Below are 111,493 nucleotides of genomic sequence, written 5' to 3'. Positions count from 1 at the left end.
TCACCGGTTCGGTCCCGCCGGTCGCCCCGGAGTCGCTGGTGCTGCCGGCCGGCGCGAGCGGCGGCGCCCAGCTCGGCCCGTCCGCGCTCCCCGACGAGGCGGTCGTCTGCTCCTGCCACAACGTCACCAAGGGCACGATCCGCGGCGCGGTCACCGAGCACTCCTGCACGACCGTGCCGGAGGTGAAGAAGTGCACCAAGGCCGGTACCGGCTGCGGTTCGTGCGTGAAGGTGCTCGGTCAGCTGGTCACCGCGGAGCTGGAGGCGTCCGGCGTCGAGGTCGACAAGGGCCTGTGCGGCTGCTTCGCGCAGACCCGTGAGGAGCTGTACGAGATCGTCCTCGCGCTGCGGATCGGCACCTACCGGGACCTGCTCGACCGTTACGGCCGGGAGGGCGCCCGGGGCGGCGACGGCTGCGAGGTCTGCAAGCCGGCGGTGGCGTCGATCATCGCGTCCCTCGCCCCGACGATCGGCGCGAGCGGCTACGTCCTGGACGGCGAACAGGCCGCGCTCCAGGACAGCAACGACCACTTCCTCGCCAACCTCCAGAAGAACGGCTCGTATTCGGTCGTCCCGCGCATCCCCGGCGGTGAGATCACCCCGGAGGGCCTGATCACGATCGGTGAGATCGCCCGGGACTTCGGCCTCTACACGAAGATCACGGGTGGTCAGCGGATCGACATGTTCGGCGCGCGGGTCGAGCAACTCCCGCTCATCTGGACGCGGTTGGTGGACGCCGGCTTCGAGTCCGGGCACGCGTACGGAAAGGCCCTGCGGACCGTCAAGTCCTGTGTGGGGTCCACCTGGTGCCGGTACGGCGTCCAGGACTCGGTCCGGATGGCGATCGACCTGGAGCTGCGCTACCGGGGGCTCCGGTCCCCCCACAAGCTCAAGTCGGCGGTGTCGGGCTGCGCCCGCGAGTGCGCGGAGGCCCAGTCGAAGGACTTCGGCGTCATCGCCACCGCGGCCGGCTGGAACCTGTACGTCGGCGGCAACGGCGGCGCCACCCCGCGCCACGCGGACCTGCTCGCCCAGGACCTCACCGACGCCGAACTGGTCCGCCTCATCGACCGTTTCCTGATGTTCTACATCCGTACGGCGGACCGCCTGGAGCGCACGTCGACCTGGCTGGAGCGGATCCCCGGCGGCCTCGGCCACGTCCGTGACGTCGTCGTCGAGGACTCCCTCGGCATCTGCGAGGAGCTGGAGTCCCTGATGGCGGCGCACGTCGCCCACTACGCCGACGAGTGGGCGTCGACCGTGGACGACCCGGAGAAGCTCGCCCGGTTCGTGTCCTTCGTGAACGCCCCGGACACCCCCGACCCGGTCGTCGGCTTCGTGCCCGAACGCGGCCAGATGAAGCCCGACCTGCCCCTGCTGTCCATCGGCATGCGCCGCCCCGCGGAAGACCCGGCAGACGTTCTGGAAGGAAGCGCCCAGCGATGACCCTGGCACCCGAGACCACCGACCTGAAGGTCCAACTCCAGCTCGCGGACGGCTGGTTCACGGTCTGCGACCTGAGCCTGCTCACCCCCGGCCGGGGCGTCGCCGCGCTCCTCCCGGACGGCCGCCAGGTCGCCGTCTTCCGCGACCGCGCCGACCGCCTCCACGCCATCGACAACCGCGACCCGTTCGGCGGTGCGGCGGTCCTCTCCCGCGGCCTGACCGGCACCCACCAGGGCCGCCCCTTCGTCGCCTCGCCCCTGCTGAAGCAGCGCTTCGACCTGGAGACCGGCGCGTGCCTGGACGACGAGACGGTACGGGTGACGGCGTACGAGGTACGGACGGCGTGAGCCTGCCAGGCTGCCCGGCTGACTGGCTGACTGGCTGACTGGCTGACTGGCTGACTGGCTGACTGGCTGAACGCTTCGGAGAACCCTGGTCGATCCCGCCCTCGCGCCCCCGACGGGGCGCGTAGGGTGCCAGGATGATCGGCATTCCGGAGGCGCTGGCGCAGGGCACGATCGACCGCGAGGGTGACGCCGGAGCCAGATGGATCACCGAACTCCCGTCGATCGTCGAGGACTTGCTGCACCGCTGGGACTGTGCACCCGACGGCGAGGTGACGCACGGCGGTGTCGGGGTGGTCGTCCCCGTCCGGCAGCGGGCCGACGCCCGCCCCTGCGTGGTCAAGGTGTCCTTCCCGCACCCGGGCAACGTCCACGAGCCGGACGCGTTCGAGGCGTGGGCGGGCCGTGGCGCGGTCCGCCTCCACCGGCGCGACGACGCCCGCTTCGCCCTCCTCCTGGAGCGGGCCCGCACCTCGACGCTGGCGGCGCTGGAGTCCGACGACGAGACGGTGATGACGATCGCGGGCCGCCTGAGCCACCGCCTGGCCGTCCCGGCACCGGCGGGCCTGCCCCGGCTCCGGGACCGCGCCGACGCATGGGCGGCGGAGCTGCGCGAGAACGCCGCCGGCCTGTCCCACACGCTGCCGCCGCGCGTCGTGGACGCGGCCGTCGCCACGGCCCGCGAGCTGGGCCGGGCCCAGCCGGACACCCTCGTCCACGGCGACCTGCACGCCCGCAACATCCTGCGGGCGGACCGCGAGCCGTGGCTGGCGGTCGACCCGAAGGGCTACGCGGGAGACCCGGCGTACGACGGCGGCACCCTCCTCAAGTCCCGCGCCCTGAACCTCATGCGGTCCGACGACCTCCCGAAGGCCGCCCGCCGCCTCCTGGACGTCTTCGCCGAAGCGGCCCGACTCGACCGCGAACGTGTCGTCCGCTGGGCCCAGTTCCACGCCGTCCAGACGGCGTTCCACGGCCGCCGGCACGGCTTCCGCATCGCACGCGACGGCCCCCGCCGGGACTACGTCACCCAGTTCGCCGACAGACTGGCGGAGTCACTGGTGGTGTGAGAGCCGACGCGCAGGGCCGAAGGCGTGCAGGATTCCTCCATGGCCCGTCTCCGCGACATGGTCTTCGACTCCTCGACGACCCCGAGGACGACCCGACGGTCCTGCTCGAACCGGTGTCGGGAGGGGCTCCTCGCCTGTGGTTCCAGCTGGTGCCGGAGCAGAAGCAGGTAAAGAACCCTGTGCACCCGGACGTCACGGCCACCGACATGGAGGCGGCGACGGTACGACTGACGCCCGCCCCTGGTTCACCACCTCGTCACCGCCGCCCGCCGAACTCCCACTCATGCACCTCGGCGCCCGCGTACCGGACCGGATCCAGTGCCCCCAGTGCCCGCTCCGGATCCGCGGCCCGGACCAGCGCCGCCGTACCGATCCACCTGGCTCCGTCGTCGGACAGCAGCGGGCCGAAGGCGATCAGGTCGCCGGGGTCGGTGCGGGGCGGCAGGCCGGGACCGACGCCCACACCACCGCCGTCACCGTCACCATCGCCGTCGCCCGCACCACCGGTGGTGTGCACCGGCCCAAGGCCCAGCACCAGATACCGGTCGCCTCCGCTACGGCCGCCGGGGAACTCCCACATGGTGCGCCCCAGCAGGTTGCGCCACCGCCGCAGCAGCACGTCCCGGTACACGCCGGCCTGGTAGTTGGGCTCGTCGAAGGCGAACGCGCGGGCGGCGGCGGGGCCGGGCAGGTCGACGACGTGCACACTCCCGGTCGGCACCTCCCCGCCCGCCCCGAACGTCGGCCCCCGGGCGATCAGCTCGGCCGCGAAACCGTCCATGTAGGCCCAGTGGTCCTCCACCAGCTCCGCACGCAAGGCCGCGGAGCCGGCACGGTCGCGGTGGTAACAGAAGAACTCCATGACCACGCAGCCTTCCGCAGGACGGCACGGCCCCTCAACACGGTTTCCGCGAGCCGACTCCGCCCCTCTCCGCCCCTCAGTCCCGCCGGATCAGCTCCGGGTCGATCCGCCGCCCGACGAGCGGCAACGCCCCCAGCGCGGCGACGACCATCACACCCAGCGTGCCGGCGAGGAGGACGGGAAGCCCCGCGCCGTCCCAGAAGGTCGCGCCCTGGCAGTAGACCAGATACCCGGACTCGGCCATCCGCCCGACGGCCAGGGCCAGCACCAGGCCCACGCCCAACGGCAGCAGAACCTGGGTGACCTGCACGGCCCGCAGGGTGCTGCGGCGTGCGCCGAGCAGGGAGAGGGCGGTGACCTGGGGACGGCGTTCGACGGCGCGGTCCGCGGCGGCCACCAGGAAGGCGGCGACGGCGATGACCAGGCCGAGGACCATCGCGACGCCGAGCAGAGTCTCGACGATGGCGGTCTCCTGAAGGGCATCGACGTTCAGACCTACGGGAGTCGGATCGGCGATCGGAGAGACGCGGCTGATGCCGTCGAGGACTCTGCCGACCGTCTCCGGGTCCGAGGCGCTCACGAGCTTGAGGGTGGCGCCCTCGGGCCGGGCTCCGCTGGGCACCATGGAGGGCGGGATGAGAATCGAGCCGCTGTCGACTGCCCCGAGAACCGAAGAGTCGTGGAACCAGACGGTTTTCCGCGGTGGGGTGAATGTCGGACCACGGCGCCCGCCCGCCAGTGGGAGGAAGACCTTTCCCTTGGGATACGGCATCTCGCTCTCGGTCAGGTCGGGATTCCGCAGCCGCAGTGGCTGCCCGTCCACGCACCCGCCGACCAGTGACACCACGTCGCGGAGCTGGGCGCATGTGGCCAGGACGAGACCGGGGGACGAGACGTCTTCCGGAGCACCAGGGCCCTCCAGGGCACCAAGACGGTCCGACGGCACGGTGACGACATGGGTGTCCGTGCCCGGCAGCCCTACAAGGGACCGCTCCTGGGCCGCGCTGAGTCCCTTGGTGGGCACGTCGATGGTCATGACCGGGGACACCGGCCTGGCCGACTCGTTCATCTGGACGATCGTCCCCTGGGCCAGTGATGCCACATAGACCAGCAGGACCAGGCCGGCGGTCACCCTGAGCACACCGCCCGGCTCGGCCTCGTTGCGTCGCATGGCAAGGCCGAGCGCGAGTGAACGGGTGGACCGGGCCACTCTCCGGGCGAGGAGCCGGCACAGCGGCGGGAGGGCCGCCACCAGGCCGACTCCGATGAGGGCGACCGACGACGGAATGAGCACCGTGGGAAGGGAACCGGCCGGTACATGCCCCGTCGCGCCGGCGACACAGTATCCCGTAGCGATGCCGGAGCCCGCGAGCAGCGGAAGGAAGCCCCAGGACGAAGGGGCCTTCGCCACGGCGGCCCTGCGGACGGCGAGTGGATTCGCCGCCGCGTTCCGCGCGCCGGTGCGTCCCACGAACCAGGCGAGGGCCGGGCAGCCGACCAGACATGCCACCAGCGTGGACCCGGACAGTGCGCCGTCATCCGGATACCAGGTGAACCCGGGAAGTCCGACACGAGCGCCGATTTGGTTCAGGACCCAGTACTCACCCAGTCCGACGACGGCGCCGATCGCTGCCGCCGCCACCGTCTCTGCGGCGCTCACACGCTGTACTTCCTTGATGCTCATCCCCAGCAGGCGCAGCGCGGCGAGTCGTCGGGCTCGCTCCGCGCCGGACAGGCGTGCGCACACCGAGAGATAGAGGGCAAGCGGCAGCAGAACGATGAAGCCCATCGCGCAGCGCAGGTTGTCGACCGCCGACGGGTCCAGGGTGGGCAGCGGTGCTTCTTTCCCGAACCCGGTGAAGTGATAGCCGGTCCGGAGGTCGTTCCTGGTCATGCCCACATAGGCGAGGAGTTCGTCCGGACGTGCCAGCCCCTGCGGCCCGATCAGTCCGGCCTCCCGCCCGGGCAGGCGCCGGGCCAGCTCCGGTTCCTTGCGCAGCACTTCGCGGAGCGCCGGAGAGACGAAGACCTGTCCGCGGTCCGGCAGGGCTTTGAGGCCCGGCGGGGGCGGTACGGCTCTGCTCCCCCGGGCCAGGAACGTACGGGTGAGGGGTTTCGAGCCGTACGAATCCGCCCGCTCCAGCGCCAGTGGATAGCCGACCGGGTCAGAGACCGCGTAGTAGTCCGGGGAGGTGGGCTGCCTGGCCGTGATTCGGCCGTCCTGAGCCGCCAGAATGCCGGGAATCGTCAGCACGACGGCCAGACAGCAGACCCCGATGGAGCTGCCGAGGGTCATGAGTGCGAACCGCACTCGGTTCCCTCGCCCGCTGCGGAACAGCAGCCGGAGCCCCAGAAGCAGTTCCTTCACCTGTGCGACCGTCCCTGCATGGTCAGCACACCGTCGACCATGGTGTACCGGGTGTCCGCCCTGGCCGCGACCTCGGCGTCGTGCGTGACGAGTACGACCGCTGTGCCCTGCGAACGGGCCAGCGTGAGGAACTCCTCGAGTACGGTCTGCGCGTTGGCGCTGTCGAGCGCACCAGTCGGCTCGTCGGCGAAGACCACCGCCGGCCGGTGGACGAGCGCACGGGCCACGGCGATCCGCTGGCTCTGGCCGCCAGAGACCTGCGAAGGCCGCCGTTCGCGCAGTTCCGCCAGCCCCAGTCGGCCGAGCACCTCGCCGGCTGCGGCCAGCGCCTGCGCCTTGCGCTGCCCTGCCAGCCGAAGCGGCAGGGCAGCGTTCTCCTCGACGGTCAGTTCGGGCAGGAGCTCGCCGTACTGGAAGACGAACCCGAGCCGGTCTCGGCGCAAGGCGCTCAGTTCGCTGTCACTGAGGTTCCCCAGCTTCCTTCCCTCCAGCCGGACTTCACCACCGTGCAGCGGCAACACCCCGGCGAGGCAGTAGAGGAGAGACGACTTTCCCGAACCGCTGGGTCCGGTGATGGCGGCGACTTCGCCCCGCCTGAGCACGATGTCGGCTTTTCTGACAGCCGGCGAGGAGCCGTAGCGGAGTTCGACCCCGCGAGCGGCAAGGATTTCGGACACCTTGGATCAGCCGGCCCTAGTGCTCGATGTGGTAGTGGTGCTCACGCGAACAGGAGTTGACCTTGAAGGCGCCCTTGTCGACGCAGACCCCGAGCTCGGCGTCGTCCGTGTACCGCTGCGAGCCTTCCCAGTTGAAGTGGTGCATGTAGACCGTCTGCCGCTGTTCCCCGTAGTAGCGGACCCAGCCGCGCCCTTCGACGCGGACCCGCACGAAGGTGTTGCTGCGGTCGTTCGCGTCGGTGTCCTGCAGATACCCCGTCCACTCGAAGGAACCGTGGTTCCGCTCGGGCGGGTTGAACCGGTAACGCCCCTGCAGAAGGACGGCACCGCTCGCCCTCGTTTCCTGCAGGCTCTGCCAGGACGAGGCGACAGCCGTCCCCGCCCCCGCGAGAAAGACCCCGGCCGCGACGGCTCCCATCACTACCTTCTTCACGCGCTACCTCTCCCAGTGCTCCAGCAGGCCCACCGCCAGCCGGAGTTACAGAAAGTAGCGCCCCGATCACGTGATGAATCCTTCAGTCACCCAGATCACCACCACATCAGGTGACCCAAATCAGGACAGCGGCCGCAGCGCGACCCCGACCGCCATGCGCAGCTTGGTCACGAACTCCGGGCGGTCGGCGACGCGGTGTTTCCAGCCCTCGCCGGCCGCCTGCAGGACCTCGGCGATCTGGCGGGGTGTGACGTCGCCGGCCGGCGTCCACCCGGAGTCGGTGATCGCCGTCGCGAGCGTGTCGAGGAAGGCGTCCCGGTAGTCGTCGTACATGTGGTGGAGCTGCGCGGTCCCGTGCTCCAGCAGGTCGTCGACGCCCTCGTTGAGGTGCGTGCCGACGTACCGGCCGAGGTTCGCGTCGAGCGCGGCCACCAGGCGTGCGCCGAGGTCCGCGCCGGGCACGGCCAGTGCCGTACGGACGTCCGCCAGCGCCCGGTCCAGCTCCTGCCGCATGGTCTCGCGGAACAGCTCCTCCTTGCCGGAGAAGAGGAAGTACAGGCCGGGCCGGGAGATGTCGGCGGCCCGGGCCACCGCGTCCATCGACGTCTTGCGATAGCCGAACGTCGCGAAAACGGTCAGCGCCGCCGCGAGCACCTGCTCGCGGCGCTGGGTGTCCCCTCGGGTGGCGGTCATAGGCACACCATACCGACTGGGCGTGCTATACATGTTTTGTTGATTCTGTTTAGCTGGCTGTAGTGGGCGGGGGCCGCAGCACACAAGGGCTCGAGAAGACGAGAGCACGAGAGAGAGCATCATGAGCAAGACCGTTCTGATCACCGGCGCTTCCACCGGCATGGGAGAGGTGCTCACCTTCGAGTACGCCGCGCGCGGCTGGAACGTGGCCGCCACCATGCGTGACACCGCCAAGGCCAACCCGGCCTTCGCCGGCCTCGGCAACGTCCTGGTCACCCGCCTCGACGTCACCGACCGCCCGGGCGTCGAGCAGGCCGTCAAGGAGACCGTCGACCGTTTCGGTGCCGTCGACGCCCTGGTCAACGCGGCCGGCTACGGCCAGGTCGGCGCCGTCGAGGAGATCAGCGCCGACCAGCTGCGCGACCAGCTGGAGACCAACGTGGTGGGCCTGGTCCAGGTGATCCAGGCCGTCCTCCCGCACATGCGGGAGCGCCGCTCGGGCCACATCCTCAACATCGGCTCCATGGGCGGTCACGTCAGCCTGCCCACGATGGCCGTGTACTGCGCCTCCAAGAGCGCTGTACAGAACCTGACGGAGGGCCTGGCCCTGGAGCTCGCCCCGCTGGGCATCCACGTCACCCTGGTCGAACCGGCCGGCTTCGACACCGGCTTCGAGGGCAACTCGAAGCTCCCGGCGACCTCCATCCCGGACTACGCGCCCGCCTACGCCACCATGGCCGAGTTCGCCGAGCAGGCGGTGCGCGGCAACCTCGTGAAGTCCATGGCGGCCGTCGCCGACGTGACCGGCTCCGACGCGCCCCCGCTGCACCTGGCCGTGGCCACCGCCGGCCTGGAGATGGTGCGCGGCCGCTTCGCCGGGCTGATGGACGAGTACGCCCGCTGGGAGCAGGTCACGGCCGGCACCGACTGACCGGCCGCCGGCACGCAGCCCGTGCAGGCCGGCAGCCCACAGCCCGCGCCGTCCGCAGCCCGCGCCGGCCGCAGGACCGCACGTCCGTGGCGGTCACAGGACCCGTCGGAGCGTCTCCGGGGTGAGGTCGGCGAGGGTCGGGTAGCCGTCGACGGCCATGATCAGGTCGGCCTCGGCGAGCAGCGCCCGCAGGATGTGGACGAGGCCGGGCTCACCGCCGTGGGCGAGGCCGTAGGCGTAGGGACGGCCGACGCCCACGGCGGTGGCGCCCAGTGCGACCGCCTTGATGATGTCCGCTCCCGTCCGGACCCCGGAGTCGAACAGGACGGGCAGGCCGTCGGCGGCCTCGACCACCTCCGGCAGCGCGTCGAGGGCGGGCAGGCCGCCGTTGGCCTGGCGGCCGCCGTGGTTGGAGCAGTAGATGCCGTCCACCCCGGCGTCCTTGGCGCGGCGTACGTCCTCGGGGTGGCAGACGCCCTTGAGGATCAGCGGCAGATCGGTGACCGACCGCAGCCAGGGCAGGTCGTTCCAGGTGAGCGGGTTGCCGAAGATCCCCGCCCAGAGCGCGACGGCGGCCTGCGGGTCGTCCTCCGGGTTCTTGCCGAGCCGGGCCCGGAAGACCGGGTCGCTGGTGTAGTTGGCCAGGCAGTTCCCGCGCAGCTGCGGGAAGTTGCTGACGCTCAGGTCGCGCGGCCGCCAGCCGGTGATCCAGGTGTCCAGGGTGACCACGATCCCCTTGAACCCGGCCTTCTCGGCCCGGTGCACCAGGCTCTCGGCCAGTTCGCGGTCGGTGGGCGTGTAGAGCTGGAAGAAGCCGGGGGTGTCGCCGAACTCGCCGGCCACCTGCTCCAGCGGGTCCACGGTCAGGGTGGAGGCGATCATCGGTACGCCGGTACGGGCGGCGGCGCGGGCGACGGCGAGGTCACCGTGGCCGTCCTGGGCGCACAGCCCGATCACCCCGACCGGGGCCATGAACAGCGGCGAGGGCAGCCGCATCCCGAACAGGTCGACGGACAGGTCCCGTTCCGTGGCCCCCACCAGCATCCGCGGCACCAGCCCCCAGCGCTCGAACGCGGCGACGTTGGCCCGCTGCGTCCGCTCGTCGCCGGCACCGCCCGCGACGTACGAGCGCACCGATGCGGGCAGCGCGGCCTGCGCAAGGGGCTCCAGATCGTCGTACGACATCGGGAACCGCGGCACCACCCCGCGCAGCCCGTCGAGGTAGATCTCGTTCTGGTAGTCGGCGAACGCCATGACCCGGCCCTTCCTCACGACTGCGCCCGCGGGATGCGGGCCCCTCGAAGTACACAGAAGTACACAATGGGAGAGTGGCGCACGACGGCTTCGAAACGCAGGAGTCCGGCTCCGAGGGCGGGCGGACGCAGGATCCTGCCGCCATCGTGCCGGGCCTGCTGAGCGAGGACGAGCTGGCGCTGGTCAACGCGCTGCAGCTGAGCCCGCGGGCCTCCTGGACCGAGCTCGGCCGCGCCCTGGGCGTGGACCCGGTGACGGTGGCCCGCCGTTTCCAGCGCCTCACCGCGCAGGGCACGGCCTGGGTCAGCTTCTCCCCCGGCCCGCGGCTGCTGGAGCAGATCTGCGTGGCGTACGTCGTGATCGACTGCGCTCCGGGAGCGACGGCCCGGGTCGCCGGGGCCCTGGGCACCCATCCCCACATGGTGACGATCGAGCGGACGGCCTCGGGCCACGACATCCTCGCCACCGTCGCCACCCGCGACCTGCCGGCCCTGTCCCGCTACACCCTCGACCTGCTCCCCCACCTGCCGGGCATCACCGCCGTACGGTCCCGGATCGTCACCCACATGTTCACCGAGGGCGGCCACTGGCGCATCGCCGCCCTGGCCCCGGCCCAGCGCGCCCGACTGACGGCCCCGCCCTCGTCCACCCGGGCCACCACGACCCCGACGGCCACCGCCACGGCCACCACGGCCACCGCCACCACCGCCGCCCGCCGGCCGCTCGCCTCCGTCGACCGCGCCCTCGCCGTCCGCCTCGCCCACGACGGCCGCGCGACCTACCAGGCCCTGGCACGGGACCTCGGCGTCAGCCTGTCCACCGCCAAACGCCGCGTCGAGGCCCTCACCCGCCACGGTCTGCTCCGCTTCCGCTGCGACTTCGCCCGCCCCCTCGGCGGCTGGCCGGTCGCCGTCACCTTCTGGGCCAGGGTGCCGCCCGCCGACCTCCCCGAGATCGGCCAGTCCCTGATCCGCCTCCCCGAGACCCGCAACTGCGCCGCCATCAGCGGCCCCCAGAACCTCATCCTCCAGGCCAGCCTGCACTCGGTCAGCGACATCCTGCGCCTGGAGACCCACCTGGCGACGACCCACCCGACCCTCGACATCGCGGACCGGGTCGTCACCCTGCGCCAGGACAAACTCCTCGGCCGCCTGCTCGACGCGCACGGCCGCTCCGTCGGCGTCGTACCGGCGGACCTGTGGGCGGAACCGGCCCTGTGACCTCATGACGGCGCCCGGCTCCTGTCACCGGGCTGCCGTAGAGTGCGCCGAGGTGGGGACGCGACATCCGTTCGAGGGGGAGCCTGCCATGGCCATGGATGCGCCGAAGAAGAACCGGACCGGGTCGGTATCGGGATCGGGATCGGTACCGGCTAGTCCCGAGCAGATGATCGCGGAGGCGCGGAAGGCGTTCTTCGTGATGTTCGGCCTGCTCGCGGTCGTCTGGATCGTGCAACTGGCCAACTGGGCCGACCACTACGCCCTCGCACGGGACTACGCGCTGGTCTCCGGCGACGTCGGTACCCTGCCCGACATCCTGGTCGCGCCGCTGCTGCACTGGAGCTGGGCGCACATCGAGAGCAACTCCGGCCCCCTGTTCGTCTTCGGGTTCCTCGCCGCCTACCGAGGGGTGCTGAGGTTCCTCGGACTGACCCTGCTGATCGCGCTGAGCAGCGGCCTGGTGGTCTGGTTCTTCGAGCACGGCAACGTCGCGACGGTCGGCGCCAGCGGCCTGATCTTCGGATACTTCGGTTACGTCGTCGTACGGGGACTCTTCGACCGGCACCTGATCGACACGCTGGTCGGGATCGTCATGGGCGCGTCCTTCGCCTACCTCCTCACCGTGGCCGTCCCCGGCACACCGGGCGTGAGCTGGCTCGGCCACCTCGGCGGGCTGCTCGGGGGCCTGGCCGGAGCCTGGTTCTTCCGCGACCGCCGCGCCCCGCGTCCGGCCACCGCCGCCCTCACCCCCCGAACCCCCCGCACCCTTCCCGACGCCAACACCCCACAGCCCGGCCCCGGTTCCGGCCCCGCCTCCGATTCCGCGCGCGCCGACCTGTACAAGGAACTCGGCGACCTCGGGCTGCTCTGACGGGCCGAGTGCGAGGCCGGCCCCACCCTCACCCCCGGATATCCGCTGGAGCGGTCGCTCCGGCTCTCGTAAGGTCCCGGGCATGGACTGGCAGAAGTGGCACGACAGTTACGACGCGCCCGAGTCGCCGCTCGCGCTCAGGTTGCGGAGGGTCCAGGAGCGCATCCGGCTGGCGCTCGACGACTGCCCGCCCGGTCCCGTGTCGGTGGTGAGTCTCTGCGCCGGCCAAGGACGCGACCTGCTCGGCGTCCTGCCCGGCCATCCGCGCCGTCACGACGTGCGTGCCCGCCTGGTGGAGCTGGATCCCCACAACGTCGCCGTGGCCGCCGACACCGCCCGGTCGGCCGGGCTGCACCGGGTCGAGGTCGTCGCCGCCGACGCCGCGTCGCTCGGTCGGTACGACGGGATGACGCCGGCGGATGTCGTGCTGGTGTGCGGGGTGTTCGGCAACATCGTGGACGCGGACATCGAGCGGACGATCGACGCGTGCAGGCAACTGTGCAGGACCGGCGGGCGGGTCATATGGACCAGGCACCGCAAGGCCCCCGACCGTGTGCCGTCGATCTGCGAGTGGTTCGAGGAACGGGGTTTCGCACAGGAGTGGGTCACCGGCCGGGAACATGTCCAGGCTGTGGGAGTCCATCGCTTCGGCGGCCGACCGGTTCCCCTTCGACCGGACGGCCACGTCTTCGACTTCGTGGGCTACGACAGGCTTCGAGAGACACGTTCGGACGGTTCTGCGGTCTGAGCCGGGTGGACGTGCGGAAACGCACGGAGGGGCGACACCCCGCACAGGGTGCAAGGCCGACGTCCTGAGCCGCAAGGCCGCCGCCCCCTGCCTCGTCCCCGCGGGGAGGGCACCGCATCCCACCGAGATCGTCACTTTCCGCACACGGCAGTCACTCTGTGTATGGTCTTCTCATGGCCGCTCCCAGTGCCGTCCGCCGCCTCCTGCTCGCCACCGGCTTTCTGGTGCTCGTGCAGGCGGCGGTCGGCTTGGTCGTCAATCTCTACGGCCTCTATCCGGCTCACCATCGGGGCTCCCGGGCGGGGGCCCATCGCATCAGGGCCTACGAGAGCCTCACCTGGGCGGTCGGGCACGGCACCCTCGCGCTCGCCGTGCACGTCGCGCTCGGCCTCACGCTCGTCCTGCTGTCGATCGTCGCAGCAGTGCGCGCCGTGCTGCTCCGGCAGCGCGCGGTCGCGTTCTGGACCGTGCTCGGGACGCTCCTGGTCATCGGTGCCGCTGTGTTCGGCGGGAGCTTTCTCGCCAACGGCAAGACCCTCCACTCACTGCTGATGGCCCTGTCCGCACTGAGCGCCGAGGTGTGCTTCCACCTCGCCATCGACCTTCTGCCCTCCGGGCGGCACGGAGCTGTGGCCGCACTCCGTTGAAGTGCGCCGCGCGATCAGCAGCGCCTCACGCCAGGGTGACGCGCATGCCGCCCTCGGCCAGGGCACCCAGCACGGAGGGGCGGCACCCCCGCACAGGGTGCCGCCCCTCTTCTTGCGTGCCGGGGCCGCCGTCCATCGGTCTTGAGGGTCGGGGACGGACGGCGGACCCGGGGTTCGAAGGCAGCGCCTCAAGCGTCTCAGCGGTGGTCGCTGCCTGTTGACTGGGTGGCTGCGCGGCCTGCCTCCAGGCGTGCCACCGGGATGCGGAACGGGGAGCAGGAGACGTAGTCCAGGCCTACCTCGTGGAAGAAGTGGACGGACTCGGGGTCGCCGCCGTGCTCGCCGCAGACGCCCAGTTTCAGGTCGGGGCGGGTGGCGCGGCCGGCCTTCGCCGCTGCCGCGACCAGGGAGCCGACGCCGTCGCGGTCGATCGTCTCGAAGGGGGAGACGCCGAAGATGCCCCTCTCCAGGTAGGCGGTGAAGAAGGAGGCCTCGACGTCGTCGCGGCTGAAGCCCCAGACCGTCTGGGTCAGGTCGTTCGTGCCGAAGGAGAAGAACTCCGCCGCCTCGGCGATCTGGCCGGCCGTCAGGGCCGCCCGCGGGAGTTCGATCATCGTGCCGATGGAGAGCTTGAGGCTGGTGCCCGTCGCCGCCTCCACCTCCGCGATGACCTGGTCGGCCTCCTCGCGGACGATCTCCAGCTCCTGGACCGTGCCGACCAGGGGGATCATGATCTCGGCGCGCGGGTCGCCCTTGGCGTTCTTGCGTTCCGCCGCCGCCTCGGCGATGGCGCGGACCTGCATGGTGAACAGGCCGGGGATGACCAGGCCCAGGCGTACGCCGCGCAGGCCCAGCATCGGGTTCTGCTCGTGCAGGCGGTGGACCGCCTGGAGGAGGCGGAGTTCGTTCTCGTGGGGCTCCTGGCGGGACTCGGCGAGGGCCACGCGGACCGAGAGTTCCGTGATGTCCGGGAGGAACTCGTGCAGCGGGGGGTCGAGGAGACGGACCGTCACCGGGAGGCCGTCCATCGCCGAGAAGAGTTCGACGAAGTCCTTCTTCTGGAGCGGGAGGAGGGCCTTCAGGGACTCCTCGCGGTCCTCCTCCGTGTCCGCCAGGATCAGGCGTTCCACCAGTTCGCGGCGGTCGCCGAGGAACATGTGCTCCGTGCGGCACAGGCCGATGCCCTGGGCGCCGAAGCGGCGGGCGCGCAGGGCGTCCTCGGCGTTGTCGGCGTTGGCGCGCACCCGCAGGCGGCGCTTGCGGTCGGCGAACGCCATGATGCGGTGGACGGCCTCGACGAGTTCGTCGGCGTCCTGGGCGCCCGCGTGCATGCGGCCCTCGAAGTACTCGACGACCGGAGAGGGGACCACTGGGACCTCGCCCAGGTAGACCTTGCCCGACGAGCCGTCGATGGAGATGACGTCGCCCTCCTCGACGACGTGACCGCCGGGGACCGTCATCCGGCGGCGCTTGGTGTCGACCTCGAGCTCCTCCGCGCCGCACACGCACGTCTTGCCCATGCCGCGGGCGACGACGGCCGCGTGGGAGGTCTTGCCGCCGCGGGAGGTGAGGATGCCTTCGGCGGCGATCATGCCGTCGAGGTCGTCGGGGTTGGTCTCGCGGCGGACCAGGATGACCTTCTCGCCCGAACGGGACCACTTGACGGCGGTGTAGGAATCAAACACCGCCTTGCCTACCGCGGCGCCCGGGGAGGCCGCGATGCCGCGGCCGACCTGCTGGGTCTTCGCCTGCTCGTCGAAGCGGGGGAACATCAGCTGGGCGAGCTGGGCGCCGGTGACGCGCTGGAGGGCCTCGGTCTCGTCGATCAGGCCCTGGTCGACCAGCTGGGTCGCGATACGGAAGGCCGCGCCCGCCGTGCGCTTGCCGACGCGGGTCTGGAGCATCCACAGCTGACCGCGCTCGATCGTGAACTCGATGTCGCAGAGGTCCTTGTAGTGGTTCTCCAGCGTCTCCATGATCTGCATCAGCTGGTCGTACGACTTCTTGTCGATGTTCTCCAGCTCGGCCAGCGGGACCGTGTTGCGGATGCCCGCGACCACGTCCTCGCCCTGGGCGTTCTGGAGGTAGTCGCCGTAGACGCCCTGGTGGCCGGAGGCGGGGTCGCGGGTGAAGGCGACGCCGGTGCCGGAGTCCGGGCCCAGGTTGCCGAAGACCATGGAGCAGACGTTGACGGCCGTGCCGAGGTCGCCGGGGATGCGCTCCTGGCGGCGGTAGAGCTTGGCGCGGTCGGTGTTCCAGGAGTCGAAGACCGCGCGGATCGCGAGGTCCATCTGCTCGCGCGGGTCCTGCGGGAAGTCCCGGCCGGCCTCGGTCTTGACGATCTTCTTGAACCTGGTGACGAGCTTCTTGAGGTCGGCGGCCTCCAGGTCGGTGTCGACGGTGACCTTCTTGGCCGCCTTCGCGTCGTCCAGGGCCTCCTCGAAGAGCTCGCCGTCGACGCCGAGGACCGTCTTGCCGAACATCTGGATGAGGCGGCGGTAGGAGTCCCACGCGAAGCGGTCGTCGCCGGCCTGCTTGGCGAGGCCCTGCACCGACTTGTCGGAGAGGCCGATGTTCAGGACCGTGTCCATCATGCCGGGCATGGAGAACTTGGCGCCGGAGCGGACCGAGACCAGAAGGGGGTTGTCGGCCTGGCCGAGCTTCTTGCCCATCCGCTGCTCCAGCGCGTCGAGGTGCGCACTCACCTCGTCACGCAGTGCCACCGGCTCCTCGCCGCTGGCGAGGTAGACCTTGCAGGCCTCGGTCGTGATGGTGAAGCCCGGGGGAACGGGGAGCCCCAGGTTGGTCATCTCGGCGAGGTTCGCGCCCTTGCCACCGAGGAGGTCCTTGAGGTCCTTGTTTCCCTCGGTGAAGTCGTAAACGAACTTCACACCATGGGGATCTTTGTTTTCCGACACGGGTCTCGACTCCCTCGAGGACTCGGTGGCTGCCCTGACGGCCAGGAACATACCCAGATCGAAGGCGCCTGGGTACGTCTACTTGCGTGTCATGCGCCCGTAACCAGTCGTCCGCCACCGGATCGAAAGTCAAAGCTTGGCAAGCGAAGCCCGGCCGATGTTTTCACTTCTTGAACGCAAGACCGCTCAGCACCACACCTTTCCGCTCAGGTGAGCGGAGATCCTGCACGTTTGATTTCGATCGATGAACGATCAAGGGGTGGCACCCAGTGCCACCCCTTGGAGAAGTGCAGTCGCCCATGATCCGCTCATCTGAGCGCAACCCTTATCAAGGGTGGCGAGAATCACGCTGCCACAGACCGTCGGAGTTCACCATGCGGACGCGGTCGCGGACACCAGAACCCGCCGGAAACGCGCCGGTCACACGCCCAGCGCCAGCAACCGCTCCTCGACCCGCTCCGGCGCGTACAGGTACTCCACGACCAGCGCGCCGGCCCCGATCAGCCCGGCCCGCTCCCCCTGCCGGGACGTCACGACGTCCAGATGAGCGGTGGAGCGGGGCAGCGCCCGCTGGTAGAGCAGTTCGCGGACGCCGGTGAGGAACGGGGTGCCCGCCAGGTCGCCCGCGATCATCAGGACGCCCGGGTTGAGCAGGGTCACGACCGTCGCCAGCACGTCGCCGACCATGCGGCCGGCCTCCCGCGCCAGGGCGGCCGCCTCCGGGTGGCCCGAGGCGAGCAGGTCCCGCACGTCCGAGCCGGAGGAGGCCGGGATCCCCTCCTCCGCCAGCCGCCGGGCCACGGCGCCGCCGCTCGCGACGGCGGCGAGGCAGCCGTACGACCCGCACCGGCACTGCGCCTCCGCGCCCACCCGGATGTGGCCGATGTCCCCGGCGCCGCCGTCGATGCCCCGGTAGATGGAGCCGTCCACCACGACCCCGGCGCCGATACCCGTCGAGACCTTCACGAGGACGAACGCCGAGCAGTCCGGGTACCCCGTGCACTGCTCCCCGTACGCCATCAGGTTCGCGTCGTTGTCCACCAGGACCGGGACGGCCGGCGCGCCCGTGTGCTCCGTGAACGCCCTGGCCAGCCGGCCCCGTATGTCGTAGCCGTCCCAGCCGGGCATCATCGGCGGCTGGACCACCCGGCCGGTGTCCGTGTCGACCGGGCCCGGCACCGCGAGGCCGATCCCGCACACCTCCGTCGCGGGGTGTGCCGCCTTCTCCAGCAACTCGGCGAACCAGCGGCCGAGTTCGCCGAGCACGGCGTCCGGGCCGTCCTGGATGACCAGGGTGCCCGAGTGCTCGGCGAGGAGCTCGCCGGTGAGCGAGAGCACGGCGGCGCGGGCGTGGCGGGTCTCCAGGTCGGCGGCGAGGACGACCGCGTGGGAGTCGTCGAACTCGAGGGTGATGGAGGGGCGTCCGCCCAGCGGGGAGTCGACCGGGCCGCCGGCCCCCTCGCGCAGCCAGCCCGCGCGGAACAGGCGGTCCAGGCGGTGGCCGACGGTGGCGCGGGAGAGTCCGGTGGCCTGCTGGAGTGCTCCGCGCGTCACGGCCCGCCCGTTGCGCACCAGTTCGAGCAGATCGCCGGCGCTCGCCTGTCCGCCGCCCCTGCCGGTCCTCCCCGGACGTCCGGTCATGCGCACCCCCTTGTGTTTCTCAAGCTTGCATTACATATTGAGTTTTGCGTGTTAAATAGACGTAACCCTACGGTAGCCACTGCCAAACCCGGTCGGCCGGAAGTCTTCGGGGAGTCCCGAGTGGATCGCACTGCCCAGCTCACCACCCATGCGCTCGATCGCGGTATTGCATACGATCCGCCGTCCGCACGCGCCGCGAGCACCGCCTCCGGCACCGCCCCGGGCACCGCCGGAAGACGGTCCCTGCACGTCAGGGCCGCACAGGTGCTCGAAGACAACTGGACCGGCAGCTCCACCGTGCCCTCCCGGAGCCTGTATCCGCACCAGTGGTCGTGGGACTCGGCGTTCATCGCGATCGGCCTCAGGCACCTCTCGCCACTGCGGGCGCAGACGGAGCTGGAGACACTGCTGGCCGCCCAGTGGGGCGACGGGCGCATCCCGCACATCGTGTTCAACCCCTCCGTGCCCCTCGACGCGTACTTCCCGAGCCCCGACTTCTGGCGCTCCTCGACCGCGGGGCGCGCTGCGGGCGCCCCGCGCACCGTACAGACCTCCGGGATCGTGCAGCCACCGGTGCACGCGCTGGCGGCCTGGCTGGTGCACCTCGCCGACCCGGGCCTGTCGCGCGCACGCGGCTTCCTGGCCGGTGTCTACCCGCGGCTCGCCGCCTGGCACCGCTATCTGCTGCACCGGCGCGACCTGGGCGGCGGCGGGCTGGCGTCCGTCGTCCACCCCTGGGAGCAGGGCATGGACAACAGCCCCTGCTGGGACGCCCCCCTGGCCCGGGTCGTCCCGGCCCCGGCGCGCTCGTTCCGCCGGGCCGACCTGGACCACGGCGCCGCCGAGGACCGGCCGACGGACCTCGACTACGGGCGGTACGTGCGGCTGGCGGCCGACTACCGGGACGCCGGATACACGGACCGGATCAGGGACTTCGCCGTCGAGGACCCCGCGTTCAACGCGCTGCTGATCGCCTCCGAGCACGCCCTCGCCCGGATCGCGGGCGAGCTGGGTGCGGCGGGCACGGCCCGGCACGCGCGGGCGGAGCGGCTCACGGCGGCGCTGGTGGACCGGCTGTGGGACCCGGAGCGGGAGATCTTCCTCTGCCGGGACCTGCGCGGCGGGGAGAACCGCGAGGCCGACCAGGCAGGCACGGGCGGCGCGGGTGGCGCGCTGATCACCGAGCGCGGGGTCTCCGGGCTGGTCCCGCTGCTCCTGCCCGAACTGCCGCGGGAGATCGCCGCCGCGCTCGTCCGCACCCTGGACGGCCCGCACTTCGGCACCGGCACCCGTCTGGTGCCCAGTTACGACCTGCTCGGCGAGGCCTTCGACCCGCACCGCTACTGGCGCGGGCCCGCCTGGTTCAACACCGGCTGGCTGCTGGAGCGGGGGCTGCGCGAGCACGGCGAGCGGGAGCGGGCGGACGCGCTCGCCGAGGCGGTCGTACGGACGGCCGACACGAGCGACTTCGCCGAGTACGTCGACCCGTACACCGGGGCGGCGTGCGGGGCGACCGGGTTCGGCTGGACGGCGGCGCTCGCGCTGGACCTGCACCACCAGCGACAGGCCGCGTCGCATACCGCGTCGCACGCCGCACTGCGCGAAGAGCCACACAGCGAACGTCAAAATCTGGACAAGAGCTGACAAAACGAGGTGTCTTCAGGGGACATCTCCCGTTCGACCTGAGGGACGAAGGAGGGGACCGGGGATGACGGACCGGCATCATCTGCTCGTGCGCGGCGCGACGTTCGCCGCCGTGGACGACCGCGGCGACATCAGCGGCGTGAGGGGCGGCGGTTCCCCGGACGGGTTATTCGTGCGGGACGCGCGGCACCTCAGCCGCTGGCAGCTGACGGTCGACGGGGCGCTGCCCGAGGTGCTCACCCCGGTCGGCGACGGGGACGGCACGCGCTGCGTCCTGGTCCCGCGCGGCGGCCGCCAGGAACCGCCCGCCCACACGCTCTTCCGTGAACAGGCCGTCGGCGACGGCTCGTTCGTCGAGTCCCTGCGGGTCACCAGCAACCGCCCGGTGCCGACCACGATCCGGCTCGCGATCACCGCCGACGCCGACTTCACCGACCAGTTCGAACTCCGCGCCGACCACCGCACCTACACCAAGGCCGGCGCCGTCCGCTCCCGCCATGTCCTCGACGACGGGCTGGAGTTCGGCTACCGCCGGGGCGAGTGGCAGTCCTGTACGACGATCACCGCCGAGCCGGCCCCGGACGGCGTGGAGGAGACCGGGACCGGCGCCCGGCGGATGGTGTGGACGCTGGAGCTGGAACCGCACGGCACCAGCGAGCTGCTGGTACGGGTGATGGCACGCCCGCACGGCGACCGGCGGGCGCTGCGGGTGCCCCGCGACCCGGCCGCGCTGAACCGGCAACTCCTGTCCCTGGAAGGTGAGTTCGTGGAGGGCGTGGCCTTCCCGACGGGCTGGCCCGAGCTGGCGGCGGCCTGCGCCCGCGGTCTCTCCGACCTCGCCACCCTCCAGGTGCCGGCCACCGGCCCGGACGGCGAGGAGCTCAAGGTCCCGGCCGCCGGGGCCCCTTGGTTCCTCACCCTGCTCGGCCGCGACGCCCTCCTCACCTCCCTCTTCGCGCTGCCCTACCGCCCGCACCTGGCCGCCGCCACCCTGCCCGCCCTCGCCGCCACCCAGGCCACCGAGACCGGCGCGCACTCCGTGGCCCAGCCCGGGAAGATCGTCCACGAGGTGCGCCACGGCGAACTGGCCCACTTCGGGCAGGTGCCGTACGGGCGTTACTACGGGTCGGTCGACGCGACCCCGCTGTTCCTGATCCTGCTGGGCGCGTACGTCGAGCAGACCGGCGACGCGGCGTTGGCCCGGCGGCTGGAGCGCAACGCGCGCGCGGCCGTCGGGTGGATGCTCGACCACGGCGGTCTGACCTCGCGCGGCTATCTGGTGTACCGCGCGGACAAGGGCGGCCTCGCCAACCAGAACTGGAAGGACTCCCCCGGCGCGATCTGCTCCGCCGACGGCAGCCGGCCGTTGGGGACCGTGATGGCCGCGGGGGCGCAGGGGTACGCGTACGACGCGCTGCGCCGGACGGCGTGGGTGGCGCGGACGGTGTGGGCCGACGAGACGTACGCGGCACTGCTCGAACAGGCCGCCGGTGATCTGCGGGACCGGTTCCAGCAGGACTTCTGGATGCGGGAGGCGTCCTTCCCGGCGCTGGCGCTCGACGGGGAGGGCCGACAGGTCGACGCGCTCGCCTCGGACGCCGGGCACCTGCTGTGGTCCGGGCTGCTGGACAAGGAGTACGGGGAGGTGGTCGGGCGGCGGTTGCTGGAGCCGGACTTCTTCTCGGGGTGGGGGGTGCGGACGCTGGCCGCGGGGCAGGCGGCGTACCACCCGCTGTCGTACCACCGCGGGTCGGTGTGGCCGCACGACAACGCGCTGATCGCGCTGGGGCTGGCCCGGTACGGGCTGCACGACGAGGCGCGGGCCGTGGCGCACGGGCTGGTCGACGCGGCGACGGCGGGCGGGCACCGGTTGCCGGAGGTGCTGGCCGGGTACGGGAGGGACTCGCATCCGGAGCCGGTGCCGTATCCGCATGCGTGTGTACGGGAGTCTCGGTCGGCGGCGGCTCCGTTGGCGCTGCTCACTGCCGTGGGCGGGGCGTAGGGGGTCGTGTTTCGGGTGCGGGTGCGTGGGGGCTGGTCGCGCAGTTCCCCGCGCCCCTTCGGGGCGCTCCCCGCAGCCGTATGCTGAAACGGCCGTGCCTCTGCGTTGTGTTTGCCCGGTGTTTGCCGAATGGCCTGAGCACGGGCTTAAAGAGAGCCGTACGGAATTGTGGCGGGTTCGGCCTCCGAGCGCCGGCCCGCCCTCCGTCTCACGGGTCTCGCACGGAAGGACCTCCGGGTTGTCTCAGCACACGAGCATTCGCCAGCCATCGGACACGCCGTCCGGGCCGTCCGAACGCGAAACCCCGCCGGAGGAGTCCGAGGTCCTGACGTCCGAGCGGGAGGAAGGAGCTTCCGAGGCGCCCGAGGCGCCCACAACTCCCGAGCCCGCCGCCGAGGCAGAGGCCGAGCCCATGGCCGACGCCGGGACCGAAGCCGAGCACATAGCCACCGACGAGGACGAACCCGGCCCCGCGTCCGAGGCCGCCACCGAAGCCACCGCCGAAACCGAAGCCGCCGACGCGAGCGAAACCGCCGCCGAAACCGATTCCGAGTCCGGGACCGAAACCGCCGCCGAGGCCGATCCCGCGCCCGAGCCCCAAGCCGCAGCCGCAGCCGCAGCCGCAGCCGAGGCTGCCTCCGGTCCCGCGCCCGAAGCCACCGCCGAAGGCGACCCCGTTCCCGGCAGCGCCCCCGAGCCCTCCCCCGCCCCGGAAGGCGCCCCCCGTCCCCGTCGGCGGGGTTGGGCTGCCTGGAGTGGGCGGGTTCGGGAGCGGCGGGCGGCTTGGCGGGACGCGCATCCCACCGCTGCCTCCGTGCTGTCGATCGGCGTCACCGTGCTCTGCGCGGTGCTCGTGATCGCGGCGCTGGTGATGCCGAACACCGTCGTCGAGCTGGGGCCCGCGAAGTTCGTGCGGCTGCCGTCCGAGGGGATCATCGCAGCGGCCGTCGCGCTGGCGCTGCCCCGGCGGCCCCGGATCGTGCTGGCCGCGGTGTTCGGTGTCGTGCTCGGCGCGCTGACCCTGGTCAACGCCCTCGACATGGGGTTCAAGCAGTACCTGGGCCGGAGCTTCAACGCCATCCTGGACTGGAGCCTGCTCGGCGACGCGGAGTCGTACCTGGAGGACACGCTGGGCCGGACGGCCACCCTCGCCGTCAGTGTCGGTGCCGTCGTCCTCGTGCTGCTGCTGTTCGTGCTGCTCGCCCTCGCGACGATCCGGCTGAGCAATCTGCTGGCCCGGCATCCGGCGCGGGCCACCCGCGGCACGCTGATCGCCGGTGTCGTCTGGATCACCTGCTCCTCCTTCGGCGTCCAGCTCGCCGGCGGCGTGCCGCTCGCCGCCGACTCCACCGCGACGACGCTGGAGATCAAGGCCCGGCAGGTGAAGGACACCCTGCACGACGAGGCGGAGTTCCAGAAGGTCGCCAAGGTGGACGCCTTCGGGAACACCCCGCCCGACCAGCTGCTGACCAGCCTGCGCGGCAAGGACGTGGTCTTCACGTTCATCGAGAGCTACGGCCGCAGCGCCATCGAGGACCCGATCGAGGCACCCGGCGTCGACAGCACCCTCGCGGTCCGCACCGAGGCGCTGGCGAAGGCCGGCTTCCACGCGAAGAGCGGCTGGCTGACGTCGGCGACCTACGGCGGCAGCAGCTGGCTCGGGCACTCCACGACCATGTCGGGGCTGTGGGTCAGCAACCAGCAGCGCTACCGGACCGTCATGGCCAGCGACCACCTCAGCATCACCAAGGCGTTCCAGAAGACCGGTGCCTTCGACACGGTCGGTGTGATGCCGGGTATCCAGAAGGGCTGGCCGGAGCAGAGCTACTACGGCCTCGACAAGGTCTACAACGCCTTCCAGCTCGGCTACAAGGGACCGAAGTTCAGCTGGTCGACGATGCCCGACCAGTACGCGCTGCAGCAGTTCCAGGACCGGGTGCACAGCAAGAAGCCGGCCGACGGCAAGTCCCGGATGTCGTTCGTGATCCTGACCTCCAGCCACCAGCCGTGGGCGCCGATCCCGAAGATGGTGCCGTGGGACCAGCTGGGCGACGGCTCGATCTTCGACGCCATCCAGAAGGCCGGCAACAAGGCGTCCGACGTCATCGCCGACACCACCAAGTCCCGCCAGGAGTACGGCAAGTCGGTCCAGTACTCGGTGACCGCGCTCACCGAGTGGCTGGAGCGCTACGGCAACGACAACACGGTCCTGGTCTTCCTCGGCGACCACCAGCCGATCGCCCGGGTCAGCGGCAACCACGCCAGCCGTGACGTGCCGATCTCCATCGTCGCCAAGGACCCGAAGGTCCTTGACGCGATCGACTCCTGGAACTGGACCGACGGTCTGCGCCCGGCGCACGACGCCCCGGTGTGGAAGATGAGCGCGTTCCGCGACAAGTTCCTGACGGCGTACGGGTCGACCCCGCACCCGAAGACGAACTGAGCGTCCGCTGTAGGCACCCCCACGCGTCGTCGTTCGGCTGCGGCGGCGTCGTGGCCGGTCGCGCAGTTCCCCGCGCCCCCTGAGGGGCGCGTTCAGCCGCCGGAGGTGTCCAGTTCTGCTTCCTCGGTGATGCCCGCGCAGTCGTAGGGGTCCTTCAGCCAGCCGTCCGGGAGGACCACGCGGTTGTTGCCGGAGGTGCGGCCGCGGGGGCCGTCGGCGCCGGTGGGCCAGGGCTGGTCGAGGTCGAGTTCGTCGAGGCCGGCGCGGAGGTCGGCCAGCGAGGACGTGATGGCGAGCTTCTTGCGCATCTCGCTGCCGACCGCGAAGCCCTTGAGGTACCAGGCGACGTGCTTGCGGAAGTCGACCACGCCCTTGGACTCGTCGCCGAGCCACTCGCCGAGCAGGCCGGCGTGCCGGACCATGATGTCGGCGACCTGCCGGAGAGAGGGCTTCAGGATCTCCTGCTCCCGGCCCTCGAAGGCGGCGACCAGGTCGGCGAAGAGCCACGGGCGGCCCAGGCAGCCGCGGCCGACCACGACTCCGTCGCAGCCCGTCTCCCGGACCATCCGCAGCGCGTCCTGCGCCGACCAGATGTCGCCGTTGCCGAGGACGGGGATCTCCGGGACGTGCTCCTTCAGGCGGGCGATGGCCTCCCAGTCGGCGGTGCCGCCGTAGTGCTGGGCGGCGGTGCGGCCGTGCAGGGCGATCGAGGTCACGCCCTCCTCGACGGCGATCCGGCCGGCGTCGAGGTAGGTGATGTGGTCGTCGTCGATGCCCTTGCGCATCTTCATGGTGACCGGGAGGTCGCCGGCGCCGGAGACGGCCTCGCGGAGGATGGCGCGCAGCAGGTTCCGCTTGTACGGGAGGGCCGATCCGCCGCCCTTCCTGGTGACCTTCGGGACCGGGCAGCCGAAGTTCAGGTCGATGTGGTCGGCGAGGTCCTCCTCCGCGATCATGCGGACGGCCTTGCCGACGGTGGCCGGGTCGACGCCGTACAGCTGGATGGACCGGGGCTTCTCGGTCTCGTCGAAGCGGATCAGCTGCATGGTCTTCTCGTTGCGCTCGACCAGCGCCCGGGTCGTGATCATCTCGCTCACGAACAGGCCCTTGCTGCCCGAGAACTCCCTGCACAGGGTCCGGAAGGGCGCGTTGGTGATCCCCGCCATGGGGGCGAGGACGACCGGCGGCCGGACGGTGTGCGGGCCGATCTGGAGGGGCGACGTGGGCTCGGGCATTCCCCCATTGTCCCGTACGCCGCGCGGTGCTCGTCCGGTGCTCCGCCGCGCCTGTGGACAACCGCCTCTCCCGCACCTCCCGTCACGATCATGTATCACTCATTAGTTAGACGCACTATCGAAATGGGCGTACGATGGGAGCCATGCCCGAGTTGAGCCCCCGCAGACGCATGCTCGTCCTCGCGATCTGCTGTATGAGCCTGCTGATCGTGAGCCTCGACACGACCGCCCTCAATGTCGGACTGCCGTCCATGCAGCGCGAGCTGCACGCCTCGACGGCGGGTCTGCAGTGGACGATCGACGCGTACACGCTGGTCCTGGCCTCGCTGCTGATGCTCGCGGGGTCGACGGGCGACCGGGTCGGCCGCAAGAAGGTCTTCATGACGGGCCTGGTCGTCTTCTCGATCGGCTCGCTGCTCTGCTCGCTGGCGCCGAACCTCGACTCGCTGATCGCGTTCCGCATGGTCCAGGCGGTGGGCGGCTCGATGCTCAACCCCGTCGCCATGTCGATCATCACCAACACCTTCACCGACCCGCGCGAGCGGGCCCGGGCGATCGGGGTGTGGGGCGCGGTGGTCGGCATATCCATGGCCGCCGGCCCGCTGGTCGGCGGCCTGCTGGTGGAGTCGGTGGGCTGGCGGGCGATCTTCTGGGTCAACATCCCGGTGGGTCTGGCCGCCGTACTGCTGACGCTGCGCTTCGTGCCGGAGTCCAGGGCGCCGAAGGCCCGCCGCCCCGACCCGGTCGGCCAGGTCCTGGTGATCGCCCTGTTCGGCTCGCTGACGTACGCGATCATCGAGGCGCCGACAGCGGGCGCGGGCACGGTCCTGCCGTTCGCCGCGGTGGCCGTCGCCGCCCTGGCCGGCCTCCTCTGGTACGAGCCGAGGCGCGACGAACCCCTGATCGACCTGCGCTTCTTCCGCTCGGCGCCGTTCAGTGGCGCGACCGTGACCGCGATCAGCGCGTTCGCCTCGCTCGGCGGCTTCCTGTTCCTGTCCACGCTCTACCTGCAGAACGTGCGCGGCCTCGACGCCCTGCACGCGGGTCTGTGGATGCTGCCCATGGCGGTCCCGATGTTCCTGTGCGCCCCGCTGGCGGGCCGCCTGGTCGGCAGCCGGGGACCGCGCCTGCCCCTGGTGATCGCCGGCGTCGCGATGACCGCCAGCGCGGTCCTGTTCGCCGCGTTCGAGGCGGAGACCTCGGACACCACCCTCTTCCTCGGCTACGTCCTGTTCGGCATCGGCTTCGGCTTCGTGAACGCCCCGATCACCAACACGGCGGTCTCCGGCATGCCGAGGACCCAGGCGGGCGTGGCGGCCGCGGTCGCCTCCACCAGTCGTCAGATGGGCCAGACCCTGGGTGTCGCGGTGATCGGCGCGGTGCTGGCCTCCGGGATCGGCTCGTCGTCGTACGCCGACGAGTTCGTGTCCGCCGCCCGCCCCGGCTGGTGGATCCTCGCCGGCTGCGGCCTCGCGGTCCTGCTCCTCGGTGCCGTCACGAACGGCCGCTGGGCCCGCGCGACCGCCGAGCGGGCGGCGCAGCGGCTGGAGTCACCGGAGATCCGCGCGGCCGTGGGGGCGCCGGAGCGGGTGTGAACGCCCGCGACTCGTCCGTCCCGCCGCCGGGCAGTTCGGCCCCGATCACGTCCGCGCCCATGTCACCGAGCGAGCCGGACTGCGGCGCCGGGGCCCGTGAACCGTCGCGCTGTCCCGCACGCGCCGACCGGGACGAGCACCTGAGCGGCCCGTCGGCCGGATTGCGCCGCGGCCGGGTTCGTCAGGTCTGATCATCCTGGTGCGATGATCAGCTTGCCTCGCTTGGCCGCGCCGCCCTGCTCGAGTTCGGTGAGCGCCGGGACCGCTTGCGAGAGCGGGACGGTGCGGGCGATCGGCAGCCTCAGTGTTCCCTCGGCGGCGGCTCGCGCGACCTCTGCGAGGTCCTCGGTGACCGGCCGGGCGATCATGGCACGGTACGGCCCGGGCAGGGCACTCCTCGCGAGATTCGCGGGCGTGGGGGCGATGCTGACGATGCGGCCGCCGGGCTTGAGCATCGTGCGTGCGGCCTTGACCGGTAGCGAGTGCGGGCCGCCGGCATCAAGGACGAGGTCGAACCGCGTGGCGAGCGAGGCGGGGTCGAAGCCGAAGTCGACGACCGGGCCGATCCCGAGGTCGTGCGCTTCCGGCCTGGCGGTGTCGCGACAGCTGCCGGCGACCGTGGCCTGGTGGGCGAGGGCGATCTGCACGGCGGAGCGGCCGACTCCGCCGAGGCAGCTGTGCACGAACACGGCCTGGCCCGGCCGCAGCCTTCCTTCCGTGATCAGGGCCTGCAGGGCCGTGACCCCGGCCGTCGGGAGCGCGGCGGCGTCCTCGAACGAGAGGTTCGCGGGTTTGCCCACGACGTCCTTCTCCTGGGCGACGACCACGTCGGCGAACGCGCCCGCGGACTTCATCCGCGCCCCGCCGAGCACCTCGTCGCCGACCCGCAGCCGGGTGACGCGGGCGCCGACCGCCTCGACGACACCCGCGAAGTCATAGCCCATCGCGCGCGGGAAACGCCGACCGGTCACGAACTTCATGCGGCCGGCACGGATCACGAAGTCCATCGGGTTGGCCGCGGCCGCGCGCACCCGGACCAGGACCTCCCCGGCCCCGGGCGGCGCCGGGTCGAAGTCCTCGAGCCGCATGACTTCCGGCCCGCCGTACTGGTGGTACTGGATCCGCTTCATCGCCGTCGTCCCTTCGTCGCTTCCGTGTGAGGTGGTTCGGGCGCGGTCACAGCGTGACCACGATCTTGCCGTGGACGTGCCGTCCGGCCTGCAGCGTCACGGCGTCGCGGATCTTCTCGACCGGGAAGCGCGCGGCGACGGGCACGGTGAGCCGGCCGGCCAGGATCGCGTCGGTGACCTGCTGGAGAGCACCGGGCGCCGCGTCGAAAGCACCGGTCGCGCGCACCCCGCCGGGAGGACGGGGACCCGCGGCGATCGTCGAGATCCGTTCACGCGCCACACCGAGCGCCAGCGCGGCCTCGGCCGTCTCCGTGCCGAACAGGTCGGTCGCGGCCGTCAACCCGCCGGGAGCCAGTGCCCGTACCCGGTCGGCCAGCCCGGGGCCGTGGGCGACCGGCTCGGCACCCAGCCGCCGCAGGAAATCGAAGGTGCCCTCCGACGCGGTGCCGATCACTCGGGCGCCGGCGAGTCCGGCGAGTTGCACGGCGAACACACCTACGCCGCCGGCCGCGCCGCCGACCAGGACGGTGTCGCCGGACCGCAGGCCGATCGCGGCCAGCGCGGCGACGGCGCTGGCGCCGGCCACCGCGAGCGTGCTCGCCACCTCGTCGCTGATGCCCTCCGGCGTATGCCAGAGCGAATCGGCGGGGATCGCGACCACGACGTGATCGGCCACGGCCCGGCCCAGCACGCCGCCGTAGACGCGGTCGCCCGTGGCGAAGCCCGTGACGCCGTCGCCGACCTCGTCGACGAGACCGGCGAGGTCGTACCCGAAGCCGGACGGGACGTCGATGCCGAACCGCGCCGCCAGCTCCGGCCGCGCGGCGATACCCCAGTCCATGGGGTTCAGCCCGGCTGCCGTCACGCGGACGCGGACCTCACCGGGGCCGGCATGCGGCTCCGGAACCTCTCGCAGCTCCAGCACTTCGGGGCCTCCGAACGCTTCGTAGATCACGGCTCGGCTCACCGGCGGACTCCTCACGGGACACGTGACGGGACTTGGTCCCATCACGATAGCACCAGTGACGGAACCAAGTCCCGTAGAGTGTGTCCATGGCCCGCTGGGAACCGAATGCAGCAGAACGGCTCGCTCACGCCGCCCTCGACCTGTTCGCCGAGCGCGGCTACGAGAACACGACCGTGATCGACATCGCGCAGCGCGCGGGGCTGGGGAAGAGCACCTTCTTCCGGCACTTCCAGGACAAGCGGGAAGTGCTCTTCGGCGGCGGCGCCGTGGACGAACTGCTCGCCGGAGCGATCGTCGCGGCGCCGGCCACGGCCACCCCGCTCGAAGCGGTGGCACATGCGCTGGACGCGGCCGGCCAGGAGATCTTCACGGCCGCCCGCCGGGAACGCGTCGCCCGCAGGCAGGCGGTGATCGCCGCCCACCCCGAACTACGAGAACGCGAAGCACTCAAGAATCTCGGCCTCCTCGCGTCGATGACCCGTGCGCTCGAAGAGCGCGGCGTTCCCGACCTGACCGCCCGCGTGGCCGCGGAACTCGGCGGGCTCGCCTCCGCGATCGCCTACGAACGCTGGAGCCGGACGGCCACCGGCGACGACTTCGGCAAGATCGCGCGGCAGGCGCTCGACGACGTGCGGGCATCCACCGCCTCCTGCTGACGCGGCGGCCGCCCCGAACAGGCCGGAGACGGCCGCCCGTGAGCCCGGGGCGGCCGTGAGGGTGTCCGTCCGGACCAGGACCGATCACCGCCGGAGGGGCTCACAGGGCCTTGCCCGGGTTGAGGATCCCGTGCGGGTCGAAGGCCTCCTTCAGGCGGCGTTGCAACGCGTGGGCGGCCGGGCCGAGTTCGTCGGCGACCCACTGCCGCTTGAGGACGCCGACGCCGTGTTCGCCGGTGAGGGTGCCGCCCAGGCGCAGGGCCAGGGCGAAGATCTCGCCCGCCGTCTCCCAGGCCGCGTCCGGCAGTCGGTCCAGGGCAGGATCGACCACGATGATCGGGTGCAGGTTGCCGTCGGCCGCGTGGGCGAGGGTGAAGACCGGTGTCCCGTGGCGGGCCGAGATCGCGCGGATCTCCGCGGCGGCCTCGGCGAGCCGGGAGCGGGGTACCGCGATGTCCTCGATGAGGGGGCGGCCGAGGCGTTCCAGCGCGGGGAGTGCCTGGCGGCGGGCGGACAGGAGGGCTTCCTCCTCGGCCGGGTCGGTGGTCGTCCGCACGCTCGTGGCCAGGGGGGCGAGGACGTCCGCCACCGCCTGCGCCTCGGCGGCCGCCCCGGCACCGTCGCACTGCACGATCAGCAGGGCGGCGCCGTGCTCGCGCAGGGCCGGGTCGACGGCCTCCAGGACCGGTCCGTCGAGCAGTTCCGCGAGGGCCGGGACGACCCCGGCGCGCGCGATCGCGTACGACGCCCGGGCCGCCGCCTCGAAGGTGGCGAAGTACGCGGCCAGGGTCGCCGTCGCGGCGGGCAGCGGCCGTAGTCGCAGGGTCGCCCCGGTGATCACCGCGAGGGTGCCCTCCGAGCCGGTCAGCAGCGCGGTCAGGTCGTAGCCGGTGACGCCCTTGACGGTACGGCGGCCGGTGGCGATCACCGTGCCGTCCGCGAGGACCGCCTCCAGGCCCAGCACGCTGTCCCTGGTCACGCCGTACTTGGCGCAGCGCAGGCCGCCCGCGTTGGTGGCGATGTTCCCGCCGATCGTGGACAGGGCATCGCTCGCCGGGTCGGGCGCGTAGCGCAGCCCGTGGGCGGCCGCCGCGCGGTCCAGGTCCGCCGTGATCACGCCCGGTTCGACGACCGCGAGCTGGTCCTGTGGGGACAGTTCGAGGACGCGGTTCATCCCGGACAGGTCCAGGACCAGGGAGCCCTCACCGGCCGCCGCCCCGCCCGACAGGCCGGTGCCCGCGCCCCGGGGGACCACCGGCACCCGCAGCGCGTGCGCGTGCCGCAGGGTGACTCGGCTCCGGTTCGTCGGTGGTCGCCCACACCAGGAACCAGTCCAGGCCCTCCGCTCCGGTCACGAACCTCTTGGTGCCGCTGATCGACCAGCCGTCCGGGGTGCGGTGGGCGCGGGTGGCCGGGAGGCCGCCCCGGGCCGGGGAGCCCAGTTCCGGCTCCACACGCGCGTGGTTGACGAGAACCGGGCGCTGTTCGGACTCCTTCAGCACGCGCGCGTACAGCCCCTCCGGCCAGTGGGGGCGGGCCGCCTGGCGGGCGTGGGTGGCCAGGGTCATCGCCGTGATGAGGGCGACGGACGGGTCGCCCCGGCCGACGGTGTGCAGGATGCGGGCGGTGTCCTCGACTCCGGCGCCCCGGCCGCCGTACTGCCGGCCGATCGTCGCGGTCAGCCAGCCCGCCTCGTGGACGAGTGCCAGCGACTCGGCGGGGAAGGTGCCGGTGCGGTCGTACTCGGCGGCCAGTTCGGCCATGCGGTCGACGGTCGCGGCGGTCACAGGGCCTTCTTCAGGTCGGCGTTCAGGGCGGTGGTCCAGAACGACCGCACGTCCAGGTGCGAGGACAGTGCGCCCAGCTCGGTGAACGCGTCGGCCACCTTCTGCTCGGAGGCGATCGCCGTGTCGTCGACCGTGCGGGCCCGCGTGGGGCGCTGCTTCTGCTGGGCGGTCAGGTCCTGTTCGGCCTGGGCGGCCGGCTGGTGGGTGTTCTCCGCGATCACCTGGGCGAAGGCGGCCTCGTGGCCGTCGCGGACGTACGCGTACGCCTTGGTGATCCGGGCGATCAGGTCGGCCGCCGCGGCCTTCTGCGCGGAGCTCTTCAGGACGCTGTCGCGGGCCGACCAGAGGAAGTTGCCGGACAGGATGTCCGCGCCGGAGCCGACGGTCGTGGCGCCCTGCTGGTGGGCGGTGATGATCGAGGTGCCGTAGGAGGCGAAGGCGTCGATGGAGCCGCCGTTCAGGGCGGCCAGGCCGTCGTTGGGGAGGAGGGGCTTGGCGTCGATGTCGGACCAGGTCAGGCCCGCCCGCTTCAGCAGTTCGTAGAGGAAGTAGTGGGCGGTGGTGTTCTTGACGTAGCCGACCTTCCTGCCCTTGAGGCCCGCGATGTCGGTCACCTTCGAGCCCTTGGGGACGACGACCTCCTGGTTGAGGGTCGTGCCCTGCTGGACGGCGACGACCTTGAAGTCCGGTCTGCCGTCGGCGGCCGAGAAGACCGGCGGGATCTCGCTGGAGGAGGCGAGGTCGAGGGCGCCCGCGCGGACGGCCTGGAGCTGCTGGTCGCCGCCCTGGAACACGCTCCACTTCACCTTGTACGGGGTGTCGTCGAGGTGGGCGAACTTCAGGACCGCCTCCTCGACCTTCCAGCCGGTGGCGCCGACGCGCAGGGTGACGTCGGCCTCGGAGTCGGCCCGGGCGCTGCCGCCGCAGGCCGCGGCGAAGGGCAGCAGGAGGGCGGTGAGCAGGGCGGCGGGCGCGCGCAGGGCGCGGGACAACAACACGGGGTCTCCATGGATTGCTCGCGGGGGTGTCAGGCGGCGGGGGCGGTGGCGGCGCGGTGGGCCAGTTCCTGGCGGACCAGGGGCAGGACGTGCCGGGCGTAGTCGATGGCGTCGTTGAGCGGGTCGTAGCCGCGGATCGACAGCAGGTCGCAGCCGATGTCGACATAGTCGAGGAGGGCCTGGGCGACGGTCTCGGGGGTGCCGACCAGGGCGGTGGAGGCGCCGGCCGCGTTGGTGGCGACGGCGGGGGCGGTCCACAGGCAGCGGTCGTGGACCTCGCCGCGCCCGGCGAGGTCGAGCAGCCGCTGGGAGCCGACGTTCGCCGGTCGGCCGGTGGTGCGGTAGTGGCGGAGTTGTTCGGTGGTGCGGGCCTGGTCCTGGAGGACGCCCAGCGTGCGGTGCGCCTTCTCCCGGGCGAGTTCCTCGGTGGGCGCGATGATCGGGCGGAAGGAGACCCAGATCCGGGGGTGCGGGCGGCCGGCCGCGTCGGCGACCGCGTTGACGGCGGCGATCTGCTCGGCCGTCTCCTTCAGCGGTTCGCCCCACAGGCCGAAGATGTCGCCCTGCTGCCCGCCGACCCGGTAGGCGTCCTGGGAGGAACCGCCGACGGAGATCGGGACCAGACCGTGCACGGGCTTCACGTCGGAGTGGTGGCCCTCGAAGGTGAAGTACTTGCCGTGGTGCGAGACCGGGCCGTCGGCCTGCCAGACCTTGCGGAGGATCTGGATGTACTCGTCCGACCGCTCGTACCGCTCGGCCTTGTCGAGGTAGTCGCCCTCGCGGCGCTGCTCCTCGTCGTTGCCGCCGGAGATGATGTGGAGCGTGAGACGGCCGTTACTTATCTGGTCGAGGGTCGCCAGGGCGCGGGCCGCGTGGGTCGGGAAGATCACGCCGGGGCGGTGGGCGAGGATCGGGCGGACGCGTTCGGTGTGGGTGGCGACGAACTGGGCGACCTGGAAGGCGTCCGGGGAGGCCGAGTGGTAGGCGACCAGGGTGTGGTCGAAGCCGCCGTCGTCCAGGGCGCGGGCGTACCTGCGCAGGTGGTCGACGTCGAGGCCGGTACGGCCGGCGGCGGGGCCGGAGGCTCCGGCGTCGGTGTGGACGGCGCTGATGAACTCGACAGGCATGAGGGCTCCCGTGGTTACTTGAGAAGTGACGTGTCGGCGGACTTCGCCACGTCCACGTTCGGGTCGAGGACGCCGATGCCGTTCATGAGGTCGGCGACGCCCTGGACCGTCGTGTTCACGTCGGAGGTGATCGGCAGCACCTGGCTGTACGCGGCGGACGCCAGGGTCCTGGCCACGGTGGCGTCGGCGCCGTTGCGCTGCTCGATGGCCTTGGCGTAGGCGTCCTGGTGGGTGCTGGTCCACTTCAGGGCCGTGCCGAGCCGCTTGAGGAAGTCGGACAGAGCGGCCTTCTTCGAGGTGTCCGCGAGGGCCTTGTCGGAGGCGTTGACGAAGCCGATGCCGCTGACCCGGCCGTCGCCGCCGTCGACGAGCAGCCGGCCGCCCTGCTCCAGGCCGACGGCCTGGTAGACGCCGAAGGTCGCCCAGATCCTGATCTTCCCGGAGGCGAAGGCGGCCTGCGCGTCGGTCGGCAGCAGGTACTGCACCTGGACGTCCTTGTAGCTGAGACCGTTCTGCTTGAGCACGTTGGCCAGCAGGTACTCCGAGACGCTGCCCTTGGCCGAGGAGACGACCACCTTCTGGCCCTTGAGGTCCTTGACGCTGTCGATGCCGGAGTCCTTGCGGACGACGATGCCGACGTGCGTGCCGTCGTTCTTGAGGGCCGCGATGTTCTTCAGTCTCACCCCGCCGCTGAGCGCCTGCAGGGCGGGCAGGTCGGCGGAGAACCCCGTGTCGGCGGCGCCCGCCTGCACGGCCTGGTAGAGCGGCGCGGCGCCCTCGAACTCGGCCCACTTCACCTTGTACTCGGCGCCCTTGAGGGCGTCGGAGGCGGCGACGATCGTCTGCAGGGTCCTGGCCTGGTCGCCGATGGTGAGGGTGACCTGCCCCTTGGCGGAGGCGTCCGCCGAGGAGTCCGCGCCGCAGGCGGTCAGGGCCGGCAGGGCGAGAACGCTCAGGGCGACGGTGGTGACGGTGGTGACGGCCAGTCTGCGTGTCACGAGGGGGTTCCTTCCAGGGTGCGGGTGACGCCGAGCCAGCCGAGCAGCCGGGCGCGCAGGGAGACGAAGTCGGGGGTGGTCAGGTCGCGGGGGCGGGGCAGGTCGACGGTGAGTTCGTGGGCGATCCGGCCGCCGTCCATGACCAGCACCCGGTCGGCGAGCAGCAGCGCCTCCTCCACGTCGTGGGTGACGAGGAGGACCGCGCAGCCGTGCGACTGCCAGAGTTCGGCGACGAGTTGCTGGACCTTGCCGCGGGTGAGGGCGTCGAGGGCGCCGAACGGCTCGTCGAGGAGGAGCAGTTCGGGTTCGCGGACCAGGGCGCGGGCCAGCGAGACGCGCTGGGCCTGGCCGCCGGAGAGGGTCTTGGGCCACACCCCGGCGCGGTCGGCGATGCCCACCTCGTCCAGGGCCTTCGCGGCGAGCGCGCGGTCGGCGCGGCCGGGCAGACCGAGGACGACGTTGCGCCACACCTTCAGCCAGGGCAGCAGCCGCGGCGACTGGAACGCGGCACTGCGCCGGACCGGCACGGTCACCTCGCCGCCGATCTCGTCGTCGAGTCCGGCGAGGATCCGCAGCAGCGTCGACTTGCCGCAGCCGCTGTGCCCGAGCAGGGCCACGAACTCGCCCTCCCGGATGTCGAGATCGAGGTCGTGCAGGACGGTGTTGCCGTCGAAGGCCCGGGAAAGCCCCCTGATCTCCACGCTGTTGGCCATGGTGCTCACGCCTCGCCCTCGAAGTTGGCGCGCCAGGTCAGCAGCCGGCGGGACAGGATCCGTACGGCGAAGTCGCAGGCCAGGCCGAGCAGGGCGTAGACGACGAGGCACAGCACGATGACGTCGGTGCGGAAGTACTGCTGGGCGTTGCTCATCAGGTAGCCGAGGCCCGCGTCCGCGTTGATCTGCTCGGCGAAGACCAGGGCCAGCCAGGCCGTCGAGAGGGCGTACCGGAGTCCCACGAGGGCACCGGGCAGCGCGCTCGGCAGGATCACGTAGGTGACGAGGCCGAGCCGGCCGAGGCCCATCATGCGGGCGGCCTCGACGAGTTGGGCGTCGGTGGAGCGGATGCCGCCGTAGATGTTGAAGTACAGGGGGTAGGTGACGCCGAGGGCGACCAGGGCGATCTTCGGGGTCTCCTCGATGCCGAACCAGACGATGAACAGCGGGATCAGTCCGACCCAGGGGATCGCCCGGAACATGCCCATCGAGGAGTCGATGACGTCCTCGCCGAGCCGGAACAGCCCGGCGAGGAGGGAGAGGACGAGGGCGACCGTGGCGCCGATGAGGAAGCCGATGCCGGCCCGGCGGCCCGACGCGGCGACGGCGCGGGGCAGTTCGCCGTCCTTGGTGAGGTCGACGGCCTGTCCGAGCACGTCCACCGGGGAGGCCAGCACGGACTCCGGGAGGACGCCGGTGGCGGAGGCCAGGAACCAGAGCAGGACCAGCCCGACGGGTCCGGCGGCGCGGCGCACGGAACGGGGCACGGCCGGCCGACGGCCCTGCCGGACGGTACCGCGGATCGTGACCCGCCCGGCGGAGGGCGCGGCCTGCGGGGCGGGGACGGCGGCCTTCAGCGACTCGGTGGTCATGAGGAACCCCCCGCGGAGCCCGCCACGGCCGAGGGCGACCCGGACGGAAGTGGTCCGGTCGCGGCCGGACGGTCGGGATCCGCCGACCACGCCGACCAGGAGCCCGGGAACAGGACCGCCGCCTCGAACCCGGCGATCTCCAGGGCCGCGATCTGGTGGGCGGCGGTGACCCCGGAGCCGCAGTAGACGCCGATCCGCGTCGCCGCGCCCGCGCCCGCCCTCCCGAACCGTTCGCGCAGCGCGTCGGCGGGGAGGAAGGTGCCGTCGGCCGCGAGGTTCTCGCCGGTCGGCGCGGAGACCGCGCCCGGGATGTGCCCGGCCCGCGGATCCACCGGCTCCGCCTCGCCCCGGTACCGCTCCCCGGCCCGCGCGTCCAGCAGCAGCCCGGCGGCGGCGAGCCCGGCGGCGCCGTCGGCGTCCGTGACCGGCAGCGCGCCCGCCCGCAGTACGACGTCTCCGGGCGCCGGAGCGGCCGGGATCCCGGTCTCCAGCGGCAGCCCGGCCACCCGCCAGGCGCCCAGCGCCCCGTCGAGGAGCGTGACGTCGGTGAGGCCCGCGTACCGCAGCAGCCACCAGGCCCGTGCGGCCGCCGTGTTGCCCAGGTCGTCGTAGACCACGACGGGCTGGTCCGCCCTCACTCCCCAGCGCCGTACCGCCGCCTGGAGGGTGTCGAGGCCGGGCAGGGGATGGCGGCCGTCCCGCGGCGAGGGCGGCGCGGCCAGTTCGGTGTCGAGGTCGACGTAGACCGCGCCCGGGAGGTGGCCGTCGGCGTAGTGGTCGCGGCCGTGCGGGTCGCCCAGGGCCCAGCGGACGTCGAGGACGGCGGGAGGGCGACCGGAGCCGAGCAGGGCGTGCAGTGCGGCGGCGGTGGTCAGGACCCGGCGGCTCATGCGAGACCCTCCGCGATCAGGGGCAGCCCGGGCGAGAGGCGCAGCCGCTCCAGGAACAGCACGACGGTGGCGGCGGCCGTGCGGTGCAGGGCGTCGTTGAGGACGTCGTGGCGGCCGCCGGTGAACTCCACCAGGTGGACCGGGGAGTCCGCGTAGGCCGCGCGGGCCGCCGTCACCGGGCTGACCCGGTCGTCCTTGCCGTGCAGGGCCAGCACCGGCACCCGTACCCGGTCCAGGCGGAGTTCCGGCAGGTCCGGTGTGATGTCGAGGGCCCCGCGGCGGAAGGCGGGGTCGCGGGTCAGCCGGGCCTGGTGGGTGGGGCAGGCGGTGCGCGCCTCGATCTCGGTCTCCCAGCCGCCGGCCGCCCAGGGGCCGGTGGGCAGGCCGGCCAGGATCAGCGCGTCGGCGCCGGAGGCCGGCCCGGCGGCCGGCTCCACGGCGTAGCGGGCGCCGGTGTCCGAGCCGACCAGGACCTTCGGTCCGGGCAGTGACTCGTCGGCGAGGAGTTCGGCGGCCTCGTCGAGGACCGCCGGGTCGGCGGCCGGGTCGCCGAGGGCGCGGACGCGGTAGGCGTCGAAGGCCAGCCGGCGGCCGAACCGCTCGTACACACCGCCGTGTTCGCCGCGGCCGGCCAGCACGATCAGCGTGCCGCGCGCGGCGAGACCTTCGGGTTCGTCCCAGGAGAACGACATGAGGGGGCAACTCCCGTTCCGGAGCAGGGGAAGAGAAGAAAAAAGAAGAAGAAAAGGGGGGGAGGAGAGGCGGCCGTCACCGGCACGTGCCGGCCACGGGGCGGGTTCGCCGGGGGCAGCGGAAGGGCGCGGGTACGCGCGGAGGAATCGAGGAATCAGCGACAGCGGGCGCTGCACGCCACGCCGAAGTCGATGACTCGGCGCTGCGTCAGAAGGGCAGCCGTGGCGGTCGCGAACATGCCTCCATCATGAGCGGCGGTGACCGAACGCGTCCAACGATGATTCCGCATCGAAACCGATCAGGGATCGCGATCGGTCGGGGAAACGGCTACCGTCACCGCCATGTCCCGACCCGTCCTCGACATCGTGGCCCTGCGCAGCCTGACCGCGGTGGCCGACTGCGGCGGCTTCCACCGGGCCGCCCGCGCGCTCGCCCTCAGCCAGTCGGCGGTGAGCCAGCACGTACGCAGACTGGAGAAGGCGCTGGGGCACCCCGTGGTCGAACGCGAGGGCCGCGGCAGCCGGTTCACCCCCGAGGGACGCCTGCTCCTCGAACAGGCCCGGCGGATCCTCGCCGTCCACGACGAGGCCGTGCGGGTGCTGCTGGACGCGGACGGCGACACCGTCACCATCGGCTCCACCGAGCACGCGGCGGACCAGTTCCTGCCCCGGCTCACCGCCGCAGTCCAGGAGGTCCGGCCCGGCTGCCGGGTCCGCTATCGCATCGACCGCTCCGCACGGCTGGTGGAGGCGGTCGAACGGGGCAGCGTGGACGTGGCGGTGTACGTCACGGAGGCCGCCGCCACCGAGGGCACGCCCGTCGGCGGTCTCCCGCTCTCCTGGCACGCGACCCCCGGCTGGCGGCGGCCCGACGCCCCCTCCCCGGTGCCGCTGGTCGCCATCGAGGAGCCCTGTGCGATCCGCCGCCGGGCCATCGCCACGCTCGCCGCGCAGGGCGTGCCGGCCACGGTCGTCGGCGACGCCGGCTATCTCGCGGGGGTCCTCGACATCGCCCGCACCGGGCAGGGCGTCGCCCTCATCGCCGCGGTCGGCACGGCCCCGGACGGCCTGACCCGGTACGACGGCCTGCCCGCCGTCACCCCCATCCCGATGAGCGCCCTCGCCCGCCCCGGCGCCGACCCCACGACGGTACGGGCCGCGTTCGCCGCCGCCCGGGAGCTGCTCGACGGGGCGGCGGCCGGGACCTGACGGCTCGCCCGGCCCGTCACCGGCAGGGGGCGCCGAGATCGGCGGAGCGGACCGAGCGGCGGTGCCGGGCCAGGACGGCCTGCCTGAGGGCGCCCAGGACCAGGGACTGGAGCAGCGCCGAGACGACGACCGTGCCGACGAAGAACCAGTTCGGGGTGTCCGTGCGCCACGCCGTCCGGCCGAGCGCCGAGACCACCGGGAACACCGGGAACGTGACCAGGGGCGGCCAGAGCCAGGCGTAGTCGGAGCCGTGGTCGTCGGCGCCGGCGGCGTCCACGGCGGCCTTGGCGATGACGACGGCGACCAGGGCGAGGTAGGCCACCGAGAGGCGGTTGGTGAGCATCAGCCGGACAACGGTGCGGGCCGGGCCGGTTTCCATCGTCGTCTCCCCCGTGGCCGGTCGTCGTTTCCTCACGCTCACTGCATCGTCGGGGCCGGACCGCGTCCCGGTCCTGAGTACGCGTACTCAGTTGTACGAACGAATTCCCGTGCCCCGGTCAGGAGTTCGGCGTCCCGGCTCCCGCCCGCGCCAGGTCGTGCAGCCGCTCCAGGCGCTCCCGCGTGTCCTCGTCCGCCGGGACGTAGGTGACCATCCGCGCCCCCGACGCCGGGTTCAGGAACAGGTCCGTGTGTTCCAGGGTGAGGAAGCCGACGTACGGGTTGTGGAACTGCTTGGTCCTGGCGCGCAGGTCCACCACCTCGTAGCGTTCCCAGTTCTCACGGAACTCCGCGGACTCCGCCGCCAGCCGCTTGACCAGCATCTTCCAGGCCGGCTCGGCGAGATGGCCGGCCATGGACGCGCGGAGCTTCGCGGCCATCAGACGGCGGGTCTCCTCCAGGTGCACGATGGAGCGGCGCCAGTCGGGGTTGGTGTAGACGAGGATCATGCAGTTGCGGTCCTCGGGCGGGACCGCGTCCAGGTCGCCCATCAGGCGGGCGTAGGTGCGGTTGTAGGCGAGGATGTCGTAGCGGCTGTTCTGGACGGAGGCCGGGAGGGGTTCCAGGGCGCGGAGCATCTCGTGCAGGGCCGGGGTGACGCCCGTGCAGCTCGCGGCCGGGGTCGGGTCGACGGCTTCGGCCAGCTGGAAGAGGTGGGCGCGCTCGGTGCCGTCGAGCCGCAGCGTGCGGGCGAGGGCGTCCAGGACCTGGACGGAGACCTGGATGTCCCGGGCCTGTTCGAGCCAGGTGTACCAGGTGACGCCGACCGCGGAGAGCTGGGCGACCTCCTCGCGGCGCAGGCCGGGCGTGCGGCGGCGGGTGCCGCGGGGCAGGCCCACCTCCTCCGGGGTGATCCGCTCCCGGCGGCTGCGCAGGAACGCGGCCAGCTCGTGCCGCCGGATGTCGGCACCCCGGCCCGGGGCGGGGGCCGCTGCTGTCCGCCGAGGGCTCGTCGTCTCCTGCGCCGTGGTCGTCATGCGTCCAGACTGCCGCGCCGCCGATCCTGTTGCCAGGTACTTCTACTACCAGGACAAGGAGACTCTGGTACCCGTCTCGGCCAGGCCGCAGGCTCGGGTGCATGACCGAAACCGTCACCACCGCCAACGTACGGTCCCCGTCCGCGCCACCGGCGCTCGGCGGCCCCGGACTGTTCACCGTCCTGCTGGCCGCCGCCCTTCCCCTCGTCGACTTCTTCATCGTCAACGTCGCCCTGCCCACCATCGGCGCCGACCTGCACGCGGGCGAGGCGGTCCTGGAACTCGTCGTCGCCGGGTACGGCGTCGCCTACGCCGTGCTGCTGGTCCTCGGCGGCCGGCTCGGCGACCTGTTCGGGCGCCGCCGGCTCTTCCTCGGCGGCATGGCCGCGTTCGGGCTGACCTCGCTGGCCTGCGGACTCGCGCCCAGCGCCTGGACGCTGGTGGCGGCCCGGGTCGCCCAGGGCGCCGCGTCCGCCGCGATGCTCCCGCAGGTCCTCGCCACCATCCAGGCCGCCACCGCCGGCGGCCGCCGCGCCCGCGCCATGAGCCTGTACGGCGCCACCGCCGGCCTCTCCATGGTGGCCGGGCAGATACTCGGCGGGGTGCTGGTCGCCGCCGACATCTGGGGCACCGGCTGGCGCTCGGTGTTCCTCGTCAACGTGCCGGTCGTGGTCGTCGGGCTGGTGCTCGGCGCCCGGTTCGTACCGGAGACCAAGTCGCAGAAGCCCGAGCCGGTCGACGGACCCGGCACCGTGCTGCTCGCGGCCTCCCTCCTCGCCCTGCTCGCCCCGCTCACCGAGGGCCGGGCGGCGGGCTGGCCGCTGTGGACCTGGCTGTCGCTGGCCGCGTTCCCGGGCGTGGCCGTCGCCTTCTACGCCGTGGAGCGCCGCGCCGACCGGGCGGGACGCACCCCGCTGGTCCCGCCGAGCCTGTTCGAACTCGCCTCGCTGCGCCGGGGTCTGGTGCTGATGCTGCCGTTCTCGATCGGGTTCAGCGGGTTCATGTTCGTGATCGCCGTGGCCCTGCAGAGCGGGGAGCACCTGGGGCCGGTCGCGGCGGGGATGGCGCTCGCCCCGATGGCCGTCGCCTTCCTGTTCGTCTCGCTCGCCGGGCCGCGGCTGATCGCCCGGTACGGCAGCCGGGTGGTGACCGCCGGGTCCGTGATCCAGGCGGTCGGCATCGTCCTCATCGTGCTCGCCGCCCGCCGGGACTGGCCGCACCTGGACTTCGCCGGGCTGCTGCCCGGGGTCGCGGTCGCCGGTGCCGGTCAGGCCCTGCAACTCCCCAACGTGCTGCGCCTGGTGATGTCGGAGGTACCGCCCGCGCGGGCCGGGGTGGGCAGCGGCGTGATGGTCACCACCCAGCAGTCCGCCCTCGCCCTCGGCGTGGCCACCCTGGGCACCCTGTTCCTCTCCCTGATCCCCCACCAGGGCGCACGGGACGCCCTGGTCGTCACCCTGCTGGTCCAACTGGCCCTGGTGGTGGTCACCGGCCTACTCAGCCTCCGCCTGCCCCGCACGGTCAACTGACGGTCCCGTAAAGCGCCCCGCCAGGGGCGCGGGGCTGTATTTGATGTGCGGCTCCGCCGCGCGGGCGCGACCAGCCACAACGGCGCCGCAGCCGCCAGACGGCACACCGCGGCACCCCCGGCGGCGCACTCACCCGCCGCTGCCCCCCAATTCGAACCAGACGATCTTGCCGGTACCGAGCCGGGTCGTCCCCCACCTCCGAGCCAACCGGTGCACCAGGTACAGGCCCCGCCCGTGCTCGTCGGTCGCCTTCGCCTGCCTCAGCCGCGGCAACTGCGGCACGTCGTCGCCGACCTCGCAGCGCAGCACGTCCGTGCGCAGCAGCCGCAGGCTGATCGGACGGGTGGCGTGCCGTACCGCGTTGGTGACGATCTCGCTGACCAGCAGCTCGGCGGTGTCGGTGAGATCCTCCAGGCCCCAGCCGGCCAGGGCCTGCCGGGTGAGCCGGCGGGCCCGGCCGGGGGCACCGACCTCCGGCTCCAGGGTCCAGTACGCGACGTCGCTCGGCGCGATGCCGTCGAAGCGGGCGGCGAGCAGCGCGATGTCGTCGTCCCGGTCGCCCGGCCCGAGCATGTCGAGCACCTCGTCGCACAGGGCCTCCAGCGGCGGGGGCCGGTCGGGGCCGGTCAGCTGGGCGGTGGCGGCGAGCTTCTCGCGCAGCTGCTCGATGCCGGTCCACACGTCGCGCAGCCGGGACTCGACCAGGCCGTCGGTGTACAGCAACAGCGTCGCCCCGGTGGGGGCGTCCAGCTCCACCGCCTCGAAGTCGATGCCGCCGACGCCGATCGGGGCGCCCGGCGGCACCGTGAGGACCTCGGTCTTGCCGCCCGGGTGGAGCAGGATCGGCGGCGGATGGCCGGCGTTGGCGATGGTCATGCGGTGCGAGACGGGGTCGTACACGACGTACAGGCAGGTGGCCATGCGGTCGGTGCCGAGTCGCTGGGCCTGTTCGTCGAGGTGGTGCAGCACCTCCTGCGGGGGCAGGTCGAGGCCGGCCAGGGTCAGCGCGGTGGTGCGCAGCTGGCCCATGACGGCGGCCGAGGTCATGGAGTGGCCCATGACGTCGCCGACGACCAGTGCCACCCGGCTGCCGGGCAGCGGGATCGCGTCGTACCAGTCGCCGCCGACGCGCGCGGTCTCGGCGGCCGGGAGGTAGCGCACCGCCAGCCGGACGCCGGTGGGCCGGGGCAGGGAGTGCGGCAGCATGGCGCGCTGCAGCCGGTCGGCGATGAACGCCTCCCTGCTGTACAGCACGGCCTTGTCGACGCCGAGCGCGGTGTGGGTGGCGAGCTGTGCGGCGACCAGGAGGTCGGCGGGCTCGAACGCGGGGCGCTCGGGCCGGCGCAGGAAGACCACCGCGCCGGTGACCCGGCGGCGGCCGCGCAGCGGGGCGAGGATCGCGTGCGTGCCGACCCAGTCGTTCAGCGCGCTGTCGGGGCCGACCAGTTCGCCCAGTGCGGCACGGGTCGGCGGGGTGTCGGCGAACACCGGCCGGACCCCGCGGAGCACCTCGGCGAGGGCGCCGCCGGGCACCACCTCGCTCCAGTCGGAGGCGTCCAGGTCGTCCTGTTCGTCGTCCACCGTCTCCGCGGGCCAGACCAGGCCCTCGGCGCCGGGGCCCTTGAGCCGGTCGGTGCGGCGCAGCCGCAGCACGGCCGGGCCGGTGGGCCGTTCGTCGCCGACCGGCAGCGGGTCGCGCAGGTAGACGAGGGCCGCGTCGGAGTACGTCGGTACGGCGGCCCGGCACAGGCCGAGCACGATCTCGTCGGTGTCGAAGCCGCGGGCGATCCGCCGGGTGGCGGCGCCGACGTAGCGGAGGCGGTCCTCGTCCGGGGCCTTCGGCGCGGCGGGCGGCCCGGCGGCGAGGGTGTCCTCACGGACGCCGAGCGCGGTCTGCGCCGACAGCGCGTCGGCCAGGGCGATGTCGTCCTCCACGAAGTCCTCCCGGTCCGGGCGGCGCAGGAACACGGCCACGCCCACGACGGCGTCGGGGGCGCGCAGCGGGGCGAGCAGGACCCGGTTCCCCTGCGGGAGCCGGATCGCCGTCCCGAGGAGTTCGGCGAGGGCCCCGTCCACGTCGTCCGGGCCCCGGCCGCGCGCCCTGCCGCAGCGCAGCAGCGCGGCGAGCGCGCCGTCGGGTGCCACCGGTCTGGATCGCGGGGGCGTCCCGCCCATGACGCCGCCGAGTTCGGGAGGCAGCCCGTCCAACTCCAGGCGCTCCGGCTCGGAGCGGCCCGGCGAGCGGTCGCCGAGGTAGACGAACATCCCGTCCGCCAGGTCGGGGACCGTCACCCGGTACAGCTCACGGACAGCCTGGTCCGCGCCCTCGGCGCGGGCGATCCGGCGGCCGGCGACGGCCAGGAAACGTTGAGGATCCGGCAGCATCGCCTCTCCGTGCCGGTGGCCGCTTCACAAGGTCGCTTTCATCTTGAGCCAGGGTCAATTCCCTGTCCAGGGTTTCCGCCGGTACACCAAGTCCGGTTCATGATCCGGCGGTTGGGACGGAGCGGTGCACAAGGTGCGTTGTCCACCGTGTGAACTCCGGGACGTCCTCGGTAAAACCCGGTGAAGAAGTCCCCGTTGATGTTGGTCTTGCTGCACACTCCTTGCCGTCGGCCAGCCGTCGACACGTGCCGAACAGCAGACCGGGCACAGACTCCGGAGGCGTCATGTCGCAGATCGACGAGAGCAAGGTCAGCCGCTGGGACCAGCACGGCCGGGAACACGTGGTCCGGGTGCAGCGCACGGGTGTGCAGCGCACGATCAAATGCGACACCTGCGGCTGGAGCAAGGGCGCGCAGTTCCTGCCCTGGCTGAAGGCGCAGGAGCACCTGGCCGAGGCCCACCAGGCCACCGTGGACCCCGCGGGCGCCCAGCCCTCGCGATGACTTTCCGCGGGCCCGGGAGTCGTACCGTCGAAGATCCCGCCCACCGGAAGGACGACCGATGACCGTGTCCCCGCTGCATGCCGCCCTGCGCCGCCACGTCGATGCCGGCACCGTCACCGGAGCCGTGGGGCTCGTCGCCCGCGGCGACGACGTCGAGGTGGTGGCCGTCGGGCACACCGACGTGGCGGGGTCCGCCCCGATGGCCCGGGACTCGGTCTTCCGGATCGCGTCGATCACCAAGCCGATCGTGGCCGCCGCGGTGCTGATGCTGGTGGAGGAGGGCCGGATCGGGCTCGGCGACCCGGTGGCCGAGTGGCTGCCGGAGATCGCGAAGCCGACGGTGGTCCGGACGCCCGCGAGCCCCGTCGAGGACGTGGTGCCGGCGGACCGCCAGGTCACCGTCGAGGACCTGCTCAGCTCCCGCACCGGCTGGGGCTTTCCCGACGACTTCTCCCGGCCCGCCGTGCAGGCGCTGTTCACCGTGCAGCGGGACGGCCGCGCCCTGCAGGACTGGCCGGACCCGGACACCTGGCTGGGCCTGCTCGCCCAGGTGCCGATGCTGCACCAGCCGGGCGAGGCCTGGCTGTACGGCACCTCGTCCGACCTCCAGGGCATCCTGGTCGCCCGGGTGTCGGGCCGCACCCTCCCCGACTTCCTGGCGGAGCGGGTCTTCGAGCCGCTGGGCATGCGGGACACGGCGTTCGAGGTGCCGGCCTCGAAACGGCACCGCTTCACCTCCTCCTACTCCCCCGCCGAGGACGGCACGCTGCGCCTGACGGACACCCCGGACGGCGCGTGGAGCCGCCTGCCGCGCTTCCACTCGGGCGGCGGCGGCCTGGTCGCCACGGCCGACGACTGGCTGGCGTTCGGCCGGCTGCTGCTGAACGCCGGCGCCGCCCCGGACGGCCGCCGGCTCCTCACCGCCACCTCGGTCAGCCGCATGACCACCAACCACCTGACGGCGGCCCAGCGCGACAGCGCCGGCCTCTTCCTGGAGGGCCAGGGCTGGGGGTACGGCGGCCAGGTCGACGTCACCCCGGCCGACCCCTGGTCGGTGCCGGGCCGCTACGGCTGGGTCGGCGGCACCGGCACCACCGCGCACATCGTCCCGGCCACCGGTACGTTCACGGTCCTCCTGACCCAGACGGCCATGACGAGTCCGACGCCGACCCCGCTGATGCGGGACTTCTGGCGGGTCACCGCCTGAGCGCACATTACGCCGTTCGAGTGATCCTCCGGGGCGGAAGCGCGAGGTCAGGGTGCCCGTCGCCACCTGCGGACTTTACCGGGGCGAGGGGTGGCGCCCACCCGCTGCCGGGACGGCTCGGGTCGCCGCCGGGCGTGACCCGGCCAACTCTTGACGAGTCCCCCCGTCACTCGACAGGAGTACGTCCATGCACACCACCCAGCGCCAGATCTCCCGAGCCCTCGCCGCCGGTGCGCTCTCCGTGGCCCTGCTGTCGGCCGGTACCACCGGGGCCCTCGCCGGCGAGGCGAAACCGAAGCCGAGCCCGTCCCCGTCCGCGTCCGCCATGGCCTCGATCTCGATCAAGGCGAGCACCACCTCGGTCAAGGCGGGTGGCGAGGTGACCTTCACCGGCCGCACCTCCGGCCTGAAGGTCGGCTGGCCGCTGGTGCTCCAGCACCAGAAGGCCGGCAAGTGGATCCCGCTGAAGGCGACCACGAAGACCAAGAACGGCAGCTCCTACTCGCTGACCGCCAAGCTGAACACCGTGGGCACCGAGCATCTGCGGGTCTCGGCGGTCGGCAAGAAGGTCTACTCCCCGGCCGTGACGGTCAATGTGAGCTGAGGCCGCGCAGCAGCAGCTCCACCAGCGACCCGAAGTCCGCCCCGGCCTCCGGCCGCACCCACTCGCGGGCGTAGCCCGGGTCGTGGAAGCGGCCGGTGGCCTGGAAGACGGTCCGGGCCGCGGCGGCGGGGTCGGGCACGGTGAAGGCACCCGTCCCGGCCCCGTCCCGGATGATCCCGGTCAGCTGGCCGGTCAGGTCGGCGATGTGCTCGGTGACCGCCGGGCCGTTCTCGTCGGCCAGCACCATGTAGGTGGCGAACAGCTCCGGGTCGGCGCCGGCCTTGCGCCGCTTCGCGTCGAACAGGGCCTGCAGCCAGTCGCGCAGCCGGGTCTCCGGGTCACCGTCCCCGGCCGCGATGCCGGACAGCTGCTCCGAGGTACGGTCCAGCCACCTCTTCGTCACCGCTTCCCGCAGCGCCGCCTTGGTCCGGAAGTGCCGGTAGACACTGCCGTGGCTGACGCCGAGCGCGCGGGCCACGTCCACCACCGTGGCCTTGGCCGGGCCGTGCCGGCGCAGCACCTCCTCGGTCGCCTCGAGGATGCGCTCGGCGGTCAGGGCCGGGGTCGGGGTCGGGGACGTCGCTGCCATGGCCTAGACGGTACCTGGCGCCGCGGTCAGTGCTCGGTGCCGAGATGGCTCATCTGCACGGCCGGGTAGCGGGTGCCAGCCGCCGCGTCGGCCGGTACGGCCTCCTCGATCGCCGCCAGGTCGGCCGCGTCCAGGGTGACGTCCAGCGCGCCCAGGGACTCGGCGAGCCGCTCGCGGGTGCGGGCGCCGACGAGCGGCACGATGTCGTCGCCGCGGGACAGCACCCAGGCGATGGCGATCTGCGCGACCGTCACGCCCTTCTCGTCGGCGATCTTGCGCAGCGCCTCGACGAGGTCGAGGTTGTGCTGGAGGTTGTCGCCCTGGAAACGCGGCGAGAAGGCCCGGAAGTCGCCCGCGCCGAGCTGCCGGTCGCGGGTGAAGTGGCCGGAGATCAGGCCCCGGGAGAGCACGCCGTACGCGGTGATGCCGATGCCCAGCTCACGCGTGGTCGGCAGGATCTCCCGCTCGATGTCGCGGGTGATGATCGCGTACTCGATCTGCAGGTCGGCGATGGGCGCGGTGGCGGCGGCCCGCCGGATGTTGTCCGCGCTCGCCTCGCTGAGGCCGATGTGCCGGACGTGCCCCTTCTCGACCAGTTCGGCGATGGCGCCGACCGTCTCCTCGATCGGCACGTCCGGGTCGACGCGGGCGATCCGGTAGACGTCGATGTGGTCGACGCCGAGGCGCTGCAGGGAGTAGGCGGCGAAGTTCTTCACGGCGGCCGGGCGGCCGTCGTGGCCGGTCCAGCCGCCGTCCGGGTCGCGCAGGGCGCCGAACTTGACGCTGGTCAGCGCCTTCTCGCGGAGAGCGGCGGGGGCGGTGCGCAGGGCCTCGCCGACCAGCATCTCGTTGTGGCCCATGGCGTAGAAGTCGCCGGTGTCGAGCAGGGTCACGCCGGCTTCGAGGGCCGCGTGGACGGTGGCGATCGACTCGGCGCGGTCGGCCTCGCCGTACATCGCGGACATGCCCATGCAGCCGAGGCCGAGGGTGGAGACCTGGGGGCCGGTGGATCCGAGGGAGCGGGTGTGCGTCGTCATGGCTCCACCTTGGCATGACAGATGACAGATTTCAATATCTGTCATTCCATAGTCGTTCCGAATGGTCCAGACCTATTGACGAGAGGTCTGGACCGCCGCATTGTCATGACTACGACACCCGTGCGTCCCAACCCGACCCCACCGGGAGGCCCCGCATGATCCGCCGCACCCTCGCCCTGCTCGCCGCGGCACTCGCGACCGCGGCACTCGTCCAGCTCCCCGCCGCCGGCTCCGCCTCCGCCGCCGACACCTGTGCCGTGAAGTCACGGCCCGCCGGAAAGGTCCTCCAGGGCTACTGGGAGAACTGGGACGGCTCCGCCAACGGCGTCCACCCGCCCTTCGGCTGGACCCCGATCACCAACTCCGCGATCGCCGCCCACGGCTACAACGTGGTCAACGCGGCCTTCCCCGTGATCCGTTCCGACGGAACGGCGCTCTGGGAGGACGGCATGGACACGGGCGTGAAGGTGGCGACGCCCGCGGAGATGTGCGCGGCGAAGGCCTCCGGCCAGACCATCCTGCTGTCCATCGGCGGCGCGGCCGCGGGCATCGACCTCAGCTCCTCCACCGTGGCCGACAAGTTCGTCTCGACGATCGTCCCGATCCTGAAGAAGTACAACTTCGACGGCATCGACATCGACATCGAGACCGGCCTGGTGGGCAGCGGGTCGATCACCCAGCTCTCCACCTCCCAGGCCAACCTGGTCCGCATCATCGACGGGATCCTCGCCCAGATGCCGTCCAACTTCGGCCTCACGATGGCCCCGGAGACGGCGTACGTCACCGGGGGCAGCATCACCTACGGCTCGATCTGGGGCGCCTACCTGCCGATCGTCAAGAAGTACGCCGACAACGGCCGCCTGTGGTGGCTCAACATGCAGTACTACAACGGCAGCATGTACGGCTGCTCCGGCGACTCCTACTCGGCCGGCACGGTGGCCGGCTTCACCGCGCAGACCGACTGCCTCAACAAGGGCCTGGTCGTGCAGGGTACGACGATCAAGGTGCCCTACGACAAGCAGGTCCCGGGCCTGCCCGCGCAGTCCGGGGCGGGCGGCGGCTACATGTCACCGTCCCTGGTCTCCCAGGCCTGGAACCACTACGGCACGTCCCTCAAGGGCCTGATGACCTGGTCGATCAACTGGGACGGCTCGAAGAGCTGGACCTTCGGCAACAACGTCAAGGCGCTTCAGGGGCGTTGAGCCGCCCGCCGGGCATTCCGGTGAGCCCCCGGCCGCATCCGGCGGCCGGGGCCGCACCGCACCGCGCCTCGCCGCGCCGCTCCGACGGGCCGACCGGCGGCCGCCCTCCGTTCGACAGGTCCCGATCAGGCCCGGAGAATGGAACTGTCGGCGCGCAGTGTCCCAGGCGGCGCCTGCCGTCGGCCGCGCGGTGCACTCGCGCCGCCGAGGAGGCCCTCGATGAGCACCCGTATCGCCACCTTCAACATGGAGAACCTCTTCCGCCGGCCCACGGCGTTCCAGCTCTCGAACCCGGCCGAGCGCGAGAAAGTCCTCGACGACTTCGCCCAGTTGGTCACCCTGCTCGACCTGCCGGAGTACCGGCAGGACGACAAGACGAAGATCGCCGCGCTCATCAAGACGTACAAGGCCTACGACAGCAACCCGAAGAACCCGCCGGCGATCTTCATCAACGAGTTGCGTCCGGGCAAGGACTTCGAGCACAGGCCGACCGGGCTGTTCGAGAAGTCCGGACCGGACGACGACCCGCACATCGAGATCGTCGCCGGCGGCCGCGGTTCCTGGACCGGCTGGGCCGAACTCGGCTACGACGACCTCGACATGAGCGTGGTGCGCAACACCGGCCGGGTGGTGGCGGAGGTCGACGCCGACGTCCTGCTCACGGTGGAGGTCGAGGACCGGCTCACCCTGGAGCGCTTCAACACGCAGGTCCTGGGCGAGGCGCTCGGCAGGCGGCCGTACCCCTACGACATGCTGATCGACGGCAACGATCCCCGGGGCATCGACATCGGGATCCTCAGCCGCCACCCGATCACCTCCGTGCGGTCCCACATCTTCGACACCGACCCGGAGCAGCCCGACAGGAACCTGTTCAGCCGGGACTGCCCCGAGTTCGAGATCCAGCTCGACGGCGCCCCTCTGGTGATTCTCGGCAACCACCTCAAGAGCAAGTTCCACGACGATCCCGAGCTGCGGCTGGCCCAGGCGAAGCGGGTCGCGGAGATCTACCGGGAGGCGCTGGAGCGCACCGACCACGTCATGGTCGCGGGGGACCTCAACGACGAACCGGACAGCGAAGCGGCCGAGGTGCTGCGGGACACCGGCCTGCGGGACGCGATGAGCCACCGCACCTACCACGGGAAGCCCGGCACCCACGGGGAGTGCCGCAGCGAGCACGACAAGATCGACTACCTGCTGTTCCCGCCGACGCTGTGGGACAGGGTGCAGTCCGTCGGCCTGGAGACACGCGGGATCTACGCGAAGGGGATCCCGCACTTCGACACGGTGAAGTCGAAGACGACGGAAGCCTCCGACCACGCGGCGCTCTACGCGGACCTGGACCTGTAGGAAACCGGAACGCCCACCCTCCCAGCCGACCTGGTCGGATGGGAGGGTGGGCGAGAAGGCGTGAGGGCCGCGGACCTAGCAGCCCAGCAGGCGCCCGGCCAGGTACCCCTCGATCTGGTCCAGCGAAACCCGCTCCTGCTTCATCGAGTCGCGCTCGCGCACCGTGACCGCGTTGTCCTCGAGCGTGTCGAAGTCGACGGTCACGCAGTACGGCGTACCGATCTCGTCCTGGCGACGGTAGCGGCGCCCGATCGCACCGGCGTCGTCGAACTCGATGTTCCAGTGCCCGCGCAGCGCCTGGGCGAGGCCCTTGGCCTTCGGGGACAGCTCGGGGTTGCGGGAGAGCGGCAGGACCGCGACCTTGACCGGGGCCAGGCGGTGGTCCAGGCGGAGCACCGTGCGCTTCTCCATCTTGCCCTTGGCGTTCGGCGCCTCGTCCTCGACGTAGGCGTCGAGCAGGAACGCCAGCATCGCGCGGCCGACACCGGCCGCGGGCTCGATGACGTACGGCGTCCAGCGCTCCTGGGCCTCCTGGTCGTAGTAGGCCAGGTCCTGGCCGGAGGCCTTGGAGTGGGCGTTCAGGTCGTAGTCGGTGCGGTTGGCGACGCCCTCCAGCTCACCCCACTCGTTGCCGCCGAACTGGAAGCGGTACTCGATGTCGGCGGTGCGCTTGGAGTAGTGGGAGAGCTTCTCCTTCGGGTGCTCGTACCACCGCATGTTCTCCTCGCGCAGGCCCAGGCCGGTGTACCAGTTCCAGCGCTGCTCCATCCAGTACTCCTGCCACTTCTCGTCCTCGCCCGGCTTGACGAAGAACTCCATCTCCATCTGCTCGAACTCGCGGGTGCGGAAGATGAAGTTGCCGGGCGTGATCTCGTTGCGGAAGGACTTGCCCATCTGCGCGATGCCGAACGGCGGCTTGCGGCGCGAAGCGACCTGCACCTGGGCGAAGTTGGTGAAGATGCCCTGCGCGGTCTCGGGGCGCAGGTAGGCGACGGAGCCGCTGTCCTGGGTCGGGCCGAGGTGGGTGGAGAGCAGGCCGGAGAACTGCTTGGGCTCGGTGAACTGGCCCTTGTTGCCGCAGTTCGGGCAGTTCACGTCCGCCAGGCCGTTCTCCGGGAGGCGGCCGTGCTTGGCCTCGTAGTGCTCCTCCAGGTGGTCCGCGCGGAAGCGCTTGTGGCAGGAGGTGCACTCGGTCAGCGGGTCCGTGAAGGTGGCGACGTGACCGGAGGCCACCCAGACCTCGGGGGCCAGGATGACGGACGAGTCGATACCGACCACGTCCTCGCGCGACGTCACCATGTAGCGCCACCACTGGCGCTTCAGGTTCTCCTTGAGCTCGACACCCAGCGGTCCGTAGTCCCAGGCGGCCTTCTGGCCGCCGTAGATCTCACTGCACGGGAATACGAAGCCACGGCGCTTGCTCAGGCTGACGATGGTGTCGATCTTGTCGGCGGCCACGGTGCTCTCTTCATTACGACGACGGGCGACGAAGCGAGAATGCTTCAGAGCGAATGCTTCAGGTTACCGGCGGGGGCTCCCCCTCGACCAAATCGGTATCGCTTACCGGCCTCTCACCCAGGCTTGTTGACAACGGTTTCCATGTTTGTTGAAAATGACTCTCATGAACGTACGACGAGGCCTCATACCCGCGGCCGCCGCGACCACCGTCACCGCACTCGGCATGGCGACCCTCACTGCCTGCGGCGGCGCCGCCACGGCGGCCCAGACCGGCAAGTTCGACGTCGTCGCGTCGTTCTACCCGATGGCCTACCTCGCCGACCGGATCGGCGGCAGCCACGTCCACGTCACCAGTCTCACGCAGCCCGGCCAGGAGCCGCACGACCTGGAGATCAGCCCCAAGCAGATCATCGGGATCGAGAAGTCCGACGCGGTCCTCTACCTCAAGAACCTCCAGCCCTCCGTCGACGACGCGGTCGCCCAGTCGTCGGTGAGGACGAAGATCGACGCGGCCTCCCTGACCACGCTGGAGAAGCACGGCAACGAGGTCGGCGGCCACGCGGCCACGCACGACACCTCGAAGAACGAGGAGCTGTCCGGCCTCGACCCCCACATCTGGCTCGACCCGGTGCGCTACGCCCAGGTCGCCGAGGGCGTCGGCAAGGCCTTCGAGAAGGCCGACCCGGACCACGCGGCCGACTACAAGAAGAACACCGCGGCCCTGGTGAAGAAGCTGGACGCCCTGAACACCCGGTTCGAGGACGGCCTCGCGCACACGAGGTCCAAGGTCTTCATCACCACCCACGCCGCCTTCGGCTACCTCGCCGAGCGCTACGGCCTGACCGAGGAGGCCATCAACGGCCTCGACCCCGAGTCGGAGCCCAGCGCGGCCCGGGTGAAGGACCTGGAGACCATGGCCAAGGCCGACGGCGTCACCACCGTCTTCTACGAGACGCTCGTCAGCGACAAGACAGCCAAGACCATCGCCGCCGACGCCGGACTGAAGACGGACGTCCTCGACCCGATCGAGGGCATCACGGCCAAGTCCCGCGGCAGGGACTACTTCGCGGTCCAGGAGGCCAACCTCAAGGCGCTCCGGCAGGCACTGGGCGCCGAGTGACCCGCCAAGCGACACACCAAGAGACACCCCGAGCGACACCCCAGGTGACAGGAGACGACGAGATGAGCGGCGAGCCCGTCATATCCCTGCGCGGCGTCACCGCCGAGCTGGGCTCGCGCCCCGTCCTGCGCGGCATCGACCTCACCGTGCACCGGGGTGAGGTCGTCGCGCTGCTCGGCGCGAACGGCTCCGGCAAGTCGACCGCGATCCGCACGATCATCGGCCAGGTCCCGGTGAGCGGCGGCGGGATATCCCTGTTCGGCACCCCGCACCGCACCTTCCGGGACTGGTCGCGGGTCGGCTACGTCCCGCAGCGCACCACCGCGGCGGGCGGGGTCCCCGCCACGGTCACCGAGGTCGTCTCCGCCGGCCGCCTCTCCCGCACCCGCTTCGGCCTCTTCCGCAAGGCAGACCACGCGGCCGTCCGGCAGGCCCTGGACCTGGTCGGCATGGCGGACCGGGCCAAGGACAACGTGGAGGCGCTCTCCGGCGGCCAGCACCAGCGGGTGCTGATCGCCCGCGCGCTGGTCGCCGAGCCCGAGCTGCTGATCATGGACGAGCCGATGGCGGGCGTCGACCTGGCCAGCCAGGAGATCCTCGCGCAGACCCTGCGCGAACAGGTCGAGCGCGGCATCACGGTCCTCCTCGTCCTGCACGAGCTGGGCCCGCTGGAGCCGCTGATCGACCGCGCGGTGGTCCTCCGCGACGGCTGCGTCCTGCACGACGGCCCGCCCCCGCGTGCCGTGGGCCAGCACGCCCTCCCCGGCCACGACCACGTCCACCCCCACGACGAGCACACACCACTGCGCACGGGACTGCTGAGCTGATGGACTTCCTGAACTACGCCTTCATGCAGCGGGCCCTGCTCGCCGCCGTCCTGGTCGGCATCACCGCCCCCGCCGTCGGCATCTACCTCGTCCAGCGCCGCCAGGCCCTGATGGGCGACGGCATCGGCCACGTCGCGATGACCGGCGTCGGCCTCGGCTTCCTGCTCTCGACGTCCCCGGTCTGGATGGCGACGGCGGTCTCGGTGCTGGGCGCGATCGTCATGGAACTGATCCGCTGGTACGGCCGCACCCGCGGCGACATCGCCCTCGCGATGCTCTTCTACGGCGGCATGGCCGGCGGCGTGATGCTGATCAACCTCGCGCCGGGCGGCTCCAACGCCAACCTGATGTCGTACCTCTTCGGCTCGCTGTCGACGGTGTCCGAGTCGGACGTGACCGCGATCTGCCTGCTGGCGGCCTTCGTCCTGCTGGTCACCCTCGGCCTGCGCCGGCAGCTGTTCGCGGTCAGCCAGGACGAGGAGTTCGCCCGGGTGACCGGCCTGCCGGTACGGGCGCTGAACCTGCTGACGGCGATCACGGCGGCGGTGACCGTGACGGTCGCGATGCGCGTGGTGGGCCTGCTGCTGGTCTCCGCGCTCATGGTCGTCCCGGTGGCCGCGGCCCAGCAGCTGAGCCGCAGCTTCGCGGCCACGTTCGCGATCGCCGTCGCGATCGGTGTGACGGTGACGATCGGGGGCACGATCACGTCGTACTACCAGTACGTCCCGCCGGGCGCGACGATCGTCCTGCTGACCATCGCGGCGTTCATCGCGCTGAGCGTGCTGGCCACCCCGCTGGCCCGCCGACGCGCCCGCGCGGCCGCCGCGCGACGGCCCGCCGGGGATCCGGCGGAGTGCGCGATTCCGGCCGGCAGAGCGGCCGCCGACGAGGTCGGCGTCTGAACGCCCTCGGCCCGGGCTGGCACAATGGCCCGGCAGAGGCAGTGACGTGAGGAGGCAACCGGTGACGACCGCTGGACCGCCCGTGAAGGGCCGCTCGACCCGCCAGCGGGCAGCCGTGGCGGCGGCCCTGGACGAGGTCGAGGAGTTCCGCAGCGCGCAGGAACTGCACGACATGCTCAAGCACAAGGGCGACTCGGTCGGCCTGACCACGGTCTACCGCACGCTCCAGAACCTCGCCGACGCCGGTGAGGTGGACGTCCTGCGCACGTCCGACGGCGAGTCGGTGTACCGCCGCTGCTCCACGGGCGAGCACCACCACCACCTGGTCTGCCGCGTGTGCGGCAAGGCGGTGGAGGTGGAGGGGCCGGCCGTGGAGAAGTGGGCGGAGGCGATCGCGGCGGAGCACGGGTACGTCAACGTGGCCCACACCGTGGAAATCTTCGGCACGTGCGCGGACTGCGCGGGGTGCGCCGCGGGCTGAGCCGTTTTTCGGCTGCGGGCCGGTGGGGGCTGATCGCGCAGTTCCCCGCGCCCCTTACGGGGCACGACCTAGCTGCGCCGGTAAGCGTCCCCACCCCGCCCCCGCCTCCGCTCAGCTCCTGCCGAAGCAGCGCTCCAGTTCGTTCAGGTCGTAGAACTTGCTGTGCTTCGAGATCGGCTTGCAGCCTGCCTTGAAGGCGATCTCCTTCTCGTTGTAGAGCATGCGGACGAGGTAGTCGTCGCCCTTCTTGAAGACGTCCCACTGGATGTTGGAGGCGAGGGAGGCGACCTCTGCGCCGCGCCATGGGTTGTTGGCGTAGGTGTAGTCGACGCCCGGAGCGGCCGCCTTCTCGCTGCCCGGCAGCTGCATCAGCGCCGCCAGCGGGATGATCTCCTCGGCGTGCGTGAAACGGAGTTCGGCACCGAGGGTGCTGGTGCCGTCGCGCTCCGCCTCGACCTGCTTGAAGAGGTCGTCGAGCAGGGGCTGGGCCATCTTGTACGTGATGTCGCTGTCCGAGAAGCTCGGGCCCTTCTCGTAGAAGTCCTCGGCGTCGCTGAGGTAGCCGAACCAGGCCGCGTCGCGCGGGGCGATGTAGCGGTCGAAGTCCCAGCCCTTGCCGTCCGGGCTCTCCTCGCTCATGGCGGGCGCGATGGCGTAGAGGTTGTAGACGGCGGTGGCGGCGGTGATGTCGTCGGCGGTGGCGGCGAACTCGCCGTTCACGATGCGCTGCACGAACGCCGGCTTGAAGATCCTGCCGAGGACCCGGGCCGCCGCCTTGTGCGAGGCCGGCTGGTCGGTGACCGCCGTCAGGGTCGAGGCGAGGCGCTCGTCGCTCGCCAGCCACTTCTGGTAGTCGGCGCCGCCGGCCGACTTGTGGAAGTAGAGGAGGTTCTTGTCGACGCGCGCGGTGCCGAGCGACGCCTTCAGCGCCGGGTCGGCGTCGGTGAGGGCGGTGGAGAAGACCGTACCGCTGTCGACCGCGCGGCCCTGGCCGGAGCTGACGACGTCGATCTTCTCGCCGTTCGCGGCGATGGCGGAGAAGAGGGACGGCAGGCGCTTCTCCAGGCGGACCGCCGTCGCGCGGAGTTCGTCCTTGCCGCGGCCGCTGAGATTGCCGTACCCGATCGCGCTCATGGCCGCTTCGAGGGTCTGCACGTCCGGGCCGAACTTCTTGCCGCGCGCGGTGAGTTGGCCGTCGGCCTTGGCCTGGTTCCAGAGCGCGAGGATCGTGTCGCCGTCCTCGCCGTCCGTCGCGGAGCGGGAACCGTGCCGGGAGACGTTCTCGGTGAAGACGGCGGTGTAACCGGTGGGCGGCTGCTGGTAGGTGCGCGGGTTCTGGCCGGGGGCGTACACGGCCTTGGTGCCGTAGCTGTCACGGTGGGCGAGCCCGGAGTCCGTGGCGTGCGCGGGCAGCGCGGTGAGGAGCAGGGCGCCGAGGGTCAGGACGGGGATGACGCGCTTCATGAGGACCGTTCCAGAGGCGGGGGACCGGGGGGTGGCCTGGGATGGATCTTCCGCATCCTCGACGGCCCTCGTGAACGGCGCGTGACCGTCAGGTGCCTGAGGGGTTCTCCTCCGTGCGGCCCTCCATGGCCAGCAGCTCCTCGTTGGGGATGGCCCCGCCGAACCGCCGGTCGCGGGAGGCGTATTCGATGCAGGCCCGCCACAGGTCGCGGCGGTCGAAGTCGGGCCACAGCACGTCCTGGAAGACCAGCTCGGCGTAAGCGCTCTGCCAGAGCAGGTAGTTGGAGGTGCGCTGCTCGCCGCTGGGCCGCAGGAACATGTCCACGTCCGGCATGTCCCCGTAGTACAGGTGCTTCTGGATGGTCTTCTCGGAGATCTTCGACGGGTCGAGCCGGCCCGCCTTCACCTCCTCGGCGATCGCCTGCACCGCGTCGGAGATCTCGGCCCGGCCGCCGTAGTTCATGCAGAAGTACAGGGTGAGCAGGTCGTTGCCCTTGGTCTGCTCCTGGGCGACCAGGAGCTCCTTGGCGACCGACTTCCACATCCTGGGCATCCGGCCCGCCCAGCGCACCCGGATGCCGAGTTCGTCGAGCTGGTCGCGGGTCTTGCGGATGAAGTCGCGGTTGAAGTTCATCAGGAAGCGGACCTCTTCGGGCGAGCGCTTCCAGTTCTCGGTGGAGAAGGCGTAGAGCGAGATGTTGCGGACGCCGATCTCGATGGAGCCCTGCAGGACGTCGAGGACGCGCTCGGCGCCGACCTTGTGGCCCTCGGTGCGCGGCAGCCCGCGGTCCTTCGCCCAGCGGCCGTTCCCGTCCATGACGATGGCGACGTGGTTCGGGACCAGCTCGCCCGGGAGCTTCGGCGGGCGGGCACCGGACGGGTGCGGCTCCGGCGCCTTGTACTCGCGGCGCTGGCGCCCCAGGATCCCGCGTACGACCATGTGCTTCTCGTCTCCCTCTGGCTTTTCTCTACTGGCTTTTCTACTGGCTTTTCTCTACGTACCTGAGCGAGCGCAGTCCGCGCTCCAGATGCCAGTGCAGATAGGCGGACACCAGCCCGCTGCCCTCCCGGACGTACCGTGCCTCGGCCGCGTCCGCGGTCTCCCAGTCTCCCGTAAGCAGCGCGCCGAGCAGAACCAGGGCCTGCGGCGAGGGTACGACGCTGCCGGGCACCCGGCAGTCGACGCAGACGGTGCCGCCGGAGCCGACCGAGAAGAAACGGTTCGGGCCGGGCATGCCGCACTTGGCACAGGCGTCGAAGCTGGGCGCGTAGCCGTTGACGGCGAGGGAGCGCAGCAGGAAGGCGTCGAGGACCAGATGCGGGGCGTGCTCGCCCCGGGCGAGGGTCCTGAGCGCCCCCACCAGCAGCAGGTACTGCTGCACCGCGGGCTCGCCCTCGTGGTCCGTGAACCGCTCGGCGGTCTCCAGCATGGCCGTCCCGGCGGTGTACCGCGCGTAGTCGGTGACGATCCCGCCGCCGTACGGCGCGATCGTCTCGCTCTGCGTGCACAACGGCAGCCCGCGTCCGACCAGCTCGCTCCCGCGGGCGAAGAACTGCACGTCGACATGGGAGAACGGCTCCAGCCGGGCCCCGAACTTCGACTTGGTCCGCCGCACCCCACGGGCCACGGCCCGCACCCGGCCGTGTCCGCGGGTGAGCAAGGTGATGATCCGGTCCGCCTCGCCGAGCTTCTGGGTGCGCAGGACAATGCCGTCGTCCCGGAAAAGACTCATGGTGCACCGACCCCCGGCTGGGGGTGCGGCCCGCGGCGCAGCCGCAATCGGACGCCGTGCCCCCCGCGTGGCCGCAGCATGATGCGGTCCGCCTCACCCGGCTTCTGGGTGCGCAGCACGATGCCGTCGTCGCGGAACAGGCTCATGGCCCCATTCTGCCCTGCCGCGGAACGGGGCGATTCCGCGACGGAATCTTCAGGGGGCCTCGCCGCGGCTGCGGGCGTCGGCGTGGGCGGTGGCCGCGCCGAGCCGTTCGGCCTGGGTGGCGACGCGTACGGCGTCCGGGTGCGCGTCCCACTCCCGTCCTCCCCCGTACGGCCGCAACTGCACGTAGGGGCCCTCGTGGCCCATGACGATGCCCAGCCGTCCGGTACGGGTGTCGACGGCGCAGGAGCCGATGGGGAGGTTCATCGCGTTCACCTCACCTGGCTCCCCCGCCCCTGGGAATTTCACGCTTCGCATCACCGGTGTGGCGCTGCGTGCCTAGACTCGGCCGGAGTCTGTCCCGGCTCCCGGGCCTCCCGGGGCCCCGCGAGGCCTCCGTACCGGCTACATCAGGCCCGCGCCCGCGAGGTACTTGGCCACGCACTCCGTCTCCTCCTGCGACAGCGGCACCTGGGGCTCGGCCGTGGCCGGGCAGTCGATCACCCCGCGCAGGTGCAGTGCCGCCTTGAACGCGCCCAGCCCCGCCGAGCTGGCGCCCATCCGGGCCGGGTTCCCGACGCCGGTCATCCGGAAGAGCGCGCACAGCCGCTCCTGTTCCGCGCGCGCCCGGTCCCAGTCGCCCGCGCGGCAGAGGCGGTGCAGGCGGACGTAGCCGTCCGGGTCGACGTTGGCGAGGCCCGGGACCGCGCCGTCGGCGCCCAGCGCGAGGGCCGAGTCGACGGTCAGCTCGGACCCCGTCAGCGCGCTGAAGCCGGACAGGCCCCTGCTGCCGGTGACGACCTCGCGGAAGCCCGCCAGGTCGCCGCTGGAGTCCTTCAGCCCGGCCAGCACCCCGTCACCGGCCAGTGCGAGGACCAGGTCGGCGGGGAGCTTGGTGTGGACGGCGACCGGGATGTCGTACGCGACGACCGGGACCGGCGACCGTTCGGCGACCAGGCGGAAGTGGCGGGCGATCTCGGCGGGGTGGGTGCGGGTGTAGAAGGGGGCGGTGACGACGACCACGTCCGCGCCGGCCGCGGTGACGGACGCGACGTGGTCCAGGACCCGGGGGGTCGTCATGTCGACGACGCCCGCCAGGACCGGGAGCCGGCCGGCCACGTGGGTGACCACCGTCTCCGTGACCAGCCTGCGCTGCCGGTCCGTCAGGTACGCCACCTCCGAGGTCGAGCCGAGCACGAACAGCCCGTCCACCCCGGCCGCCGTCAGATGGTCGACGAGCCTGCGCAGGGAGGGGACGTCCACCTCGCGGTCCGGTGTCAGGGGCGTGCAGACGGGCGGTACGACACCGGACACCGTCATTTGCCCGTTCCCCTCCGGGGCGCCGGAAGCCGGAGCCGAGGCCACGACCGTGCTCGACCCTTCGGGCCTCCGCGCGCTCGCGGCCTCGGCTCCGGCGCGCCCCTTCGGCTCACGGGTGTGGGGGGCGGAAAACGTCATCTGGTCTCCCTGGGCGGGCTGTGGCTCGGCTGGTCCTCCTCCAACGGATGGTGACAGCGGTAGCGGTGGCCGGGGCGTGACGCGGCCGTGAAGTCAGGCATGCGGACGGCACACTCGTCGTCCGCCCGCCAGCAGCGGGTGCGGAACGGGCACCCGGACGGCGGCCGGGTCGCCGAGGGGACCGGGCCGGTGAGCGGGATGGGGTCGATCGGGTTCAGCAGGCCGGGGGTGGCCGAGAACAGGGCCCGGGTGTACGGGTGCCGGGCGTGGTCGGTGACGTCGGCGGCCGGGGTGTCCTCGACGATCCGGCCCAGGTACATGGTGATCACCCGGTCGCTCATCCGCCGTACCGTCTGGATGTCGTGGGAGACGAAGACCAGGGCGAGGCCGAGGCGTTCGCGCAGGTCGAGGAGGAGGTTGAGGATCTGGGCGCGGACGGAGACGTCCAGAGCGCTGGTGGGCTCGTCGGCGACCACCAGGCCGGGGTCCAGGGCGAGGGCCCGGGCGATCGCGACGCGCTGCCGCTGGCCGCCGGAGAGCTGGCCGGGGAGGGCCTCGGCGAGCGCCCGGGGCAGCCCGACGAGGCTCATCAACTCCCTTACCCGGTCCTCCCGTTCGGCCTTCGTGCCGCGCTCGTGGACGTCCAGCGGGTCGCGGAGGATCCTGTGCACCGGCAGGCGGCGGTTGAGGGCCGTCGACGGGTCCTGGAAGACCATGCCGGTGCTCGCGCCGACGGCCGACCGGCGTTCGCCCGGTGTCATCGACCACAGGTCCCGGCCGTGGAAGGTGACCGTGCCGGCGGTCGGCCGCTCGATCCCCACCAGCACCTTCGCCAGGGTCGACTTCCCGCACCCCGACTCGCCGACCACGCCGACCGTCTCACCGGCCGCCACGGTGAGGTCGGCGCCGGTCAGCGCGTACACCCGGTCCCGGCCGAAGAGGCCCCCGCCGCGGGCCTTGTGGACCACATGGACGCCGGACAGCTGGACCGCGCTCACGTCACCGCCTCCGTGCTCGCCGCCGGGTCGACGGCCGGGTGGTGGCAGGCCGCGGTGTGGACGGGGCTGCCGACGAGGGCCGGTGGTGTCGTACGGCAGACGTCGGTCGCCGCCGGGCAGCGGCCGCTGAAGCGGCAGCCCGCCGGGAAGTCGGCGGGGGACGGCACCACGCCCCTGATCTGGGTGAGCCGCTCCGCCCCGGACTCCAGGGACAGCACGCTGCCGAGCAGGCCGCGCGTGTAGTGGTGGGCGGGGGCGGCGACCAGCTCCGCGGTGACGCCGGTCTCGACGAGCTGGCCGCCGTACATCACCACCACCCGGTCGGTGACGTCCGCGACCAGGGCGAGGTCGTGGGAGACGAGGATCAGCGCGAAGCCGAGTTCCTCGCGGAGGCGGAGGAGGAGTTCCATCACCTGGGCCTGGACGGTGACGTCGAGGGCGGTGGTCGGTTCGTCGGCGATGATCAGGCGGGGGTCGCGGGAGAGGGCCATCGCGATGAGGACGCGCTGGCGCTGGCCGCCGGAGAGTTCGTGGGGATAGCTGCGCAGGGTGCGGGTGGGGTCGAGGCCGACGAGGGTGAGGAGTTCGGCGGGGTGCCTGCGACCGCCTCGCCGTGTGAGTTGCCTGAGCTGGGCGTTGACCGTCATGGAGGGGTTGAGGGAGGAGAGGGCGTCCTGGTAGACCATCGCGAGTTCGTGGCCGAGGAGGCGGTGGTGGGGGGTGGTGAGGTCGGTGGGCGGCTGCGGGTGGGTGGGGGCTGGTCGCGCAGTTCCCCGCGCCCCTGAAGGGGCGCTCGTGTCCCGTCGGCTGAAAAGAATCTCGCCCGTCACCCTGGCCGTTTTCGGTTGCAGGCCCATGATCGTCAGAGCTGTCAGGGACTTGCCGCAGCCCGACTCCCCCACCAGGCCCAGGACTTCGCCCGGATACACCTCGAAGCCGATACCGTCGACGATGTTCACGCCCCGGTGGCGGTCGGCGAAGCCGATGGTGAGGTTGCGGACCGACAGCACCGGCGGGCCCTCCTGGGAGGGCAGGGGCCGGGCGCGTCGGCGCAGTCGCTCCCCCGCCTCCGTCAGGCCGGGCAGCTCAAGGACCTCGCCGGGCTCGACGGCCTCCACCGGATCGGCCCCCGTCGGTTCCGTCTCCCTCGCCGCCGGTGACGCCCACGCGTCCGAGACGCCCTCGGAGAGGATGTTCAGGGAGAGCACGGTGAGGAGGATCAGCAGGCCGGGGAAGAGGGTGGCCCACCAGCCGCCGGTCAGGACCATGTTCCTGCCGTCCGCGATGACGCTGCCCCAGGACGGGTCGGGGGGCCGGACACCGGCGCCGATGAAGGACAGGGACGCCTCGAAGACGATGGCCTCGGCGATCTGGACCGTGCAGAAGACGAGGACGGGGGCGAGACAGTTGACGGCCACGTGGCGGACGACGATGTGCGGGGTGCGGGCGCCGATCACGCGTTCCGCCGTGACGTAGTCCTCGCCGTACTGGTCGAGGACGTTGGCGCGGACGACCCGGGCCACCGGCGGGGTGAACAGGAAGGCGATCGCGCAGATCAGGACCGTGATGCCGCCGCCGAAGACGGCCACGAGGACGGCGGCCAGGGCGATGCCGGGGAACGCCATCACCACGTCCAGGCAGCGCATCAGCGTCTCGTCGACAGCTCCGCGGGAGGTGGCCGCGAGGGCGCCGAGGAGGGCTCCGGCGGTCAGGGCGAGGGCGGTCGCGCCGAGGCCGATCGCGAGGGACCAGCGGGCGCCGTACATCAGCCGGCTGAGGATGTCCCGGCCGAGGCTGTCCTGGCCCATCCAGTGGCCGGCGGAGGGGTGGCCGGTGCCGTCGACGGGGGCCTGCTGCGCGAGGGGGTCGTCGGGGGCGAGGAGGGGGGCGAGAGCGGCCATCAGGACGATCACGGTCAGGAAGGCGAGGGCCGTCCTCGACGACGGCGGCAGCCTGCGCAGCCGTACGCCGGGGCGGGCGAGCGCGGCGGTGCGGGCCGCGCGGGTGCGGGCCGTCATGCGGCCTCCCTCAGGCGCGGGTTGACCAGCAGGTAGAGGATGTCGATGACGAGGTTGACGACGACGAAGCCGGTCGCGGTGGTGAGGACGACGCCCTGGACCACGGCGGGGTCGCCGTTCTGCACGGCGTCGATCATCAGCTTGCCCATGCCGGGCAGGGCGAAGACGGTCTCGATGACGACGGCGCCGCCGAGGAGGTAGCCGACGCGCAGGCCGAGCACCGTCAGGGGGTTCACGAGCGCGTTGCGGAGCACGTTGCGGCCGACCACGACATGGGGCGGCAGGCCGCTGCCGATCGCGGTACGGACGTAGTCCTTGTCGAGTTCCTCGACCACCGAGGTGCGGACGATCCGGGTGAGCTGGGCGGCCACCGGGAGGGAGAGCGCGAGGGCGGGCAGGGCCATGGTCCTGAGCCAGCCGGTGACGGAGTCCTCGGGGTTGATGTAGCCGCCGGACGGGAACCAGCCCCGGTCGACGGCCAGGTACTGGATCATCAGCAGTGCCAGCCAGAAGGCGGGTGCGGCCACCCCGACCAGGGAGAGGACGCGGATGACCTGGTCGGCGGCCCGGTCCCGGTGGATGGCCGCGGTCACGCCTGCGGCCAGCGCCAGGACGACGGCGATCCCGAGGCCGAGGAAGGTCAGCTGGAGGGTGAGCGGCAGGGCGGTGGCGACCTGGTCGAGGACCGGGGTGCGGGTGAGGGCGCTGGTGCCGAGGTCGCCGTGGAGCAGGCCGCCGACGAAGCGGACGTAGCGCAGGGGCAGCGGGTCGAGGAGGCCGTTGCGTTCGCGGAAGTCGTGGAGCTGCCGTGGGGTGGGGTTGGCGCCCTGGAAGAACGCGGACGCCGGGTCGACGTCGGAGAAGCGCATCACCAGGAACACGAACAGGGCGATGCCGAGCAGCAGCGGCACCAGCAGGACGGTGCGGCGCAGCAGGATGCGCAGGACGGCGGTCATGCCGTCAGGCCCACTTGGCGGTGAGGACGTTGATGCCGGGATAGGGCTGGGCCCTTATGCCGGTGAGCCTGCGCGGGTCCCAGGCGGTGATCAGCTCGTTGTGGACGACCGGGTAGAGGACGGCCTGTTCGGCGACGACGTCGATGTAGTCCTGGATCATCGTCGTCTTCTTGTCCGGGTCCGGTTCGCGGGTGGCCGCGTCCATGTCCTTGAAGAGCTGCTTCGCGACGGCGTCGTCCGACCAGCGGGCGTAGCCCGTCCAGAGGTTCTCGGGGCCGTAGTTGTAGCGCATGATCAGGTCGGCGTCGAGGCCGAACTGGTTGGGGTTCGAGACGGCGGCGACGACCTGGTAGTCCTGCTTCTGGTCCATCTTGGTGAACACGGCCGTGGTCTCCTGGGGGGACAGGGTCGTGGCGACGCCGATCGCGTCCCAGGACGACTTGATGGTGGGCAGGCAGTCGACGAGCCAGCTCACGTTGACGGCAAGGATGTTCACGTGGAGGCCGCTGACTCCGGCGGCCTCCAGCAGGGCCCGCGCCTTCGCCGGGTCGTGGTCGTAGACCGTCTTCGCCGGCCGGTAGGCGGGGTTGGTCTCGTTCAGGAACGAACTCGCGGGTTTTCCGTGGCCCTTGAGGGCGACCTCGACGATCTTCGCCTTGTCGATGGCGTAGTGCAGGGCCTGCCGGACCCGGACGTCGTCGAAGGGTCTGTGCCGGGTGTTGAACATCAGGAACGCGTTGTTCATCCCGGCGCCGCCGCCGACCGACAGCCCGCCCTGTTCGAGGCGGGGGATGTTGGCGTACGGGATGTTGTCGGAGATCTGGGCGCCGGCGGTGCCTCCGGAGATCCTGGCCACGCGCGAGGCGGCGTCGACGATCGTCAGCCAGTTCATCTTCCGGAAGGCGGGCCTGCGGGGGCCGTTGTAGTGCTCGTACGCGGCGAAGGTGGTGTTCGACTTCGGGTGGTGCGCGGTCTGCCGGTACGGTCCCGAGCCGATCGCCAGTCCCCTGATCGCGTCGTCCCAGGCGCCGGGCCGGGAGAACACGTGGACCGGCATGATCTTGGCGAGGGTGAGGCGGGCGAGCCCGTCCGGGAAGGGGAACCGGAGGACCAGGTCGACGGTCCGGGCGTCGACCCTGCGGGCCTCCTTGAGCCAGCTCGCGAAGAAGCCCTGGGCGAGGGTCTGCGTGTCCGGGTCGAGGATCCGGTCGAAGACGAAGACCACGTCGTCGGCGGTGACCGGCCTGCCGTCGTGGAAGGTGGCGCCCGGGCGCAGGGTGAACCGCCAGGTGGTGGCGTTCGCGTCGGCGGGCAGCCGGGTGGCCAGCGCCGGGTAGGGGGCGCGGGTGATCGGGTCGGTGTCGGCCAGGCCCTCGTAGATGTGGTTGTTGGCGGCCATCGCGAACGCGGACGCCGTCTGGGTGGGGTCCCAGCTGCCGTCGTTGCCGTAGCCGATCACGGCCGTGAGGGTGCGGTCGGAGCCGTCGCCGCCGAGGTCGATCGTGGACTTGGGGCCGCACGCCGTCAGCGACGGCAGGGCCGCTGCCGCGCCCAGCGCGCCGGTGAGTGTCAGGAACGTCCTGCGGGCGTGGGTCGCCTCGTCGCGCACGGTGCCTCCAGCGTGGGGGAACGGAGACGTCGGACATCCTGTGTAAGCGCGACCATAAGAGGGGGTTCGTGGACGGTCAAGGCAACGCACGCGAATGGCGTAAACCGTCAGAGGTGGGACCAATGACACCACGACGGCGGGGCCACGGCAGGACCATGGCCCCGCGCACGCGCAGGAGTTGGCGCCGGCCGGACGCGCGCGCGAGTCGGCGCCGGCCGCACGGGCGGCGGCCGGCGCCGGAGTGCTGCGGGGTGCTACGCGGGAGCCGTCAGCTGGGCGGCCACCGCGGCGCCGTCCAGCCACACGTTCTCCCGGGAGATCCGGCCGTCGCGGAACTCGAAGACGTGCAGGATCCGGAAGGTGACCCGGCGTCCGCCGCCCGGGATGCCCAGCATGGAGCCGGGCACGGTCCCCGTCATCACGTGCTCCATGGTGACGGCGTCGTCGGAGTAGTAGGTGTGGGTCCGCTCCTCGCTCTCGGCGTGGAAGTCCTTGCACAGCTGCCGGTAGAAGTCGAGCGCCGCCGGGATGCCGTGCTTCGGGCCGTTCGGGTCGCCGACGACGTCGTGCTCGACGTCGTCGGTGTAGACGGCGACCGAACCCTCCGGATCACCGCGTTCCTCGGCGCTCATGTGCGCCTCGATCAGCGCTTCCATCTCGGCGGTTGTCATGGAGCCCATGGTCGGGAGCCCCCTCTCTCGTCACGCCGCGCACTCCTCGCGGAGCCCGCGGCCCCCGTAATGAGACAGTGCTACCGTAATGAGAGAAGTTTCTCACGACAAGAGGGGACTCTCATCATGGAGGGGCGTGCCGGGAGCGGGGAGGGCGCGGGGGGCGCGCAGGACGGCAGGCGCAACCAGAAGCTGCGCACCCGCCGGGCGCTCGTCGACGCGGCCGCCGAACTGCTCCGCGAGGGGCACGCCGTCACCATCGCGGACGTGGCCGAGGCCGCCCGGGTCTCGCCCGCCACCGCCTACCGCTACTTCTCCAGCCCCCAGGAGCTGATCCGGGAGACCCGCACCCTGCTGCGCAGCCCGGACGTCACCGCGGACCTGCCCGCCGATCCCGCCGGGCGCGTGGACGCGGTGGTCTCCCGGGTCGCCGACATGCAGCTGGCGAACGAGCCGGCGTGGCGGGCGATGCTCGGCGCGAGCCTGGAGCGTTGCTTCCGGCAGACCGACGGGCAGGAGGAGCACTTCCCGACCCGCAGCCGCAACCGCCTCGGCCTCTCCCGCACCGCCCTGGACCCCCTCACAGCGACCCTCCCGCCGGCCGTACTGCGCCGGCTGACCATGGCGCTCACCCTGGTCTACGGCGTGGAGGCCCTGGTCTCGACCCGCGACGTCTGCGAACTGGACCCCGAGGAGGCGAAGGACGTCATGCGCTGGGCGGCCGGGGCCCTGCTCGATGCGGCACTGCGGGAGGAGACGGCGACGGAGACGGAGGGCTAGGACCGGCCCGCCGGATCGGCCCACGGCGTATCGGCGGCAGCCGTCCGGCACACCTTCGGGTGATCACGGGTGGCGTCGCAGCGGCGTCCGCGCGGTCACGACCTAGCTTTCCTGGTGATCATCCGGGCAGCGGCGTCTCACGGAAGGACGACCACCATGGGCGGGTACGGGACGAGGGTTCTTCGCCTCTTCGACCTCATCGACACCAGCAGGAACGGTTACATCGACCGCGACGATCTGCCGCGCACCGCCGACGACGCGGCCGGTGCGGAGGTGCAGCGGGCTCGCATCGTGCAGGCGCTGATCACGGGAGTCATCAAGGCCGGCGACGCCAACATGGACACCCGGGTGACCAAGGACGAGATGTCCTCGTGCGTGGAGAGGACGATGGTCGGGAAGTCGGCCTCCGACCTCCCCGGCTACATCCGCGAGGTCACGGCCGGGGTCTTCGCGCTGATGGACGCCGACGGGAACGGCAAGGTCGGCAAGAGCGAGTTCGAGAAGTACCTGAAGGCCCGGAACGTCACCGACCCGAGCGCCGCGGGTGAGTTCGCGCGGCTCGACCGCGACGGCGACGGGTCCCTCACCCTGGAGGACCTCGGCCACGCGACCCACGGCTTCTTCACCGCCCCGGAGTACGACGTTCCGGAGCACTGGCTCTTCGCCGCCGTCTCCGGCTGACACCTGGGCCGCCGACCGCGGCCGCCGACCGCCGACCGCGCAACGGGCCCGAAGAGCCCCGCCCCCGGTGCCGGCCCGGGACAACGGGGCCGGCACCGGGCGGGCCGTCGGCTAGGGCAGCGTCTTCTCGTAGGACGCGTCGTGGTCGGAGTCGTAGACGAGCTTGCCCGCCGCGTCGTAACCCTTCAGGTGCGGGGCCGCGGTGACCTGCTTGTGCAGGGTGCCGGTGGCGACGAACCAGCCGTGGTCGAGGACCACCTCGCCCGCGTCGCCGCCGTAGGAGACCGTCATCGTGGCCACCGAGGCGCGGTAGCCGCCGATGATCCCCCAGCGGAACGGCAGTTTCCAGTTGCCCTTGTCGATGACCGACTGCTGGTACAGCTTGCCGCTGTTGATGTCCGGGACCACGGCCGTCCCCGCGTCGCCGAAGGGGTCGCCGCCGCTGGTGTTCAGGCCCTCGGCCTTGCCGTCCTTGACGGTGCAGATGAGCCGGACCGGCGTCGGCTTCTGACGGACCGCGACCACGAAGTAGCCGTCGCCGGGGGCGTTGGAGTCCCCGGTGCTCCGCATCGCCAGGATGATCCGGTAGTCGGCGGGCCTGCCCAGGTCGATGTAGGCGGGGTCCTTGGGCAGGCGGTGCGCCTTGTTGTAGTCGAGGCACTTGCCGAGTCCGTCGGCGGCCTGGTCGAAGGTGATCCCGTCCAGCAGCTGGTGCGCCGGGGACGCCGGGCGCGCCGGGGCGGTCGAGGTGGCCGACGGTGTCGACGGTGCCGGGGGCGACGCACTGGTCGGCGCGCTGGCCGACGCGCTGGCCGACGCGCTGGCCGACGCGCTGGCCGACAGGGTCGGTGCCGGGCGCCCGCTGGTCAGCACGGTGGGGCTGGGTCCGGCCGGACTCGTCGTGGTGCTGCCGCCGCCCAGCGCGTACGCGCCGACCGGTACCGCCGCCAGGGCCGCCAGCGCCGCCCCGCCCACGGCCAGGCGGCGCCGCCGCTCCAGCACGCCCCGGCGGCGGATCTCCGGGTACGGCACCGCCGACGGCCGGACCAGGGACGCGTCCCCCGCCAGCAGCGCCCGCACCCGGGCCTCGAACTCCGGCTCGGTCGCCCCGGCCTGCTTCTGACCGCTCACCTGCTGCCTCCCTGCGCGGGCGCCGCGTGGCTCATGGCCTGCGCGAGTCCCGGAACCGTACGCAACTTCGCCAGGCCCTTGGACGCCTGGCTCTTGACCGTGCCCGGGGAGCAGCCGAGCACCTCGGCGACCTCGCTCTCGGACAGGTCCTCCCAGTACCGCAGCACCACCACCGCGCGCTGCCTCGGCGGCAGCCGGGCCAGGGCCGCGAGCAGCGTGCCGCGCTCGTCGGCCCGGGACACCGCGTCGTCGTGCCCCGCGCGCTCCGGCGGGGCGGCGGTCAGCGACTCGGCGACCCGGCGTTTGCGGAACCGGTCGCTGTTGCAGCTGACCAGCATGCGGCGGACGTACGCCTCCGGATGGTCGGTCCGGGAGACGCGCCGCCAGGACCGGTAGGCCTTCGCCAGCGCGGTCTGCGTCAGGTCCTCCGCGTGGTGCGGGTCACCGGTGAGCAGATACGCGGTCCGCACCAGGTGCGACCACCGTGCTCTGACGAATTCCTGGAACTGGGCCTCTAGTTCGGCCTGCATCAGCCACCCCCTCGCCCTCCAGACCACCGGACCCCCGGATTCGGTTGCCCGGCGGGCCGGGGCGGCCCGGCCCGCTCAGGGGGCCGCGACGCGGCGGAACTCGATGGTGTCGTACGCGGTCTTCGTGCCCGTCTCGTACAGCACGCCCACCGTGCTCCGGTCCACCTGGACCAGGTCGGAGTAGGCGGCCTTCAAGGCGGACAGGGTGCGGAGCCTGCCGAAGGTGATGCCCTGGTCCGTGCTGGTCCACAGGGCCATGGCCTTGCGGGCCGTCGGGACCGAGGGGGCGGAGAAGAGCAACGGGGCCTCGGCGCCCTGCAGTTGGAGGACCGAGCCCTCGACCACGGGGACCCGGGCGAGGGTCGGCTGGACGGTGTAGGCGGCGTCCAGGGTCTCGCCGCCGTCGCTCGACCAGGCCTCCAGGCGGTTGCCGGGGCTGAGGCCGTTCTGGTCACGGGCGTTGAAGTAGAGGCGGCCGTCCGGGAGTTGCGCGGCGGTGGTCTCGTTGGCGTTGTCGTTGCCGGTGTAGGAGTCGTCGACGAAGCCGAGGCGCCAGGTGCGGCCGCCGTCGTCGCTGTAGATCGCGTGGCCGCCGTAGTACCTGGCCTCCTGGCCGGTGTCGCCGGAGCCGGCGCGCGGGGCGGCGGAGTGGTCGGCGGCGACGACCAGGCGGCCGCGGTGCGGTCCCCGGGTGAGCGCGACGGCGTGTCCGGGGCCGGTGGCGTACCAGCGCCAGCCGGAAGGTTTCACCTGGGCGGTGATCTCGCGCGGGCGGGTGAAGTGACGTCCGTCGTCGCGGCTGCGCTGCACGTACACCCGGCGGCTCTGCGCCTCGGTGACCTGGCCGCGCATGATCTGCGCCTCGCTCACCGAGCCGTCGTTGTAGGAGGTCACCAGGACGACCTCGCCGCTCTTCGGGTCCACCACGGGCGCCGGGTTGCCGCGGGTGTCCCCGTTGCCGTCGGCCACCACCTGGAGCGGGCTCCAGCTGCAGCCGCCGTCGGCGGAACGTCTCAGCACGACGTCGATGTCACCGCTGTCCCCGGCGGTGGCGTGCCGGCCCTCGGCGAAGGCGAGCAGGGTGCCGTGCGCGGTGCGGACGACGGCCGGGATGCGGTACTGGGCGTAGCCGCCCTCGCCGGAGACGTACGGCACGGAGGACTCGCAGCCGGCCGCCCACGCCCTGGGCTCGACCGTGAACGCCCCGAGCAGCAGGGCGGCGGCGACGGAGATCCGGCTCGCACGGGTCACAGGAGACACATGGCTCACTCTTCCATGGTCCCCCTCAACACCCCCATCGCACGCCCGCAACGGCCAAACGGGTCACACGGTTTGTCGTACCGTCAGATACGGCGGCCCGGAGACCGGCGCTCAGGACGGCAGACGCGCCGCCGCCAGCAGGCGGGTCACGTCGGTGGCGCAGATGGTGAGGGCCGCGCCGACCGTGCCGAGGACCTCGCGTTCGGCGTTGGTGTAGGGGCCGTCGGCAAGGGCGATGCGGGCGGCCTGGAGGAGCAGGGACTCGCGGCCCGCGGGGGCGAGGTGCGGGGCCAGCGGGTCGAGGGCCTCGTGCAGCTCTATCGCCAGGCTCGCGCGGTACGGCTGCTCGAAGACCCGTCCGGTGTCGGCGACGAGGGCCTCCACCAGCGCGCCCAGCTGCTCCTCCGTGGCCTCCTCGAAGCCGGCCGCGCGGACCGCGCCCGCCGCCGCCTCCAGGGACGCCCGGGAGCAGGTGCCGCCCGCGGCGAGGACGGCGAGGGCGACGGTGTGCACGGCGTCGCGGAGCATCGCCGAGAAGCGGGAGGTGGTGGGGTGGTCGAGGACGTCGGTGCCGTAGTGGTGGCGGCAGGCGGCGCACTCCACGACCGGCCCGGTGGTGCCGCGCGGCAGCACGGGCACGCCGAGCAGGGTGAAGCGGCGACGGCCGGTGAGCCGCTGGTAGTTGCGGTCGCCTCCGCAGCCCGGGCAGAAGAACTCGCCGTCGCCGACGGGTGTCCATGCGGTGCGGGTGCCCAGGATGCGGGCAGGCCTGGCGGTTCGGCCGTCTCGTCCCCGTACTGGCAGCACGTCGCACCTCCGTAACGCCGTGGCAACATCGCCACCGCTGGCGTGATGTTAGCCACATGGAGGAGCCGGAGTCAGTACCTCGTACGAGACCTGTCCGTGACCTGCACATCGAGTTGGCCGGGAAACAACCCGGCCCCGACCGCCGGGTGAGGCGGTCGGGGCCGTGAAGTCGCTGGTCAGAAGGTTCAGCGGGCGGCGCGGTTCACCGCGGAGACGACCGCCTTCAGCGACGCACGCGTCGTGTTCGCATCGATGCCGATACCCCACAGGACCTTGCCGTCGATCGCGCATTCGATGTAGGAGGCGGCCTGCGCGGAGGCACCCTCGCTCATCGTGTGCTCCTGGTAGTCCAGGAGACGTACGTCGATGCCCAGGCCCTGCAGCGCGTCGAAGAACGCGGAGATCGGGCCGTTGCCGGAGCCGGTCAGGACGGTGTCCTCGCCGTCGACGGTGGCCTCGACGGTGAGGGTGTCCACGCCGTCGGTGTCGGTGGTCGACTGCCCGGTGCGGACCTGGACCCGGCCCCAGGGGTTCTCCGGGTTCGGCAGGTACTCGTCCTGGAAGACCGACCAGATGGCGGCGCCGGTGACCTCGCCGCCCTCGGCGTCCGTCTTGGCCTGGATGATCTTCGAGAACTCGATCTGCATCCGGCGCGGCAGGTCCAGCTTGTGGTCGTTCTTCAGGACGTAGGCGATACCGCCCTTGCCGGACTGCGAGTTGACCCGGATGACCGCCTCGTAGGAGCGGCCGACGTCCTTCGGGTCGATGGGCAGGTACGGCACCGCCCACTCGATGTCGTCGACGGTGACGCCCTTCGCGGCCGCGTCGGCCTCCATGGCGTCGAAGCCCTTCTTGATGGCGTCCTGGTGGGAGCCGGAGAAGGACGTGTAGACCAGGTCGCCCACGTACGGGTGGCGCGGGTGGACCTCCATCTGGTTGCAGTACTCCCACGTGCGACGGATCTCGTCGATGTCGGAGAAGTCGATCTGCGGGTCGACGCCCTGGGAGAAGAGGTTCATGCCCAGGGTGACCAGGTCGACGTTGCCGGTGCGCTCGCCCTGCCCGAACAGGCAGCCCTCGACGCGGTCGGCGCCGGCCATCAGCGCCAGTTCGGCGGCGGCGACGGCGGTGCCGCGGTCGTTGTGCGGGTGGACGGAGATGACGACGTGCTCGCGGCGGGAGAGGTTGCGGCTCATCCACTCGAAGCGGTCCGCGTGCGTGGAGGGGGTCGAACGCTCCACCGTGGCGGGCAGGTTGAGGATGATCTCGCGGCCCGGACCCGGCTGGTAGACGTCCATCACCGCCTCGCAGACCTCCAGCGCGAAGTCCAGCTCGGTGTCGGTGAAGATCTCCGGCGAGTACTGGTAGCCGAACTCGGTCTCCGGGCCCAGCAGTTTCTCCGCGTACTCCATCACCAGGCGGGTGCCGTCGACGGCGATCTGCTTGATGTCGTCCTTGGAGCCGCGGAAGACGACCCGGCGGAACACCGGGGCGGTCGCGTTGTACAGGTGGACGGTGGCCCGCCGGGCGCCCTTCAGCGACTCCACGGTCCGCTCGATCAGGTCCTCGCGGGCCTGGGTCAGTACGGAGATGGTGACGTCGTCCGGGATCGCGCCCTCTTCCTCGATGATCGAGCGCACGAAGTCGAAGTCGGTCTGGCCGGAGGCCGGGAAGCCGACCTCGATCTCCTTGTAGCCCATCTTGACCAGCTGGTCGAACATCCGGCGCTTGCGCTCGGGCGACATCGGGTCGATCAGGGACTGGTTGCCGTCGCGCAGGTCGGTGGAGAGCCAGCGGGGAGCGACGGTGATCCGGTTGTCCGGCCAGGTGCGGTCCGGGATGTCGACCTGCTCGTAGCGGCCGTACTTGTGGATCGGCATGGTGCTGGGCTGCTGGCGGTTCGCCATGATTGCGGGGCTCCTAGTGGGTGTCCGGAAGGACGGCCGACGACGCAACGCGAAGCTCCGCGGGGAGGGAGTCGACCTGGACTACAGGCCCTCGCCGCGGCAGCTAAGAAGAAGCAGCCCGAAACGCATGATGCTCCGCATGCTAGCCGAGCCCCTTCGGACGCGGGGCGCCGTATCAGTATGCGGGACCGCTGGAACAAACAGGACAAAAAGTGCGCCATACCACTCTCCCTTACAGAGAGTGGCCAATTGTCACGGTATTTCACCAATCATGGTTGCGGGTAGTGACAGTCGAGTGACTCAGTGCGAGGGTGCGGTGTATGACGACCAACGGGGGCTCTGAGCCCGTCATCGACCGCACGTCCGCCTTCTGCACGCACACGCCCGTCTTCTGCACGATCGTGCCGCCGCACATCCTCGACCACCTCGCCGCCCACGAGGACCAGGCGCTCGCCGACTCCGCGCTGCGCACCCTGCAGCACGACTCCGCGGCCCGCATCCGCCGCCGGATCACCGCGGTCCGCACCACGGCCGTCGCCGTCGCCGCCCCGGCAGCCCCCGACACGGCTCCGCACCGCACGATCTACGACGCCGAGCACGGCACCGCCCTGCCCGGCACCGAGGTCCGCGCGGAGGGCTCCGAGCCCGGCCAGGACGCCACCGTCAACCGCGCCTACGCCGGTCTCGGCGCCACCTTCGAGCTGTACCTGAAGGCGTACGAGCGCAACTCCATCGACGGCGACGGGCTGCCGCTGAACGCGACCGTCCACTACGACGTCAACTACGACAACGCCTTCTGGAACGGCGACCAGATGGTGTTCGGCGACGGCGACGGCGAGATCTTCGTCGACTTCACCACCTCCGTCGACGTCATCGGCCACGAACTCACGCACGGCGTCACCCAGTACACCGCCAACTTGGAGTACTACGGCCAGTCCGGCGCCCTCAACGAGTCGGTCTCCGACGTCTTCGGCTCGCTCATCAAGCAGTACTCCCTCGGCCAGACCGCGGACCAGGCCGACTGGCTGATCGGCGAGGGCCTGCTCGCCCCGGGCGTGAACGGGGTGGCGCTGCGCTCGATGAAGGCCCCGGGCACGGCGTACGACGACCCGCGCCTCGGCAAGGACCCGCAGCCGGCGACCATGCAGCACTACGTGAAGACCAGCCGGGACAACGGCGGCGTGCACATCAACTCCGGCATCCCCAACCACGCCTTCTACCTGCTCGCCACCGCCCTCGGCGGCAACGCCTGGGAGCGGGCCGGGCAGATCTGGTACGACGTCCTCACCGGCGGCGAACTGCAGTCGGACGCCACGTTCGTCGACTTCGCGAAGCTCACGGTCGCCGCGGCCAAGACCCGCTACCAGACGGGCGAGGAGAGCGAGGCGGCCCTCAAGGCCTGGGCCCAGGTGGGGGTACAGGCCTCCTGACCGTGCGGAGCCACGGGCAGGGGCGGGGATGCGCACCGCCCGGTTCCGTACTACACAGGGACCCATGCGTATTCAGGTGAGGCGCACGGGCGGGTTCGCGGGCATCGAGCGCCGGGCCGAGGTGGACACCTCGGGCCGGTCCGACGCCGCCGAGTGGCAGGCCCTGGCCGAGCGCGCGCTCGCGGCCGGCCGGGGCTCCCCGCCGCCCGGGGTGCCGGACGGGTTCGCGTACGAGATCACGGTGGACGGCCGGACGGTGTACGCGGCCGACCCGCGGCTGTCCGAGGACCAACGCGAACTGATCTCGCGGGTGTTGAAGGAAGGGGCGTGACCGGGTCCCGTAACGGGTAGTTCACGCCCGGGCGTTGACTTACGTTACCGGTGGTAAGGATGATCCCGGCCATGGCGACAGACTCGGTCCATCCGATCCCCGGCTTCCCCCGCTTCCCGGACGGCTTCCTCTGGGGCGTCTCGACCTCGGCGCATCAGATCGAGGGCGCGGCCGACCTGCGCGAGCCGTCCGTGTGGGACGTGTTCGAGGCGGAGCCGGGCCGGATCAAGGACGGCTCGACGGCGGCGGTGGCCTGCGACCACTACCACCGCCACGCCGAGGACGTGGTCCTGCTCGCCGGCCTGGGCGTGGACGCGTACCGCTTCTCGATCTCCTGGCCGCGGGTGCGCTCGGCGGGCGGCCTGGACTTCTACGACCGCCTGGTGGACGAGCTGTGCGCGGCCGGCATCCGCCCGGTCCCGACCCTCTTCCACTGGGACCTGCCGACGGCCCTTCAAGCTGTGTCCAATAGCGGCTCCGCCGCGGGGGGCGGCTGGCTGGACCGCGACACGGCGTCGCACTTCGCCGACTACGTCTCGACGGTCGCGGACCGGCTCGGCGACCGCGTGAAGAAGTGGATCACCCTGAACGAGCCCGCCGAACAGACCCTGTTCGGCTACGCCCTGGGCGCCCACGCCCCCGGCAAGCAGCTGATGTTCGACGCGCTCCCGGTCGCCCACCACCAGCTCCTCGCGCACGGCCTGGCGGTACGGGCGCTGCGCGCGGCCGGCGCCGCCGACATCGGCATCGCCAACTCCCACGGCCCGACCTGGCCGGCCTCGCAGGAACCGGCCGACCTGGAGGCGGCGGCCTTCTACGACCTCCTCCTCAACCGCCTGTTCGCCGAACCGCTCCTGCTCGGCGAGTACCCGGACGGCATGGGCGACCTGATGCCCGGCGACGTCGCCGCCGACCTGAAGGTGATCGCCGAACCCCTCGACTGGTACGGGATCAACTACTACGCGCCCACCAAGGTCGGCGCCCCGCAGGGCACCGAGATCGAGTTCGGCGGGCTCACCCTCCCCGCCGAACTCCCCTTCTCCGTCCAGGACATCGAGGACGTCCCGGTGACGGACTTCGGCTGGCCGGTCGTCCCCGAGGGCCTCACGGAACTCCTCACCACCTTCCGCGACCGCTACAGCGACCGCCTCCCGCCGGTCGTCATCACCGAGAACGGCTGCTCCTACCAGGGCGTCGACGACCAGGACCGGATCGCCTACCTGGACGGCCACATCCGGGCACTGCACAAGGCGGTCGAGGCCGGCGTGGACGTGCGCGGCTACTTCGTCTGGTCGCTCCTCGACAACTTCGAGTGGGCCGAGGGGTACGAGCGCCGCTTCGGCCTGGTCCACGTCGACTACGCGACGCAGGCGCGGACGCCGAAGTCGTCGTACGCCTGGTACCGGGACGTCCTGCGGGCGCAGAGATGACGACGACCCGGGAGCCGGCCGAGCCGGCCGCCGCCCTGGCGGAGCCGGTCGAGCGGGTCGGCCGGGGCTGGACGTCGGCGCTCTCGCTCGCCAACGGGGCTATCTGGGTGGGCTGGTACGGCCCCCTGCAGATCCTCCTCGCCTCCCAGGCCAAGGACTTCGCGCCCGGCTCCGGGATGTCGAAGGAGACGATGCTGGCCTGGGTGACCGGCGTCGGCGCGGTGGTGTCGCTGGCCGCGAACCCGGTCTTCGGCGCGCTCTCGGACCGGACGACGTCCCGCTGGGGCCGCCGTACGCCGTGGATCGTCGCCGGTACGGCGGGCGGCGCGCTGTCCCTGCTGCTGCTCGCGGGCGCCGGCGGCATGTGGACGATGATGCTGGGCTGGGGCCTGGTCCAGCTCACCCTCAACGCGGCCTTCGCGGCGGTCACGGCGGCGGTGCCGGACCGGGTGCCGAGACTGCAGCGGGGCTCGGTCGGCGGCTGGCTGGGGGCCGCTCAGATCCTCGGCGTGGTCGGCGGCACCGGCCTGGCGACGGCCGCCGGGGGCATCGGGGCGGGCTATGTGGCGTGCGCGGTGTTCACGGCGCTGGGGGTCCTGCCGTACGTACTCCGCCACCCGGACCTGCGGCTGGCGCCGGCGGACCGGCCGCCCTGGTCCTGGCGCGCCTTCCTGGCCGGTTTCTGGCTGAGCCCGCGCCGCTACCCCGACCTGGGCTGGGCCTGGCTGACCCGCTTCCTGATCAACCTCAGCAACTCCCTGGTCCTCCTGTACCTGCTCTACTACCTCCGCGACCGCCTGCACTACTCCGACCCCGACCAGGGCGTGCTGATCCTGACCGCCGTCAACGGACTGACGCTGATGGCGACCGTCGTGGTCGGCGGGGTCTGGTCGGACCGGGTGGGCCGCCGCAAGCCGTTCGTGATCTGGTCCGGAATGCTGATGGCGGTGGCCACGGCCCTGCTGTCGGTCTGGCAGACCTGGCCGGGAGCGCTCGTGGCCTCCGCCGTGCTGGGCATCGGCTTCGGGGTGTTCACCTCCGTGGACTTCGCGCTGATGACCGACGTCCTGCCGAAGGCGGTCGACCGCGGCAAGGACCTCGGCGTCATCAACGTCGCCAACGCCCTCCCCCAGGTCGCGGCCCCCGCCCTCGCCGCCCCGATCGTCACCTACCTCGGCGGCTACCGCGTCCTGTACCTGGTGGCGGCGGTGATCGGGCTGGCGGGGGCGTGGCTGGTGAGACGGATCAGAGGGGTCGAATAGCGCCCCAAAGGGGCGCGGGGAACTGCGCGACCAGCCACGACGGCGCCGCAGCCGACCGACGCTCCGGCGGACACTCGGCCCGGCCCTACAGCGCTCCGGCGTCCCAGGCCGTCCAGGCGCTCGGGTAGATCGGCCGGAAACCGAGATCCCGGCGGATCTTCCGGTTCGACATGATCCCGTGCCAGGGGTCGCGGTCGCCACGGTCGGGCAGGTCCTCGGGCGGCTCGGCGCCGGCCAGCCGGTACAGCTCCACGGTCGTGACGGGCGCGTCGTCGGCGATGTTGTAGACCGGACCGTTCACCGCGGGGGCGTACAACAGCCGCATCAGCCCCTGTCCGACATCCGCGTGGTGAGCCATCTGGAGCCGCTGCGCGGGGGCCCAGCGCGCGGCCCAGGGCATCGCGTTCGCGATGTGCGGGTCCCCTTCGCCGTAGACGAACGGCAGCCGCCCGATCCGCACCTCCATGCCGCCCGCCAGGGCGAGCAGCTCCCGCTCGGCGGCCGCCTTGGACTCGGGGTACGCGCCCCACATCTCGCCGCCGGGCCGGCTCTCGTCGTCCTCGGTGAGCGGGCGGCCGCGCCCGGATCCGTACACGTTCCCGGTGCTGACCTGCACGAACCGTCGTACACCGGCGCTCAGTGCGGCTCGCCCCAGCGCCACGGCCGCGTCCCGGTTGACGGCCCGGGCCTCCTCGTCCGGCACCCCCCGGAAGGCGGCGGCGACGTTCACGACGGCGTCCGCCCCGGCGACGGCCTTGCCGAGCGCCTCCTCGTCCCGCAGGTCGCCGACGACGACCTCGGCGCCCAGCGCGGCGAACGGCTCCCCACTGGCCGCGTCCCGCACGAGGACCCGTACCCGTTCACCCCCTTGCGCCTGCTGGACGAGCCGCGGCACGAACCGCCGCCCGACCTGCCCGGTCGCCCCGGTGACAAGAGTGATCATGACCTTCTCCTTCGCTCTGGTCCCCTCACCCTCGCCCCGGTCCCCCGCCGCCGGGAGAGACCTCCCGATCAGGGGAGCGGCACTCCCTGGATAAGCCGGACGCCCCGGGCCACCCTGGAGAGGTGAACCGCCCCGAGCTCGCCGACTTCCTGCGCCACGCCCGCACCCGCCTGGACCCCTCCGACGTGGGCCTGCCGGCCGGCGCCCGGCGCCGCACCCCCGGGCTGCGGCGCGAGGAGGTGGCCTCCCTGGCCGGCATGTCCGCCGACTACTACACGCGCCTCGAACAGTCCCGGGGCCCGCGCCCGTCCCGCCAGATGCTGACGGCACTGGCCCGCGCGCTGCGCCTCACGCAGGACGAACGGGACCACCTGTTCCACCTGACCGGCGAGGAGCCCCCGCGCCGGGAGGCGACCAGCACCCATGTCGGTCCGGGGCTGCTGCTGGTCCTGGACCGGCTGCACGACACCCCGGCGCTGGTGACGACCGACTGCGGTGAGGTCCTGGCCCAGAACGCCCTCTCACGGGCGCTGAGCGGCGACGTGCTGGCCCGCCCGCCGCGCGAACGCAACCTGCTCCGCCGCTACTTCCTCGACCCGTCGACCCACGGTGTCTTCCCGCCGGAGGACCGCCCGGCGCGGGCCCGTGAACACGTGGCCAACCTGCGGGCGGTGGCCGCCGCCCGCCCCGCCGACCCGGTCCCGGCCGCCCTCGTCGCCGAACTCCTCGCGGGCAGCGAGGAGTTCGCGCGCCTGTGGTCCGAACACGAGGTGGCGGTGCGCCGCGCGACGACGAAGCGCTTCCTCCATCCGGCCGTCGGCCTCCTGGAACTGGACTGCGAGGTCCTCATCAACACCGACACCCACCAGCACCTCGTCATCCACACGGCCCGCCCGGGCACGGAGTCCTACGAACGGCTTCAGCTGCTGCGGGTGGTGGGGCTGCAGGACCTGAGCGCGAGCTGCTCCTGAGCGTCCGGCCGTGCGGGTCACCAGGTGTGGGCCACGTCCACCACGAGATGGTTGGCCGTCTGGAAGACCCGGAACGGCAGCCGGGCGCGGACGCCGAGGCCCGCCTGGGTGTAGCCCTCGGAGCCGCCCGTGACCTTGAACTCCCGGAAGGTCCGGTACCCGGTGACGTCGACGGACGGCAGCGCCGGGTAGGGCTGTCCGGTCACCGGGTCGTAGCGCGGGGCGAACAGCGAGATCTCCAGAATGGCGCCGCCCTTGATCGGGACGACGACGTCGGACGGGTCCTGGTGCAGGACGTCGACGTAGTGGACGTAGTAGCCGACCGGGTCGGCCGAGGTGCCCTGGGCGTCGAAGACCAGGCGGTCGTAGCACTCGTGCTGTCCGGTGCGCACGTCGGTCAGCCGCCTGGAGGCGGCGGCGTCAGCGGTCTTGTCGAGGCTGCCCCAGGTCACGGCACAGTCCACGGCCGTCGGCGCGGCCACCGCCGGCACCGTGCCGGCCAGCAGTCCGCCGCCGGCCAGCATCATCGCGGCCACTGCAGTACCTATGCGTCGTATGCGTCGCATGACTACCCCCCGGTAGTTCGCGTAGGTGTGTGCCTGTTCAGACCGGCGGCCTCACGGAAGGTTGTACGCAGGGGAGCAGTCCATCGCGGCGCAGGGGTCCATCGGGACGCAGGGGTCCCTCCCGGCCCCGCCCGCCCGGCGGCACCGTGATTCCCCGCAGAACCCGCAGAGGCCTCAGAACCCCAGCCGCCGCAGCTGCTTCGGGTCCCGCTGCCAGTCCTTCGCCACCTTGACGTGCAAATCCAGGAACACGGGCGTGCCCAGCAGCGCCTCGATCTGCTTGCGGCTCTTGATGCCGACCTCCTTCAGGCGCTTGCCCTTGGGGCCGATGATGATGCCCTTCTGGCTGGGGCGCTCGATGAAGAGGTTTGCGTGGATGTCCAGGAGGGGCTTGTCGGCGGGGCGGTCCTCGCGGGGGAGCATCTCCTCGACGACGACGGCGATGGAGTGCGGCAGCTCGTCGCGGACGCCCTCCAGGGCCGCCTCGCGGATCAGCTCGGCGATCATGACCTGCTCGGGCTCGTCGGTGAGGTCGCCCTCGGGGTAGAGCGCCGGACCCTCGGGGAGGAGCGGGACGAGGAGGTCGGCCAGCAGGCTCACCTGCTTGTCGCCGACCGCCGAGACCGGCACGATCTCGGCCCACTCGAAGCCCAGCTCCTTGCCGAGCTGGTCGATGGCGATCAGCTGCTCGGCGAGGGTCTTGGAGTCGACGAGGTCGGTCTTGGTGACGATCGCGACCTTCGGGGTCTTGCGGATCCCGGCCAGCTCCTTGGCGATGAAGCGGTCACCCGGACCGATCTTCTCGTTCGCCGGGAGGCAGAAGCCGATCACGTCGACCTCGGCCCACGTCGTGCGGACGACGTCGTTGAGCCGCTCGCCGAGCAGCGTGCGCGGCTTGTGGAGGCCCGGGGTGTCGACCAGGATCAGCTGGGCGTCGTCCCGGTGCACGATGCCGCGGACCGTGTGCCGCGTCGTCTGCGGCTGGTTCGCGGTGATCGCCACCTTCTGCCCGACCAGAGCGTTCGTGAGGGTGGACTTGCCCGCGTTGGGGCGGCCCACGAAACAGGCGAAGCCCGCCCGGTGGACGGCCTTCGACGATTCCGACGACGATTCCGACGGCTCGGTTGACTGGCTGCGAACGCTCATGCCCCCCATTCTCCCTGATCCACGAGGCCCGGCCGCACCGTGAGTTTTCGGTAACCCCAACGCAACGAAACGTCACGGAAACACAGCTGTACGCAACCGGAAACGGAGACCGGTGACCCTCTGACGAGCCCCGACCGACGTTGGAGACGCCCGTGTTCCTCTCCGCCGCGCACGCAGACACCGGCGACACCGCCTGGCTGCTCGCCGCGACCGCCCTGGTCCTGCTGATGACCCCGGGGCTGGCCCTGTTCTACGGCGGCATGGTCCGCACGAAGAGCGTCCTCAACATGCTGATGATGAGCTTCGTGTCGATCGCCCTGGTCACGGTGGTGTGGCTGGCGGGCGGATACACCCTTGCCTTCGGGGACGACCTCGGGGCCGGGCTCCTCGGCGACCTCGCCCACGCGGGCATGCGCGGCCTCGGCCCGGACAGCGTCCAGGGCACCGTCCCGACCCTCCTCTTCGCCACCTTCCAGCTCACCTTCGCGATCATCACGGCCGCGCTGATCAGCGGCGCGATCGCGGACCGGGCGAAATTCGGGGCCTGGCTGGTGTTCGTCCCCGTCTGGGCGCTGCTCGTATACGTTCCGGTCGCGCACTGGGTATGGGGCCCCGGTGGCTGGATCGCACACCACCTCGGCGCCCTCGACTTCGCCGGCGGCCTGCCCGTCGAGATCACCTCCGGCGCCTCCGGTCTCGCCCTGTGCCTGGTCCTCGGCCCGCGGCTCGGCTTCAAGAAGGACGCCATGCGGCCGCACAACCTGCCGATGGTGATCCTGGGCGCCGGTCTGCTCTGGTTCGGCTGGTTCGGCTTCAACGCGGGCAGCGCGCTCGGCGCGAACGGCCTCGCGGCCGCCGTCTTCCTCAACACCCTGGCCGCCGGCTGCACCGGCCTGCTCGGCTGGCTCTTCGTCGAGCAGAAGCGCGACGGCCACCCCACCACCCTGGGCGCGGCCTCCGGCGCGGTCGCCGGCCTGGTCGCCATCACCCCCTCCTGCGGCTCGGTCTCCCTGCTCGGCGCGCTCGTCGTCGGCCTCGCCGCGGGCGTGGTCTGCTCGTACGCCGTGAGCTGGAAGTTCAGGCTGGACTACGACGACTCGCTCGACGTCGTCGGCGTTCACCTGGTCGGCGGCATCATCGGCACCCTTCTGATCGGCCTGTTCGCCGAGAAGGCCATGACCGGCTCCGCCGAGGGCCTCTTCTACGGCGGCGGGCTCGCCCAGCTCGGCAGGCAGGCGGTGGCGGTCGTCGCCGTCGCGGCGTACGCGTTCGCGGTGACGTACGGCATCGGCAAGGTGCTCGACAAGGCGATGGGCTTCCGGGCCGCCGAGGACCAGGAGCACACCGGCCTGGACCTTACGGTGCACGCCGAGACCGCTTACGATCACGGGGTCCTGGGCCACGGCGCCCCGGTCACCCACTCCGTCGTCCCCACCGCCCAGAAGGTCGATTCCCAGGCATGAAGCTCATCACCGCGATCGTCAAGCCCTACCGCCTGGACGCCGTGAAGACCGCGCTCCAGGAGCTCGGCGTGCACGGCCTGACCGTGACCGAGGCCAGCGGCTACGGCAGGCAGCACGGCCACACCGAGGTCTACCGGGGCGCCGAGTACCGCGTCGACCTGGTCCCCAAGGTCCGGATCGAGGTCGTCGTCGTGGACGCCGACGCCGAGCCCGTGATCGAGGCGGTCGTCAAGGCCGCGCAGACGGGGAAGATCGGGGACGGGAAGGTGTGGGCGGTGCCGGTGGAGACGGTCGTACGGGTGCGGACGGGCGAGCGCGGCCCCGACGCCCTCTGAACCACCCGGCGAACGGCCGCCGGCCCCTGCGGCGCGTCCGGGCGAACAGCGCACCGGCCACCGCCCCGGCGACGAAGACCACCGCCAGCACCAGCCACGGCAGCGCGAGGAACGACACGCTCGCCGACTCCTCGGTGCCGGCCGCGCTGGCCGTCAACGTCACGCTCCCCCAGTCGAACTGGGGTGCGTCCCGCCAGTGCGCGGTGAGCTTGACCCGCTCCCCCGGCAGCAGCTCGGAGGGGACCCCGGTGAGGTCGCGGCTGAGCAGCGTACGGCCGAACAGGCCCCGCGCCCGCAGCCGCACCTTCGGATCCAGGGTGACGTTCCCGGTGTTGTGCAGGGTGTAGGAGATCGTCGCCGTGCTGGCGCCGAGGCCGGGCACGAGCGGCTGGTGATGGCTGATGTGCACGTTCTCCACGGCGACGGCCGGGAGCGTCGGCCCGCTCACCCGCAGATAGACGCGGGCGCCGACCGCCCGCTGCACACCGAGCGCGAGTGACCCGGCCCCCGGATCGACCTTCTCGTCCAGCGCGACGATCGCCCCCGGATGGTCACCGGGCTCGGCGCCCTTCGGCACCCGCAGCGTGAACGGGACGGTGACCGTCCTGTGCGGCGGGACGGTGACCCGCGCCTTCCCGATCCTCGCCCAGGCCCCCACCCCCCGCATCTTCTCCTTCACCGTCCGGACGGCGAAGCCGCCGTCCCGCGCGGTGTTGTAGGCGTCGGCGGCGTACAGCCGGAAGGTGAGCGGCTTGCCGGTCTTGTTGGCGACGGCCACCTTGTCGGTGATCGTCTGCCCGGGGTCGAGGGAGAGGTAGAAGTACGGCCGCGCCGCGATCTTCGAGGCGACCGGATAGACGGACCAGCTGCCGTTGTCGGCGGCGCGCGCGGGACCCGCCGTGCACAGGACGCCGAGGATCAGGCTCAGGAGGAGGACATACGGCTTGGCGCGACGCATGGGTGCGGACCCCCGGTCGGAAGCGGGTCGGTGACGACCGGGTCTCTCACTGTTCGAAAGCCCGGTCGCCACAAGGGAGTTGACAGATGAAGCAGATGAAGCAGTTGAAACAGTTGGAGCGGTTGGAACGGTCGGCAGTCGGCTCAGGTGAGCGTCAGGGTCAGGACCCCGGAGTACGACCCCGGAGGCGTGAACGCCGGTACGTCCAGGGAGAGTCCGGCGTCGACCGTGAACTCACCGCCGGTGAGGGTGGCGTCCGGGGTCGACGCGAGGGTCGCTCCGGAACTGCCGACGGTGCCCGCGGAACCGGCCGCACAGGTGCTGGGGCTGCCCGACTTGGTCGCACAGCTCGGGGTCCAGCTCAGCTTCCCGGCGTCGATCTTGGCGCCGGGACCGGTGAAGTCGGTGACCTTGCCGGTGAGCGACCAGCCGGCCGGCCCGCCACGGAAGTCCTTGACGGTGACGGTCTGCAGGCTGCCCGTGGACGCCCCGCCCTGACCGAAGTCGACCGCCGACAGCGCGACGGAGTCCCCGGCCTGGGACATGGACAGGGTCCCGGCCTTGACGGTGGTCGTCAGCTTCTGACTCCCGTCGGGAACCGGCGTGGTGTCGTTGACGACGTAGGCGGCAGGCCCCGCCCCCGCGTCGCTGCTCCACGCACTCCCCTCGTAGGCCACGATCCCGGTCGTCGTCTTGTCGTTGACGGTGATCGGGGCACTGAAGGAACCGTCGGAGCCCGCGGTGGCCGTCGCCGTGTCGGCGGTCTGGGTGTCCCCGGACCGTCCGGCGAGGGTCACGGTCGCCCCCGGAGTGAAGTTCTGCCCGCTGACGGTCACGCTGTCACCGGGATTCCCGGAGGCTGAACTCAGGCTGATGGCACGGTTGTTGACCGGAGTGGTCGAGGTCGCCGTGACGGTCTCCGACACCGGTGCGGGCGGGTTGGTGACCGTGCAGGGGGTGTCCAGCTCCAGGATGTAGCTGGTGTGGATGTTGTAGTCGCTGGGCGAGAGCGTGATGGCGCCCGGCGAGGTGACGGTGAACGTCCCGGTCATGGAGAACGACGGGAAGACCCCGTACCCGGGCACCGGATCGTTCTTCTTCGGCCCGGTGACCGTCACGTCCCCCGTCTGCGCCCCGCCCAGCGTCACCTTCCCGGTCGGCGTCATGATGTCGGCCGGCAGGGCGAGGGCGGTGGGGTTGTTGGCGGCGGGCGTGACCACGGTGTAGGTCACGGTGACCGTGTCGCCGACCTTGGGGCTGGTGTTGTCCACCGAGATGTTGGCGGTGGTGGTGCCGTCGATCGGCGGCAGGCCCGCGATGGCCGGCGGGATGCAGTGCGTGGCGAAGTCGACGTTCGTCCCGACGGCACCGGCCGGGCAGGCCAGCGCGCCGCCCGCCGTGACCGCGAGCGCGGTCGCCCCGAACAGTGAGATCCAGCGCCACCGTCGGGATCTTCGTGATCTTGGGGGTGAACCCATGGAAGCCCCCTCCTGAGGGTTGCGGGCGCAGCGGCTCCTCTGCGCCGACAGGGGGCCATTGATGTGGAGGCCGCGTGAGAAGTCAATGGAGATGCCGCAGAAACCTGACGGTTCATCAGCTTCTGCGGCATCCGGAACGAACCCGTCCCGCGGCTCAGAACACGAACGGGCCGGGGGACTGGGCGGCGCTGGACGTACAGGTGACGGTGATGCCGAAGATGACCATCTTCAGCGAGCCGCCGTAGAAGTCGAGGCTGTCGCCGGAGGCCACGGTGCCGGGGAGGGGGCCGACGGTGACCGCGGAGCCGGCGGACATGGCCGGGTTCACGGTGCCGCTGAAGACGACGTTGCTGCCGGCCGAGTTGGCCATGGTCAGCGTGGAGGCGATGGAGTTCGCCGACAGGGCGAGCGGGGTGGTGATCGCGCTGGAGGTGAGCGTGAGGGTGGCGGAGGTGCCGCTCTGGGTGGCGGTGAGGGTGGCCGTGCCGCCGCCGAAGATGCCGCAGCTGGCGGTGACGGTGGCGGTGGTCGGGGTGACGGCGGCGGCCGTGGGCGCAAAGGCCAGCGCCGTTGCGGCGAGGGCCCCCGCCGCGAGTGCCGCACCGGTGGCTATTCGTTTCATGGGGATCGGGCTCCCTTCCCGTTGCGTGGGAATGCCATGTGGGGATGGCGACCCCGGTCCGGGTGGGTGCGGACACACCGCGGGGCCGAATCTGACGGTCCGTCGGAACTTACGGTCCCATTGATACGCGAGCGACTCAGACCTACAAGGTTGAAATTTGGCCGAGTGTGGGGAGGGGGGGGGCGGCGGTGCGTCTACGACTGCGGGCGCGTGGGTGCTGGTCGCGCAGTTCCCCGCGCCCCTTTGGGGCGCTTGCACTGGTCCCACCTGAAGGGGCGCGGGGAACTGCGCGAGCAACCACGACGCACCCACACCCGCCCACAGGACCCCAGCCACCCCCAGTCAACCCGCCCCGCCCCTCCCCCGACTGAGTCAACCGTCCGATGCGCAGCAGGGGTCATCGTCTTCCGATGAGGCGGACCCTCGCGACGGATGATTCGAAGGTGTTGCTGCGTCCGGCCACGTCCCGGGCTGTGGTGGGCTCGGTCAACCGTGTCGGGATCGCCGTCGGAGCGGGCGTGGCGGGCATGGCCGGCCTGGGGGTTTCGGGGGCTCCGGGGTTGGCGAGGAACGCGGCAGACAGCGATGAGTGAGCTCCGGGCCACCTTCCCGGCGACATCTCCAGGAGCAGCGGAATGACACACGACACTGTGGATCCGGCGACGATCACGACAGCGATGGCCGTACAGATTCGCACGTGGCGCGTCGACGAGGATTTCAGCTGGCGCGCGGTGGCCCAGGCCGCATCCGATCTCTGGGGCTCCGAATACGGCAGCAACCAGCTCTACGGCGAAGACCTCTGCGCGGCCGCCGCGCAGGTGCTGGGCGAAAACCCCTACCGCGAACCCTGGAACTGACGCCTCGCGCCATCGAGCGCCGGAACCGCACCACCCAGGTGCGGCCCCGGCAAACCTTCCCGGTCCCCCAGACCGGGACGCCGCTCACCCACTAGGCCGGGACAGTGAGGCGTACCTCCCCGTCCGGGCCCGCCAGGAGTACCGGTGTCCCCGGTCCCCCGAGATCCCGTACCGCGGCGAGGTCGTCCGCCGAAAGCCCCTCCGCCGCCGACACCACCGCCGCCGCCTCCAGCGACTCCGCCCCCGAGGCCACCGCCATCGCCACCGCCGTCCGCAGCGCGCTCAGCTTCAGCGAGGCCAGCTCCACGGTCCCCGCCACATACGTACGGCCCGTCGAGTCCCGCACGGCCGCCCCCTCGGGCACCCCGTTGCGGGCCCGGGCCGAGCGGGCCAGGGTGACGATCTTGCGGTCCTCGGCATCAAGCGCGTTGCTGTCGGTCATGCCCCGAGCATACGAACAACCCGGACCACCCCCGAGCTCCTCCCCCGCCCCCGGACGGAGTCAGTCGAGGGTCTGGACGATCTGACTCCGTTCCGCGGAGTGCAGCACCCGCCCGCGCGCGCCGTTCACGAGCGGCAGGAACGGCGGCACATGCCCGCACTCCACGTCCGCGACGACCGGCACGCCGAGCGGCCCGAGCGCGTCGAGCACGGCCTCGTGCTGGCTGAGAGTCGGGCTGCCGGGCGCCCTGGTCCGCCCGACGAGCACCGCGGCCGCCCGGTCGAAGAACCCGGCGAGCCGCATGCCGTGCAGGTTCCGGCAGACGGTGAACGCGTTGTCCTCGCAGGCCTCGACATAGACCAGCAGCGGTTCCTCCCCGGCGAAGCCGGCGGTGTCCAGGTACGGCGTCCCGGCGACACTGGCGAGGGTCTCGATGCAACCGCCGATCAGCCGCCCCTCGACGTCCAGGTCCCCGTTTCCGTCGAGCCGGGTCCAGGCGCCCTCGGCGTCCAGGGTGAGGTCCCTGATGCCGGGCTCCGCGATCCAGTCGTCCCGTCCGGCGGCCCGGTACCGCCCCGGCGGGGTCTGGGTGAACGGCCGCCCCTGGGGCGCGGCCACGACGTCCAGCCAGGACGCGAGACCCTCCGGCGGCCGGTAGGGCGTTTCCATCAGGCAGTTGCCGTGCACGGTCGCGACGCCGGTGCGCAGGGTCAGCGGGGTGATGAGGGTCGACATGTCCGAGTAGCCGACGACCCAGGTCGGTTCGGCCCGCCCGATGGCCTCGAAGTCGAGCAGCGGCAGGAGGTCGATACCGGTCTCGCCGCCCCACGGGGGTACGACGGCCCGGATCGACGGGTCGATCAGCATCCCGGTGAGTTCGGCGGCCCGCTCTGCGGCCGGTGCGCTGATGTGCGTGGAACCGTCCATGCACCGGCCGGTCACCACCTCGTACCCGCGCTCCTCGACCGTACGGACCGCCGCGGCGAGCCGTCCGCGCAGCACCTCGGGCACTCCACTGGACGGGGAGGTCACACCGACGCGGTCACCGGGGCGCAGGGGGCGCGGGTATCTGATGGTCATGGAGGACATCCGACCGTGCCCCTGCCACCCCGGGCAACCTGATTCACGGCCGGTCCAGGCGCAGTCGTTCCGTCTTCGGGAGGCCGGCCACGACGAGGTCGTAGGAGTCCTCGATCAGGTCCTGGACGAGCCGGTCGGGGAGGGTGCTGTCCACCGTCACGGTGTTCCAGTGCCGCTTGTTCATGTGGTAGCCGGGGGCGATCAGGCCCTCGTGCTCGGTGCGGAGCCGGATCGCGTCGTCGGGGTCGCACTTGAGGTTGACCTTGAGGGGCTCCGCGTCCATCCAGCTCAGCGCGAACATCTTGCCGAGCACCTTGAAGACCGAGATGTCCGGGTTGAAGGGGAAGTCCTCCTCGGCCGCGTTGAAGGAGAGGCAGAAGGCTCGGAGCTGGTCCGGGGTCACTCGGGGTCGTCCTCCGCGGCGTCGGGTGCCGGTATCGGCTCCACCAGTACCGTCACGATCTTGTTGCGGCGGCCGGCGGCCGACTCGGCGGTGAGGGCCAGCCTGCGGCCGTCGGGGAGTTCGACCTGGGCGGAGGCACCGGCGATCGGCACCCTGCCGAGGGCCTTCGCGAGCAGGCCGCCGACGGTCTCCACGTCCTCGTCGTCGTACTCCTCCAGGCCGTACAGCTCGCCGAGGTCGGTGATGTCGAGGCGGGCGGTGACCCGGTAGCGGTCGTCGCCGAGGCCGGTGACGGGCGGGAGTTCGCGGTCGTACTCGTCGGTGATCTCGCCGACGATCTCCTCCAGGATGTCCTCGATGGTGACGATCCCGGCCGTGCCGCCGTACTCGTCGATGACGACGGCGACGTGGTTGCGTTCCTTCTGCATCTCGCGCAGCAGGTCGCCGGCGTTCTTGGTGTCGGGCACGAAGAACGCGGGCCGCATCGCGGTGGAGACCAGGTCGGACTCGGCCTCCCGGCTGATGTGCGTCTTGCGGACCAGGTCCTTCAGATACACGATCCCGACAATGTCGTCCTCGCTCTCCCCGGTGACGGGGATCCGGGAGAAACCCGAGCGGAGGGCGAGGGTGAGGGCCTGGCGGATCGTCTTGTACCGCTCGATGACGACGAGGTCGGTGCGCGGGACCATGACCTCCCGGACCAGGGTGTCGCTCAGCTCGAAGACCGAGTGCACCATGCGGCGCTCCTCGTCCTCGATCAGGGACTCCTGCTCGGCGAGGTCCACCAGGGCGCGCAGTTCGGCCTCGGAGGCGAACGGACCGCGCCTAAAGCCCTTGCCGGGGGTGAGCGCGTTGCCGAGGAGGATGAGGAGGTACGGGATCGGGCCCATGACGCGGGCCAGCGGCAGCAGGACGTACGCGGCGGCCGTCGCCGTGTTCAGCGGGTGCTGGCGGCCGATGGTGCGCGGGGAGACGCCGACGGCGACGTACGACACGAGCACCATCACGCCGATCGCGGCGAGCAGCGCCTGCCAGGTGGTCGGGATCTCCTGCAGGCAGGCGTACGTGACCAGCGCCGCGGCCGCCATCTCGCAGGCGACCCGGACCAGCAGCGCCACGTTGAGGTAGCGGGTGGGGTCGGCGGCGACCTGGGCGAGCTTGGCGCTGCCGCGCCGCCCGGACTTCACCGCCTCATCGGCCCGGAAACTGGAGACGCGGGCGATACCGGCCTCGGCGCAGGCGGCCAGCCAGGCGACGACGACCAGCGCGATCGCTCCGAGGACGATCTGCGGACTCATACGAATTCGACCCGGCCCGCTTACGAGACCGTCGGCGCCGGGGACGGGCCGGTCAGGCCCTGCTCCGCGCGCCAGCCGTCCACGATGGCCGCCTGCAGGCCGAACATCTCGGCCTTCTCGTCGGGCTCCTCGTGGTCGTAGCCGAGCAGGTGCAGCACGCCATGGACGGTGAGCAGCTGGAGCTCCTCGTCCATGGAGTGCTGGGTCTCGGCCTCGGCCCCCTGCTTGGCGGCGACCTCCGGGCAGAGCACGATGTCGCCGAGCAGCCCCTGCGGCGGCTCCTCCTCGTCCTTCGACGGCGGCCGGAGCTCGTCCATCGGGAAGGACATGACATCGGTCGGCCCGGGCAGGTCCATCCACTGGATGTGCAGCTGCTCCATGGCGTCGGCGTCCACGACGATCACCGAGAGCTCGGAGAGCGGGTGGATGCGCATCCGCGCGAGGGCGTAGCGGGCGATGTCGAGGATCGCCTGCTCGTCGACCTCGGTTCCGGACTCGTTGTTGACGTCGATCGACATGGCGCTGTGCTTGTCTACTTCCCCTTGTGCGCGGACTTCGAGCGGCCGCCCTGGTGCGCGCCGTTCTCCGTGCCGTGCTTGCTGTCGTACTTCTCGTACGCGTCGACGATACGGCCCACCAGCTTGTGCCGTACGACATCGTGGGACGTGAGACGGGAGAAATGCACGTCCTCCAGGCCCTCCAGGATGTCCTGCACCTGGCGAAGGCCGGACTTGGTCCCGTTGGGCAGGTCGACCTGCGTCACGTCACCCGTGATCACGATCTTCGACTCGAAGCCGAGCCGGGTGAGGAACATCTTCATCTGCTCGGGAGAGGTGTTCTGGGCCTCGTCGAGAATGATGAAGGCGTCGTTGAGGGTGCGGCCGCGCATGTAGGCGAGCGGCGCCACCTCAATGGTCCCGGCCGCCATCAGGCGCGGGATCGAGTCCGGGTCGAGCATGTCGTGCAGCGCGTCGTACAGCGGGCGCAGGTACGGGTCGATCTTCTCGTAGAGCGTGCCCGGCAGGAAGCCGAGCCGCTCGCCCGCCTCGACCGCCGGCCGGGTCAGGATGATGCGGTTGACCTGCTTGGACTGCAGGGCCTGCACCGCCTTGGCCATGGCCAGGTAGGTCTTGCCGGTGCCCGCGGGCCCGATGCCGAAGACGATCGTGTGCTTGTCGATCGCGTCGACGTACCGCTTCTGGTTGAGGGTCTTGGGGCGGATGGTGCGGCCGCGCGAGGACAGGATGTTCTGTGTCAGAACCTGGGCCGGGGTCTCCTCCGGGCCCTCCCCGTTCTCGCTCGCCCGCAGCATGGCGATCGAGCGTTCCACTGCGTCCTCCGTCATCGGCTGTCCGGTGCGGAGCACCAGCATCATCTCGTCGAACAGGCGCTGTATGAGGGCGACTTCACGGGCATCGCCGACCGCGCTGATCTCATTGCCCCGGACGTGGATGTCGGCCGCCGGGAAGGCCTTCTCGATCACGCGCAGCAGGGAGTCGCCGGATCCCAGCACGGTGACCATCGGGTGCTGGGCGGGAACCTCGAACTGAGCTCGGGCCTGCTGCTGCGCGGGGGTGTGAGCTGTGGGTGTCTGAGTCATGGGCCGGCGCTTAAGGCCTGCGGTTCCTCCTCGTCACGGCCGCGTAGCTGAGGGCGGCCTCGCGATATCAAGCGTACGACGCGGGACTGACAACGCTGTAGGCCTTTTCACAGCGGAGGGCGCCCCCACTGCGGCAGTGAGCCCTGCATGCGCTCCTGCACGCCGGGGCAGAATCCCTGCCGTCACTGCCATACGTGGTCGGGGGGCCGCGTTCGCTCGCTCCACGCCACCTGTCCGCACAGAAAGCAGGTAGCCGTGCAGCTGCGTCTGCCCACCTCCGTGTCCGAGGCCCGGGAATGTCTGGCCGAGGGGGCGATACCCGTCGGCGGAGCGACCCTGATATGGGCCGCGTGGCAGCGGGACGGCTTCCCGGAACAGGCGGTGTCCCTGCGGAAGGTGCCGGAGGCGACGGCGGTCGGGGACGGGGTGCTCGGCGGCGCGGTCCTTCTCCACCAGGTGGACGACCGGGTCCCGGAGATACTGCGGCAGGCGGCGAAGGGCGTCGGCACGGGGGCGGTGCGCCGGACGGCGACGGTGGGCGGGAACATCGCCGGGTCGAGTCTGCGGGACCTGCTGCCGGCGGCGATCGCGCTGGACGCGTGGGCCGACGTGCTCACGGCGGACGGGGTGGACCGGGTGGACCTGGCCGAGGTGCAGGCCAAGTCGCCGGTGCTGCTGGCGCTGCGCTGGCGGGAGCCGGTGAAGGGGGCGTACGCGAAGGTGGCGGATCCGGCGGGCGGGGAGGTGCCGACGATCGCCGCGGCGGCGGTGGACACGGAGGGTGTGCTGAGGGTCGCGGTGCGGGAGGGGTACGTGGTGAGCAGCGGGAGTGTGGGGGCCGAGGGGGGCGGGGTGGAGGAACTGTTCGCCGGGGCGTTGTCGGGGGTGTCGGAGGCGGGGCGGTCGCTGGTGCGTCAGCAGGTTGCCGGAGTGCTCGGGCAGTAGGTGCGGGGTGGTGACGGCCGCTGTCCACCTGCGGGCCGGTGGGGGCTGGTCGCGCAGTTCCCCGCGCCCCTGACGGGGCGCTGCCCAGCCGCGTCTTCCAGCTTCAGCCACGGGCAGGCGTGCCGCAGGGCGGCACGGGTGGGCGCGGGCGGCACCCCGCCAACGCGGGCGAGTGAAACCCCCCGGCCCCAGCCCCCACCTACCGCACCCGCACCGTCGGCCGTCACCCCGCCCGTCCGAACCCGATCGTCGGTACCGCCCTCCGCAGCGGCCACGGCCTCACCTGGTCCTCCTCCGGCACCAGGCCCTCCAGGAACGCGTACCGGCGCAGCGCCGCCGGATCCTGCCCCGCCACCGACTGCACCTTCCGCCACCACGCCCCGATCTCCGACCACCCGGGAGCGGACAGGGAGCCGCCGAACTCCTGGACGGACAGCGCCGCCGTGAGGCCCGCGAAGGCGAGGCGGTCGGCCAGCGGCCAGTCGGCGAGCGTCCCGGTGACGAAGCCGGCGACGAAGACGTCGCCCGCCCCGGTCGGGTCGAGGGCCTCCACGGCGATCGCCGGGACCTCCGCGGACTCGCCGGTCCGCCCGTCGACCGCGTACGCGCCCTCCGACCCGAGGGTGACGACGGCAAGCGGCACGTACGCGGTGAGCGCGTGCGCCGCGGCCCGCGGGCAGTCCTCGCCGGTGTACCGCCTCGCCTCCTCCGCGTTCGGCAGGAACGCCTCGCAGTGCTCCAGGTCGGCGAGGCCCGCGAGGTCCCAGGCACCGGTGTCGTCCCAGCCGACGTCGGCGAAGATCCGGGTCCCCTCGGCAGCCGCCCTGGCGATCCAGGGGTTGCGTGTGCCGGGCGTGAGGGAGGCGACGGCGGCACGGGCGTGGGCGGGGTGCCCGGGGGCGTTCTGCTGGCGGAACAGCGTGTCGGCGGGCGGTTCGTGACCGTGCGAGACCATGGTGCGTTCCCCCTCGTACGCCATGGACACGGTGACCGGCGAGTGCCAGCCGCGCACCTTCCGGGACGGGGAGAGGTCGATGCCCTCGCCCTGGGCGAGCGCGTCCCAGCAGTACTCGCCGTAGTGGTCGTCGCCGAAGGCGGCCGCCAGGGAGGTCTTCAGGCCGAGGCGGGCGAGGGCGGTGGCCATGTTGGCGACGCCGCCGGGGCTGGAGCCCATGCCCCGGGCCCAGGACTCGGTGCCGCGCACCGGCGCGGAGTCGAGGCCGGTGAAGACGATGTCGAGGAAGACGGTGCCGGTGAGGTAGACGTCCCAGGGCGGGTCGTCCGGCGTGCGCAGGCCGGCCAGCGGGTCGACCTGCGCGGCGCAGTGCGGTGCTGTTGCTCCCCTGTCGTCGTCGAGGTACTCCGGTTCCTCTCCGGCGAACGCGTTGGACGCGGTCACGGTGCGCTCCCTGACGTGGTGCGGATCCGGCCAGTCTGCACCATGGCGCGGGAGCGGCGGCCGCTCTCGCCGTACGACCGCCCGAACGGGCGGCGCTGTCGGCGGGGTGCCGTCGGCGCCCGGCTCGTGCCCGCCCCGCGTGTTCAGCAGGTGGGGCGGACGCCGGTGACGGCGGGGTTCACCGCGCGGCCCCCACGAGGCCGAGGCCGGTGGTGAGCAGTGCGTCGAGGTCGGCCAGGTCGGCGGCGGACGGGTCGGTGAGCGGGGCGCGCACGGGACCCACCGGCCGGCCGCGCAGCCGGGCCGCCGCCTTCACCAGCGACACGGCATATCCGGGCACCCGGTCCCGCAGTTCGACGAACGGCACGTAGAAGTCGCGCAGCAGCTTGTCGACCGTGCCCTGGTCGCCGCTCTGCAGGGCGGCGAAGAAGGCGTCGGCGATCTCGGGGGCGAAGGCGTGCACGGCGGAGGAGTAGGCGGGGACGCCGACCGTCGCGTAGGCGCGGGCCTGGATCTCGGCGGTGGCGGCGCCGTTGAAGAAGAGGAAGCCGTCCGGGGCGGCGAGGGTGAGCCGCTGGAGCCGGTCGAGGTCGCTGTGTCCGTCCTTGAGGCCGATGACGCCGGGGATGCCGGCGATTCGCGCCAGCGACTCGGCGGTGTACGCGACCTGGCCGCGCTGGTAGACGACGAGCGGCAGCCCGGTCCGGCCCGCGATCGCCTCGACCTGCGCGACGAGTCCGTCCTGCGGGGCGCCGACGAGGTAGTGCGGGAGCACGAGCAGGGCGTCCGCGCCGGCCTCCTCGGCGATGCGCGCGAACCGGACGGCCTGCGCCCAGCCGTAGCCCACCCCCGCGACCACCGGCACCTGCCCGCCGGCCGCCTCGACCGTCACGCTCACCACCTGCCGGTACTCGTCCTCGTCCAGCGAGAAGAACTCCCCGGTGCCGCAGGCCGGGAAGAGGGCGCCGGGCCCGGCGGCCAGCTGCCCCGCGACGTAGGCCCGGAATCCGTCCACGTCTAGGGACCCGTCGGCGTGGAACGAGGTCAGCGGGAACGACAGCACCCCGCCCGCCATCCCGTCCCGCAGCCTCCGCACCACATGCTCCGGCTGTCCGGTCACCCCACCCATCTCCGTCTCCCCATATAGATAGCATCCAAGTACAAGAACCGAGACTAGATATGCGAACGCACCCCCGTCAACGGCGCACACCGCCCCGCCCCTCTACGATCTGCACATGTCCGAGACAGCAGGCGTCCGCGAAGTGAAGTCCGCGGCGCGCACGGTGGAGCTGCTGGAGCTCCTCGCGGCCCGCGGCGACCGCCCGGCCCGCCTCCAGGAACTGGCGGACGAACTCGGCGTCCCGCGCAGTTCGATGTACGCCCTCCTCCAGACGCTGATCACGAGGGGCTGGGTGCGTACCGACACCACCGGTTCCCTCTACGGCGTCGGCATCCGCACCCTGCTGACCGGCACCGGCTACCTGGACTCCGACCCGCGCGTCCGCCTCGTACGCCCCTACCTCGACGAGGCCTCGGAGGCGCTCGGCGAGACGATCCACCTGGCCCGCCTGGACGGCCCGGACGTGGCGTACCTGGCGACCCGGGAGTCCCACGAGTACCTGCGCACGATCAGCAGGGTGGGCCGGCGCCTCCCGGCCCACGCGGGCGCCCTCGGCAAGGCGCTGCTGGCGGAACGCCCGGACGCCGACCTCCCCGCGGGCCCCTACCGGCCCCTCACCCCCCGCACCCACACCACCCGCGACGCCCTCCGTGCCGACCTGGCCGGGGTCCGCGCCCGCGGCTACTCGACCGACCGCGAGGAAAGCGTCCTCGGCATCACCGGCTTCGGCTTCGCCCTGCGCTACGACACCCCGCCCCAGGACGCGATCAGCTGCTCGGTACCGCTGGCCCGCCTGACGCCGGAGCACGAGGCGGAGATCGTGGCGGTGATGCAGGAGACCCGCACGAGAATCGAATCAGCGACAACGGGCGGCACGGTCAACTGGCGCTGAGAAGTGGCATGTCGGGGGGACACGGTCCCTGTCAACACACAACTGGACAGCGCCCCGTAAGGGGCGCTGGGGGTACCCCCGGCCGAAGGCTGGGGGTACCCCCGGCCGAAGGCTGGGGGTACCCCCGGCCGAAGGCTGGGGGAGGAACTGCGCGACCAGCCACGACGGACCCGCAGCCGCCGACTCACCGCTCCCCCACGGCGCCTGGCGCGGCTACCCCCTCCCCCGCCCCCGAAACCCCACCGTGCCCCACATCACACCCCCCACCCTTCTTCCGTTCCCCCTCCCCTGATACAAATTCTCCGCGCATTCCTGTCCCTCGACGGCCTGCGCCCAACCCCCTTTCTTGAGCCGCTCCTTCCGCATGCCCTGGGAACGCCCGTGTCCGCCCCCGCACCATCCCCTGGCCCCTCGTCGCCCTTTTCACGGCCGGGTACCTGGCCCCGTACCTCCTCCCGACCACCGTCGGCAGGCTCGAATCGGGGCTCCCTCTCTCCGCCACCCAGGCAGGCGCCATCGGCACCGTACTGATCGCCGGCTGCATCGCGCTCAGCGCGTCCGCGACCGACCTGACGACGTTCGCGGCCGGCGAGATCGCCTGGAACCTGCTCTACCCGGTCGTCCTGTCGTACGTCATCGGGCTCGCCGCCGCCCTGGACCCGCGGGGCCGCTGGGCGGTGCTGGTCGGGTCGGCGTCGTCGCTGGGGACGGCCGTCGGCCCGATGACCGGCAGCCTGCTGGCGGCGCGGGCCGGTTTCCCGGCGATGGGGACGGTCCTCGCGGTGGCCCTGCTGGCGGTCGCGGTACCGCTGACGGCGGTGGCGCTGCGCCGCAGGACCACCACCGTCACGACCGGCCCGGCGCGCACCGGCGAGGCGCCGGTGCGACTGGACGTCGCGGCCTAGTTGCCGCCTGAGTTGCCGCCTGCCGGGCCGAACTCGTAGGCGTCCACCTCGGCGAGGTACCGCGCCCGCAGTTCCTCGTCGTCCTCCAGGAAGGAGGCGAGGAAGGAGTTGCGGGCCAGTTCCCGCATCTGTTCCCTGGTCAGGCCCAGGGCGTCGCGCACGGCGTGGTAGTTGTCGGCGACGTAACCGCCGAAGTAGGCCGGGTCGTCGGAGTTGACCGTGCACAGCAGCCCGGCCTCGATCATGGCCGGAAGCGGGTGCTCGGCGAGCACGTCGACCGCGCGCAGCCGGACGTTCGACAGCGGGCACAGCGTCAGCGGGATCCGCTCCCGCACCAGCCGGGCGACCAGTTCCGGGTCCTCCATGCAGCGCAGCCCGTGGTCGACGCGCTCGATGCCGAGCAGGTCCAGCGCCTCGGTGATGTACTCCGGCGGACCCTCCTCACCCGCGTGGGCGACCCGCCGCAGCCCCAGCTCGGCCGCGGCCTCGTACACCTCGCGGAACTTGACCGGCGGATGCCCGACCTCGGCCGAGTCCAGCCCGATGCCGGTGATCCGGTCGAGGTGGGGCTTCGCGGCGTCCAGCGTCTCCATCGCCGACTCCGCGGACTCGTCCCGCAGGAAGCACATGATCAGGCGGGTGGAGATCCCGTGGTTCTCGGCGCTGCGGCCGAGCGCCCGCCACAGGCCCTCGACGACCGTCCCCATGCCGACGCCGCGGGCGAGGTGCGCCTGCGGGTCGAAGAAGATCTCGGCGTGCCGCACGCCCTGGGCGGCGGCCCGCGCGAGATACGCGTTCGCGAGGTCCTCGAAGTCCTGCTCGGTGCGCAGGACGGCCATGAGCTCGTAGTAGAGGTTCAGGAAGGACTGCAGGTCCTCGAACCGGTACGCCTCGCGCAGCGCGTCGGTGTCCGGGTACGGCAGCTCGACGCCGTTGCGCGCGGCCAGCCGGAACGCCAGCTCGGGCTCCAGGGTGCCTTCGATGTGGAGGTGCAGTTCTGCTTTGGGGAGGGCCATCAAAGCATGGTACGGCCGCTTCACCTGCGCTTCGGAACCGGCACGAGGAGCAGGTCGTGGGCGACGGTCAGCTCGCCCTCGTAGCCGGCGGCCCGTGCCTGCCGTTCGAAACTCTCGGGGTTCTCGGGTTCCGGGTAGCGCTGGCTGAAGTGGGTCAGCACCAGGTGCCGTACGCCGGCGTCCCGGGCGACGGCGGCGGCCTGACCGGCGGTCAGGTGGCCGTGTTCCGCGGCGAGCCGGGCGTCCTCGTCGAGGAACGTCGACTCGATGACGAGCAGGTCGCAGCCCTCGGCGAGGGCGTGCACGCCGTCGCACAGCCGGGTGTCCATCACGAACGCGAACCGCTGGCCGCGGCGCACCTCGCTGACCTCGTCGAGCGTGACGTCCCCGAGGACGCCCTCGCGCTGGATCCGGCCGACGTCGGGGCCGGTGATGCCGTGCGCGGCGAGCCGTTCGGGCAGCATGCGGCGGCCGTCGGGCTCGGTGAGCCGGTAGCCGTACGACTCGACGGGGTGCGAGAGCTTGCGGGCCTGGAGCGTGTAGGAGCGGGTGGCCGCGAGGTCGCCGTCCGCGTCGACGGGGGCCTCGGTGATGCCGACGGTCTCGCGGTAGGCGGTGGCGTACCGGAGCCGGTCGAAGAAGCGCTGCCCTGACTTCGGGTAGTGCGCGGTGACCGGGTGCGGGACCTGGTCGAGGTTGATGCGCTGGATGACCCCGGCGAGGCCGAGGGAGTGGTCGCCGTGGAAGTGGGTGACGCAGATCCGGTTCAGGTCGTGGGCGGCGACCCCGGCCCGCAGCATCTGCCGCTGGGTACCCTCGCCGGGGTCGAAGAGGATGCCCTCGCCGTCCCAGCGCAGCAGGTAGCCGTTGTGGTTGCGGTGCCGGGTGGGGACCTGGCTGGCGGTGCCGAGGACCACCAGTTCACGTACGGACACGGCGAGTTATCCGGGGGGCCACTGCAGGCCGCGGCCGCCGAGGACGTGGGCGTGCGCGTGCCAGACGGTCTGGCCGGCGCCGCTGCCGGTGTTGAGGACGATGCGGTAGCTCTCCAGCTTGTCCTCGTCGGCGACGGCCTGGGCCTCACGCAGTATGTCGGCGGCGATGGCGGGTTCGCCCGCGGCGAGCTCGGCCGCGTTCTTGTAGTGGACCCTGGGGATCACCAGGACGTGGGTGGGTGCCTGGGGGTTGATGTCCCGGAAGGCGACGGTGGTGTCCGTCTCCCGGACGATCGTCGCCGGGACGTGGCCTGCGACGATCTTGCAGAACAGGCAGTCGTCCTGGGGTTCCCCGGCCATGTTTTCTCCTCGCCCGGTGATCAGTTCCGGGGGCATCGTAGTCGGTTTGGCTGCGGGCCGGTGGGGGCTGGTCGCGCAGTTCCCCGCGCCCCTAAGAGGTCGGCAAAGTCGGCGGAGTCTTCGCAGGCACCGCCTCCAAGGCCTCCAGTGCCATCCGCACCGCCTCGTCCAGCTGGGGATCCCTCCCCGCCCCCCAGTCCTGCGGGGTCTGTACGACCTCCACGTCCGGGTCGACGCCGTGGTTCTCCACGCCCCAGCCGTAGCCCTCCAGCCAGAACGCGTACTTCGGCTGGGTGACCAGGGTGCCGTCGACCAGGCGGTAGCGGCTGTCGATGCCGATCACACCGCCCCAGGTGCGGGTGCCGACCACCGGGCCGATGCCCAGTGCCTTGATCGCCGCGTTGACGATGTCGCCGTCCGAGCCGGAGAACTCGTTGGCGACGACCACGACCGGTCCCCGGGGCGCGTCCTTCGGGTAGCTGAACGGCCGCATGCCGCGCGGCAGGTCCCAGCCGACGATCCGCCGGGCCAGTTTCTCCACCACGAGCTGGGAGGTGTGCCCGCCGCGGTTCTCCCGGACGTCCACGACGATGCCCTCACGGGCCATCTCCACGCTCAGGTCGCGGTGGATCTGGGCCCAGCCGGGTGCCTGCATGTCGGGGACGTGGAGGTAGCCGAGGCGGCCGCCGGAGAGTGCGTGGACGTGGGCCCGGCGGTCGGCGACCCACGCGTGGTAGCGCAGCGGCTCCTCGTCGGCGACCGGGACGACGACCGGGTGCCGCAGGTCGCCGCCGCCCGCCGGGGACACGGTCAGTTCGATCGCCTTGCCCGCGGTGCCGACGAGGAGGGGGCCGGGACCGGTCACCGGGTCGACGGGGCGGCCGGCGACGGCCACGATCGCGTCGCCGGGGTGCACCGCGGCGCCGGGTGCTGCAAGGGGGGAGCGGGCGCCGGGGTCGGAGGTCTCGGCGGGCAGGATCCGGTCGATCCGCCAACTGCCGTCCTCGTGCCGGGAGATGTCGGCGCCGAGCAGGCCCTGGCGGGCACCGTTGCCGTAGCCGCCGCGCGGGGTGACGTAGGCGTGCGAGGTGCCGAGTTCGCCCTGGACCTCCCAGAGCAGGTCGACGAGGTCGTCGTGGGTGGCGACCTGCTCGACGAGCGGGCGGTAACGGTCGAGGACACCGTCCCAGTCGACGCCGCCGAGGTCCGGGCGCCAGAACTGGTCGCGCATGATGCGGCCGGTCTCGTCGAACATCTGCCGCCACTCGGCGGCCGGGTCGACGGTCTGCCGGACCCGGGCCAGGTCGACGGTGATGTTGGTGTCGCTGTCGTCGTCGCCGGAGGCGCGACGGTCGCTGGGTACGACCTTGAGCTTGCTGTCGGCCCACAGCAGGACGCGCTTGCCGTCGCCGCTGACCTCGAAGTGGTCGGCGTCGGAGGAGAGGTACTCGATGCGCTGCTGGGCGAGGTCGTAACGCTCCAGCTCGGTCTTGGGCGCCGGGTCCTCGGGGTGGGCGCGGGAGGCGCCGAGCACGCCGCGCACCGGGTGGCGCAGCCAGAGCACGCCGTCCTTGGCGGTGCGGAGCGTGGAGTAGCGGCCGGCCTCGACGGGGAAGGGCACGATCCGGTCGGCGAGGCCCTCCAGGTCGATGCGGGTGGCGGGGGTGCCCTCGGCGTCCGGGGTCTCGTCCTTGTCCGGGGTCTCGAAGGGGCGGCCGTGCCGCTGCGGGCCGAACGGCGAGGGGGTGGTGGCGGCGAGGGTGATCAGGTGCGGGCGGTCGCCGACCACGAAGGCCAGGTCGAAGACGTGCTCGTCGTAGACCGGGTCGAAGGAGCGGGTGGAGAGGAACGCGAGGTGCTTGCCGTCGCGGGTGAAGGCGGGGTCGTAGTCCCGGAACCGCAGCGGGGTCGCCTCGGTGACGGTGAGGTCGGTGGTGTGGGCGATGCGGAGCTGGCAGAGCCCGCCGGCGCCGGGGTGGGACCAGGCGAGCCAGCCGGAGTCGGGCGAGAAGGCGAGGCCCGAGACGTCGCCGTCCTCGCTGCGGTCGACCTCGCGGACCTCGCCCGTCTCCCGCTCGACGAGAAGCAGCCGGCCGTCGTGGGCGGCGACGGCGACCCGGCCGCCGTCGGGGGCGACGGCGAGTTCCAGGACCCGGCCGAGCTGTCCGGCGGCGATCCGGCGGGGGGTGGCGCCGGGCACCAGCCCGGTCGCGGGAGCGAATTCCAGGGCGTCGTCGCCCTCGGCGTCCGTCACCCACACCACCCACTCCTCCGCGTCCGCGCGGAAGGTGACGGGCAGCCGGGCCCGCACCCCGGGCTGGGCGACGAGCGCCCGCGCCGGACCGGACCGGTGGGTCACCCAGTGCACGCCGCCGCGCACCAGGACGGCGCTGCCGCGCGCGGTGTGGTCGGGCGAGGCCGAGCTGAACCAGCGGGCCGCGTTGACCGGGTACGGCTGCCGGTCCACACGGGGTCCGCCGAGCCGGATGTCCAGGCGGCGCGGTTCGGCGCCCTCCAGGTCGTCGAGGAGCCAGAGCTCACCGGCCGAGGCGTAGACGACGCGGGTGCCGTCACCGGAGGCGTGGCGGGCGTAGAAGCCGTCGAGGGGGGTGTGCCGGCGCAGGTCGGAGCCGTCGGCGAGGGAGGAGTACAGCGCCCCGGTGCCCTCGTGGTCGGACAGGAACGCGATGCGCTCCCCGGCCCACACGGGGTACTCCAGGTTCCCGTCCAGCTCCGCGTGCAGCCGTACGAACGCGCCGGCGCCCTCCGCGCCTTCGACGTCCCGGTCGATCCACAGTTTGCCCGCCGTACCGCCCCGGTACCGCTTCCACCAGGCCGCCTCCCGCCCCATCGGCGCGGACAGCAGCACGGTGTGCGGGCCCTGGGCGACATGGCCGACCGGGCCGTAGGGCAGGACGGTGGACGGGCCGCCGTCGAGCGGGACGGTGTGGGCCCAGCTGCGCCGGAGGCTGGCCTGGCCGTGGGTGGTGATCGCGAGGACCTGCCCGTCGGCGGTCCAGCCGCGTACCTGGGTGCGGGCGCTCCCCCAGTGCGTCAGACGGGTGGACGAGCCGCCGTCGACGGGAGCGAGGTGGATCTCGGGGGCGCCGTCGCGGGTGGAGGTCCAGGCGACCGTGGTCCCGTCGGGCGAGATGCGCGGCAGTGTCACGGGGACGTTGTCGGCGCTGACCCGCCAGGCACGGCCGCCGTCCAGGGGCGCCAGCCACACGTCGTCCTCGGCGGTGAAGGCGACCAGGTCGCCGTGGACGTGCGGAAATCGGAGGTAGGACCGCGGTCCGTTCGCTGCACCCTGAGTCACTCGCTCAGCCTATGCATCGGGGCGTGTTCCCGGTGGCCGATTTCGATCACTTGCCCTGCACCGGCCAGCACTTGGGGTCGCCCTGGCACCAGACGGTCTTCGTGACGGTCACGGTGGGGCCGGGCTGCTGCCCGTAGGTGGGCGGCCGGTAGGTGCTGTACGTCGGCCCGGGTGTGGCGTCGCAGTTGCCCAGCCCGTTCACCCGGAACCACTCCTTGCCGCCGACCTTGGCCACGAGGTTCCCGCGTACACAGGCCCCGCTGACGGCCTTGGTGACCCGGCCGGTGACGGTGATGCTCCGGCCGTCCTCGGTCCGGCCCTGGCAGTCGACGGAGACGACGGTGGTGGAGGTGGAGGTGGCCGACGGCGTCTTCGTGCTCTTCGTGCTCGCCGCCGCTGAGCCGTAGTTGCCGGTGCAGGTGAGCCAACTGACGTCGACGTGCTGCCGTTTCAGCTCGGCGGTGGCGGTCCGGTCGGTGGTGTAGGCGACCGTCGCGGTGTTCAGGTCGCTGGGCTGGCAGGCCACCGCACCGCCCACGGCGATCACCGCGAGCCCGGTCACGGCCGCCACCCTGGTCCCGCGCGGCCGGCGCCAAATCCGCCTCAATACCCCCATGGAGGGCAGCCTGCCACCGTCGCGCCGGTGACGGTAGAGGGCATACGGCCACTCACGCGTTCGAAGAGGTCCCCCGCACCGGTGCCCCCTCCCTCAGGTCCCCGGATCCCTCAGGTGCGCAGCAGCAGCCACTCCTGCAGCTCCACCAGGTTCCCCTCCGGGTCCTTGAGGTGGGCGACCCCTGCCACAGACCGTCACCAGCGTGCAGCAGGGGCCGCAGAAGCTCCACGCACCTCGGCGTAGAAGCGTTGACGCCCTCACCTGCGAGTGCAGGCGATTCCGGTCCGTGCCGTGCGTGGCACCACCACGGGTACCTGCTTCGCAGGCCCTCGCCGTTCCCCGGAGGGAGCTGGTCTTACAGGGCCTCCACAGGCCTGACTTCCCGCCCGTCCGGCGGTAGATCCTGTCGGATGAAGCGACCGTAGCAGCGCAGCTGGCTCCACTTGGCGAGTTTCCCCGGCGTCCCACCCTCAAGGGTCAAGCCCCGCACAAGTGGCCGACGTCAGGACCAGCGGCCGGTGCGCCCGAGCAGCAGGGCCGCGGCCGCCGTCCCGGCGGTCGACGTGCGCATCACGGTAGGCCCCAAGGTGTACGCCCTGGCGCCCGCCTCCTCGAAGAGCGCCACCTCGTCCCGGGCGACACCGCCTTCGGGCCCGACGACCAGCACGATCTCACCCGCGGCGGGCAACCGGACCTCCGCGAGGGGCTCGCTGCCGTGCCCGAAGTCGGAGTGGAGCACGGCGGCGAGGTCGGCCTTGGCCAGAAGTGCCGCAACCTGCTTGGTCGTCGCCGCGTCCGCGACTTCCGGGAACCGCACCCGGCGGGACTGCTTGCCGGCCTCACGGGCGGTGGCCCGCCACTTGGCGAGCGACTTCAGGCCCCGCTCGCCCTTCCACTGGGTGATGCAGCGGGCGGCCTGCCAGGGCACGATCGCGTCGACACCGACCTCGGTCATGGTCTCCACGGCGACCTCGCCCCGGTCCCCCTTGGGCAGTGCCTGCACGACGGTGATCCGCGGCTGCGGCACGGGCTCCTCGGCGACGCCGTCCAGCACCGTCACCACCAGCCGGTCCTTGCCCTCGGCGGCCCGCACGACACCCTCGGCCCAGCGCCCGTGCCCGTCGGTGAGGATGACGTCCTCACCGGGCTGCAGCCGCTTCACGGAGACGGCGTGCCGCCCCTCGGCCCCGTCCAGCACGACCTCGCCACCGGAGCCCCCGGGCACCACGAGCGGATCGACCACGAACACCGGAGCAGTCACCGTCCGCCCCCCTCGCCCTCGGTCCCCTCGGTCGACAACGCTGTCGACGCGGCGGCGAGTTCCTCCGCGAGGGTCTCCACCAGGTGCCCGGCGGACAGCTCGCGGGCCATCCGGTGCCCCTGCCCGGCCCACAGGGCCATGCCCTGCGCGTCGCCTGCCTTGGCGGCGGCCTTGCGCAGCGGGGAGGTGAGGTGGTGGACCTCCGGGTAGGCGGCGGGCGCGTACGGGCCGTGCTCGCGCATGAACCGGTTGACCAGGCCGCGGGCGGGCCGCCCGGAGAACGCCCGGGTCAGCGCGGTCCGCGTGAACAGCGGGTCGGTGAGCGCCTGCTTGTGCACGTCGGCGGCGCCGGACTCCGGGGTGGCCAGGAAGGCCGTACCCAGCTGGGCCGCGCTCGCCCCGGCCGCCAGTACGGCCGCGATCTGGCTGCCGCGCATGATGCCGCCCGCGGCGACGACCGGGATCCCCACGGTCTCCCGCACCTGGGCGACCAGCGACAGCAGCCCGATCCCGGACCCGTCGTTCTCCGCCACGTCCCGGTGGGTGCCCTGATGGCCCCCGGCCTCGACTCCCTGGGCGATCACCGCGTCCGCCCCGGCCCGCTCGACGGCGAGGGCCTCCTCGGCGGTGGTGGCGGTGACCAGCGTGACCGTCCCGGCCCGCCGCAGGGAGTCCAGCACCTCCCGCGTCGGCACACCGAAGTGAAAGGAGACGGCGGCCACCGGGTTGTCCAGCAGCACGGCCAGCTTGGCCTCGTACCCGTCGTCCCGGCCGCTGTCCGGGTCGCCGAGCTCGGTCTCGTACCAGGCGGCCTCACCGGCCAGCTGATGTGCGTAGACCTCCACGGCCCCCGACTCGGCGTACTCCGGCTGCGGCATGAAGAGATTCACGCCGAAGGGGCGACCGGTCAGCCCCCGCAGTTGCTTGATCTCCTGGTACATCCCGTCGGCGGTCTTGTACCCGGCAGCGAGGAACCCCAGCCCGCCCGCCTCGGACACGGCGGCGGCGAGCTGCGGCACGGAGACCCCGCCGGCCATGGGGGCCTGCACGATCGGAATGGGGAAGAGATCGGTCAGTGCGGAGGACATGACGGCATGTTGTCACGTCCTCCGAACAAGTCCGAATCGGGCTGCCCCTTTGGCACATGCCAGAAATTTCCCCGCCCCACAACCACCTTGACCTGCCGACCTCACCCCTTCACCGACCGAGCCGAGAGACGGCCTCACCCCTTCACCGACCGAGTCGCCGGGGCCTCTCCCCTTCGTCGGCCGAGTCGCCGGGGCCTCTCCCCTTGGCCGACCGAGTCGCCGAAGCCTTGCCTCTTCACCGACTGAGTCGAGCCGGCCTCGTCTCTTCGCCGACCGAGTCGCCCCGGCCGCACCTCTCCATCGGCCGAGTCGAGCCGACCGCACCCCTTCATCGGCCGAGTCGAGCCGACCGCACCCCTTCATCGGCCGAGTCGAGCCGACCGCACCCCTTCATCGGCCGAGTCGAGCCGACCGCACCCCTCCATCGACCGAGTCGAGGCGACCGCACCCCTTCGTCGGCCGAGTCGGGTGGCGGCCTCGCCTCTTCATCGGCCGAGTCGGGTGGTGGGTGGGCATGGGTTTCGGGGGTCCAGGGGGCGGAGCCCCCTGGTGGGGTCGAAGGGGCGGAGCCCCTTCACGGTGACCCGTCAACGCCCGTTGAACGCGTCCTTCAGCCGGCTGAACAGCCCTTGCTGACCGGGCTGGAACTGCCCCGTCGGCCGCTCCTCCCCGCGCAGCTTCGCCAGCTCGCGCAGCAACCGCTCCTGCTCAGGGTCGAGCTTGGTCGGAGTCGTCACCTCGACGTGGACGATCAGATCACCCCGGCCGCCACCGCGCAGATGCGTGACCCCACGCCCGTGCAGCGGAATCGACTGCCCGGACTGCGTGCCCGGCCGGATGTCGACCTCCTCAAGACCGTCCAGCGTCTCCAGCGGCACCTTCGTACCGAGCGACGCCGCCGTCATCGGAATCGTCACCGTGCAGTGCAGATCGTCCCCGCGCCGCTGGAACGTCGAGTGCGGCAGCTCGTGGATCTCGACGTACAGGTCACCGGCCGGACCGCCACCCGGCCCGACCTCACCCTCACCGGCGAGCTGGATCCGCGTGCCGTTGTCGACACCGGCCGGGATCTTCACGGTCAGCGTCCGCCGCGACCGCACCCGCCCGTCACCCGCGCACTCGGGGCACGGCGTCGGAACCACCGTCCCGAACCCCTGGCACTGCGGGCAGGGCCGCGAGGTCATGACCTGGCCCAGGAAGGACCGCGTCACCTGCGAGACCTCACCACGGCCCCGGCACATGTCACACGTCTGGGCGGAGGTGCCCGGCGCCGCGCCCTCACCGTTGCAGGTGTTGCAGACGATCGCCGTGTCGACCTGGATGTCCTTGGTCGTGCCGAAGGCCGCCTCGTCGAGCTCGACCTCGATCCGGATCATCGCGTCCTGGCCGCGCCGCGTACGCGACCTCGGCCCGCGCTGGGACGCCGTACCGAAGAAGGCGTCCATGATGTCGGAGAAGTTCCCGAAGCCACCGGCCCCGAAGCCCCCGGCGCCCGCGCCCCCGCTCTGCGAGAGCGGATCGCCGCCGAGGTCGTAGACCTGCTTCTTCTGCGGGTCCGACAGCACCTCGTAAGCGGCGTTGATCTCCTTGAACCGCTCCTGGGTCTTCGGATCCGGGTTGACGTCCGGGTGCAGCTCGCGCGCGAGCCGACGGAAGGCCTTCTTGATCTCTTCCTGCGACGCGTCGCGGCGCACGCCGAGAACGGCGTAGTAGTCCGTGGCCACTTACGACTCCGCCAGGATCTGTCCGACGTACCGTGCCACCGCTCGTACCGCTCCCATCGTTCCCGGGTAATCCATGCGGGTCGGTCCGACCACGCCGAGTTTGGCGACTGCCTCGCCGCCCGAACCGTAGCCGACCGACACCACGGACGTGGAGTTGAGTCCCTCGTAGGCGTTCTCGTGACCGATGCGTACGGTCATGCCCGAATCCCCGGCCTCGCCAAGGAGCTTGAGCAGCACGACGTGCTCCTCCAGTGCCTCCAGGACGGGCCGGATCATGAGGGGAAAGTCATGTCCGAAGCGGGTGAGATTGGCGGTGCCGCCGATCATCAGCCGCTCCTCGTTCTCCTCGACGAGCGTCTCCAGCAGGGTGGAGAGCACCGCCGAGACCGCGCCGCGGTCCTCGACCTCGAAGGCTTCCGGCAGGTCCTCCACCAGCCGGGGCACGTCCGAGAACCGGCGCCCCGCGACCCGGCTGTTCAGCCGCGCCCGCAGATCCGCCAGAGACGTTTCCCCGAAGGGCGCCGGGCAGTCGACCATCCGCTGCTCGACCCGCCCGGTGTCGGTGATCAGCACCAGCATCAGCCGGGCCGGAGCCAGCGAAAGCAGTTCCACGTGCCGCACGGTGGACCGCGTCAGCGACGGGTACTGCACGACCGCGACCTGCCGCGTCAGCTGCGCCAGCAGCCGTACGGTCCGCGCCACGACGTCGTCGAGATCGACGGCGCCGTCGAGGAAGTTCTGGATGGCCCGCCGCTCGGGCGCGCTCATCGGTTTGACGCCGGCCAGCTTGTCGACGAACAGCCGGTAGCCCTTGTCGGTGGGGATCCGCCCCGCGCTGGTGTGCGGCTGGGCGATGTACCCCTCGTCCTCCAGGGCGGCCATGTCGTTGCGCACGGTCGCCGGGGAGACCCCGAGGTTGTGCCGTTCGGTCAGCGCCTTCGAACCCACCGGCTCCTCGGTGCCGACATAGTCCTGGACGATGGCGCGCAATACCTGAAGCCTGCGTTCACTCAGCATCCGGCGCCACACCTCCAGAAAGTCGTCCCGCGGCCTTTCGGGTCCTTCGGGTCTTTCGTCTGGCACTCTGCGAACGCGAGTGCCAGCATCCCCGGCCCAGTGTACGGCCGTGGGGTACTGACTGGGCAAGGTCGGTCAGGACCCATGGCGTTCTACGGCTAGCGTCGCGGCATGACGGTGACTTGGGAAGAGCTGGGCTGGGAGCGGGTGGCCGAAGGCGTCGGCCGGTGCCGGCTGCCGGGCTGGGACTGCACGGCCGGTCTGGTTCTCGGCGCGGGCACGGCTCTGATGGTGGACGCCGGCTCAAGCCTGGCGGAGGGCGCACGGTTGCGCATGGAGGCGCAGGCGCTCGCCCACCGCCGTGTGACCCATCTCGCGCTCACCCATCCGCATTTCGACCACGTCTTCGGCGCGGCCGCCTTCGCGGGCGCGAACCTGTACGCGGCGGTGGGCACCGAGGCCGTCTTCGCGTACGACCACGAGGCGCTCCGCCTGGACGCGGTCCGCAACGGTCTCCCCGCCCCCGAGGCCGAGGAGGCGGCCGACGCCCTCCCCCTCCCCCGTCACCTGGTCTCCGGCGAGTGGACCCTCGACCTCGGCGACGGCCGCCAGGCCCTGCTGGCCAACGTGGGCCCCGGCCACACCGCCCACGATCTCGCCGTCCTGGTCCCCGGCGACCCCGAGGTGGTGTTCTGCGGCGACCTGGTGGAGGAGTCCGGCGATCCCCAGGCCGGCCCCGACGCCGTACCGTCCCGCTGGCCCGCGGCCCTGGACCGCCTCCTGTCGCTCGGCGGCGAACGCGCCCTGTACGTGCCCGGTCACGGAGCGGTGGTGGACGCGGCGTTCGTCCGGGCGCAGCGCGACGCCCTGGCGGCCCGCTTCGGCGTGTCGTGACCACACCGCCCCGGCTTCTCCTATCGTCATCCGAATGCGCCAGTACTCCGCCGACCTGACCCCGCCGTGGAAGAAGCCGAAGCCGGTGCCCGAGGTGGCCGCCGCGCCCGGTCTGGTGGTGGAGGAGCCCGGTACCGGTTTCTGCGGCGCGGTGATCCGCTGCGAGGCGGGCACGGTCACCCTGGAGGACCGCTTCGGCAAACACCGCGTCTTCCCGCTGGAGCCGCGCGGCTTCCTCCTGGAGGGCCGCGTGGTCACCCTCGTACGCCCCACGTCGGCGGCCCCGGTACGCCCCTCCCGTACCGCTTCCGGCTCGGTCGCCGTCCCCGGCGCACGCGCGCGTGTCGCCCGCGCGGGCCGCATCTACGTGGAGGGCCGCCACGACGCGGAGCTGGTCGAGAAGGTCTGGGGCGACGACCTGCGCGTCGAGGGCGTGGTGGTGGAGTACCTGGAGGGCGTCGACGACCTCCCCGCCATCGTGGCCGAATTCGCCCCCGGCCCCGACGCCCGTCTCGGCGTCCTCGTCGACCACCTGCTCCCCGGCACCAAGGAGTGGCGCATCGCCCGGTCGGTCACCAGCGACCACGCCCTGGTCGTCGGCCACCCGTACATCGACATCTGGGAGGCCGTGAAACCGTCCTCCCTGGGCATCGCCGCCTGGCCCCGGGTCCCGCACGGCCAGGACTGGAAGACGGGCGTCTGCCGGGCGCTGGGCTGGCCCACCGACAACACGGGCGCCGTCTGGCAGGCGATCCTCGCGCGCGTGAGCTCCTACAAGGACCTGGAACCGGAGCTGCTGGGACGGGTGGAGGAACTGATCGACTTCGTCACGGGTAGCGGTGGGGCCTGACGTCGGGGAAGGTTCCGAACTCGCTGGTGTTCAGCTCGACGCCCAGAACATCCAGCATCAGCGGCTGGCCGAACTTCTCGATGTACTGCGCCCGGTAATTGGCGTCCTCGCCCTTCCCCTCGGGCTTCGTCAACAGAACGCACCGCGCCATGATCGGATCGATGATGAGATAGGCGGGCACGTTGCCTGCGGCATAGATCGAACGCTTGACGGCATAGTCGCGGTGAACGCTGTTCTTGGAAACGACCTCGACGACCATCGTGATCAATTGGCACGGCAGCAGACGCCCCGAATCGGGCAGGACGTCGCGTGCCACGATCACGAGATCCGGAACCGGCTCGCTTGCTTCGTCGACGACGTCTACGTCCTGGGTCTGGAGCGGATACCAGCGATCCAACGGGATCTGCCGCTCCGTGTGCAGCACGATCAGGTTGTGCACCAGATCGGGGCTGGCCATCATCACGATTTCCCCCCGCAGAAGCTCCGCTTTGAGTCCGACGGGCGGCTCAAAACGCTCGAAGAACTCTGCGACTCCACGTTCGTCCACAGCGGTCATCTCCGTGGCCTCGACATTCGCCGCACACTGTCAGCGGCAGCCTACGAACCAGGTTAGCCTCGATCGTTCATGAGTCCCCGGCAGCTTGCTGACGGGGACGTTGAGTCTGTGTGGTGGGATCTTTTCGGGGTTGGGGCAGGCTGAGGGC

At 71.9% G+C, this 111,493-nt stretch carries 104 protein-coding genes and 3 pseudogenes (1 of these 107 cut by a window edge); 40 read left to right on the top strand and 67 right to left on the bottom strand.

What is annotated here, in order from left to right:
• The 4 genes and pseudogenes from nirB to ABZ887_RS37455 form a co-directional block, all read left to right on the top strand.
• On the top strand, positions 1-1,445 hold the 3' portion of the coding sequence (gene nirB, locus ABZ887_RS37470) for a nitrite reductase large subunit NirB (protein WP_361299901.1). It extends 1,177 nt beyond the left edge of the window; only the last 1,445 of its 2,622 coding nucleotides appear in the window; its start codon lies off the left edge, out of view; it ends in the stop codon at positions 1,443-1,445.
• Positions 1,442-1,792, top strand: a complete 351-nt coding sequence (nirD, locus tag ABZ887_RS37465; RefSeq protein WP_361299898.1) for a nitrite reductase small subunit NirD — start codon at positions 1,442-1,444, stop codon at positions 1,790-1,792. The genes nirB and nirD overlap by 4 nt, the downstream gene beginning before the upstream one ends.
• Before the next feature lie 134 nt (positions 1,793-1,926).
• Positions 1,927-2,859 carry an aminoglycoside phosphotransferase family protein gene (locus tag ABZ887_RS37460; RefSeq protein WP_361299895.1) on the top strand — a complete coding sequence of 311 codons (933 nt, stop codon included), beginning with the start codon at positions 1,927-1,929 and terminating at the stop codon, positions 2,857-2,859.
• Positions 2,856-3,071, top strand: a pseudogene (locus ABZ887_RS37455) (VOC family protein); the annotation flags it as partial. The gene ABZ887_RS37460 and the pseudogene ABZ887_RS37455, both read left to right, overlap by 4 nt.
• A gap of 44 nt (positions 3,072-3,115) precedes the next feature.
• Here the strand turns inward: ABZ887_RS37455 and ABZ887_RS37450 are convergent.
• The 5 genes from ABZ887_RS37450 to ABZ887_RS37430 all read right to left on the bottom strand — a co-directional run bounded on the left by ABZ887_RS37450 (position 3,116) and on the right by ABZ887_RS37430 (position 7,892).
• Complete coding sequence (locus ABZ887_RS37450) at positions 3,116-3,721, bottom strand: YciI family protein (RefSeq protein WP_361299892.1); 606 nt, start codon at positions 3,719-3,721, stop codon at positions 3,116-3,118.
• A 76-nt stretch (positions 3,722-3,797) separates the two neighbouring features.
• Positions 3,798-6,089: an ABC transporter permease gene (locus tag ABZ887_RS37445; RefSeq protein WP_361299889.1), complete on the bottom strand. Its 2,292-nt coding sequence runs from the start codon at positions 6,087-6,089 to the stop codon at positions 3,798-3,800.
• On the bottom strand, positions 6,086-6,766 hold the full coding sequence (locus ABZ887_RS37440) for an ABC transporter ATP-binding protein (protein ID WP_361299886.1): 681 nt from the start codon (positions 6,764-6,766) through the stop codon (positions 6,086-6,088). Before ABZ887_RS37440 ends, ABZ887_RS37445 begins: the two co-directional genes overlap by 4 nt.
• 16 nt (positions 6,767-6,782) lie before the next feature.
• A complete protein-coding gene (locus tag ABZ887_RS37435; RefSeq protein WP_361299883.1) occupies positions 6,783-7,199 on the bottom strand; it encodes a hypothetical protein in 417 nt (138 codons plus the stop codon).
• Positions 7,200-7,319: 120 nt separating this feature from the next.
• A complete protein-coding gene (locus ABZ887_RS37430; protein ID WP_361299881.1) occupies positions 7,320-7,892 on the bottom strand; it encodes a helix-turn-helix domain-containing protein in 573 nt (190 codons plus the stop codon).
• 121 nt (positions 7,893-8,013) lie between these two features.
• On the opposite strand from ABZ887_RS37430, the gene ABZ887_RS37425 reads away from it, so the two are divergent.
• A complete protein-coding gene (locus ABZ887_RS37425) occupies positions 8,014-8,823 on the top strand; it encodes an SDR family NAD(P)-dependent oxidoreductase (RefSeq protein ID WP_361299878.1) in 810 nt (269 codons plus the stop codon).
• A 93-nt stretch (positions 8,824-8,916) separates the two neighbouring features.
• Here the strand turns inward: ABZ887_RS37425 and ABZ887_RS37420 are convergent, their stop codons facing one another.
• Positions 8,917-10,077, bottom strand: a complete 1,161-nt coding sequence (locus ABZ887_RS37420) for a lactate 2-monooxygenase (RefSeq protein WP_361299875.1) — start codon at positions 10,075-10,077, stop codon at positions 8,917-8,919.
• A 74-nt stretch (positions 10,078-10,151) separates the two neighbouring features.
• Here ABZ887_RS37420 and ABZ887_RS37415 point away from each other — a divergent pair, with 74 nt between their 5' ends.
• The 4 genes from ABZ887_RS37415 to ABZ887_RS37400 all read left to right on the top strand — a co-directional run bounded on the left by ABZ887_RS37415 (position 10,152) and on the right by ABZ887_RS37400 (position 13,563).
• Positions 10,152-11,297 (top strand): Lrp/AsnC family transcriptional regulator, encoded by a 1,146-nt coding sequence (locus ABZ887_RS37415; RefSeq protein WP_361299872.1) that lies wholly within the window; start codon positions 10,152-10,154, stop codon positions 11,295-11,297.
• Between the two features lie 88 nt (positions 11,298-11,385).
• Positions 11,386-12,168 (top strand): rhomboid family intramembrane serine protease, encoded by a 783-nt coding sequence (locus tag ABZ887_RS37410; RefSeq protein ID WP_361299869.1) that lies wholly within the window; start codon positions 11,386-11,388, stop codon positions 12,166-12,168.
• Between the two features lie 82 nt (positions 12,169-12,250).
• Complete coding sequence (locus ABZ887_RS37405; RefSeq protein ID WP_361299866.1) at positions 12,251-12,916, top strand: class I SAM-dependent methyltransferase; 666 nt, start codon at positions 12,251-12,253, stop codon at positions 12,914-12,916.
• Positions 12,917-13,089: 173 nt separating this feature from the next.
• A complete protein-coding gene (locus ABZ887_RS37400; RefSeq protein WP_361299863.1) occupies positions 13,090-13,563 on the top strand; it encodes a hypothetical protein in 474 nt (157 codons plus the stop codon).
• A gap of 197 nt (positions 13,564-13,760) precedes the next feature.
• On the opposite strand, the gene ppdK is transcribed toward ABZ887_RS37400, so the two are convergent.
• Positions 13,761-16,481, bottom strand: coding sequence for a pyruvate, phosphate dikinase (gene ppdK / locus ABZ887_RS37395; protein WP_361299860.1), 2,721 nt, complete (start codon positions 16,479-16,481; stop codon positions 13,761-13,763).
• A gap of 420 nt (positions 16,482-16,901) precedes the next feature.
• Positions 16,902-18,122 carry an ROK family protein gene (locus ABZ887_RS37390; RefSeq protein WP_361299858.1) on the bottom strand — a complete coding sequence of 407 codons (1,221 nt, stop codon included), beginning with the start codon at positions 18,120-18,122 and terminating at the stop codon, positions 16,902-16,904.
• A gap of 120 nt (positions 18,123-18,242) precedes the next feature.
• Between ABZ887_RS37390 and ABZ887_RS37385 the strand changes: the two genes are divergently transcribed.
• The 3 genes from ABZ887_RS37385 to ABZ887_RS37375 all read left to right on the top strand — a co-directional run bounded on the left by ABZ887_RS37385 (position 18,243) and on the right by ABZ887_RS37375 (position 24,211).
• Positions 18,243-19,766: a hypothetical protein gene (locus ABZ887_RS37385; RefSeq protein ID WP_361299855.1), complete on the top strand. Its 1,524-nt coding sequence runs from the start codon at positions 18,243-18,245 to the stop codon at positions 19,764-19,766.
• Positions 19,767-19,830: 64 nt separating this feature from the next.
• Positions 19,831-21,768, top strand: a complete 1,938-nt coding sequence (locus tag ABZ887_RS37380; RefSeq protein ID WP_361299852.1) for a glycogen debranching N-terminal domain-containing protein — start codon at positions 19,831-19,833, stop codon at positions 21,766-21,768.
• An 871-nt stretch (positions 21,769-22,639) separates the two neighbouring features.
• A complete protein-coding gene (locus ABZ887_RS37375; RefSeq protein WP_361299973.1) occupies positions 22,640-24,211 on the top strand; it encodes a sulfatase-like hydrolase/transferase in 1,572 nt (523 codons plus the stop codon).
• Between the two features lie 92 nt (positions 24,212-24,303).
• Here ABZ887_RS37375 and dusB read toward each other — a convergent pair whose 3' ends face one another.
• Complete coding sequence (gene dusB / locus ABZ887_RS37370; protein ID WP_361299849.1) at positions 24,304-25,446, bottom strand: tRNA dihydrouridine synthase DusB; 1,143 nt, start codon at positions 25,444-25,446, stop codon at positions 24,304-24,306.
• A gap of 143 nt (positions 25,447-25,589) precedes the next feature.
• Between dusB and ABZ887_RS37365 the strand changes: the two genes are divergently transcribed.
• Positions 25,590-27,041, top strand: coding sequence for an MFS transporter (locus ABZ887_RS37365; RefSeq protein WP_361299846.1), 1,452 nt, complete (start codon positions 25,590-25,592; stop codon positions 27,039-27,041).
• Positions 27,042-27,232: 191 nt separating this feature from the next.
• Here the strand turns inward: ABZ887_RS37365 and ABZ887_RS37360 are convergent, their stop codons facing one another.
• Both ABZ887_RS37360 and ABZ887_RS37355 read right to left on the bottom strand, forming a co-directional pair.
• Entirely contained in the window at positions 27,233-28,171 is a 939-nt protein-coding gene (locus ABZ887_RS37360) for an NADP-dependent oxidoreductase (protein WP_361299843.1), read from the bottom strand.
• A gap of 46 nt (positions 28,172-28,217) precedes the next feature.
• Positions 28,218-29,138 (bottom strand): NADP-dependent oxidoreductase, encoded by a 921-nt coding sequence (locus ABZ887_RS37355; protein WP_361299840.1) that lies wholly within the window; start codon positions 29,136-29,138, stop codon positions 28,218-28,220.
• Between the two features lie 86 nt (positions 29,139-29,224).
• Here ABZ887_RS37355 and ABZ887_RS37350 point away from each other — a divergent pair, with 86 nt between their 5' ends.
• A complete protein-coding gene (locus ABZ887_RS37350) occupies positions 29,225-29,794 on the top strand; it encodes a helix-turn-helix domain-containing protein (RefSeq protein ID WP_361299837.1) in 570 nt (189 codons plus the stop codon).
• Positions 29,795-29,894: 100 nt separating this feature from the next.
• Here ABZ887_RS37350 and ABZ887_RS37345 read toward each other — a convergent pair whose 3' ends face one another.
• From ABZ887_RS37345 to ABZ887_RS37305, 9 genes are read right to left on the bottom strand one after another with little or no spacing between them, the layout of a single operon-like run.
• Positions 29,895-31,055, bottom strand: coding sequence for an FAD-linked oxidase C-terminal domain-containing protein (locus ABZ887_RS37345; RefSeq protein ID WP_361299834.1), 1,161 nt, complete (start codon positions 31,053-31,055; stop codon positions 29,895-29,897).
• Positions 30,997-31,581 carry an acyl-CoA dehydrogenase family protein gene (locus ABZ887_RS37340; RefSeq protein WP_361299831.1) on the bottom strand — a complete coding sequence of 195 codons (585 nt, stop codon included), beginning with the start codon at positions 31,579-31,581 and terminating at the stop codon, positions 30,997-30,999. Before ABZ887_RS37340 ends, ABZ887_RS37345 begins: the two co-directional genes overlap by 59 nt.
• Positions 31,578-32,579, bottom strand: a complete 1,002-nt coding sequence (locus tag ABZ887_RS37335; RefSeq protein ID WP_361299828.1) for an ABC transporter substrate-binding protein — start codon at positions 32,577-32,579, stop codon at positions 31,578-31,580. The genes ABZ887_RS37340 and ABZ887_RS37335 overlap by 4 nt, the downstream gene beginning before the upstream one ends.
• A gap of 29 nt (positions 32,580-32,608) precedes the next feature.
• Positions 32,609-33,706: an LLM class flavin-dependent oxidoreductase gene (locus ABZ887_RS37330; RefSeq protein WP_361299825.1), complete on the bottom strand. Its 1,098-nt coding sequence runs from the start codon at positions 33,704-33,706 to the stop codon at positions 32,609-32,611.
• A gap of 14 nt (positions 33,707-33,720) precedes the next feature.
• Complete coding sequence (locus ABZ887_RS37325) at positions 33,721-34,704, bottom strand: ABC transporter substrate-binding protein (protein WP_361299822.1); 984 nt, start codon at positions 34,702-34,704, stop codon at positions 33,721-33,723.
• On the bottom strand, positions 34,701-35,417 hold the full coding sequence (locus ABZ887_RS37320; protein ID WP_361299970.1) for an ABC transporter ATP-binding protein: 717 nt from the start codon (positions 35,415-35,417) through the stop codon (positions 34,701-34,703). The genes ABZ887_RS37325 and ABZ887_RS37320 overlap by 4 nt, the downstream gene beginning before the upstream one ends.
• A 5-nt stretch (positions 35,418-35,422) precedes the next feature.
• Positions 35,423-36,289, bottom strand: a complete 867-nt coding sequence (locus ABZ887_RS37315; RefSeq protein WP_361299819.1) for an ABC transporter permease — start codon at positions 36,287-36,289, stop codon at positions 35,423-35,425.
• A complete protein-coding gene (locus tag ABZ887_RS37310) occupies positions 36,286-37,179 on the bottom strand; it encodes a sulfurtransferase (RefSeq protein ID WP_361299816.1) in 894 nt (297 codons plus the stop codon). The genes ABZ887_RS37315 and ABZ887_RS37310 overlap by 4 nt, the downstream gene beginning before the upstream one ends.
• Positions 37,176-37,871, bottom strand: coding sequence for a lysophospholipase (locus ABZ887_RS37305; protein WP_361299814.1), 696 nt, complete (start codon positions 37,869-37,871; stop codon positions 37,176-37,178). Before ABZ887_RS37305 ends, ABZ887_RS37310 begins: the two co-directional genes overlap by 4 nt.
• 342 nt (positions 37,872-38,213) lie before the next feature.
• Here ABZ887_RS37305 and ABZ887_RS37300 point away from each other — a divergent pair, with 342 nt between their 5' ends.
• Positions 38,214-39,080: a LysR family transcriptional regulator gene (locus ABZ887_RS37300; protein WP_361299811.1), complete on the top strand. Its 867-nt coding sequence runs from the start codon at positions 38,214-38,216 to the stop codon at positions 39,078-39,080.
• Positions 39,081-39,096: 16 nt separating this feature from the next.
• On the opposite strand, the gene ABZ887_RS37295 is transcribed toward ABZ887_RS37300, so the two are convergent.
• Together ABZ887_RS37295 and ABZ887_RS37290 are read right to left on the bottom strand one after the other, a co-directional pair.
• On the bottom strand, positions 39,097-39,459 hold the full coding sequence (locus ABZ887_RS37295) for a hypothetical protein (protein ID WP_361299808.1): 363 nt from the start codon (positions 39,457-39,459) through the stop codon (positions 39,097-39,099).
• Positions 39,460-39,577: 118 nt separating this feature from the next.
• The gene (locus tag ABZ887_RS37290) at positions 39,578-40,495 is read right to left on the bottom strand and encodes a helix-turn-helix transcriptional regulator (RefSeq protein ID WP_361299805.1); all 918 of its coding nucleotides are present in this window, start codon (positions 40,493-40,495) and stop codon (positions 39,578-39,580) included.
• 101 nt (positions 40,496-40,596) lie between these two features.
• On the opposite strand from ABZ887_RS37290, the gene ABZ887_RS37285 reads away from it, so the two are divergent.
• Entirely contained in the window at positions 40,597-42,024 is a 1,428-nt protein-coding gene (locus ABZ887_RS37285) for an MFS transporter (protein ID WP_361299802.1), read from the top strand.
• Positions 42,025-42,153: 129 nt separating this feature from the next.
• Here the strand turns inward: ABZ887_RS37285 and ABZ887_RS37280 are convergent, their stop codons facing one another.
• Positions 42,154-44,409: a SpoIIE family protein phosphatase gene (locus tag ABZ887_RS37280; protein ID WP_361299799.1), complete on the bottom strand. Its 2,256-nt coding sequence runs from the start codon at positions 44,407-44,409 to the stop codon at positions 42,154-42,156.
• 284 nt (positions 44,410-44,693) lie between these two features.
• Between ABZ887_RS37280 and ABZ887_RS37275 the strand changes: the two genes are divergently transcribed.
• The 3 genes from ABZ887_RS37275 (at position 44,694) to ABZ887_RS37265 (ending at position 46,723) form a co-directional block, all read left to right on the top strand.
• A complete protein-coding gene (locus tag ABZ887_RS37275; protein ID WP_361299796.1) occupies positions 44,694-44,912 on the top strand; it encodes a hypothetical protein in 219 nt (72 codons plus the stop codon).
• Positions 44,913-44,976: 64 nt separating this feature from the next.
• Positions 44,977-46,119, top strand: a complete 1,143-nt coding sequence (locus ABZ887_RS37270) for a serine hydrolase domain-containing protein (RefSeq protein ID WP_361299968.1) — start codon at positions 44,977-44,979, stop codon at positions 46,117-46,119.
• Positions 46,120-46,306: 187 nt separating this feature from the next.
• Entirely contained in the window at positions 46,307-46,723 is a 417-nt protein-coding gene (locus tag ABZ887_RS37265; RefSeq protein WP_361299793.1) for a hypothetical protein, read from the top strand.
• On the opposite strand, the gene ABZ887_RS37260 is transcribed toward ABZ887_RS37265, so the two are convergent.
• Together ABZ887_RS37260 and ABZ887_RS37255 are read right to left on the bottom strand one after the other, a co-directional pair.
• On the bottom strand, positions 46,710-47,312 hold the full coding sequence (locus ABZ887_RS37260) for a TetR family transcriptional regulator (protein ID WP_361299790.1): 603 nt from the start codon (positions 47,310-47,312) through the stop codon (positions 46,710-46,712). The two genes, ABZ887_RS37265 and ABZ887_RS37260, sit on opposite strands and share 14 nt — an antisense overlap.
• Positions 47,313-47,338: 26 nt before the next feature.
• Positions 47,339-48,349: an aldo/keto reductase gene (locus ABZ887_RS37255; RefSeq protein ID WP_361299787.1), complete on the bottom strand. Its 1,011-nt coding sequence runs from the start codon at positions 48,347-48,349 to the stop codon at positions 47,339-47,341.
• Between the two features lie 155 nt (positions 48,350-48,504).
• Here ABZ887_RS37255 and ABZ887_RS37250 point away from each other — a divergent pair, with 155 nt between their 5' ends.
• Both ABZ887_RS37250 and ABZ887_RS37245 read left to right on the top strand, forming a co-directional pair.
• The gene (locus ABZ887_RS37250; RefSeq protein WP_361299784.1) at positions 48,505-49,551 is read left to right on the top strand and encodes a chitinase; all 1,047 of its coding nucleotides are present in this window, start codon (positions 48,505-48,507) and stop codon (positions 49,549-49,551) included.
• 219 nt (positions 49,552-49,770) lie between these two features.
• On the top strand, positions 49,771-50,898 hold the full coding sequence (locus ABZ887_RS37245) for an endonuclease/exonuclease/phosphatase family protein (RefSeq protein WP_361299781.1): 1,128 nt from the start codon (positions 49,771-49,773) through the stop codon (positions 50,896-50,898).
• A gap of 75 nt (positions 50,899-50,973) precedes the next feature.
• Here ABZ887_RS37245 and ABZ887_RS37240 read toward each other — a convergent pair whose 3' ends face one another.
• A complete protein-coding gene (locus ABZ887_RS37240) occupies positions 50,974-52,356 on the bottom strand; it encodes a glycine--tRNA ligase (protein ID WP_361299778.1) in 1,383 nt (460 codons plus the stop codon).
• Between the two features lie 163 nt (positions 52,357-52,519).
• Between ABZ887_RS37240 and ABZ887_RS37235 the strand changes: the two genes are divergently transcribed.
• The 4 genes from ABZ887_RS37235 (at position 52,520) to ABZ887_RS37220 (ending at position 55,686) form a co-directional block, all read left to right on the top strand.
• Positions 52,520-53,476 carry a metal ABC transporter substrate-binding protein gene (locus ABZ887_RS37235; RefSeq protein WP_361299775.1) on the top strand — a complete coding sequence of 319 codons (957 nt, stop codon included), beginning with the start codon at positions 52,520-52,522 and terminating at the stop codon, positions 53,474-53,476.
• Positions 53,477-53,538: 62 nt separating this feature from the next.
• Positions 53,539-54,303, top strand: a complete 765-nt coding sequence (locus ABZ887_RS37230) for a metal ABC transporter ATP-binding protein (RefSeq protein ID WP_361299772.1) — start codon at positions 53,539-53,541, stop codon at positions 54,301-54,303.
• Complete coding sequence (locus tag ABZ887_RS37225; RefSeq protein ID WP_361299769.1) at positions 54,303-55,205, top strand: metal ABC transporter permease; 903 nt, start codon at positions 54,303-54,305, stop codon at positions 55,203-55,205. The genes ABZ887_RS37230 and ABZ887_RS37225 overlap by 1 nt, the downstream gene beginning before the upstream one ends.
• Before the next feature lie 61 nt (positions 55,206-55,266).
• Complete coding sequence (locus ABZ887_RS37220) at positions 55,267-55,686, top strand: transcriptional repressor (protein WP_351691469.1); 420 nt, start codon at positions 55,267-55,269, stop codon at positions 55,684-55,686.
• A 111-nt stretch (positions 55,687-55,797) separates the two neighbouring features.
• Here ABZ887_RS37220 and ABZ887_RS37215 read toward each other — a convergent pair whose 3' ends face one another.
• The 11 genes from ABZ887_RS37215 to ABZ887_RS37165 all read right to left on the bottom strand — a co-directional run bounded on the left by ABZ887_RS37215 (position 55,798) and on the right by ABZ887_RS37165 (position 66,737).
• Entirely contained in the window at positions 55,798-57,150 is a 1,353-nt protein-coding gene (locus ABZ887_RS37215; RefSeq protein ID WP_361299765.1) for a histidine-type phosphatase, read from the bottom strand.
• A gap of 88 nt (positions 57,151-57,238) precedes the next feature.
• Positions 57,239-58,090 (bottom strand): isoprenyl transferase, encoded by an 852-nt coding sequence (locus tag ABZ887_RS37210; protein ID WP_361299763.1) that lies wholly within the window; start codon positions 58,088-58,090, stop codon positions 57,239-57,241.
• Positions 58,091-58,130: 40 nt separating this feature from the next.
• Positions 58,131-58,883, bottom strand: coding sequence for a DNA repair protein RecO (gene recO / locus ABZ887_RS37205; RefSeq protein ID WP_361299760.1), 753 nt, complete (start codon positions 58,881-58,883; stop codon positions 58,131-58,133).
• Positions 58,880-59,029 (bottom strand): hypothetical protein, encoded by a 150-nt coding sequence (locus ABZ887_RS37200; RefSeq protein WP_361299976.1) that lies wholly within the window; start codon positions 59,027-59,029, stop codon positions 58,880-58,882. The genes recO and ABZ887_RS37200 overlap by 4 nt, the downstream gene beginning before the upstream one ends.
• A 49-nt stretch (positions 59,030-59,078) precedes the next feature.
• Positions 59,079-59,294: a hypothetical protein gene (locus ABZ887_RS37195; RefSeq protein WP_361299757.1), complete on the bottom strand. Its 216-nt coding sequence runs from the start codon at positions 59,292-59,294 to the stop codon at positions 59,079-59,081.
• Between the two features lie 138 nt (positions 59,295-59,432).
• Positions 59,433-60,347, bottom strand: a complete 915-nt coding sequence (locus ABZ887_RS37190) for a dihydrodipicolinate synthase family protein (protein WP_361299754.1) — start codon at positions 60,345-60,347, stop codon at positions 59,433-59,435.
• Between the two features lie 134 nt (positions 60,348-60,481).
• A complete protein-coding gene (locus ABZ887_RS37185) occupies positions 60,482-61,483 on the bottom strand; it encodes an ABC transporter ATP-binding protein (RefSeq protein ID WP_361299751.1) in 1,002 nt (333 codons plus the stop codon).
• Positions 61,480-63,501 (bottom strand): dipeptide/oligopeptide/nickel ABC transporter permease/ATP-binding protein, encoded by a 2,022-nt coding sequence (locus ABZ887_RS37180; RefSeq protein ID WP_361299748.1) that lies wholly within the window; start codon positions 63,499-63,501, stop codon positions 61,480-61,482. Before ABZ887_RS37180 ends, ABZ887_RS37185 begins: the two co-directional genes overlap by 4 nt.
• On the bottom strand, positions 63,498-64,457 hold the full coding sequence (locus tag ABZ887_RS37175; protein ID WP_361299745.1) for an ABC transporter permease: 960 nt from the start codon (positions 64,455-64,457) through the stop codon (positions 63,498-63,500). The genes ABZ887_RS37180 and ABZ887_RS37175 overlap by 4 nt, the downstream gene beginning before the upstream one ends.
• 4 nt (positions 64,458-64,461) lie before the next feature.
• The gene (locus tag ABZ887_RS37170; RefSeq protein ID WP_361299742.1) at positions 64,462-66,066 is read right to left on the bottom strand and encodes an ABC transporter substrate-binding protein; all 1,605 of its coding nucleotides are present in this window, start codon (positions 66,064-66,066) and stop codon (positions 64,462-64,464) included.
• A gap of 254 nt (positions 66,067-66,320) precedes the next feature.
• A complete protein-coding gene (locus ABZ887_RS37165; RefSeq protein WP_361299739.1) occupies positions 66,321-66,737 on the bottom strand; it encodes an ester cyclase in 417 nt (138 codons plus the stop codon).
• 126 nt (positions 66,738-66,863) lie between these two features.
• On the opposite strand from ABZ887_RS37165, the gene ABZ887_RS37160 reads away from it, so the two are divergent.
• Both ABZ887_RS37160 and ABZ887_RS37155 read left to right on the top strand, forming a co-directional pair.
• Positions 66,864-67,517, top strand: a complete 654-nt coding sequence (locus ABZ887_RS37160; protein ID WP_361299736.1) for a helix-turn-helix domain-containing protein — start codon at positions 66,864-66,866, stop codon at positions 67,515-67,517.
• Between the two features lie 156 nt (positions 67,518-67,673).
• Positions 67,674-68,198, top strand: a complete 525-nt coding sequence (locus tag ABZ887_RS37155; RefSeq protein WP_361299734.1) for a hypothetical protein — start codon at positions 67,674-67,676, stop codon at positions 68,196-68,198.
• Positions 68,199-68,309: 111 nt separating this feature from the next.
• Here ABZ887_RS37155 and ABZ887_RS37150 read toward each other — a convergent pair whose 3' ends face one another.
• From ABZ887_RS37150 to leuA, 5 genes are all read right to left on the bottom strand, one after another.
• On the bottom strand, positions 68,310-69,329 hold the full coding sequence (locus ABZ887_RS37150; RefSeq protein ID WP_361299731.1) for a hypothetical protein: 1,020 nt from the start codon (positions 69,327-69,329) through the stop codon (positions 68,310-68,312).
• Positions 69,326-69,859, bottom strand: a complete 534-nt coding sequence (locus tag ABZ887_RS37145) for a SigE family RNA polymerase sigma factor (RefSeq protein WP_361299728.1) — start codon at positions 69,857-69,859, stop codon at positions 69,326-69,328. Before ABZ887_RS37145 ends, ABZ887_RS37150 begins: the two co-directional genes overlap by 4 nt.
• A gap of 75 nt (positions 69,860-69,934) precedes the next feature.
• Positions 69,935-71,110, bottom strand: coding sequence for a sialidase family protein (locus ABZ887_RS37140; protein ID WP_361299965.1), 1,176 nt, complete (start codon positions 71,108-71,110; stop codon positions 69,935-69,937).
• A gap of 120 nt (positions 71,111-71,230) precedes the next feature.
• A complete protein-coding gene (locus ABZ887_RS37135) occupies positions 71,231-71,926 on the bottom strand; it encodes a TerB family tellurite resistance protein (protein WP_361299725.1) in 696 nt (231 codons plus the stop codon).
• Between the two features lie 185 nt (positions 71,927-72,111).
• On the bottom strand, positions 72,112-73,833 hold the full coding sequence (gene leuA / locus ABZ887_RS37130) for a 2-isopropylmalate synthase (RefSeq protein WP_361299722.1): 1,722 nt from the start codon (positions 73,831-73,833) through the stop codon (positions 72,112-72,114).
• Between the two features lie 320 nt (positions 73,834-74,153).
• On the opposite strand from leuA, the gene ABZ887_RS37125 reads away from it, so the two are divergent.
• From ABZ887_RS37125 to ABZ887_RS37110, 4 genes are all read left to right on the top strand, one after another.
• Positions 74,154-75,263 (top strand): M4 family metallopeptidase, encoded by a 1,110-nt coding sequence (locus ABZ887_RS37125; RefSeq protein WP_361299719.1) that lies wholly within the window; start codon positions 74,154-74,156, stop codon positions 75,261-75,263.
• A 64-nt stretch (positions 75,264-75,327) separates the two neighbouring features.
• Positions 75,328-75,594: a protealysin inhibitor emfourin gene (locus tag ABZ887_RS37120; RefSeq protein WP_361299716.1), complete on the top strand. Its 267-nt coding sequence runs from the start codon at positions 75,328-75,330 to the stop codon at positions 75,592-75,594.
• A 71-nt stretch (positions 75,595-75,665) separates the two neighbouring features.
• The gene (locus tag ABZ887_RS37115) at positions 75,666-77,024 is read left to right on the top strand and encodes a GH1 family beta-glucosidase (RefSeq protein WP_361299713.1); all 1,359 of its coding nucleotides are present in this window, start codon (positions 75,666-75,668) and stop codon (positions 77,022-77,024) included.
• Entirely contained in the window at positions 77,021-78,286 is a 1,266-nt protein-coding gene (locus ABZ887_RS37110; RefSeq protein WP_361299710.1) for an MFS transporter, read from the top strand. Before ABZ887_RS37115 ends, ABZ887_RS37110 begins: the two co-directional genes overlap by 4 nt.
• An 85-nt stretch (positions 78,287-78,371) precedes the next feature.
• Here ABZ887_RS37110 and ABZ887_RS37105 read toward each other — a convergent pair whose 3' ends face one another.
• Entirely contained in the window at positions 78,372-79,229 is an 858-nt protein-coding gene (locus tag ABZ887_RS37105) for an NAD(P)-dependent oxidoreductase (protein ID WP_361299708.1), read from the bottom strand.
• A gap of 122 nt (positions 79,230-79,351) precedes the next feature.
• Between ABZ887_RS37105 and ABZ887_RS37100 the strand changes: the two genes are divergently transcribed.
• Positions 79,352-80,200: a helix-turn-helix transcriptional regulator gene (locus tag ABZ887_RS37100; protein ID WP_361299705.1), complete on the top strand. Its 849-nt coding sequence runs from the start codon at positions 79,352-79,354 to the stop codon at positions 80,198-80,200.
• 17 nt (positions 80,201-80,217) lie between these two features.
• Here the strand turns inward: ABZ887_RS37100 and ABZ887_RS37095 are convergent, their stop codons facing one another.
• Together ABZ887_RS37095 and era are read right to left on the bottom strand one after the other, a co-directional pair.
• Entirely contained in the window at positions 80,218-80,724 is a 507-nt protein-coding gene (locus ABZ887_RS37095; RefSeq protein ID WP_361299962.1) for a hypothetical protein, read from the bottom strand.
• A 216-nt stretch (positions 80,725-80,940) separates the two neighbouring features.
• On the bottom strand, positions 80,941-81,921 hold the full coding sequence (era, locus tag ABZ887_RS37090; protein WP_361299702.1) for a GTPase Era: 981 nt from the start codon (positions 81,919-81,921) through the stop codon (positions 80,941-80,943).
• A gap of 143 nt (positions 81,922-82,064) precedes the next feature.
• Between era and ABZ887_RS37085 the strand changes: the two genes are divergently transcribed.
• Entirely contained in the window at positions 82,065-83,375 is a 1,311-nt protein-coding gene (locus ABZ887_RS37085; RefSeq protein ID WP_361299699.1) for an ammonium transporter, read from the top strand.
• Positions 83,372-83,710: a P-II family nitrogen regulator gene (locus tag ABZ887_RS37080; protein ID WP_361299696.1), complete on the top strand. Its 339-nt coding sequence runs from the start codon at positions 83,372-83,374 to the stop codon at positions 83,708-83,710. Before ABZ887_RS37085 ends, ABZ887_RS37080 begins: the two co-directional genes overlap by 4 nt.
• Here ABZ887_RS37080 and ABZ887_RS37075 read toward each other — a convergent pair.
• The 3 genes from ABZ887_RS37075 to ABZ887_RS37065 form a co-directional block, all read right to left on the bottom strand.
• Positions 83,604-84,668, bottom strand: a complete 1,065-nt coding sequence (locus ABZ887_RS37075; RefSeq protein ID WP_361299693.1) for a DUF916 domain-containing protein — start codon at positions 84,666-84,668, stop codon at positions 83,604-83,606. The two genes, ABZ887_RS37080 and ABZ887_RS37075, sit on opposite strands and share 107 nt — an antisense overlap.
• A 143-nt stretch (positions 84,669-84,811) precedes the next feature.
• Complete coding sequence (locus ABZ887_RS37070) at positions 84,812-86,146, bottom strand: beta-xylosidase (protein ID WP_361299690.1); 1,335 nt, start codon at positions 86,144-86,146, stop codon at positions 84,812-84,814.
• A 154-nt stretch (positions 86,147-86,300) separates the two neighbouring features.
• On the bottom strand, positions 86,301-86,774 hold the full coding sequence (locus ABZ887_RS37065; protein ID WP_361299959.1) for a hypothetical protein: 474 nt from the start codon (positions 86,772-86,774) through the stop codon (positions 86,301-86,303).
• Between the two features lie 629 nt (positions 86,775-87,403).
• On the opposite strand from ABZ887_RS37065, the gene ABZ887_RS37060 reads away from it, so the two are divergent.
• Positions 87,404-87,625 (top strand): hypothetical protein, encoded by a 222-nt coding sequence (locus ABZ887_RS37060; protein ID WP_361299687.1) that lies wholly within the window; start codon positions 87,404-87,406, stop codon positions 87,623-87,625.
• Between the two features lie 91 nt (positions 87,626-87,716).
• Here ABZ887_RS37060 and ABZ887_RS37055 read toward each other — a convergent pair whose 3' ends face one another.
• From ABZ887_RS37055 to ABZ887_RS37030, 6 genes are read right to left on the bottom strand one after another with little or no spacing between them, the layout of a single operon-like run.
• Positions 87,717-88,067 (bottom strand): cytidine deaminase, encoded by a 351-nt coding sequence (locus tag ABZ887_RS37055; protein WP_361299684.1) that lies wholly within the window; start codon positions 88,065-88,067, stop codon positions 87,717-87,719.
• A 60-nt stretch (positions 88,068-88,127) separates the two neighbouring features.
• Positions 88,128-89,147, bottom strand: coding sequence for a S66 peptidase family protein (locus ABZ887_RS37050; RefSeq protein WP_361299682.1), 1,020 nt, complete (start codon positions 89,145-89,147; stop codon positions 88,128-88,130).
• 43 nt (positions 89,148-89,190) lie between these two features.
• Positions 89,191-89,550 (bottom strand): MmcQ/YjbR family DNA-binding protein, encoded by a 360-nt coding sequence (locus ABZ887_RS37045; protein WP_361299679.1) that lies wholly within the window; start codon positions 89,548-89,550, stop codon positions 89,191-89,193.
• Positions 89,547-90,848 (bottom strand): hemolysin family protein, encoded by a 1,302-nt coding sequence (locus ABZ887_RS37040; protein WP_361299676.1) that lies wholly within the window; start codon positions 90,846-90,848, stop codon positions 89,547-89,549. Before ABZ887_RS37040 ends, ABZ887_RS37045 begins: the two co-directional genes overlap by 4 nt.
• Positions 90,849-90,868: 20 nt before the next feature.
• The gene (gene ybeY / locus ABZ887_RS37035) at positions 90,869-91,366 is read right to left on the bottom strand and encodes an rRNA maturation RNase YbeY (RefSeq protein WP_181802918.1); all 498 of its coding nucleotides are present in this window, start codon (positions 91,364-91,366) and stop codon (positions 90,869-90,871) included.
• 14 nt (positions 91,367-91,380) lie between these two features.
• Entirely contained in the window at positions 91,381-92,448 is a 1,068-nt protein-coding gene (locus ABZ887_RS37030; protein WP_361299673.1) for a PhoH family protein, read from the bottom strand.
• A 255-nt stretch (positions 92,449-92,703) separates the two neighbouring features.
• Here ABZ887_RS37030 and ABZ887_RS37025 point away from each other — a divergent pair, with 255 nt between their 5' ends.
• Positions 92,704-93,393 (top strand): FAD binding domain-containing protein, encoded by a 690-nt coding sequence (locus ABZ887_RS37025; RefSeq protein ID WP_361299670.1) that lies wholly within the window; start codon positions 92,704-92,706, stop codon positions 93,391-93,393.
• Positions 93,394-93,616: 223 nt separating this feature from the next.
• Here the strand turns inward: ABZ887_RS37025 and ABZ887_RS37020 are convergent, their stop codons facing one another.
• Positions 93,617-94,792 carry a PfkB family carbohydrate kinase gene (locus ABZ887_RS37020; RefSeq protein WP_361299667.1) on the bottom strand — a complete coding sequence of 392 codons (1,176 nt, stop codon included), beginning with the start codon at positions 94,790-94,792 and terminating at the stop codon, positions 93,617-93,619.
• A 178-nt stretch (positions 94,793-94,970) separates the two neighbouring features.
• Positions 94,971-95,912, bottom strand: coding sequence for a 5-dehydro-4-deoxyglucarate dehydratase (locus ABZ887_RS37015; protein ID WP_361299664.1), 942 nt, complete (start codon positions 95,910-95,912; stop codon positions 94,971-94,973).
• Positions 95,913-96,027: 115 nt separating this feature from the next.
• Here ABZ887_RS37015 and ABZ887_RS37010 point away from each other — a divergent pair, with 115 nt between their 5' ends.
• Positions 96,028-96,804 carry an IclR family transcriptional regulator gene (locus tag ABZ887_RS37010; protein ID WP_361299661.1) on the top strand — a complete coding sequence of 259 codons (777 nt, stop codon included), beginning with the start codon at positions 96,028-96,030 and terminating at the stop codon, positions 96,802-96,804.
• 518 nt (positions 96,805-97,322) lie between these two features.
• Positions 97,323-97,709: pseudogene (locus tag ABZ887_RS37005) on the top strand (MFS transporter); the annotation flags it as partial.
• Here ABZ887_RS37005 and ABZ887_RS37000 read toward each other — a convergent pair.
• The 10 genes and pseudogenes from ABZ887_RS37000 to hrcA form a co-directional block, all read right to left on the bottom strand.
• Positions 97,706-98,725, bottom strand: coding sequence for an adenosine deaminase (locus tag ABZ887_RS37000; RefSeq protein ID WP_361299658.1), 1,020 nt, complete (start codon positions 98,723-98,725; stop codon positions 97,706-97,708). The pseudogene ABZ887_RS37005 and the gene ABZ887_RS37000 sit on opposite strands and share 4 nt — an antisense overlap.
• 20 nt (positions 98,726-98,745) lie before the next feature.
• Positions 98,746-99,660 carry a ribonuclease Z gene (locus tag ABZ887_RS36995; RefSeq protein WP_361299655.1) on the bottom strand — a complete coding sequence of 305 codons (915 nt, stop codon included), beginning with the start codon at positions 99,658-99,660 and terminating at the stop codon, positions 98,746-98,748.
• 6 nt (positions 99,661-99,666) lie between these two features.
• On the bottom strand, positions 99,667-100,020 hold the full coding sequence (locus tag ABZ887_RS36990) for a histidine triad nucleotide-binding protein (protein WP_361299652.1): 354 nt from the start codon (positions 100,018-100,020) through the stop codon (positions 99,667-99,669).
• A 91-nt stretch (positions 100,021-100,111) separates the two neighbouring features.
• Positions 100,112-103,339: a S41 family peptidase gene (locus tag ABZ887_RS36985; protein WP_361299650.1), complete on the bottom strand. Its 3,228-nt coding sequence runs from the start codon at positions 103,337-103,339 to the stop codon at positions 100,112-100,114.
• A 46-nt stretch (positions 103,340-103,385) separates the two neighbouring features.
• Complete coding sequence (locus tag ABZ887_RS36980; RefSeq protein ID WP_361299647.1) at positions 103,386-103,955, bottom strand: hypothetical protein; 570 nt, start codon at positions 103,953-103,955, stop codon at positions 103,386-103,388.
• Between the two features lie 110 nt (positions 103,956-104,065).
• Positions 104,066-104,134: pseudogene (locus ABZ887_RS36975) on the bottom strand (VOC family protein); the annotation flags it as partial.
• A 323-nt stretch (positions 104,135-104,457) separates the two neighbouring features.
• Complete coding sequence (locus ABZ887_RS36970; RefSeq protein WP_361299644.1) at positions 104,458-105,216, bottom strand: 16S rRNA (uracil(1498)-N(3))-methyltransferase; 759 nt, start codon at positions 105,214-105,216, stop codon at positions 104,458-104,460.
• Positions 105,213-106,304, bottom strand: coding sequence for a nitronate monooxygenase (locus ABZ887_RS36965; protein ID WP_361299641.1), 1,092 nt, complete (start codon positions 106,302-106,304; stop codon positions 105,213-105,215). The genes ABZ887_RS36970 and ABZ887_RS36965 overlap by 4 nt, the downstream gene beginning before the upstream one ends.
• 587 nt (positions 106,305-106,891) lie before the next feature.
• Positions 106,892-108,028, bottom strand: coding sequence for a molecular chaperone DnaJ (gene dnaJ, locus ABZ887_RS36960; protein ID WP_217549614.1), 1,137 nt, complete (start codon positions 108,026-108,028; stop codon positions 106,892-106,894).
• Positions 108,029-109,045 carry a heat-inducible transcriptional repressor HrcA gene (gene hrcA, locus ABZ887_RS36955; RefSeq protein ID WP_361299638.1) on the bottom strand — a complete coding sequence of 339 codons (1,017 nt, stop codon included), beginning with the start codon at positions 109,043-109,045 and terminating at the stop codon, positions 108,029-108,031.
• A 171-nt stretch (positions 109,046-109,216) separates the two neighbouring features.
• On the opposite strand from hrcA, the gene ABZ887_RS36950 reads away from it, so the two are divergent.
• Positions 109,217-109,939, top strand: a complete 723-nt coding sequence (locus ABZ887_RS36950; protein ID WP_361299635.1) for an MBL fold metallo-hydrolase — start codon at positions 109,217-109,219, stop codon at positions 109,937-109,939.
• A 34-nt stretch (positions 109,940-109,973) separates the two neighbouring features.
• Positions 109,974-110,789, top strand: coding sequence for a DUF3097 domain-containing protein (locus ABZ887_RS36945; protein ID WP_361299632.1), 816 nt, complete (start codon positions 109,974-109,976; stop codon positions 110,787-110,789).
• On the opposite strand, the gene ABZ887_RS36940 is transcribed toward ABZ887_RS36945, so the two are convergent.
• The gene (locus ABZ887_RS36940) at positions 110,767-111,345 is read right to left on the bottom strand and encodes a Uma2 family endonuclease (protein ID WP_361299629.1); all 579 of its coding nucleotides are present in this window, start codon (positions 111,343-111,345) and stop codon (positions 110,767-110,769) included. The two genes, ABZ887_RS36945 and ABZ887_RS36940, sit on opposite strands and share 23 nt — an antisense overlap.
• Positions 111,346-111,493 lie beyond the last annotated feature (148 nt).

The sequence above is a fragment of the Streptomyces sp. NPDC047061 genome (assembly GCF_040643955.1).
GTDB lineage: Bacteria > Actinomycetota > Actinomycetes > Streptomycetales > Streptomycetaceae > Streptomyces.
Note: the sequence above shows the minus strand (reverse complement) of the source record. Positions and strands in the feature narration are given on the sequence as shown.

What these genes read in the sequence shown, in the direction of transcription:
- ABZ887_RS37110 (WP_361299710.1), top strand. Translation starts at nt 77,021, where the DNA reads ATGACGACGACCCGGGAGCCGGCCGAGCCGGCCGCCGCCCTGGCGGAG.
- ABZ887_RS36980 (WP_361299647.1), bottom strand. Translation starts at nt 103,955, where the DNA reads ATGGGGGTATTGAGGCGGATTTGGCGCCGGCCGCGCGGGACCAGGGTG.
- ABZ887_RS37010 (WP_361299661.1), top strand. Translation starts at nt 96,028, where the DNA reads ATGTCCGAGACAGCAGGCGTCCGCGAAGTGAAGTCCGCGGCGCGCACG.
- ABZ887_RS37060 (WP_361299687.1), top strand. Translation starts at nt 87,404, where the DNA reads ATGACACACGACACTGTGGATCCGGCGACGATCACGACAGCGATGGCC.
- ybeY (WP_181802918.1), bottom strand. Translation starts at nt 91,366, where the DNA reads ATGTCGATCGACGTCAACAACGAGTCCGGAACCGAGGTCGACGAGCAG.
- ABZ887_RS36965 (WP_361299641.1), bottom strand. Translation starts at nt 106,304, where the DNA reads ATGTCCTCCGCACTGACCGATCTCTTCCCCATTCCGATCGTGCAGGCC.
- ABZ887_RS37460 (WP_361299895.1), top strand. Translation starts at nt 1,927, where the DNA reads ATGATCGGCATTCCGGAGGCGCTGGCGCAGGGCACGATCGACCGCGAG.
- ABZ887_RS37425 (WP_361299878.1), top strand. Translation starts at nt 8,014, where the DNA reads ATGAGCAAGACCGTTCTGATCACCGGCGCTTCCACCGGCATGGGAGAG.
- ABZ887_RS36945 (WP_361299632.1), top strand. Translation starts at nt 109,974, where the DNA reads ATGCGCCAGTACTCCGCCGACCTGACCCCGCCGTGGAAGAAGCCGAAG.
- ABZ887_RS37030 (WP_361299673.1), bottom strand. Translation starts at nt 92,448, where the DNA reads ATGACTCAGACACCCACAGCTCACACCCCCGCGCAGCAGCAGGCCCGA.
- ABZ887_RS37380 (WP_361299852.1), top strand. Translation starts at nt 19,831, where the DNA reads ATGACGGACCGGCATCATCTGCTCGTGCGCGGCGCGACGTTCGCCGCC.
- ABZ887_RS37290 (WP_361299805.1), bottom strand. Translation starts at nt 40,495, where the DNA reads ATGACGACCACGGCGCAGGAGACGACGAGCCCTCGGCGGACAGCAGCG.
- ABZ887_RS37360 (WP_361299843.1), bottom strand. Translation starts at nt 28,171, where the DNA reads ATGAAGCGGATCCAGTACCACCAGTACGGCGGGCCGGAAGTCATGCGG.
- ABZ887_RS37215 (WP_361299765.1), bottom strand. Translation starts at nt 57,150, where the DNA reads ATGAAGCGCGTCATCCCCGTCCTGACCCTCGGCGCCCTGCTCCTCACC.
- ABZ887_RS37175 (WP_361299745.1), bottom strand. Translation starts at nt 64,457, where the DNA reads ATGACCGCCGTCCTGCGCATCCTGCTGCGCCGCACCGTCCTGCTGGTG.
- ABZ887_RS37200 (WP_361299976.1), bottom strand. Translation starts at nt 59,029, where the DNA reads ATGAGCCTGTTCCGCGACGACGGCATCGTGCTGCGCACCCAGAAGCCG.
- ABZ887_RS37000 (WP_361299658.1), bottom strand. Translation starts at nt 98,725, where the DNA reads ATGGCCCTCCCCAAAGCAGAACTGCACCTCCACATCGAAGGCACCCTG.
- ABZ887_RS37195 (WP_361299757.1), bottom strand. Translation starts at nt 59,294, where the DNA reads ATGAACCTCCCCATCGGCTCCTGCGCCGTCGACACCCGTACCGGACGG.
- ABZ887_RS37210 (WP_361299763.1), bottom strand. Translation starts at nt 58,090, where the DNA reads ATGGTCGTACGCGGGATCCTGGGGCGCCAGCGCCGCGAGTACAAGGCG.
- ABZ887_RS37450 (WP_361299892.1), bottom strand. Translation starts at nt 3,721, where the DNA reads ATGGAGTTCTTCTGTTACCACCGCGACCGTGCCGGCTCCGCGGCCTTG.
- ABZ887_RS36940 (WP_361299629.1), bottom strand. Translation starts at nt 111,345, where the DNA reads ATGACCGCTGTGGACGAACGTGGAGTCGCAGAGTTCTTCGAGCGTTTT.
- ABZ887_RS37190 (WP_361299754.1), bottom strand. Translation starts at nt 60,347, where the DNA reads ATGACGGTGTCCGGTGTCGTACCGCCCGTCTGCACGCCCCTGACACCG.
- ABZ887_RS37275 (WP_361299796.1), top strand. Translation starts at nt 44,694, where the DNA reads ATGTCGCAGATCGACGAGAGCAAGGTCAGCCGCTGGGACCAGCACGGC.
- ABZ887_RS37295 (WP_361299808.1), bottom strand. Translation starts at nt 39,459, where the DNA reads ATGGAAACCGGCCCGGCCCGCACCGTTGTCCGGCTGATGCTCACCAAC.
- ABZ887_RS37165 (WP_361299739.1), bottom strand. Translation starts at nt 66,737, where the DNA reads ATGACAACCGCCGAGATGGAAGCGCTGATCGAGGCGCACATGAGCGCC.
- ABZ887_RS36950 (WP_361299635.1), top strand. Translation starts at nt 109,217, where the DNA reads ATGACGGTGACTTGGGAAGAGCTGGGCTGGGAGCGGGTGGCCGAAGGC.
- ABZ887_RS37145 (WP_361299728.1), bottom strand. Translation starts at nt 69,859, where the DNA reads ATGCAGGCCGAACTAGAGGCCCAGTTCCAGGAATTCGTCAGAGCACGG.
- ABZ887_RS37410 (WP_361299869.1), top strand. Translation starts at nt 11,386, where the DNA reads ATGGCCATGGATGCGCCGAAGAAGAACCGGACCGGGTCGGTATCGGGA.
- ABZ887_RS37105 (WP_361299708.1), bottom strand. Translation starts at nt 79,229, where the DNA reads ATGATCACTCTTGTCACCGGGGCGACCGGGCAGGTCGGGCGGCGGTTC.
- ABZ887_RS37120 (WP_361299716.1), top strand. Translation starts at nt 75,328, where the DNA reads ATGCGTATTCAGGTGAGGCGCACGGGCGGGTTCGCGGGCATCGAGCGC.
- ABZ887_RS37315 (WP_361299819.1), bottom strand. Translation starts at nt 36,289, where the DNA reads ATGACCACCGAGTCGCTGAAGGCCGCCGTCCCCGCCCCGCAGGCCGCG.
- ABZ887_RS37255 (WP_361299787.1), bottom strand. Translation starts at nt 48,349, where the DNA reads ATGACGACGCACACCCGCTCCCTCGGATCCACCGGCCCCCAGGTCTCC.
- ABZ887_RS37070 (WP_361299690.1), bottom strand. Translation starts at nt 86,146, where the DNA reads ATGGGTTCACCCCCAAGATCACGAAGATCCCGACGGTGGCGCTGGATC.
- ABZ887_RS37330 (WP_361299825.1), bottom strand. Translation starts at nt 33,706, where the DNA reads ATGCCTGTCGAGTTCATCAGCGCCGTCCACACCGACGCCGGAGCCTCC.
- ABZ887_RS37235 (WP_361299775.1), top strand. Translation starts at nt 52,520, where the DNA reads ATGAACGTACGACGAGGCCTCATACCCGCGGCCGCCGCGACCACCGTC.
- ABZ887_RS37080 (WP_361299696.1), top strand. Translation starts at nt 83,372, where the DNA reads ATGAAGCTCATCACCGCGATCGTCAAGCCCTACCGCCTGGACGCCGTG.
- ABZ887_RS37160 (WP_361299736.1), top strand. Translation starts at nt 66,864, where the DNA reads ATGGAGGGGCGTGCCGGGAGCGGGGAGGGCGCGGGGGGCGCGCAGGAC.
- ABZ887_RS37390 (WP_361299858.1), bottom strand. Translation starts at nt 18,122, where the DNA reads ATGACCGGACGTCCGGGGAGGACCGGCAGGGGCGGCGGACAGGCGAGC.
- ABZ887_RS37285 (WP_361299802.1), top strand. Translation starts at nt 40,597, where the DNA reads ATGACCGAAACCGTCACCACCGCCAACGTACGGTCCCCGTCCGCGCCA.
- ABZ887_RS37055 (WP_361299684.1), bottom strand. Translation starts at nt 88,067, where the DNA reads ATGACCGACAGCAACGCGCTTGATGCCGAGGACCGCAAGATCGTCACC.
- ABZ887_RS37180 (WP_361299748.1), bottom strand. Translation starts at nt 63,501, where the DNA reads ATGACGGCCCGCACCCGCGCGGCCCGCACCGCCGCGCTCGCCCGCCCC.
- ABZ887_RS37260 (WP_361299790.1), bottom strand. Translation starts at nt 47,312, where the DNA reads ATGGCAGCGACGTCCCCGACCCCGACCCCGGCCCTGACCGCCGAGCGC.
- ABZ887_RS37225 (WP_361299769.1), top strand. Translation starts at nt 54,303, where the DNA reads ATGGACTTCCTGAACTACGCCTTCATGCAGCGGGCCCTGCTCGCCGCC.
- ABZ887_RS37300 (WP_361299811.1), top strand. Translation starts at nt 38,214, where the DNA reads ATGTCCCGACCCGTCCTCGACATCGTGGCCCTGCGCAGCCTGACCGCG.
- ABZ887_RS37050 (WP_361299682.1), bottom strand. Translation starts at nt 89,147, where the DNA reads ATGACCATCAGATACCCGCGCCCCCTGCGCCCCGGTGACCGCGTCGGT.
- ABZ887_RS37350 (WP_361299837.1), top strand. Translation starts at nt 29,225, where the DNA reads ATGGCCCGCTGGGAACCGAATGCAGCAGAACGGCTCGCTCACGCCGCC.
- ABZ887_RS37420 (WP_361299875.1), bottom strand. Translation starts at nt 10,077, where the DNA reads ATGGCGTTCGCCGACTACCAGAACGAGATCTACCTCGACGGGCTGCGC.
- ABZ887_RS37075 (WP_361299693.1), bottom strand. Translation starts at nt 84,668, where the DNA reads ATGCGTCGCGCCAAGCCGTATGTCCTCCTCCTGAGCCTGATCCTCGGC.
- ABZ887_RS37265 (WP_361299793.1), top strand. Translation starts at nt 46,307, where the DNA reads ATGCACACCACCCAGCGCCAGATCTCCCGAGCCCTCGCCGCCGGTGCG.
- hrcA (WP_361299638.1), bottom strand. Translation starts at nt 109,045, where the DNA reads ATGCTGAGTGAACGCAGGCTTCAGGTATTGCGCGCCATCGTCCAGGAC.
- ABZ887_RS37375 (WP_361299973.1), top strand. Translation starts at nt 22,640, where the DNA reads ATGCCGAACACCGTCGTCGAGCTGGGGCCCGCGAAGTTCGTGCGGCTG.
- dusB (WP_361299849.1), bottom strand. Translation starts at nt 25,446, where the DNA reads ATGCCCGAGCCCACGTCGCCCCTCCAGATCGGCCCGCACACCGTCCGG.
- era (WP_361299702.1), bottom strand. Translation starts at nt 81,921, where the DNA reads ATGGGGGGCATGAGCGTTCGCAGCCAGTCAACCGAGCCGTCGGAATCG.
- ABZ887_RS37365 (WP_361299846.1), top strand. Translation starts at nt 25,590, where the DNA reads ATGCCCGAGTTGAGCCCCCGCAGACGCATGCTCGTCCTCGCGATCTGC.
- ABZ887_RS37280 (WP_361299799.1), bottom strand. Translation starts at nt 44,409, where the DNA reads ATGCTGCCGGATCCTCAACGTTTCCTGGCCGTCGCCGGCCGCCGGATC.
- ABZ887_RS36990 (WP_361299652.1), bottom strand. Translation starts at nt 100,020, where the DNA reads ATGGCCGGGGAACCCCAGGACGACTGCCTGTTCTGCAAGATCGTCGCA.
- ABZ887_RS37155 (WP_361299734.1), top strand. Translation starts at nt 67,674, where the DNA reads ATGGGCGGGTACGGGACGAGGGTTCTTCGCCTCTTCGACCTCATCGAC.
- ABZ887_RS37320 (WP_361299970.1), bottom strand. Translation starts at nt 35,417, where the DNA reads ATGGCCAACAGCGTGGAGATCAGGGGGCTTTCCCGGGCCTTCGACGGC.
- ABZ887_RS37125 (WP_361299719.1), top strand. Translation starts at nt 74,154, where the DNA reads ATGACGACCAACGGGGGCTCTGAGCCCGTCATCGACCGCACGTCCGCC.
- ABZ887_RS37430 (WP_361299881.1), bottom strand. Translation starts at nt 7,892, where the DNA reads ATGACCGCCACCCGAGGGGACACCCAGCGCCGCGAGCAGGTGCTCGCG.
- leuA (WP_361299722.1), bottom strand. Translation starts at nt 73,833, where the DNA reads ATGGCGAACCGCCAGCAGCCCAGCACCATGCCGATCCACAAGTACGGC.
- nirD (WP_361299898.1), top strand. Translation starts at nt 1,442, where the DNA reads ATGACCCTGGCACCCGAGACCACCGACCTGAAGGTCCAACTCCAGCTC.
- ABZ887_RS37230 (WP_361299772.1), top strand. Translation starts at nt 53,539, where the DNA reads ATGAGCGGCGAGCCCGTCATATCCCTGCGCGGCGTCACCGCCGAGCTG.
- ABZ887_RS37400 (WP_361299863.1), top strand. Translation starts at nt 13,090, where the DNA reads ATGGCCGCTCCCAGTGCCGTCCGCCGCCTCCTGCTCGCCACCGGCTTT.
- ABZ887_RS37245 (WP_361299781.1), top strand. Translation starts at nt 49,771, where the DNA reads ATGAGCACCCGTATCGCCACCTTCAACATGGAGAACCTCTTCCGCCGG.
- ABZ887_RS37115 (WP_361299713.1), top strand. Translation starts at nt 75,666, where the DNA reads ATGGCGACAGACTCGGTCCATCCGATCCCCGGCTTCCCCCGCTTCCCG.
- ABZ887_RS37095 (WP_361299962.1), bottom strand. Translation starts at nt 80,724, where the DNA reads ATGCTGGCCGGCGGCGGACTGCTGGCCGGCACGGTGCCGGCGGTGGCC.
- recO (WP_361299760.1), bottom strand. Translation starts at nt 58,883, where the DNA reads ATGAGTCTTTTCCGGGACGACGGCATTGTCCTGCGCACCCAGAAGCTC.
- ABZ887_RS37405 (WP_361299866.1), top strand. Translation starts at nt 12,251, where the DNA reads ATGGACTGGCAGAAGTGGCACGACAGTTACGACGCGCCCGAGTCGCCG.
- ABZ887_RS37250 (WP_361299784.1), top strand. Translation starts at nt 48,505, where the DNA reads ATGATCCGCCGCACCCTCGCCCTGCTCGCCGCGGCACTCGCGACCGCG.
- ABZ887_RS37305 (WP_361299814.1), bottom strand. Translation starts at nt 37,871, where the DNA reads ATGTCGTTCTCCTGGGACGAACCCGAAGGTCTCGCCGCGCGCGGCACG.
- ABZ887_RS37310 (WP_361299816.1), bottom strand. Translation starts at nt 37,179, where the DNA reads ATGAGCCGCCGGGTCCTGACCACCGCCGCCGCACTGCACGCCCTGCTC.
- ABZ887_RS37040 (WP_361299676.1), bottom strand. Translation starts at nt 90,848, where the DNA reads ATGAGTCCGCAGATCGTCCTCGGAGCGATCGCGCTGGTCGTCGTCGCC.